The following is a 111338-nucleotide window of genomic DNA, read 5'->3' as shown; positions in this document are numbered from 1 at the left end:
TTCTGAAGAACCCCGACGCGGCCGGATCGTGATGAATCTGGAGAGCATCATTCTGCCAGGAGATTAAGATGGTGAAAGAACAACCGCAGAAAGGTAAGAAGCCTCGCGGCAACCTCCTTGAGCGCATGCGCGCCGCGAATCCCGCCGGGGCGGCGCTGCTTGATCGGCACCGAGCGCAGGCTGATCTCGCCTTGGCTTTGCGCTCCATGCGCAAGGCCAGGGGGATGGGTCAGACTGACCTACGACGCGCATCCGAAAAGCACGGCCGGCCGCTGACGCAGTCGGTCATCTCAGCCTTGGAGAGCCCTACGGCAGCTTTACCCAACGTTGACGGGATCGTGCGCTATGCAGCGGCCTGCGGCGCCAGGGTCGAGCTGTCGTTCATAATGGGTCACGACGACAGCGGCGCATGCCGGGTAGTGTTGGCCTGAAGGACACGTCGCAGCACCAGTGCTGCTCAGCATCTAGATTCCGAAAATGAACTTGGTGCCACGTGCTTCGCACGTCAGCGACTGCCAGGCTTGCCTGTCGGCGCTGCTCCAGCGCATCCGTCCGTTGGCGTAGCCCCACACCCAACTTGCCGGAGCTGTGGCTGGAAGTTCGGAAGCGCCGCCCGCTCCTCGTCGACACGAAGGGCGGAAAGCAGACCGACTGCGGTGCGGCATTGCGACTGCGGCATCAGCGCAAGGCGGACACTTAGTCTAATCAAGAAGAGCTCTGTTCCTTCACTGGCGCGCAGTGCAGGGAGCGATCGAACCTCTAAAATATAAAATTTGGGTTCGTCACCGGAAATGACCGATTGGTTGTCTTACCTGACATCGGTGCGCACTGCGTAAAGTTAGTGCCCCAGAGGCCTTCGCAGACATTCAAGGGCAGAGCTGTTTAGATCTAGCCTCATCGCCTCGGCCGTCTCCTGGTCTTCTCGACCGGAACAAGATGACCTACCTCGGCCGCTAGTAAACGGTCAGTGGTCAACGTCACAACTTCGGATCCTACCTCAAAGAAGTATCGCGAAATGCCCGCTATAGAGTAATCTGCTAGGCCAATGCCTCGGTCAGCGAAATCTGGCCACTCTCGTTGAGCTTGTGTATACCAACTACTCGTCCATAGCCGTTGAGACTCATCAAAACGCTTCCAAGGGTGAGTCCCGTTCATCGATGCAACTACCCGGTCGAATAATTGCTGCGCTTTTGCCCGACGCGACTGGGCCGCTTGAGCAATATGATTCGCCGTCTCTATCGTTACAGAAAGCGGCAAAATCAGGGTTCCAGATCGCCTGATTACTTCGTCTACCGCAGACCTCGCACGATTTGCATCCCAACGATCTGCGCCCGATCCAGCAGTCTCCTTGCCAGGAACCTCAAGCCAACAGCAGAGAACTCCAGTATCTACAACGGCGATGAGTTCAGGCATTTCTCACCTGCGCCTTTATAGACTCCTCGATTTTTCCACGGGCTGCAAGCTGACCAAGCGATCCTTCGGCTATCAATCGAGATAGATGCGGCAGGTCCTCAAGAATAGTGATTTCACTAGCTCCAGAGGAGGAATTTCTTGTAGCGACCGCAACCGACTTTATCATTTTTGGTGGCAGCGCGTCGAGAAGGGCAACATTGTGGGTCGTAACAAGTAAATCGATTTTTCGTTTCGATCCCAGATCTTGTATTGCAGACAGAAGGTCCATTGCCCTCGACGGATGAAGCCCGTTGTCAATCTCCTCAACAACGATCATTGACCGCTCAGGTTGTGTCAAAAGCGCCACCATCACAGATATGAAGCGAAGCGTTCCATCTGATAAACCTCTCGCATCCATCTCAAGAGTTCGCTTCGCGTTCCACCGCTCCGTGCAGTAGAGCATCGCGTCAACTCCGTGACGATCAACAGTTTCTGCCCATACGCGAGTGATATCCTTTTCTGGAATCTTAGCTGCATATCTAGATATCAAATCTTCAACAATTTTTTTTCTCTTATCGGGCAGTGCGGCCAATACGCCGGCCACATTAGAACCGTCCCTGTTAAGATGTTCTGAAGGGCGAGAGTAAGCGCGCATCGAAGAGGGATTAGGGTCGAGAATGAATATAGATCGCATCGTCTGAAGCACATGATCAACCGCCACTTTGATCTCCTCTCTCATCTCATATATCTCTAGTTGAGAGAGGACAGACAGATTGCGGCGCATCGGTTGCTTAGTGCCCGATTTCGTGTTGTAAAGTCTGGCCGTAATACCTGGAGCTCCACCGTCTGGCGCGTCGGTCCAGAAAAGCCTCAAACGTCTTTGCGCATTGCCTTGATATCTAACTCTTACAAGTTCTTCATTTTCGAGCTCTGCAGTATTACCGTCGATAGAAACTGTTATCGAATACTCATAATCTGTCTTCTCGTCCTCACCGCTAACACTTGCAGTAATGGTAAAGTTTTTTGCTCCTTCGTAAGTTATCCACTCAAGTCCACCTCGGAGGTTGACTGTGTTGGAGTCCCCAACAATGGCAGATGTGATGTCCGAAGCAGACGAAATGCGCGAAAGAAACTCAAGCGCATCAAGTGCATTGGACTTTCCACTAGCATTAGTTCCAATAAGAAACGTCAATTGGTCGAAGAGCATTGATGCTTTCTTGTAGCTTTTCCAGTTTTCAAACTGAATCTCTCTGAGCATAGGAACGCTCCCAACATAATTTCTTCCCGACATGTAGAGGCTAACAATTTCGGAACGCAAGGTGCATCGGCTCTTGCCGATGCTCTTCCTTCGCAGTGCGTCGACTCTTTGACCGATAGCGGAGATCTCATAGATGCAGCCGCGGCACCCACGAGAACGGCAGCTATCTTCCGCAGAAGCAGATGCTGCGTGGTCGATCTAGCTGCGCCCTGCACCAACGGCCGGCTTCGGGAAGCCGCACCGCAGCGTCCTTCCCTCCTCGACCGGCCGCTATGGGCCGGTGTGCCACCTAAAGTCGATGCAGTTATCAGCGATGCGCCAGATACTCAGCTGAAACATAGCCCGACACACTGGGCTTGTCAGTCAGGAAGACCCGGCACCAGACCCGGCCGTTGTTCGGGACACATTTCTGACGGGTGAGGCGCGTGCCGTCGGGCAGGCCGATGATGATGGCATGTTCGAGGCCCGGACCCTCGCGGAGCTTCAAAAGGTCGTCAAGCCCGGCACCCTGGACGACTGCACCCGAACCAACCGCGCATCCGGTGGCGACAGTGAGAGCGAGAAGAGCGGCAAAAGGGCGCTGCATGATTGAACCTTCATCTTTTTGACGCTTCTACGACACGATCGAGGGTGATGACAGCCTCTCGCGGCGATCGCATTGCAAAGCCGGTGCCGCTCTCTTACCTTCCTTGTCATCAAGACCGGAGACAGACTCGACATGGACCTGAACCTCGCCGCCACCGCCCTTCCGGTTTCGCTGCGAGAAGTCCTGCACCATGTCGTCATCCGTCACCCTGTCCGGCCTGTCCTGGCTTACGCCTGAAGAATCGCCGCTTTTCACCGACCTCAGCCTGACCTTCGGGCCGGAGCGCACCGGCCTGGTGGGTCGCAACGGCAGCGGCAAGAGCACGCTGCTGCGCCTGATTGCGGGCGAGCTTCGTCCCACAGCCGGCCAGGTGCAGCTCGTGGGCACGCTAGCGGTCATGCGGCAGGATGCGTTGCGAGACCCGGACGACACCATTGCCGACCTCTTCGGGATAGGCGCGGCGCTCGAGATCCTGGCGCGAGCCGAGGCGGGGCTGGCCAGCGCGTCCGAGTTGGCAGAGGTGGATTGGTCACTGCCCGCCCGCGTGGACGCCGCGCTTCTGCAGCTCGGTCTGTGCACAGATCCGCAGGCGCCGCTCGTCAGTCTCTCGGGCGGTCAGCGCAGCCGCGCGGCGCTCGCCGCTCTTGCCTTCCAGCGGCCGGACATCCTGCTGCTGGACGAGCCGACCAACAACCTGGATCGGGACGGGCGCGCCGCCGTGATCGATCTGCTGCGGGGCTGGTCCGGCGCCGCGATCGTCGCCAGCCATGACCGCGAGCTTCTCGAGGAGATGGACGCCGTTGTCGAGCTGACGTCGCTGAAGGCCGTCCGCTACGGGGGCAACTACAGCGCGTATCGCCAGCGTAAGGCAGCTGAACTCGATGCGGCTGCCCATGACCTCGCCCATGCCGAGCGGGCCAGCAGGGAAGCCGCCCGCCGCGCCCAGACTGCCACCGAACGCAAGGCCCGCAAGGACGGCGCCGGGCATCGGGCGCGGGCCAACGGAGGCCAGCCGAAGATCCTGCTGGATGCGGCCAAGGGCCGGGCCGAGGCCTCGGGCGGCGCGGGCGTGCGCCTGCGGGACGCGAGGCGCGAGGCCGCCGAAGCGGCGGTGGCGGCCGCACGCGAGAAGATCGAGATCCTGCAGCCGCTGCGCATGGGGCTGCCGCCGACGAGGCTTGCCCACGGGAAGACCGTGCTGCGGCTCGACGGGCTCACCGGCGGCTACGACCCGGCGCGCCCCGTCATCCAGGGCCTGACGCTGGTCATGGAGGGGCCGGAGCGGCTGCTGATCGGCGGCGCGAACGGCAGCGGCAAGTCCACGCTTCTGAAGATGATCACCGGGCAGATCGTCCCGCAATCGGGCCGGCTGTCGCTTGACGTGTCCTGGGCCCTGCTCGACCAGCATCAGAGCCTCCTGCAGCCGGAGGACAGCCTGCGCGAGAATTTCCTGCGCCTGAACCCCGGCCGCTATCCGCATCTGGCGCATGAGGCTCTGGCGCGGTTCGGCTTCCGGTCTGCCGACGCGCTCAGGCGCGCCGGCGAGCTCAGCGGCGGCGAGCGCCTGCGCGCCGGGCTGGCCTGCGCCCTGGGCGCCACGCCCCCGCCGATGCTGCTGATCCTGGACGAGCCGACGAACCACCTGGACCTCGATGGTATCGCGGCACTGGAGGCTGCCCTGGCCGCCTATGACGGGGCCGTGCTCGCCGTCAGCCACGACGAAGCCTTCGTCGCCGCGCTGAAGCCGGGCCGGAGGCTCGTCCTGGAGGCCGGGGGCTCCGCCGCAATCCTGCCGTTCAGCGCCTGATCACGCCCGGACATCCTTGGGCGAGCCCATGACGATGTAGGAGGTGATCGCATTGACGTGGGAGCGCGTGCCCAGCACCTCGGTGTGGAAACGCTTGTAGTCGGCCAGGCTCGCGCATTCGACGCGGAGAAGATACTCGAAGGCCCCCGCGATATTGTGACATTCGGCCACCTCGGGCGCGATGGCCATGGCGCGCTCGAAACCTTCCTGCGCCGCCTTGGTATGGGAGGAGAGGCCGACCATCACATAGACGGCGAAGCCGCGCCCGGTCAGCTCCGGGTCAGTCCGGACGCCGTAGCCCCGGATGACCCCGCTCCTCTCCAGCTCCGCCACACGGCGCAGGCAGGGCGAGGGCGAGAGGTTCACCCGCTCGGCCGGTTGAACGTTGCTGATCCGGGAATTGTGCGCCAGTTCACGCAATATCTTCTCGTCTACAGCGTCCATTGCCGCCGATCGTTGCGTCCGAGCCTCCACAAGATCAACATTCGACGAAACATTGCACGTGGCAAGCCCTAGAGTGGCAGCCGTCCATCCCGATCAAGGACAGATCATGACCTCCACGATTCTCGCCGCTCTTCTGGGCTTCGCCTTCGTCACCACCGTCACGCCCGGGCCGAACAACCTGATGCTGATGGCGTCCGGGGCAAATTTCGGCTTCCGGCGGACGGTGCCGCACATGCTGGGCATCGCCGGAGGCGTCTCGCTGATGGCCCTGCTGGTCGGGCTCGGGCTGATGGCGCTGTTCGAGGCCGTGCCGGTGCTGGGCAGCATCCTCAAGGTTGTCTCGGTCCTCTACCTTCTGTGGCTGGCCTACAAGATCGCCACGGCGGCTCCCATCGAGGTGCGCGACGCCAGGGCGCGGCCCATACCCGACTTGATGACAGGGCACATGATGCGGTCGATGATTTTGCGAAGTATCAGGACGAAGGTGATCGGCGAAGATCAAGCTTCATCTACTAGTTTTGAGTTGGCGCCCGTTGTTTGCGAGCGTCTTGGCCGCGCTCTTTACCTCGATCTGGGCGGCCGCCACCCGGCAGCGGTGGCTTCAGCAACTGAGCAGAACCAGCGCTCGCCGTGGCTGGTGTTAATCTGCGTTGCCTCGTAGTGACGCGAGCCCGGAACATGATAGATCCTCTCACCGCCGCGCGAGATGTTGCCCTTGATCCGGCACTTCGAGTCAGAGGAGCTTCCCATGAATTGGGCAGCAGGCTGCAGGGCTCGTGATTCCGCCCTGTATCCCCACGCGGGTCGATTGGGAGCAGACCAGATCCCGAGGGCGCGCTGGCGGGCACTGTCCTCAGCAGCGACGTAGTCGTCGGAGTAGAACCGATAGGCCCAGGCAAGACCCTCAGCCACCAGCACCTGGCCAAGATCCATACCCGCGACCTCGCAGACGGCCACAACCCGATCGTAGTGATCCCTGTCGGTCTGCCTGCACTTCACGTCGCGGCCTGCCACCAGTTCAGACATGCGCCGGGTTGCGGCCTGACCGCACGACCACTGGCTCCCGTCAGCCGCCGCGCAACTCTGGCTTTGCTCCGGTGCGTCTATACCGTGGATGCGGATGGTCTGCCCGGCAAGTCGCAGCCCGTCACCGTCAACCACCGTCGCTAGGCCCGCCAGTTGATGGGCATCAGCTGAGGAATTCTCTGCCAGACAGCCCCACAGGATGGTTGTCGCTGCAACAGCCAGAAGAGCCTTGGTGGCTCGATGGGAATGTGAGGTGACGGGAATGTTCTCCATGGCTTTGTGGTAGGAGAGAGGCTTGCATCCGGCCACTTCCGAATGTTGAGAATGCTCACGAACGGCCGCCAGCAGCTCAAGTGAGCGGCGGCGCTGGAAGAGGCAGGAGCACCATCTCCTGCCGTCTAGGCCTCCTACGCCTCCAACTCGATCAGAGCGTCGTCTGCCAGCGGCCGCTGTAGCTGGCTCGCGATCTGCCAGTCGGCGCTCAGCCAGGTCTCGATCTCGTCCTCCTGCGTCAGGATTACCGGCATGGCCTTGGGGTGAAACCTGCCGACCACGTCATTCGGCTCCGTCGTCAGGAATGCATAGAGCCGGTGCTCCCCCGTCCGCGGAGAACGACCTGATCCGCGTGTGCCGGACCAGTCGGTCCAGAGGCCGGCAAAGAAGAACAAGGGCCGCGTTTCGTTCAGCGCGAACCAGTGCAATGACTTGCGCTTCGTCACCGGGTCTGGCTTCGCGCCGTATTCGGAGAAGGCGGTGGCGGGGATCACGCAGCGGCTGGACGGCCCGAGCCAGCGCCGCCAGTGCGGGCTGGCGGTGTTACGGATGTTCGTCACGCCCCGGTCGGGCGCGTCGGGTGCCTTCAGGAACTGCGGCGGGGTGGGCAAGCCCCATGTCATCAGCGACATCTCCCGACCGGCTGGCGTCTGCCGGATCACCGGAGCCGGGCGGTCGGGATAGACATCGAGGCTTGGCTCGAGATTACCGACACGATCATGGGTGATGCGGGCGAAGTCGCGGATCGCCTGCTGGTTTGTGGTCAGATTATAAAGATTACACACCCGTGCCTCTATCGCTGCCAGCTCAGCCGCCCCGATCGCCCGGCGCCGCCGGCAGAGTCCCATGCTGGGCAAGTTGAAACAAGCCCTTTCTAAGAACACAACATGAACGTAGATCTCCTGTCTGATGCACCATCAGCGCCCCGGCCCCCGCATACGCCGAGGCGCGGGCCAGGCGAACTGCGTCAGACAGCGCGCAGCCCCCGCATCCGCGGCGAGCCGCGGGCCAGCCGGACTGCTTCAGGCAGCGCGCCGCCGACGCCCGCCAGCAGGGGCGCGCGGTCGGCGATCTCGGTCACCATCTCGCAAGCCTCGTAAAATATGGCTCAGGAGCCAGTTGACGACGCTTCCTCATGCTTCGATGCCCTTGTTCTTGAAAACCAACAGACGTCAGGGCGTAGCTTCTGCCAATGTTCGACAAGCAAAGGATGCCTCAGGCGCGGACGAGCGCGCTGACAAAACGAACCGAAGCCGATATGATGGCAACATGAGAGATCCAAGCGACCTGTCACGTCAGGAACTTGAGCAGGAGCTGCGCCAACTGCGGGCCGCCCTGAAGCGTGTTGACGAACATTCCAAGATATCGGACGGTTCTTGCGCCGTCCGAACAGGAGTTGCGACGAGTAGTGAGTTGGCCGGGCGTTCAGCTTACGATGAGCCGGTAGCACTCGATAACCTCCAGCACTACCTTTCAGCCTTGGCGCGCATCGGTGCCAGACATGGCATTGAGATCCGCAAAGAGGGCGACGCAGGCTCATTGTGCCTGTTGCCACTATCGCCTGATCACGGTGGATATTTTGCAGAGCGTGTCGGAGACGGCCAGTATGTGTTGTTATCCTACGAGACCGGCGGAGGCTTGGATTACGCGTGTGGACGCATTGTCGGCGACGACATGCATCCTTCAGCTCGGGCAGAACGTGCTCGAAAGTGGCGTGAGGATAACGCAGAGGCGATTGCAGAGGAGAACAAGCGAGTTCTGCTGTGGCGCCCCTTGCAAGGTCAGTAGTTTAGCTGGTTGCGCGGAGATAGTCGGAGTTCTGTAATCCGCAGAGGAAAAACGCCCTGCCGCCGCGAGGCGCCAATGTCGCCGAAGTTGCGCGGCTGCCCATGGCTGTCTTCCGCCGGCTGAACCTAGCGACCGAAGGCACCGGCACCACCAGCATCGCCTTGCGCCGTGGGCGGCGGCAAGCGCATACGGCAGATTTGGGCCAGCCCACTGCGTCCATGACGCGCTGGCGGGTGACGAAACTGCCTTCGGCCCCACTGCCCGTCCCCTGCCTCAGCCGCGCACGCTGGCTGGTCGAGCTGATCCGGGCACCGGCGGGAAGTCTCGATCTGGAACTGGAGGCTTGCGACGAAACGGGTCATCTCGCTCTGCCTGCCGACGCGGCCGAGCGCCTCGGTTCGGCCGACCGGCACAACGGTTTCACGTAATTCCACTTGGCGCCGACGAGCGAGAGGGCAGCCGAAGCGTCCCTCGGCAGCAGCGCATGTTTCCAATTCGTTCCTCCGCCGCTAAGCTCACCGCAGACTCAGAGGGCACGGCATGGCGACGGCATATCTCGACAAGCTGAACGAGCAACAGCGTGCGGCGGTGGTGTTCGGGACGGACGGTCCGGACCTGCCGCCGCCGCTGCTGGTGATTGCCGGCGCCGGATCAGGAAAGACAGCCATGCTCGCGCACCGCGTGGCGCATCTCCTAGTGGGTGGAGCCGATCCCCGCCGCATTTTGCTGATGACCTTCTCACGCCGCGCCGCCTCCGAGCTGACCCGCCGGGTCGAGCGCATCACGGCCGCCGCCACGGGGAGTCCCGTCGCCGCCGAGGCGCTGATCTGGTCCGGCACCTTCCATGCCGTCGGTGCACGGCTGCTGCGCGAGCACGCCTTGGCGATCGGGCTCCATCCCGACTTTTCGATCCACGACCGCGAGGACAGCGCGGACCTGATGAACCTTGCCCGACACGGGCTGGGCTTGTCGAAGACCGAGAGCCGCTTTCCGACCAAGGGCACCTGCCTCGCGATCTACTCCCGCACTGTCAACTCGGGAGCACCCTTGGCAGAGGTGCTGCGCGAGCACTTTCCCTGGTGTGCGGGATCGGAGGCGCAACTGAAGCAGCTCTTCGGCGCTTACGTTGCGGCGAAGCAGGCGCAGAACGTGCTCGACTACGATGACCTGCTGCTGGCCTGGGCGCAGGTCATGACCGCGCCCGACTTCGCCGCGCATATCGGGGCGACCTGGGACCATGTGCTGATCGACGAATATCAGGACACCAACCGCCTGCAGGCCCGCATCCTCACCGCGCTGAAGCCTGACGGCCGAGGCCTGACCGTGGTCGGCGACGACGCGCAGTCGATCTATGCCTTCCGCGCAGCGGATGTGCGCAACATCCTCGACTTCCCCGACAGCTTCACGCACCGTGCCGCGGTGATTGCGCTGGAGCGGAACTACCGCTCCACCCAGCCCATCCTCGCTGCTGCCAACGCGGTAATCGCTGCCGCTTCCGAGCGCCATGCCAAGGAGCTGTGGTCTGATCGCGCCGGTGTCGAGAAGCCGCGCCTCGTGACAGTGGGCACCGAGGCGCTGCAGGCCCGCTACATGGTCGACCGGATCCTCGCCGACCGCGAGGCGGGGATGCGGCTCAAGGACCAGGCGGTGCTCTTCCGCACCTCCAGCCACGCCGCGCAGATCGAGGCCGAGCTGACCCGCCGCAACGTTCCCTACGTCAAGTTCGGCGGGCTGAAGTTTCTCGATAGCGCGCATGTGAAGGACCTGCTCTCGGTTCTGCGGCTCAAGCGCAACCCGCGCGACCGAGTGGCAGGGTTCCGCGTGCTGCAACTGATCCCCGGCGTCGGCCCGACCGCGGCGGGGCGGATTCTTGACGCGCTGGACTTGGCGACGGACCCGCGTGCCGCTTGGGGCGATGTCGCGCCACCGCCGCGAGCGGACGCGTCCTGGACCGACTTTGTGGCTGCGATGACTACCGAGGCGCCTTGGCCCGCCGCTATCGGTCTCGCCCGCGGCTGGTATGACCCGCATCTCGACCGCATTCACGAGGATGCCGAGGCAAGGCGCGCAGACCTTCTGCAGCTGGAGCAGATCGCCGCAGGATACCTTTCCGCAGAAGCCTTCCTGACCGAGCTGACGCTGGATCCGCCGGATGCCACCAGCGATCAGGCTGGCGTGCCGCTCAAGGACGAGGACTACCTCATCCTCTCGACGATCCATTCCGCCAAGGGCCAGGAATGGCGGTCGGTCCACATCCTGAACGCGGTTGATGGCTGCATCCCATCGGACCTGGGCACCGGCAGCACGCACGAGCTGGAGGAGGAGCGCCGCCTTCTCTACGTTGCGATGACACGTGCCAAGGACCAGCTGACGCTTGGCCTGCCACTCCGCTTCTACGTCACGCAGCAGACGCGCAATGGTGACCGGCACGTCTACGCGATGCGGACGCGGTTCATTCCGAGCGCGATCCTCGACCGGTTTGAGGCGGTGAACTGGTCGCCTGCGCCGGTCGCCAGCGAGGCGCGGCCCGCACCTGCACCAATCGACATTGCCGCCAATATGCGAGCAATGTGGGGTTGATCGGAAAGCAGTTGAGCATCCAACCGCGGGAGCATTGACCCGTCTAAGGCTGCATCGGACCGACCGTTGCCGACTCTCTCTTGAGATCCCCCCGGATATCTTCCAGCAACTGCTCGCGGTTAAGGGCCATCGAGAATTCGACGCGGCGGGAGGCCTCCCGGTTCTCGCTTCCATCGTCGCGGGCAACAAGGCGCGCAGACGAATATCCTGTTGAGGAAAGCCGTCCCCGCGCCCAGCTCAACAAATCGCCGTTCTTCAGGCCACCAAGACACACCTGCAGGGCATTTTGGGCGCGTCGCTGCGACAGGCCGAGATTATAGATGTAGGCTTCCTCGGAGGTCTGGTTGGGCTGCCCTTCTGAGGATGCATGGCCTTCGATCTTCAAATCCGAGATATCAAGACCAGATGACTGGAGGGTTTGGACCCAGGGACCGCAGAACTGCCGGAGCAGCTCCGGATCTCGGATCCGATCTTCTCCGGCATTGAACAGAATGTTCTGGGGCAGGATGATCGTGCCGTCGGCCTTGATCTCACCGCCTGCAGCCCGGATCTTGTCGCCGAGTTCGCGCTCGAGCATACCGACAAGGCCTTCCTCTGCAGCTGCCGCCTGCGCCAAGCGGTCACTGGCCTGTGTCACTGCACTGTTTGGGAGAAGAAGATCGTCCAGCGTTGCACGCAGGCGGGTCTCCGGAGTAACCTCAACGACTTCGGACAGCTTCAGCCGGGTTCCGGGCTCCAGCTCCACAGCGCCGCTCATTAGGCGCTTGAGGTCCTCCTCGCGCATAAATCGGCTGTATCGCTCAGTATCCTCAATGGCGGCTTGATCCTGTTCTCCGAGTCCTGCTGCTCGCAGTGCGCGCGCCATCGCAAAGGTTCCGTCGCTCAAGCCCGCGATGATGCTAGCCTTGTCGGAGTCGGAAATCTCCCCAAGGTTGTCGGCCAAAAGCAGGCTCCGCTTTTCGGTATCAACCTGCCACCAAGTGAATAGCAGAAGCAGAATGAAGGATAGGAGGATGAAAGCTTCGGCCACCGTCAGCCCCATGACGGCGCCTCGCTTGTAGTCGCGACTCGATCCAGAACCAGGCCTCAACACCGCTGGAACCTTTCCGCCAGGGCCTGATGATTAACAATCATGGACCTGATGACCTGAGAGTGACGCATCACGGTTTAAGTCCTCCGGCCCCATCTCCAAGTCTTGCTTTCAGGTGCCTCTGCGGGTCCGGCCTGAGTAGCACCATCCTCGTCGCGATCCGCATTTGCTCCAGGACCCGGAACGACAATACCAGGCGTCGACCCTTCTGCATCCAGCCGACCAGCAAGCCGATCGCCGGCTTCCCCAAGTTTCGCTGCACTGCTTTCAAGGTTTTGCTTGATCCGATCGGCGCTCGTCTGGATCGCCTCGCCAGATCGCTCAGTTGCAACCGTGAATATGTGCGCGCCGCCCTCGATGGCCTTGCCCGCAGTTTCCAAGGCTCCGGCCATCGTCTTGCTGCCTGATTCTATCTCTTGCTCGAACCGGGTCGTGAAGTCGCTGACCACCTCTTGCGCCCGCGCCAGGGTTGCGCTGGTGTGGGCGACGTCGGTGGAGAGGCTTTCGGCAGCTGCGACGATCGTGGAAACACTCTTGCGGATGCGTTCGGCCGCTTCGACATTATGTCCGGTTAGCTCCGTCGCCGTTGCAGACATCTCCTCAACCGCCTTCCGGATGCCCTCTGCAGCTACGGCACTGGAGTCCTTAACGGCCTTCGTCACCAGATCAAGAGAGGCTTCGGTCTGTATGCGCACACTTTCCCGCAGCGCCGGTCCAAATTCCTGTGCGGACTTCAGCAGTTCCTGCTGCATGTCTGAAAGCAGCGTATCGAACGCCTCCCGCATGCGCTTCTCCCGCTCGACGTTCTGCTGGAGACTCTCGACCGAGAACGTCTTGACCTGGTCAAGGCTCATGCCGAGCTCGGTCCGGAACCGGCGTGACGCGTCATTCAAGGCCTGACGCTCGTGGCGCTCTCGACTGTCCATGTCGATCTTGAACTGCATCATCAGCACGCGCAGGAACACGCCGAAGATCGTGGAGGAAAGCGCCACACCAAAGCCCGCGATGATTTCGGGGATCATGTCAGCTCGGCGCTCGGAAGGGGCTTCGATGACGAAGTAGAGCGTTACTGCCAAGGATGTCAGAGTGAAGAGGAAGCCGAGGTAGTAGCAATTGTCGCCGATCGTCTCCGAGTCGAGACGAAGGGATGTGGCGTTGTAGGTGTAGAGGGCATAGGCCACGAGAACGAGACCCGCAAAAATCGCGCCAAAGAGGGGGTGAAGCGGCAAAAACTTAAGTGCTATGCATCCGCCTACGCCTACCACGAAGGCGATGCCCAACGGCGCTGCCTCCTGCATGGGATGACCGGTTGTGCCGTAGATTCGCTTGGTGCTTTTCCGGGCCATTAAAGGTCTCCCAGTCGCTTGACGCTGGGCGCCTGCGTCCCCTGCCTTTCAAAATACCGAAGCCAGAAGTCATCGACAGCATCCGAGTTTCTGATGCTTTCGGCCGGACGCGGCACTTGGTAGATCTGCACCACCGCGTTGCTGAGGGTCGCGCCGACGCGCTGGTAGTCGCGGGAGTTGCTGAAACTCTCCCAGTCGCCACCACGATAGAAGCTCAGGACGTCGCTGTGCTGGAGAAGGTCCGAAACCAGAACGATGCGGCGCGGCCCTCCATAGGTCACAAAGCCGGGCGTTGCCGAAACTAAAGCCTGAAGGCTCTCCATGATCGGAGAACTGTTCGCGCCTGATGCGCTCACCATCTGCTCTAGATTTGCCTTGAGTGGCGCCAAGAAGCGCTCGCGGTAACGGTCACCAACCAGACGGACGTTCTGGGTCAGTGCGCTCGCAGAAGCGGCATCCTGAGGCTTGCAGAGCGGCTCCGTAGCGCCCCACTTCTCTGGGTGCTCACTTACGACTCCCAAGGTGAACTGCGTCCCCCTGGTCGCCGCATCGATTTCCTCTTCCAACCATGCCATCAACTGGGAGTGCTGCGCCGGAGACAAAGGATCGGTCAGGTCTAAAAGGATGGAGGTCATAGCGACCGGTCCGCTGGCGAGGGGACAAAGCGTCGTCGAGTCGACGGCCGCCAATGCAGTCTGTCGTCCTGCCCACCAGAACCCGCCTCCAAGTGACACGATGACGGCGATGGCGCCAATGACGAGGACTGGTGTGCTTAGGCCGCCTTTCGTGCCGCCGCGTCCGCGACGAGCGCCACGAGTCGAAGACGCGCGCCCCTTTGCCCGCGACATCAGACTGGCTCTCCGGCGGGCGCACGCACGGAAGGCACTAAGGGTCCTGAGAAGGATACCCCGCGCTGGACTTCCTCAGGCAATTGGAATTCGACAACTGCGGATCTGAAGCTCTCGAATATCTGCCTGATGGCAGACTCTACGGCTTGCGTGATTTTCTGCGCTTCCTCTTCCGCCGTCTTCTTCCTGCCCTCGTCGGCCGTGATGGCTGTCCGGAAGGCTGGGAAACTGTGGCCGGTCGAAAAACTGGGTGGCGCCGGTTCGGTGCGCGCGGCGAGGTTGGCATCTCTGTAGACTGCTAGCAGATATGCAACCTTCGTGTCGCACTGATCTAGAAAACCTTCGAGATGTGCGTTCAGCGTTGAGTGTCCGTAAAGGGCATCAATAGCTTGGGAGATCCCGTCCCGGACTTGTTGGTCAGCATCGCGCAGTTCGTCGATCGCCTGATCACGCTTGTCCGTGAGCTCCGAAATGGCGTCCTCGAAATGTCCGGCGTGATCCGCGCGCGCGTAAGCGAGGTCTGTTTCGACCTTGCTGTATCCAGGAAATGGGTCGAAGGCATACCATCCCTTAATGAAAGCAAAGATGGAGATCAGGGATCCAAGCGCAAACAGGAACCAGCTGTCCATGCTGGTCAAACCGAACAAGTTCGCCCGAAGAGCGGGCACAGCCTCTTGGATTGCGTTGGACCAACTTACCTGCGCGTCGATCAAATCCCGAAAGTGGGCGACCGTAAGGTTCACCGCTAGAGCTAACAGAATCCAGCCCGCCAAGCTGCAGAGCCCAATAAGTTTACGAAATAGCTTGCTGTGGTTGAGATTGCAGGCCCAGACACCGAGCAGCAAGCTCATGATTACGTTCACCAACGAAAAGACAAATGCTGTCATTCCCCCGCCAACGAGGCCCTGCTCGTTCCCGCGCGAGAACATGAAGGCATTCAGCGCCGTTTCGATGCCGATGAAGATGATGACAGTAGCGGCAAACCTTCCCCAGCCCTCGAAATGCTTGGCGGGGCGACGGAGACCATGCCGCTCGCGGAACTCCTTCCGGTGCTGGAAGGTTTCGAATAGCCGCTCCGTCACGGAGGTCATCTGGGCCTTCCAGCCGCGCACCGCCGTCAGGTAGTCGCCGCTCGCATTCTGTGCGACGATCTCGACTTCCTTTCGCATCGTCCCCGCGCGTGACAGGCGCTCGTTATAAACCTGCCGATTGTTCTCGTAGTTCTCGAGGCCCTTGTTGCGGACGTCGTTAATCCGGTTGATGATCCGCGCCTCCACCGCGTCAAAGCTGGTAGTTCCAGAAGCAGGCTGCTGGTTGCTTCCGCGCTGCTGCCCCTCTTCGTCGAGCCTTAGCTCCTTGCGAATCTTCTCCTGGTCAATTTCCGGGAAGACCGTCAGGGTTGGAAGCAGGTCGTCAGACCGCAACATTGACTTCAGCTTGTCGAGCACAGGGGACCACCTCCAGTCATCTCACAGCTTGATCACATACTGTGCAACTACCCGTGATGATATGGGTTTGAAGATGTTTTTAAAGGTTTCGTTAATCAGGATAACTACCATGCTGAACGAAGAGACAGCGACCAGTTCCACGTGAGCGTTCCCAGCCGCCCTAAGCGTTGAACCGTCGATCGAGATCTTCACGGTTCTGATTTGAACGAACGTGCTCAGCCGCATCCTGACGCGCCGCCGCGTTCAGGCCACAGCGTCAACCGAAGGGTAACCGTCCGGCCTGACCGCTACCCGTTCCAGCGCCAAGGCAGCAGTTCGTCGACCTTGGTGATCTTGTAGTCTGGGATACGGGCGAGGGTGTCGGCGAGCCAGCCGTGTGGATCGACGGCATTGAGCTTGGCCGTTTCGATCAGGGTGTAGGCGATTGCGGCGGCCTTGCCGCCTGCCTCGGAGCCGACGAAGAGGTAGTTCTTCCGCCCCAGGGCGACAGCACGCATGCCTCGTTCGGCCGCGTTGTTATCGAGCTCCAGGATGCCGTGGCCGAGGTAGTGACGCAGGCGTTCCGTGCGGGTCAGCGCGTAACGGATGGCGGCCGCGAGCGGGGATTTGCCCGAGATCGTTGTGAGTTGCAGGGCCAACCAGACCTCCAAGTCGTCGAAGACCGGGGCTGCATGCGCCTTGCGAAGCGCGACCCGGACATCCGGCGGCGACCCTCTGGCCTCTTTCTCGACGGCGTAGAGCTGCGCGATCCGGCCGATGGCCTCTTCGGCGATCGGGGAACCCTGCGATCGGTGGATGTCGACGAACTTGCGCCGCACATGGGCCATGCAGGCGACCTCGCGGATGGCGCCAGAGCGGTAGAGGTCCTCGAACCCGGCGTAGCCATCGGCATGCATCCACCCCCGGTAGCGGGCGAGATGGTCCTTGGGGTGCTGGCCTTTGCGGTCGCCGGAGAACCTATACCACGCCGCTGGCGGTGCAGTGCCACCCCAGGGCCGTTCATCGCGGGCGTAGGTCCAGAGCCTTGCGGTCTGGGTCTTGCCGGTGCCGGGGGCGAGCATGCTGATCGGCGTGTCATCGGCAAAGATCGCCTCAGCCGACAGAACATGGCGACCGATGGCGTCAGCAATGGGCTCCAGTAAGGCGGTGGTCTTGCCGACCCAGTCAGCCAGCGTGGAGCGATCCAGATCAAGCCCCTCGCGGTCGAAGATCTGGCTCTGGCGATACAAGGGAAGATGATCGGCGTATTTGCTGACCAGCACATGGGCCAGCAGGCCCGGACCAGGGCGGCCGCGTTCGATGGGGCGCGAGGGTAGCGGGGCCTGGATGAACCGTTCGCAGCAGGCGCATGCGAAGCGCGGGCGGACGATCCGGTTCACAATGAAGCGGCCGGGCACGTATTCCAGTTCTTCGGTCACATCCTCGCCGATCCGGCGCAGACGGCCGCCGCAATCGGCACAGGCATCGGCGCCGGGGGCCAGTTCAACCTCCATCCGGGGGATATGATCGGGGATCGGACGACGCTTCGGTCTGTCCTTCTCCTCGATGTCGGGCAGCTTCATCCGGGCGGTCATCGCTGCGGCGGCGATCTCGCTGGTCTCCAGCGCCAGCTGGAGCTGTTCCGCTGTCTCGGACGAGGCCCCGAACCGGTGCGCACGGTGTCCTGCAAGCTGGTGCCGAAGCTTCTCGATCAGGATTGCCTGCGCCTTGACCTCGGCCAGAAGCCGCGCGGTGAAGCTGCGCAACTCCTCGGGGTCTTCCGGCAAGGTCAGGGTCTGATCCAGCATGTGAGGAGTTTATCTCACTGTATTCCTTGTGGGAATCATAGATTGCAGGATGAGCAGGCTATCCCGCTGCCAAGGGCCGCCACGTCCGCTGCGGCGCCCGCCAGTCGATCCCCTCCAGGAGCATCGACAACTGCGCAGGCGTCAGCGCCACCTTCCCCTCCTTCGCCGAGGGCCAGACGAACCGCCCCTTCTCCAGCCGCTTCAGGAACATGCAGGCGCCCTGGCCATCCCACCAGATGACCTTGACCAGATCACCCCTTCGGCCTCGGAAGACGAACAGATGCCCGGCGAACGGGTCTTGCTTCAGCACCGCCTCGGCCTGCGCTGCCAGCGCCGTGAACCCCTTGCGCATGTCGGTCACCCCGGCCGCCAGCCAGACCCGCGTGTTCGCCGGAACCGGGATCACGCCGTCAGGCCCCGGATCAACCGAGCGAGCGCCTCGGGATCATAGCTGCCGCTGATCCGCATCCGGTGCCCACCGGCCAGCTCGATCTCGATATGCCCATCGACCGCAGGAAGTGCCTTCGGCGCCTTCACCTCCGCAACGATCTCCACCGGCAGAAAGCGCGCGACATCGGCCGCGTCGGCATCTGCAAACCGCGGATCGCGCAGCCAGGCAAAGACCAGATTGGCATTCACGTCATACCGGCGCGCAACCTGGCTCACCGACACACCGGGCACACGCGCCTGCCCGCAGATCATCCGCTTCTCGTCGTCAGACCAGACCCGACGCTTCCGCCGCTTCGTCACCCACAACCCCGATAGTGTCCATTATCCGATAGTGGACACTATCTTCTACGCAGCACTCCCGGCAGAGCGGTCAGGCCGGACGGTTACACCGAAGGCTCGGATGCTGACGAACCGAAGCCGGACGAGCCGTTCTTTGGCAATCTGGCGTTTGGAGGTGCCGATGGGGTTGTCGTGCCGCCGCCTGATGACTTCGAGGCGCTGCACGCTGCCGCTGATTTCTTTGAGGATAACGAGTCGCGCCCGCGGGAACAGATCTCCGGCAGCAGACTGACCTTCAACCCTTTGGGTTTGCGCCACCTACTTTCAAAGGTGAGCGCGCCACCTCCTGAGCGAAGACCAGCGACACCCTAAAGCGCCCTACGTCACTATAGACCTCAGAGGCAAGATGGGCAGCGTGCAGCGCACCCGCCGGCAACGCCCATAGCGGCCGGTCTTCCTCTTTCGCTAAGCGCCATCCAGATCCCACCGGACCTTGGTGCTACGCGTAGAAAACTGTCATGCCAAATTCGCATTGCATGCAATTACCGTAGTCTCGCCTCCCTGCGAAACGGTGGCTGTGACGTATCATTCGTGTTGGAAAACCGTTTCACGCTGAGGAAGGAAAATCTCGGCAACTTTGATCGAAGTCGCCTGACGCATGTTGATTGCTAGAGACGCGCAACGCTAACGTGAAATAATTTTCTTAGTGCCCCTGCTGCGAGGTTGCCAGTGCTCGATCGACTCGTCTTTGCCGCCGCATTCATCTTCGGTGCCATCATCGACCCACAGGGCGGCGAAGCCATGCAGATTTCGAGCAGCTACAGTGAACCCACGCAGTTCATGCCGGCCAGCCTGACGGTTAAGTTGTCTGGCGAGATCGTGCAGGGTGACGCTGCCGCGCTAATGGCAGAGCTGCTGCGCTACGAGGGTCGGCCCATAAACGACATCAGCTTCGAGTTCGACAGCCCCGGCGGCGCACTCGTGGAGGGCATCCGCATTGGCCAGGTCATCGCCGCCCGGCCCGAGAGCACGTCCTCGCGCATTGCAGGCGACAGCTCTCCAATTTGTGCCAGCGCCTGCGTCTACGCCTATCTCGGGGCCGACTTCCGCTTCATCGAAACCGGTGCCGGGCTGGGCGTTCACCAGTTCTACACCCAGAACGAGCTGACCGGTTCGGACGCATTGGCAATGGGTCAGGAGCTGACCTCGATCATCCTCACCTATCTCCAGAGCCGCGGGGTCGACAGCGACTTTCTCGCGGACATCGTCTCGGCGCGCGGCGACAGCATGGTCTGGGTTGATCACCAACGTCTAGCTGACCTCGGCGTCGTTTCTCAGGGCGTGAGAGGACAAGCCGTGGAGTATGTGAACTACGAGGGAGAAATATCGCTGCGCGTCGAGCAAGATGCCTTCGTTGGCCGAAACAAGATCATCATCGGCTGCGGTGACGAAGGGCCTTACGGCATCGCCTTTCTGCAGGAGCCGCCCATGCCGTTCGCAGGGCCCTTCATGGTGCACGCCGGAGGCTACGATCACACGATCCACGAGTTTGGCTATATCCAGCACGGCAACGGCGAGACGATCGCGGGTTTCCAGATCACTCCTCAAGTTGCGGCCGAGATCGCGGGTGCCTCGGCCATTGGCGGTAAGGTCTTTAACATGGACAAGAGCATCTCCTACGGCTTTGCCGGGGAGGTGGTGGACCCCAAGATCCGCGACATGGTTGACGGCTGCATGCGTCGCTTCTTCCGAACTGCTCCGCCTACGCCTACGCCGGCCCCAATGCCGCGCATGACGAGACAAAACGGGCTCGATCTACGTGGCGCGGATCTTCTAGCCAACGGCATCCGTGGCATTTCTCTGGATGAATGCGAACGCCAATGCTTGGCCGCTTCCGACTGCGCGGCGGTCAGCTACGTTGTCGATATGCAGTGGTGCTGGCCGAAGGGCTACGGCGGCAGGCCGATCCAGAGTTCGGGCGTTATCTCCTCAATCAGGTGAGGTGGGACGACGGGGAACCAGACAGTCTGCACAGTGCTAGCATGATGATGTGGCGACGGGATCGGCATGGCTGTGTCTGAGGTCGGTCGCTTCAAGCCTACCGCGCGCCGGCCCCGAGAAGGCTCAGGTCCAGGAACCACGCGTTGTAGCGATCCGCGATGCACTGCTCATCCGCGCCGCAGCGCTCGCGTTGTCCGATCCAGTCGCGCTGCCGCCGCGTAAGGTCCGCGCGTTCCCGATCCGCGCCCTTGCTTCGGATGACGGAATAGAGTGAGCCGAGCGCGCGGTCCTGGAGCCAGAGATCGAAGCTGCCGCAAATCGCGTGCTCGGTCCTGCTCGAGGCCTTGCTGCAGTCGAAGCTGGGACCGCTGATGCCAAGCGGCAGCTTATCAGTATGAAGGTCGCCGGCAGCCGCGGTGCACCAGTCCTTCAGCGCCATCCGCTCCTGCGTCATCTTGATCCGATCTGCCATCTCCGGCAGGCGGTCCATGAAGACCTCGCCGCCAAAGATCTGGTGGCCGAACTTCAGACGCTCTTCTCCCTGCTGCCGGAGGAATGCGTCATCCATGCCGAGGAGCGAAGCACAGTCCCCTTGCAGGAACATGTATGTCGCTGTCTGGCGGGCAATCGTGCCAGGAGTAGGTCGATCCTCAACATTATAGAGAGTGTCGCCATCGATGACCGTCGTGTCGATGTCGAGGAGCTGCGCCACTTCGGGGGTGATGAGATTGAAGTCATCGGGGGCGGCCCAGGTGAAGTAGCGGATCGCCTTCCGGGAAAGGCCGACATCATTGAGGAAGGCGCCGATATCGGCATTCGCCATACCAGACTCGTAGGCCTGAACCGAACCATCCGCCTGGGCGCGCCGGGCGAAAGCCGCATGGGCGCCGATTGTCGAGGTCCTGTCCATGACCCGGTGCTTGGCGGCAGCCCAGATGATCGCGCACATCGAGTAGCACTCACCATCAGGCGGCACAAAGGCCGTAAAGCCCCGCTGGTGCACCTCGGCACCGATCGAGAGCCCCTCCTCCACATCGCCCCCTGGCGACTCCAGCATCACAATGGCCTTGTCGAGATTGCGACTCTGCTTCCAGAAGCGATCGGCATCGCCAGGCACAATCGGCCCGCTGACCTCGATGATGGAGGGCATGCCCGGGCCGCCGTCGATGACGACGAACTCGGCGGCAGCCGCAGGGAGCGCCGGTGCGGCACAGAAGGCGATGGCGAGCAGGTGGCGACGGGCAGCTGGGAACATGGCGGATCCTGGCACTTGATTGGCCGATCAGGCGTTCCGGTGAGCCTTCCGCCCAACGCCTGTCAAATCAAGAAGGACTTGATGACGATTTGCCCGGATCTTGAGAGGCATTGGAGGCCACGAACGGGAGTTCGCTCCGCTTGAGGCTGCCCGAGCCGGAAGTAGCTCCGGTCTGCGGGCGCCTGCTTTCTTGGCATCGCCAGTTCACGCTAAGTCCGACACTGCCCGCGCAACATCGCGCCCGCGTGTCTTAGATGGGCTCTTCACGCCGCTCTGCCGCTACTGGCGACGGGATGGGTGCGGGGCAGCCTCCGACCGGCGCACTGGGCTCAAATCGGACGTAGTCGCCTTGGGCGAAGTCGATTTTTTGAAGTCACGATATGTCCATCGCGGCCGGCTTATGTTGAGTGGCTGGTCATTCGCCGACCAGGGGCTGTAAGAACAGCACAGAAGCGGGTGACAGTGTGAGACCGGCCATGACCATGATCAGGATGCGTGACCTCCGGACAGGCTTCACCTACCGGTCTGCTTGGATCGGATACGCAAAGGGCAGAGGGCTTGCTATCGCGAACGCGCCGATACTGCATAGCGCGCGGATCGGCAAGGATCAGGTCTATAAGGATCCGTTTAAGGGACCCCGCCACGGCTTCTCGGCTAAATACGAGCAGTTTCTAGAGGCCCTGCGCTTGAGCGAGCATGTCTTAATTCGCCAAGGCGGACGGGATGAGGCTGGCGAACTGTCCGGAACCGGCGAGCTGATTGCGATCTACGAGATCCTGTCGCACGAGATCGAGACGGAGGGCGGCGTAACGATCTGCCTCGGTCGGCGCATCTCCGGTTGAGATGGAGGAGGGTGTGCATCTTTCTTGATTCACACAATCGGCCCGTGGACTAAGCCGCTCCGCGGCACTGGCGCCTTTGGCGGGCGTTCGGCACCGCTGTCGCAGCAGCTCTATGTGTGGCATGGGCGAGAAAGCCCAGCAGGCCCATATCCGTGCCGTCAAGGATTTCGCAGCCTTTCTGAAGCGCTCGCCCGACACGGCCACGCCGGAAGAGTTGCGGGCTTATCAATTGCACATGACCGATGCCGGGGTCACCCTTCGACCTTCAACACCCGTATCGTCCCCCTGCGGTTCTTCTTCGGCATGACCTGCGGGCGCGAGGAGATGAAGCGGTTCATGCAGTTCCGGACCGAGCCGCGCCGGTTGCCCGTGGTTTTCTGCGTGGAGGAGGTGTCCGACATCCTGATGGCAGCACCCGGACCGGGTCTGAAGTATCGGGCGGCCCTCAGCATCTCCTACGGTGCCGGGCTGCGTTCGGCCGAGGTGTGCAATCTCAGGATCGGCGACATCGACAGCGACCGGATGCTGATCCATGTCGAACAAGGCAAGGGCAAGAAAGACCGCAAGGTGATGCTGTCGCCCAGTCTGCTGGAGCTGTTGCGGAGCTACTGGCGCGAGGCGCGTCCTGACGGCTGGCTCTTCCCGGGCCTGCCACGGGTCAGCCCGATCTCTCCGCGACAACTGCACCGGGCATTCACCTCGGCCAAGAACATGGCGGGGATCAAGAAGACCGCCACGCTGCACACCCTGCGCCACAGCTTTGCGACGCATCTGCTGGAAGCGAACACCGACGTGCGGGTGATCCAGGTGTTGCTGGGACATGCCAAACTCAGCACCACCGCCCAATACGCCCATGTCGCCACGAAGACGATCCGGGACACTGACAGCCCCTTCGAGATGCTCTCGAAGCTGCAGGACCGCACCATCGAGCGAAGTCTGGAGTGACCCGCGCCGGGCGTGCCCCGGCCCAAGCTGGAGATCGCTGACATCTTCCGCGTCCATGGGTCTGCGTGGCGGCAGGCCAATGCGGGTCATGGCAGCCTGAGCCAGCTCATGGTGATGTCGGCGATCGATGCCTGCCGGACCGAGGCGCTCGGCGGGCACGTGGCGGCATGTGACAAGTGCAGCCACCAGCACATCGCCTACAACTCCTGCAAGAACCGGCACTGCCCCAAGTGCCAGGGTCCGGCGGCGCGTGACTGGATGGCAGCGCGCGCTCAGGATTTGCTACCCGTCGAGTATTTCCACGTGGTCTTCACCCTGCCGGCCCAGATCGCGCAGATCGCGTTCTGGAACAAGAAGACGGTTTATGACCTGCTGTTCCGCGCCTCGGCCGAGACGGTGATGACCATCGCCGCCGATCCCAAGCGTCTTGGCGCAAAGGTCGGCATCACGGCCGTGCTGCATACCTGGGGCTCGGCGCTGACCCATCATCCCCATATCCACATGATCGTCCCGGGCGGCGGCCTGTCGCCGGACGGCACCAGGTGGGTCGTCTGCAAGCCCGGCTTCTTTGTCCACGTGCAAGTGCTGTCGCGGTTGTTCCGGTGCCTGTTCATCGAGGGGCTTCATGCGTTGCACCGCAGCGAAGAGCTTGCCTTCTTCGGCGATCTGGCGGAGCTTGCAGACATCACCGCCCTCAGCGCCTGGCTTGCTCCGTTCCGCAAAACCGAATGGGTGGTCTACGCCAAACCACCTTTTGGTGGACCCGAAGCAGTGCTGGCTTATCTGAGCCGCTATAACCACCGTGTGGCCATCTCGAACAGCCGACTGGTCAGCGCCGATGCGAGGACCATTGCCTTCCGCTGGAAGGATTACCGCACCCGAAAGGGCGACCGCCAGAAGATCATGCGGCTGGCTACCGACGAGTTCATCCGCCGTTTCCTGATCCACGTCCTACCTGACGGATTCCACCGCATCCGGCATTACGGCCTGCTCGCCAGCGCCACCCGAAAGGCCAGCATCGCAAAGATCCGAAGCCTGCTTGGGGAGGCGCAAGCCGAGCCAGCACCTCAAGTTGCCGCTGAGGTCATCCCCCATACCCTGCGTGAACCATGCCCCTGCTGCGGTGGCCCGATGCGGATCATCGAGATCTTCCGGCGCGGGCACAAACCGCAATCACGGGCACCGCCACGCGAGCAGGCAGCATGATGAAACGCCCGTCCCTCAGCCTGATCAGCCGCCGGTCCCCGCTCGGGCACCAGGTCGGCGGCGACTATCCAAAGCGCCAGAAACCGCCGGAAGTCAGATCACTCCGCACTCACCCGAAGCCGAGCGCACAACCATTCTGCAGCAAAACCCGCCTGCGCGAGACAAATCCACAACTGCGGCGTATGCAGGACTTCAAGGCGGTCACGATGGGTGGCGCTCTTTCCACATAGGTAGCGCCAAGCTCCCCGCGGCTTCGTCCTTGGGAGGTTTTCCAACGCGGGCCAACCGCGCACCAGGCTCCAACCTTACGCCACGGCCCGCATAAGAAAACCCTCACCATAGCAGACGGTCATCTCGCCCGCCGCCGCACCGCAGCGCGCCCGCAAGCGGACATTCAACTTCCGTTGCAGCCAGATCCCGATCATGATGGTGCCATCCAAGAGGAGATGCCCGGATTGACGCTTTTCACCACCACCAATTACCCAATCTCCTCGCTGATCGAGGATATCGACCTAGGCAAGATCGGGCTGCCGGAACTGCAGCGACCATTTGTCTGGCCCAACGTCAATGTCCGCAACTTGTTCGACTCGCTATATCGGGGTTATCCCGCCGGCTTCTTGCTGTTCTGGGACACGGGTGCAGATGGCGTGCTCAAAGCAATTGGCACAAAGAAAGACCGGCTGCCTCCGAAGATGGCGATCGTGGACGGCCAACAGCGGCTTACCTCGCTCTACGCAGTAATCAAAGGCTCCGAGGTCATCCGTGCTGACTTCTCGAAGAGTCCGATCCGGATCGCCTTCAATCCGCTGACGGAACGTTTTGACGTCCCCGACGCGACCACCGCCAAGGACAAGGCCTATATCCCGGACATCTCGGTGTTGTGGCACAAGGAGACAAAGCTTCTTGCCTTTACCAGGGTCTTCCTGAAGGAACTCGCGGCAACGCGTGAGTTGAGCCAAGAGGAAGCGGAGCGCATCGAGGAAGCCATCGGTCGGCTGTTCAATCTGCCGCACTATCAATTCACTGCGCTCACATTATCGCCCACCGTTGGCGCCGAAACGATTGCCGAGGTCTTCGTGCGCATCAACGGTTCGGGCAAGAAGCTCAACCAGTCCGATTTCATCATGACGCTGATGTCGGTGTTCTGGGACGAGGGGCGCGCCGATCTGGAGAGCTTCGCGTTGAACGCCACGAAGCCTGCCGACGGTCGGGCCTCGCCCTATAATCATTTCATCAAGCCCTCGCCCGATCAGATGCTTCGCGTCACGGTGGGCCTGTCATTAAAACGAGCACGGCTGGAGGCGGTCTACAATGCGCTGCGCGGCCGCGACCCGAAAACAGGCTTGGACAGCCCGGAAAAGCGCGAGGATCAGTTCTCCAGGATGCAGGTGGGGCAGAAGACGGCGCTCAATCTTGCGAACTGGCATCATTTCTTGTCCGCCCTGACACTGGCCGGCTATCGTGGCGAGAAGATGGTCAGTTCGCAGACCGCCATCATGTATTCCTACGTGCTCTATCTGATTGGCATCGATGATTTCGCCGTCCCGCGCGACGTGATGCGGCAGGTAATCGGTGAATTTTTCTTCATGGCAGCGCTTACAGGACGATATTCCTACGGGCCGGAAGGCCGGTTTGACTCCGACCTGGCCATGGTGCGCGATCTGGAGACGGCCGGCGATTATGTCGCGAAGCTGCGCGAGATGATGGGACTCGCGCTGACTGACGACTACTGGACGATCAACCTGCCCAGCCAACTGGCAACGTCCGCCTCACAAAGCCCCTCTCTATTCGCCTACAATGCCGCGTTGATCCGACTGGATGCGGTGGCTCTGTATAGCCCGTTCAAGATCGCGGCACTAGTCGATCCGGCAATCCGCGGGTCGAAGGCTGTCTTGGAGCGGCACCACCTTTTCCCGAGGGCATACCTTGAGGAAATCGGTCAGAAGGATATTAAGCAGATCAATCAGATCGCAAACTTTGCTGCGGTGGAGTGGCCGCAGAACATCAAGATCGGCAAGCAGCCGCCGCGTGATTATGTTCCGGTCTTGGACGCGGCGCTATCAGCCGAACGGCGCGAGCAGATGTATTTCTGGCACGCCTTGCCGCCCTTGTGGTGGGAAATGGACTATCAGACCTTCCTGGTAGAACGCCGATTGCGGATGGCAAGGGTCATTCGAAGCGCCTGGAACGATCTGACAGGCAAGCTCCAAGCGGTTGCCCCCTCACCGATCGACGTGACAGAACTGATCGCCGCCGGTGAAGGGGACGCAATCGAGTTCAAGTCGACCCTGCGCACTAATCTTCACACCGGGCAGCATGATGACAAGATGCAGCTCGCGGTTCTGAAGACTATTGTGGGCTTCCTAAACGCTAAGGGTGGCACCCTGCTGATCGGGGTGTCAGACAGCGGCGAAGTTTTGGGATTGGAAGCCGATGGCTTTCCGAATGAGGACAAGATGGGCCTGCATCTCGTCAACTTGATGAAGGATCGCGTGGGAGAGGTGTTCATGCCGTATGTGCATTACCACTTCGAAGATGAGGAAGGGGGCCGCGTTTTGGCCGTCCGTTGCGACAAGGGGCCGAAGGCCGCCTTCGTCAAGGACGGAAGCATGCAGCGGTTCTACGTCCGTGGAGGAGCCTCGACGCAGGAGCTTCAAGGAGGTTCGGTTCCGGAATACTGCAAACAGCGTTTTGGCTGAAGAGGTGGCGAAAGTCGACTGTTGAGGAGGACAAGGAAGTCCCAGCGGCGACATAATGCTAGGGCGCATCGAGTCAAAGCCTAGGAGCAGTCGCACGACTCAAGTTACATTCTGCGAGGTTGCCGCCATTGCTGGTTGGTTCAGAATGGGCTTCCGGCCCTTTGCGGTCGGTCGGCCCTGTCGGGCGCTGCCTTGCAGCATCCCCAGACCGGACATTCGTGCTTGGCGCAGCGAAATTGACCGAGCAGAGTCTGCTTTGCGGGACCAAACAGCCGTTCGCTGCACGTGCATCATGAAGGAGCCGAGGGTCTACTGGGTGCAAAAACTTCATAAGATCGTTGCGTCGCTATTGCAGCATGAACTGGAAAAGCGGCCGTTCGGTTTGTCAGCAGCATCCTGAAATTTGCGATGTTTCTGGCTCATGCAGACGCCGCCTGCACTTGCTCTTGCGCCGCAAGGAGCTTCGCTGCGATCGGTGACGTGATCATCTGGATCACGGCGAAGAACGCGGCCGGCACGGCGATCTCGGAAGGCAGGCCGGAGGCTGCAACGAAGGCCGCGGCGATGCTGAATTCCTTCTTGCTGCAGGTGAACAGGTAGGCGATCAGCTCTCCCCGGTCCTTCGTGAAGATCCTGGCTGTCATGCCGACGGCGTAGCCGATCAGGTTCAGGGCAAGGGCCGCCAGTGCGATCACGAGCGAATACCAGCCGTAGCCGAGAATGGTTTCGGCGTTCGGCCCGACGACCGCCAGCAGAAGCAGAAGATAAAGGACCGAGCCGAGTGCAGGCCAAGCAAAGTCCAAGTGCGATGCGCCTTCCGGAAAGCGTGTCCGCAACCAGACACCGATCACGGTCGGCACCACCACGATCAGAACCAGCTCGCTCACCACGGCGAGAACCGGCACCATCAACTCGATCCCGGTCATCCAAAGGAAGAGGAACGGGATGATGAAGGGCGAAAGCGCGGTATTCACCACGTTCAGCACGGCAGCGAGAGCCACATTGCCACGGGCAAGCAGAACCAGCAGCGGCGCGGAGACATCGGCCGGAAGCATCCCCACCAGCGTCTGGCCCGCGGCCAACGGTCCGCTGCCGAAGAAGGCGCGGCCGGTCAGCCAGCCTGCCAGCGACATCGGGCCGTAGACGAGGCCGATCGCCCAGAGCTGCCGGCCCGGCTTGCGGAACACGATCTGCACGGCCTTGGCGTCGAAGGTCAGACTGATGACCAGCATCAGAAGGGCGAGAAGTGGGCCGATGCCGGTCTCCAGCGCGATGCCGACGGACGGCACCAGCAAGCCGAGAGCGGCCGTGAGAACAGCCAGAAGCAACAGGTTGTTCTCAATGAAGCCAAGGATTTTCCGCATGTCAGCCGTCGTGCCCCGGATGCATGGAGTGGCAGCCTTCGCCATGATCTGCATGGATGCAGTTCTCGTGGTTGCTCAGGACCTCTATGACCTTGCAGTCCGAGATCGTGCCGTGAGCACAGCGTGCCAGCATGCGCTCCAGTTCCTGCTGCAAGGCCTGGAGCCGCGCAATGCGGTCCTTGACGGCTGCGAGCTGACGGCTGGCGATGACATCGGCTGCCGCACAGGACATGTCGGGTCGGTCCGACAGGCTGAGCAGCTCCCGGATGTCATCGAGCGGAAAGCCCAGCTCGCGGCTATGGCGGACGAAGGCCAGCCTTTCCTGGTGTTCCTTCCTGTAGAGCCGCTGGTTGCCCGCACTGCGTTCCGCCTCCGGCAGCAGGCCGATCTCTTCGTAGTAACGGATGGTCGGCACCTTCACGCCGGTGGCCGCGCTCAGTTTTCCAATGCTCAGCATGAGAAACCTCTTGAACCTCTAGTTGCTAGAGATCCTATCTTCCGGGCTCAATGAAGGAAAGAGCTTGGGCGGGATGCAAAATGGCAGCGGAAACAGCAGAGCGGCGTGAATGGACGGTGACCGGCATGGACTGCGCGGCCTGCACGACGAAGGTGGTGCGGGCGGTCGAGCGGCTGCCGGGGGTCAGCGACGTCAAGGTGGCGCTGATGACGGAACGGCTGTCGCTGAATTTGGTGCCGGGCAGCAGCGAACCCAAGGCCATTGAAGGCACGGTCCGCAAGCTGGGCTTCGGGATAGCACCAAAGGGGCAGCAGGCGCCGCGCAAGAAGGCTTTTGTGCTGCCGGATGAAGGTCCGGTCCCTCGGGCAGAGGATGGCGCGGCCGATGATCCCGACTTGCGTGCTCCAGCCCGCGATGCGACACCAGCTCTGCAGGACAAGGCCTGGCACCAGACGGCGAAGGGGCGGCTTGTTATCCTGACGGGTGCGTTGCTCGCGATCGCTTGGCTGATCGAATTGCTTACTTCTGTCGAGGTCGGATACTGGGCCTTCGTCGCGGCGTGCCTGATCGGCGTAGCGCCGGTGGCGAAACGCGCCAACGAAGCATTGCGTATGGGTCAGCCCTTCACGATTGAGGGTCTGATGACCATCGCTGCCGGGGGCGCGCTGCTGATCGGTGCGGCCGAGGAAGCGGCCTTGGTCGTCTTCCTCTTCGCCGTGGGAGAGGTGCTTGAGGGTGTCGCGGCGGGGAAGGCCCGGCAGGGCATCCGGGCTTTGGCTAATCTGGTGCCGAAGACTGCGCTCTTGGAGGTGGCCGGTCGCACACGGGCCATTCCCGCCGACAGCCTGCAGATCGGGCAGACCGTGCTTGTCCGCCCCGGCGACCGTATTCCTGCGGATGGCAAAATCATCGACGGCACCAGCGGCGTCGATGAAAGCCCGGTGACCGGTGAAAGCGTGCCGGCGACCCGAACCGTTTGCGATCCAGTCTTCGCCGGCTCAATCAATACCGAGGCCGCCTTGCGTGTCCGCGTCACCCGCGAACCGAGCGACAACACCATCGCCCGCATCATCCGCCTGGTCGAAGAGGCCGAGGAGGCTCGTGCGCCCACCGAGCGCTTCATCGACCGCTTCTCGCGCATCTACATGCCGGCCATCGTCGCGCTGTCGGCCTTGGTGATCGTGGTGCCGCCGCTCGCTTTCGGACAGGACTGGACCACTTGGATCTATCGCGGCCTGGCGCTGCTGCTGATCGGCTGCCCCTGTGCGCTGGTGATCTCGGTTCCGGCCTCCATCGCCTCGGCACTGTCGGCAGGCTCGAAGCGGGGGCTGCTGATGAAGGGCGGTTCCGTCATCGAGGCGGCAGCGAAGGTTACGCATGTGGCTTTCGACAAGACCGGCACCCTGACGCTTGGCGTTCCGGTGGTCACCGACCTGCTTCCCGCCCCGGGCGTGAACGAGGCTCAGTTGCTGGCAGTCGCCGCCGGCGTGGAAGCCGGCTCAAGCCACCCTCTGGCGCTGGCGATCCTGCGACGCGCAGAAGCTGCCGCCGTGCCGGTGCCGGAGGCGCGCAATGCCCGGGCGCTGCCCGGACGTGGTGTTGAAGCCACCGTGGACGGGGCGCTGGCCTGGGTTGCCTCACCCTCTCATGCCGCCGATGTCGGTGGGATGGATGACGCGGCCCTGCCTCGGGCAGTCACGCTGGAGGACGAGGGCAAGACGGTTGTCGCCGTCTATCGTGAGGGCCGGCCCCTGGGGCTGATCGCCCTGCGGGACGAGCCGCGGGGTGATGCGGCCGAGGCCATCCGGCAACTGGACGCCATGAGTGTGGGCGCGACCATGCTGACCGGCGACAACGCCCGCACCGCGGCCGCCATCGCGGGAGGGCTTGGGATCGGCTTCCGGGCCGGGATGATGCCCGAGGACAAGCTGGCCGCGATCGGTGAGCTGAACGGCAAGGGCAGCGTGATGATGATCGGTGACGGCATCAATGACGCCCCTGCCTTGAAAGAGGCCCAAGTTGGCATCGCAATGGGATCAGGCACGGATGTCGCGCTGGAGACTGCCGACGGGGCGATCCTGCGCAACCGCGTAACCGACGTCCCCGCGCTGATCCGGCTGGCCCGGGCGACAATGGGCAACATCACGCAGAACGTGGCGCTGGCGCTCGGACTGAAGGCGGTGTTCCTCGTGACGACGATCCTTGGCATCACCGGCCTCTGGATCGCCATTCTGGCCGATACCGGCGCGACCGTCCTGGTCACGCTGAACGCCCTGCGGCTGCTGGCCTTCAACCCTGCCCGGGAGGCTTGAGATGCTCGGACAGGGTGGATGGATCGGCCTTGGTGTCGTGGCGATGTATCTGACGGCCTTTGCCTGGGGAACGGCCGAGGCCGCACGTGCCGCCGGGCGGCCAGTCTGGCTGTTTGGACGAGCGCGGGGGCTCGAGCGCCTTGCCGCATTCGGTTTTCGCCTTGCGTTTGCGCTGGCGCTTCTTGGGCCGCTGCTATGGCTGGCCTTTCCGGCGCTGCACAAGCTGGACCCGCTTTGGACTGAAGGCCGGTATCAGCTGGTGGGGGCCGCAGGTGCTGTTCTTGCAGCAGCCGGCGCAATGCTTGCTTTTGCCGCACAGATGTCCATGGGCTCATCGTGGCGTGTCGGTGTGGCCGAGGGTGCAACAGGGGCTCTGGTTTCGGGCGGGCTTTACCGCTTCAGCCGCAATCCGACCTTTCTGGGACAGTTCATTCTGTTGACGGGAGTTACTCCTGCGATCCCGGCTGTTCCGACACTTCTTGCGCCGCTGCTTTTCCTCTGGTCTGCGGCCACGCAGATCCGCTCAGAGGAACGTGAGTTGAAGCAGGCGCTTGGCGCAGACTACAGCCGTTATCTGGCGACCGTGCCGCGCTGGATCGGCTTTCACAGGAGAACCTCAAGTTGAAGGCTGCTCTGACCATTTTCGGAATCGCAGCCACGGCGCTGGTAGATCAGGCCACGAAGGCCGTGGTGCTGTCACTAATCTCTCCAGGTCAGGTCCTGCCGGTTCTACCGGGCCTCGATCTTGCGCTCAGCTTTAACGAAGGCGCCAGCTTCGGCATGATGTCGAACCTCATGGAGGGCAGGCCCTTGCTCATGGCGGCGCTGACGAGCGCACTTGCCCTGATCTTTGCCGTTATGGCGTTTCGCAGCGACAATCGCTTTGAGCGCACCGGCCTTGCCCTGATCGTGGGCGGCGCCCTTGGCAACATCATCGACCGGTTGCGGCAGGGTGCCGTGACTGACTTCCTGAGCCTCTACTGGCGTGACTGGCATTGGCCCACCTTCAATGGGGCCGATATCGCGATCACGCTCGGCGCGCTGATCATTCTCATCGCCATGTTTACCACAGGCCGCAAGGAGCCGCTTCTTGACCGCAACTAAGACAAGCCGTGTGACCCGGGACGAGCTTACCCTGCTGGCGGCTTTCCTGATCGCCCTGACCGCGACCCTTGGCGCCTTGTTTATCGGCGAAGTCCTAGGCCAGATGCCCTGCGTCCTGTGCTGGTATCAGCGCATCGCCATGTTCCCGCTGACAGTCATTTTGGCTGTGGCCCTGTGGCGGAGCGATGTCGCGGCGCGTGCCTACGCCCTGCCGCTTGTCATTGTCGGGCTTGCTCTCGCGGTCTGGCACTCCGGCCTCTACATGGGCCTGATCCCCGAGACTATTACCCCCTGCACTCAGACTGGCCCGTCCTGTTCCGACAAGGCGCAGATGACGATCCTCGGTCTGCCAATCCCCTACCTCTCGGTTGCGGCTTTTTCTCTGATCGGCCTCTGCCTTCTGAACGTGAAAGGATCTCGCCCATGAACCGCCGTGCTGTGTTGCTGGGAACGTCTGCCGCCGCTCTTGCCGTGTTTGGTGGTGGTGCTTGGTATCTGCGTCAGCAGGAAGAAGCAGCCGCCGCGGCTGCCGTGACGCAGAACCCGGAGGCGCTGGTCCGCCCAAATTCGCCCATTCTGGGGCCTGCGGAGGCGCCGGTGACGCTGGTGGAGTTCTTCGACCCTTCCTGCGAGGCCTGCCGTGCTTTCCACCCGGTGATCGAGGATCTGCGCCAGCAGTATCCGACGCAGTTGCGGATCGTGCTGCGCTACACGCCCTTCCACGAAGGCTCGGACGAGGCAGTGCGTATTCTTGAGGCCGCTCGTCGGCAGGACAAGTTCGAGCCGGTCCTGGATGCCTTGTTCGAGAAGCAGCCGGAGTGGGCCAATCATGGCGCGCCCGATCTCGGCCTTGCCTGGCGCGTCGCGGGCGCAGTGGGCTTGGATCTGGAGAGGGCACGGTCGGACCGGCTTCATCCAGATACGACCGCCATACTGAATCAGGATGTGGCTGATCTTCAGGAGCTCGGCGTGCGCGCCACGCCAACCTTCTTCCTGGATGGCCGACCGCTCACCAACCTCAATTTTGACACTTTGAGCGCGGCCGTCAGAAACGCTGTGGCCGAGATCAGATGAACTAACAAAGCTGTGAGGACACCTGAAGCCGCTTGAACCTCATGTGGCTAGAGGTGCTAGGGCCCCCACAAGGATGGGATATCGGAATGCTGAAGAACATCAGGATTGCGTTGTGGGTCGCCGTGGCGGTGTCACTCGTTGGTGTGAGCGTGCTGCTCTGGCGGGCGGATCGGCAGGAGCGAGCCGCTGCGTTCAAGCCGGAGTTTTCCTTGCCGGATGAGGCGGGGACGCTTCACACGGCGGAGGACTTCCGGGGCAAGCATGTTCTGGTTTTCTTTGGCTTCACCAACTGTCCGGACATCTGTCCGACCACCATGGCCGAAGTCGCGCAGGTCATGGATGACCTCGGGCCGGAGGCGGCGGAGGTGCAGCCAGTCTTTATCTCGGTCGATCCGGCGCGAGACCGGGAAAGCGGCCTTGGTAAGTATCTTTCAGCATTTCATCCCAGCATTCTGGGGCTGGCCGGAGACGAGGCGGCCACGCAGGCTGCCGTCGGCAGCTTCAAGGTTTTCAGCGAGAGACATGAGGATGCCTCGGCGCCGGGGGGCTACACCATGTCGCACAGCTCCAGCCTTTACCTGCTTGGTCCGCGCGGGGATTGGTTGCGCCAGTTCGAGTATGGCACGCCGGCCGACGACATCACCGCTGATCTGAAGGAACGCCTCTGACATGATGAACTCCACTGCCGCAGCATTCGTGCTCGCCGCCATCCTGCCTGCTACCGCCTTCGCCGAGTGTGTCGAGGTTACTCAGGGCAACGTTACAGTCAGCGCCGCCTGGTCGCGCGCCACCATCGGGACGGAACGGCCCGCCGTGTTCTACGTCACCGTCCGCAACGACGGCTCCGAGGAGCGTCTCATGGGCATCGAAACTCCTGTTGCGGACGTGCCCATGCTCCACGAAACGGTGGTGGAGAACGGCGCGGCCCGCATGTCGTATGTCGAACAGATCGTGATTGCCCCTATCGACGCGGTAAGCCTTGAGCCCGGCGGCTATCACGGGATGCTCATGGATCTGCAAACCGAGCTCGTGGAGGGAACGACCTTTCCTGTCACGCTACTTTTCGAGAAGTCTGGTCCGGTCACGATTGACACTGCGGTTCTGCCTCTGCGCGCGCGGGAGGCTGCATGCGAAGAGGCGCTCTGATCCTTGGCGGCGCCGGAATGGTTGCGGCGGTCGGCTTCATGCTGGCTGTCGGCGCTTGGCGCAGTGGGGATCTGCCTTGGCAACAGCAGGTCACTGAGACTGTTGGCACCCGAGGGGCCAATCTAGGAACGATGTCCTGGCAACTCACCAGCCACAAAGGTGAGCCGGTCAGCCCTCAAAGCTGGATCGGCCAGACCAGCCTTGTCTTCTTCGGCTTCACCTGGTGTCCCGATGTCTGCCCGATGACCTTGCTGAACATCAGCGATTGGCTGGAGGAACTTGGCCCAGATGCGGACGGGCTGGCCGTTCACCTTGTCTCCGTCGATCCCGAACGCGACACGCCCGAGGTGCTGGCCGACTACCTGTCGAACTTCGATCCTCGCATCAGCGGCTTGACCGGAGCTCCTGACGAAGTTGCCAAAGCAGCCGATGACTTCAACGCCACCTATCGCCGCGTTCCTCGGGACGATGGCGATTACACGGTGGATCACACCGCCGGTGTCATGGTGTTCGGGCCGGACGGGCGCTTGTCGAGTATCATAGACCTGCACGACGACCCGAAATTCGCGGTGCCGAAAATTCGACGCGCGATGGAACGAGAGGTATAGGCCGTGTCCCTGTTGACCCGACGAACCCTTCTATGTGCCGCCGCCGCCGCCAGTGCTTTGCCGCATCTGGCCGTCTCGAGTAGCCCCGCCCTGATCCACGTGGTCGAGGGCACGGGCTGCGAGTGCTGCAAGCAATGGACCCGCTACCTGCAGGAGAACGGTTTCGAGGTCACGCACGAAGAGCGTTTTGGCGTCCTTCTCATGCAGCATAAGCTGGACCTTGGGGTGCCCGTCGAGGTCTCCTCGTGTCATACCGGCTCCATCGACGGCTATTTCCTTGAGGGCCATGTTCCTGCTGCCGACATCCGCAAGCTGATGCGTGAGCGGCCTGACGCACGGGGCCTTGCCGTGCCAGGCATGCCCTATGGCAGCCCCGGAATGGGGCCTGAAAGCAATCGCGAGGCTTATGACGTCCTGCTGATCCGCAAGGATGGCAGTGGCGAAGTCTTCACCCATTACTCTGCGGCCTGAATCCTTCAACCTCTTTTTGGAAGCCTGCCTTATGACCAGCCTGAACCGACGCGCCGCCTCTTTAGGGTTGATAGCCGCTCTTGCGGCGTGTGGGAGATCGGGCTCGAATAACCGATCCGGGGATGTTCCTCAGTTCAAGCGTTACGCCGGCCCTCCAGTCACACAGGTCGTGGTCCAGAAGGCACAGCGCCGGATGCACCTGCTCAACGGACAAACGGTGATGAGGTCCTATGACTTCGGGTTGGGCAACCAGCCGATAGGCCACAAGCAGTTCGAGGGTGACGGTAAGACTCCCGAAGGCCTCTATTACGTCGACAGGTTCAATCCACGCAGCCGCTACCACCTGTCGGTCGGCATCTCCTACCCGAACGAGCGGGACAAGGCCTATGCCGCGCAGTTTGGCCTCGATGCCGGCGGCGACATCATGTTTCATGGCCGAGGCCCCGAGGGGCGTGTCCTGGCTCCTAGAAACAGAGATTGGACGGCTGGCTGCATCGCGATCACCGACGATGAGATCGAAGACGTCTACGCTATGCTGCAACCTCGCACGCCGGTGATGATCTACGCGTGAAACCGGGCGTCAGGCACTGCCGCGTGATCGAGCTTGTCATCATGCGGGCTGTCTGCAGGTTGTTCGAGATAATGGTGGCGGCAGGCCTACAGGTTCGGCGCGCCGATTGGTCGCACCAGCTGTTGCAGATTATCCCAACCCACACAGCCATGGTCCTGCCCTTGCTTGGACAGGATCTTTGGCGCCGGTATCCTTTTCTCAACAAAAGACGAGCATGAGACAGCAGCATGTCCACCCATCGTTTCGGTGACCGGAGAAGTTTTTTGCGCGGCTTGGCCGCAACAGGGGCGCTGCTGCCAGCAGCCGCCTATGGCCAGGCCGCCACTTCCACGGCGCCCGAGCGTAACCAGTCCTCGTTCCGGATTAGACATTGGCGTGATTTCTACCCGACACTTGGCAAGGGCGTCCTGCTTGCCGATGTCACCTCGCGCGCGGTCCACTACTGGTCGGGTGATGGGAGCGTTCACTTCGTCTTCCCTTGCGCCATTCCGATGACCGACGAGCTGACCCGCCGCGGGCAAACCGAGATCGTCCGCAAGATGCCGAACCCGCCCTGGACGCCGACGCCCAGCATGCGTGAAAAAGATCCCACTCTCCCTCAGAGGGTCGAAGGCGGAGCACCGGAGAACCCGCTCGGAAAGTTCGGCCTTTATCTGGCTTGGCCTGCCTATCTGGTCCATGGCACCCATGACACACGCAAGATCGGACGGCGCTCCTCGTCAGGGTGCTACGGGCTTTATAATGAACATGTCGAACAGCTTTATGCGGTCGCCGAGATCGGAACGCAGGTGACCGTCTTCTGATTTCCTTACTTAGCAGGCCGCTGAATTAGTCGCTGAACCGGGAGGGTTTCCCGATCTTGGGGGTCGGTGTGGACCGCGGTCTGGGCCGCGGGCGTAGTGATCCCGCTTCCCGCTTTCGGTCATGCGCCCAGCAAGCGGGGCAGCCGGGCGAGGTTGCTGGCGGCCATCGTCAGGACGAAGCGGGCCCTGACCCGTTCGACGCCGCGGTAGACGGTCTGGGCAAGACCGCCGACGGTCTTGCCCCAGCCAAAGGGCTCCTCGATCCTTTTGCGATGCTTCTGGGACAGGGCGTAGCCTTTGTGGTGGGTCGTTCGTCCATCGATCGCGGAATGCCGGAACTTCCGCGCCACATGCGGCGTAACGCAGGCCTGCCGTAGGTCGCGAACGAAGTCCGCGCTGTCGTAGCCCCGATCCGCGCCGAGCGTCAGTTGACGGGCCGATCCGGGAGAATGGGCGTGGATCATGGACAGCGCCGCCCGGCGTTCTGCATGACCGTCGGCCCGGGTGAGATCGGCCTGCACGATCAGGCTGCTCCGGTTCTCCATCAGAGCGTGGCCGATGAAGCACAGCATCGCGCCGGTGCCAGACGAATTCTTGTAGAGCCGCGCGTCGGGATCTGTGGTCGAGGCATGCGTTGCGTTCGACCGCTTCTCACCCCGGAAGTCGATCTCGGCATTGCGGGATTGGCGGTCGGGGCGGGGCATCGGTGTGGTCTCGGCAGGGGGCTGTTCGGGGTGGTCTTCGGCGGGGCTGTCCGGTCCGGGCAGGCCCCCCGGATCGTCGTCGGGCGGCGTTTCGGCGGCCTTCGGCTGGAAGCTCTTCATCGAGGCCCAGGCCTTGACCAGCGTGCCGTCCACCGAGAAGTGCTCGTCCGACAAAAGCGGCGCGACCTCGCGATGCGCCAGGATCGCCGCCATCACCTTGCGCAACATCTCGGTCGTCAAAAGGCGGTCCCGGTTCTTGGTGAAGACCGTGGGGACCCACACCGGGTCGTCGATCCCAAGGCCGACAAACCACCGGAACAGCAGATTGTATTGCATCTGTTCCATCAGCTGCCGCTCGGACCGAACCGAAAACAGGATCTGGATCAGGCTTGCCCGGATCAGCCGTTCCGTCGGGATCGAGGGGCGACCGAAGTCGGTGTAAAGAGCCTCGAACTCCCCGTCGAGGCTCGCGAGCGCGTCGTTCACCACCTGCCGGATCTTCCGCAGCGGATGACGCGCCGGAATGCGCGCCTCCAGATCGACATAGCTGAACAGCGATCCGCTCGTCTTGTCCGCCCCGCGCATCACCGCCCCCGCCAAAGCCTGCGGAGGGTGAATCATGTTCCTCACATGGAGCCAAGGGCCGACTTCTTCAGCACCCTGTTAGGGCACCGGCCCTGCCAGCCGCCCTGCGGCAGGACTGGTGCCAGTCAGCCAAAAGTAGCTCAGCGGAAGGTAAAAAGCTCGAACTTCACATACATGCTGCACACCGGCTGAGCGGCCGCTTTTGGGCACACGCAACTCACAAGCGACCGCAGATTGAAGGGCAGAGGCAGGTCGACTCGCTTCGCTGCGCCTGCATCGCTGCGGCATCGGCGACCGACGGCTATGGGCTCTTCACGTCAATCTGCCCATCTTCGTATCGGGAACGCCGCGGGGCAGCCCCCGAGCCTGCGCACTCGGCCCAAAGCGGACAGTCACGCTCGACCGATTGCTGCGGTGCAGCTTCCTTAAACCAGCCGTTGCGGCTCGTCTCAGCAAGATCGACCGCCGTGAGGGAGTTCCAAGATTTTGGGCGTTCTCAGGCACTGTCCAAGAATGGGAGGCGGAGGTTGTTGCGTAAACCGCTTGCATGGGGGCCCCCGGCACGCCTGCGGAAAATTACCGGCGCGTGCCTTCTTTAGTCTGCTACTTTACTGCTGGTGGATCCACGGTCGGACCGCTTCAAGAGGCCGTAGATCAGCAGCGCCAGCGTCGCGACCAGGAACCCGCAGGCGATGGGGCGCTCCAGAAAGATCATCGGATCGCCGCGCGAGACCAAGAGGGCGCGGCGCAGATTCGTCTCGATCAGCGGGCCCAAGACGAAGCCCAGGAGCAGGAGCGCCGGGCTGAAGGCCGCCTGCGTCAGCGCATAGCCGATGGCCCCGATGGCCGCGACCATGACGATGTCGAAGGTCGAGCCGCGCACGGAATAGACGCCCAGGCAGACGAAGATGATGATCGCCGGATAGAGCCAGTGGAACGGGATGCGCAGCATCGACACCCAGATCCCGATCAGCGGCAGGTTCAGGACCAGCAGGAACAGATTGCCGATCCCGAAGCTGACGACCAGACCCCAGAACATGTCCGGATGCGCCTGAAGCATCATCGGGCCGGGCTGGATGCCGTGGATGACCAGCGCGCCCAGCATCAGCGCCATGATCGGATCGCCCGGGATGCCCAGGGTCAGCGTGGGCACGAAGGCGGTGATCGAGGCCGCGTTGTTGGCGGCCTCGGGGCCGGCGACCCCCTCGATGGCGCCCTTGCCGAAACGTTCGGGCCGGCGGGCGACGCGCCGCTCCAGCGCATAGCTGAGAAAGGACGAGATGGTCGATCCTGTGCCCGGCAGCGCGCCGAAGAAGCCGCCAAGCGCGGTGCCGCGGGTGATCGGCGCCACGATCCGGCGCAGGTCGTCCCGCGTGGGAACAAGCTGGCGCAGGGTGACGCGGGCCGGCGGGCCGTCACGCTCGGCCTTGCGGATGTTGCCGATGATCTCGGCCAGGCCGAACAGGCCCATCGCCAGCGCGACCAGGTTGATGCCGTCCAGCAGCTGGACCTGCCCGAAGGTGAAGCGCTGCGCGCCGGAATTCACGTCCGTGCCGACGCAGCCCAGGATCACGCCCAGAACCACCATCGCCAGGCTCTTGGCCATCCGCCCTTCGCCGATGGTCGAGGCCGCGACCAGCCCCATCACCATCATCGCGGCATAATCCGCCGCCCCGAAGCTGGTCGCCAGCCGGCTCAGCCAGCCGGCCAGCAGCACCAGGATCACGATCCCCAGCATCGAGCCCGCGAAGGACGAGATCATTGCCGTGAACAGCGCGACCCCCGCACGCCCCTGCTGGGCCATCGGATAGCCGTCGAGCGTCGTCACCGCCGATTGCGGCGTGCCTGGCAGGCGCAGAAGGATCGAGGCGACCGCCCCGCCATATTGCGCGCCGTAATAGACCGCCGCCAGCATGACCAGCGCCGCCTCGGACGAGATGTAATAGGTGATCGGCAGCAGCAGCGTGATTGCCGCCATCGCGCCGATGCCGGGCAGAACGCCGACCAGCGTGCCGAGGACCGCGCCCAGAAGGCTGTAGATCAGGATCGACGGCTGCAGCGCGACCGCCAGCCCGTGGGCCAAACCCTCCAGCGTGGTCATCGCAGCGCCCCCGGCCAGACCGGCAGCGACATGTTCAACCCGCGCACGAAGACCAGCCAGACCAGCGCCGTCACCGCGACCGTCAGCACCAGCCGCCAGCCAAGGCCCCGGCGCGGCGCGACCGCGCTGGCGATCAGCACCGTCAGCGCCGTGGTCAGAAGGACGCCCAGCCTGTCCAGCGCCAGACCGAAGACCAGCAGCGCCGCGACGACGGCGATGGTCTCGGGCCAGGCGAAGGGGCGCGGCCGGCCGGGGCGGCCCATCGCGGGAACGGCGATCAGCGCCCCCAGCCCCGCCAGCAGCAGCCCAAGCGTCACCGGAAAGAAGCCCGGCCCCATCCGCCGCAGGCTGCCCATGTCGTAGCTGGCGAAGGCATAGCCCGCCACGGCCAGCCCGGTCAGCGCGAGGGCCGCGCCCCAGCCAAGGTCATGCAGGTCGCGGCGCATCGGCGATCCGGCCTACTCGGCCGCCTGAACCGTGTCGATCACCCCGCCCCAAAGCGCGGTGTCATCCGCGATCCGCTGCGCCAGATCCTCGGGCGTGCCCGGCTGCGCCTGCCAGCCCATCGCCAGCAGCCGCTCGCGCACGCCGTCATCGGCAAGGATGGTGTTCAGTTCGTCATTCAGACGCGCGATCACGGCCGGATCGGTCCCGGCCGGCGCGATGAAGGCGTTCCACAGCTCGGCCCGGAAATCGTCCGGCAAGCCGGCCGTGCCCGCGATCACCGGCACGTCCGGCACCTGCGCGAATGGCTCGGCCGAGGTGACGCCCAGCATCTTCATCGTGCCCGCCTCGACCTGCGGCAGCGCGGCCGAAGGGGCCATGAAGCCGCTGTCGATCTCGCCACCCAGGATCGAGGTGGTGACCTCGGCATAGCTCTGGAAGGGGATGTGGAACAGCTGGACGCCGGCGGCATCGGCGAACAGCTCGGCCGTCAGATGCGCGCCCGAGCCCTCGCCGACCGAGCCGTAGCTGATCGCCTCGGGCTCGGCGGCGGCCTCGATGAAGCCGGCTAGGTCGTCGGCCGGGAAGTCCGCGCCGACGGCCAGCACCAGCGGGCTGGTCGCGATCAGGCCGACTGGCGCGATATCGGTCGCCGGATCATAGCCCAGATCCGGGATCAGCCGCTGCGCGGTGGTGAGCGGTCCGTTGATGTTGATCCCAAAGCTGTCGCCGCCGCGCGCCAGCATCTGCTGGACCGCGATCACCCCGCCGGCGCCGGGTCGGTTCTCGACCACGACGGGCTGGCCAAGCGCCTCGGCCAGCGGCTCGGCGACAAGTCGCGCGATGGTGTCAGGGGAAGAGCCTGCGGGAAAGCCGACGAAGATATGCACCGGACCGGTGGGCCAATCCTGCGCCATCGCAGCCGAGGACAGGGTGCATCCGGCAAGGAAAGCGGCGACGGCCGCCCCGCGGCGGGTCTGGCGATGGATCATGATAGGCTCCCCCTTAAATGATGCACCGTTTGTTGCCCCTGCCGGCAAGGGCGTCAATGGGCAGGGGGCAACAAGGTGCGGTCCTTCGGGAAGCGGCGCGGCAGATCACGGGTCCTGCGGTGACATCGGAGACCGCCGCTTGAACAGAAGGATGCGGTCAAGTCGGTGGACGACTTTCTGAGAGGCTTTCCTTCAAGACATCATGGATGTCGGTCATTGTCAGTCCATGCGTGGCGGACGCGTTCTGGATGATGGCGAAGCTTTCCCAGGTCTCGGGCGTGAACACCCGCATCTGCAAGTTCAGCCCGCCTGCGTAATCGGCCGCCATCAGGCGGTTCACGACGGCCAGTCCCTCACCCTCGGAGACAAGGCGGCAGATCGGACCGACTCCTTCCACCGAGATGCGGGAAAAGGGCGCCCTGGCGGACTGCCGGAACGCCGCAGTGACCGCCTGCCATGAGGGGGCGTTCTCGCTGGTGCGGATCAGGTGGCGGCCGCCGATGTTCTCGGGCCCAACACGATCCAAAGCCGTCAGCGGATCGTCCGCCCGCATCACGACCACCAGCGGCACGTCGATGACGGGCAGGATACGGAGCCGCCAGTCGTTCACCGGCAGCTTGACGATAGCCTGGTCCATCCGCCCTTCGGCCACGGCCTCGACCAACTCGGGATAGCGGCCGAACTTGAGCGCGATGGAAAGGTTCGGGAACTGCCGTCGCAGGTCGCGCGCCAGCCGCGGCAAAAGCGTCATCGACAGCGACCGCGGCGCGCCAAAAGTGAGCACCTGGTCGTCCCCCCGCCCGAGGCCGAGCCGCGCGAGGTTCTGATGCGCTTCGAACACCTGGGCTGCACGCGTGAAGACCTGCTCGGCGGCCTGCGTCGGTGCAAGGCGACCGCTCTCGCGCCGGAACAAAGGACGGCCCAGCTGTGCCTCGATGGCGCGTAGGTCGGCGGACACCTGGCTCTGGGATCGTCCCGTCACCTCTGCGGCACGAACAGTGGTGCCGTGGGTGAACACTGCCTGGAAGGATTGCAGCTGGATCAGGCTGAACATGGGGCTACCGGTAAATCGCTAGGAGAAGATAAATCCTAGTAACGTGGACGCTGCCTGTCCATGGCGCCATGTTAGTCCAACAGGAGGATTCGCATGGCGGCATATCTCGTGAGGCGGTTGGCGCAGGCAGTGTTCGTGCTGCTGCTTGTTTCGTTCCTCGTGTTCATGGGCGTCTATGCCATCGGTGATCCGGTGCAGATGCTGGTGCCGCCTGACGCCACCGCAGCCGAGGTCGAGCGCGCGCGCGTCGCCCTGGGTCTCGATCAGCCGATCCTAGTGCAATACTGGCTGTATCTCACGGGGCTGTTTCAGGGCGACCTGGGGACCTCCTTCGTCTACAACCAGCCAACCATCGACCTTGTGCTGCAGCGCCTGCCTGCCACGGTCGAGCTGGGCCTTGCCGCCTTTGTCATGTCCCTGGTCATCGGCCTGCCGCTTGGCCTGATCGCGGGCTACCGGGCGGGCAGCATGACCGATGACGGGATCATGAACGGCTCGATCTTCGCCTATTCGCTGCCGAATTTTTGGCAGGGGCTGCTGCTGATCCTGCTGTTCGCCGTGCAGCTGCGCTGGTTCCCCTCGGGCGGGCGCGGCGATACCGGCACGTTTCTGGGCATCGAGACAAGCCTCGTCACCGCCAGCGGCTGGTCGCACATCTTCCTGCCCGCCTTCAACCTGGCGCTGTTCAACGCGGCGATGGTGATCCGGCTGACGCGGGCGCAGGTGCAGGGGGCGATGAACAGCGAATATGTCCGCTATGCCCGCGCCAAGGGCGTCCCGGAAGGACGCATCCTGATGCGCCACGCTTTTCGCAACGTTTTGATCCCGCTGGTCACCGTGCTGGGGCTGGAGTTGGGGAACCTCTTGGCCTACGGCATCATCACCGAGACCGTCTTCAACTGGCCCGGCATGGGGCAGTTGCTGATCAACTCCATCAACGTCGTCGATCGGCCCGTGATCGTGGGCTACCTGCTGATCGTGGTCGCGATGTTCGTCGTGATCAACCTGCTGGTCGACATCACCTACACGCTTCTTGACCCACGCATCCGGCTTGGGGGGAAACCGGCATGAGAAACGGTTTTCTCTCGTTGCGCCGGGCACCGTTCGCGCTGTTCTGTCTGGCGCTCTTCCTGCTGATCGTGGCTGCCGCGGCCCTGGCCCCGTGGATCTCGCCGCAAGACCCTTACAACAACGCGGTCGTCGACTTCTTCGACAGCAACCTGCCGCCCGGATCGCCTGCAGGCATGGGCGGACTGACCTACTGGCTGGGCACCGATGCACTTGGGCGCGACCTGTTATCCGCGATCCTCTACGGGCTGCGGATCACGCTGACGGTGGCAGCGACGGCCTCGGTGCTGGCGCTGGTGATCGGGGTGACGGCAGGGCTGGTCTCCGCCTATGCCGGGGGCTGGGTCGACACCATCATCATGCGTTTGGTCGACATCCTGCTGGGCTTTCCGACGATTCTCGTTGCGCTGACGATCATGGCACTGGCAGGCGCGGGCACCGGCAACTTGATCCTGGCACTGGCACTGGTCGTGGCGCAGTGGCCTTATTATGCCCGCACCGCACGCTCAGCGGCGCTCGTCGAGATCGGCCAGGACTATATCGAGGCTGCCCGCTGCCTTGAGCTGCCGCACTGGCGCATCATCCTGAAGCACCTGCTGCCGAACTCAATCTCGCCCATCCTCGTCGTGCTGACGCTGCAACTGGCTCATGCGGTCGCCATCGAGGCATCGCTCTCGTTCCTCGGCCTCGGCACCTCGATCGAGCGGCCCTCGCTTGGCCTGCTGATCGCCAATGGCTCGCGCGAGATCCTGTCCGGCCACACCTGGGCACTGGTCTATCCCGGCCTCGCGCTGGCGCTGCTGATCTTCACCGTGAACGTGTTCGGCGACCGCATCCGCCGCGCCATGAACCCGCAGGAGGCGTGACATGCTGGATGTCGAAAACCTCGTGACGGCCATTACGGCCACAGGCACGCCGATCGTGCGTGGGGTCAGCTTCCAAGTTCAACCCGGGCAGATCCTTGGGGTTGTCGGCGAGTCCGGCTCGGGCAAGTCGATGATGGCCTATTCGCTCATCGACCTGCTGCCGCGCGGCATCGCCATCAGCGGAGGGCGCGTCAGCTTCGACGGCCAGGATCTGACGGCGCTTCCGCAAGCGCGGCTGCGCCACCTGCGCGGGGACCGGATCGCGATGATCTTCCAGGACCCGATGGTCGCCCTGAACCCTGTCCTAACCATCGGCGAGCAGATGGTCGAGGCGGTCCTGGCCCATCGCCCCGTCAGCCGAAAGGCCGCCCATGCCCGCTGCATCGAGGTTCTGGGCCGCGTCGGCATCCCCTCGCCCGAAGAACGGATGCGTGCCTATCCGCACGAGTTCTCAGGGGGGATGCGGCAACGCGTGGTGATCGCGATCGCCTTCCTGAACGATCCGGCCCTGATCATCGCCGATGAGGCGACGACCGCCCTGGACGTCACGATCCAGAGCCAGATCATCGCCGAGATCCAGTCGCTGGCCGCCGAGACAGGCACCGCGATCCTCTGGATCACGCACGACCTGTCGCTGCTGTCGGGCTTCGCCGACCATGTGATGGTCATGTATGCTGGGCAGGTCATCGAGACTGCATCGGCCGACCAGATCTTCGCTGCCCCGCGCCACCCCTACACGGCCGCTCTGATGGAGGCCGTGCCGGTCCCGGGCCGCACGCGGCTGGTGAACCTGCCGGGCGTGCCGCCGGCGTTGGACGCGCTGCCAAAGGGCTGCGCCTTCGCGCCACGTTGTCCGCGCGTCCAGCCGCTGTGCCGGGAACAGACGCTGCCGGTGATCGATGGCTCGCGTTGTCACTTTCCGCTGGAGGCAAGCCGATGAGCGTTCTTGAGCTTTCCGACATTCGCCGGGTCTTCTCGCGCAACGACGGCGCACTGGACCGCGCCATGAGCCGCGTCAGAATTGGGCACAAAGCCCAGCATCTGGTGGCGGTGGATGACGTCTCGCTGCGCCTTGAGCCGGGCGAGATGCTGGGCATCGTCGGCGAATCCGGCTGCGGGAAATCCACGCTCGGCCGGATCGCGGCGCAGCTTCTGCCCGCCTCCGGCGGCACTGTCAGCTGGCAGGGCCGCCCCATTGCACAGATGCCGGCGTCCGAAGCCCGCGCAGCGCGGCGGAAGATCCAGATGGTCTTTCAGAACCCCTATGCCAGCCTCAACCCCGCCATGAGCGTGGCCGAGACGATCCTCGAAGCGCCGCTGGCCCATGGCCTGATCCGCCGCAAGGACAGCGCCGCGTTCCTGGCGCAGATGCTGGAGAAGGTCGGCATGGCACCGGACCTGGCGGACCGCCGCCCCCATGCCCTGTCGGGCGGGCAGCGCCAGCGTGTCGGCATCGCCCGTGCCCTCGCCGTCAGTCCCGAGGTGGTGATTTTCGACGAAGCGGTGGCCGCGCTGGATGTCTCGGTGCAGGCGCAGATCCTGAACCTGCTGGTCGATCTGAAGGCCGAAGGCGGCTTTGCGTCCATGTTCATCAGCCACGACCTGAACGTGGTGCGATTCATCTCGGACCGGATCGCGATCCTCTATCTGGGCCGCTTGGTCGAGATCGCGGACCGCGACACGATCTTTGCGCGCGCGCATCATCCCTACACCCGCGCGCTGCTGGCCGAGGCGCCGCAGCTGGGCGGCGCCAAACGCCGCTTTACCCCCCTGAAAGGCGAGTTGCCCTCGCCGCTGAAACCGCCCTCGGGCTGCCATTTCCACCCGCGCTGCCCGCACGCCACCGACCTCTGCCGCAGCACCCGCCCGGCGCTGCGCGCCATCGGGCCAAGCCAACGCTCGGCCTGCCACTACGACCTGCCACAGCTCACTCCCCAGACCCAAGGAGCATGACATGACCCCCGCACGTCTTCTGCTGTCCACTGCCATTCTTGCCGCCGCCACCGGCGCCGCCTCGGCCGAGACGCTCCGCATGGCGCTCAAGGCCGAGCACCCGTCCGTCGATCCCCATTTCTCGCGCACTTCGCCAGGACAGAACACCGCGTCCCACATCTTCGAGGGGCTGGCGGGCATCGACGAGACGCTGCAACCCGTGCCCCTGCTCGCCGAAAGCTGGGAGAATGTCGACCCGACCACATGGCGCATCCGTCTACGGGACGGCGTGACCTTCCACGACGGCAGCACGCTGGACGCGCAGGACGTCATCACGACGTTCGAACGCATTCCCAACGTGGCGAACTCCCCTGCACGTTCGAAAGCAACGTCGCTGCCATCGCCTCCATTGAGGCCGAGAACGATCTGACCCTGCTGATCACCACGGACGAGCCGACGCCGGATCTGATCGAGCAGCTTGGCTCGGTCTATATCCTGCCTTCCGAACTGGGGACTGAGATCTCCAGCCGCGATTTCGACAATGGCACCGCCGCGATCGGCACGGGCCCCTGGCGCTATGGCGGCTGGACTCCGAACGAGCGGCTGACCCTGACCGCCCATGAGGACTATTGGGGCGACGCCCCGGCCTATTCCGACGTGGTGATCCGCTACATCCCCAATGACGCGGGCCGGGTCGCGGCGCTGATCGCGGGCGATGTGGACGTGATCGATGCGGTGCCCGCAGGCGATGTGCCCGCCATCGAAAGCCGCAGCGCCGTGCAGATCGTCGCCGAGACGACCGGGCGGCTGATCTATCTGGCGCTGGACAGCGACCGCGAGGACAGCCCCTTCGTCAGCGCCCCCGAGGGCGGCAACCCGCTGCAGGACGTGCGCGTCCGTCAGGCGCTGTCGCTGATGCTGGACCGGCAGATGATCTCGGACCGGATCATGAACGGCACCGCGACCCCCACCGGCCAGCTGGTCCCCGAGGGATTCGTCGGCTGGACTGATCAGGTCCCCGTGCCGCAGGCGGATCCGGAGGCGGCCCGCGCCCTCCTGGCCGAGGCAGGCTATCCCGACGGCTTCACGATCACGCTGCATGGGCCGAACAACCGCTACCAGAACGACGCGCAGATCCTGCAGGCCGTCAGCCAGCTCTTCGCGCGCGCCGGCCTGACCTCGACCGTCGAGGCAATGCCGTCGAACATCTTCTTCGACCGCGCCAGCCAGCAGGACTTCTCGGCCTTCCTCGGCGGCTTCGGGACCACCACGGGCAGCGCGATCCGCGGCCTCCAGCAGGTCATCGCCACGAACGACCCCGAGGCGGGAACGGGCGGGTTCAACCGCACGCGGTTCTCCGATCCCGAGTTCGACGCGCTGGTGGCCCGCGCGGCGCAAAGCTTCGATGAGGCCGAGCGCGACGATCTGCTGGCGCAGGCCACGGTCCGCGCCTTCACCGAGCAGCAGGCGATCATCCCGCTTCATTTTGAGCAGCAGATCTGGGCGCTACGCGAGGGGCTGACCTATGACGCCCGCCCGATCGAGCGGACGCTGGCGCAGGACATCCGCCCCGCCGAGTAAGGCGCGACAAAGGACGCAAACCATGCAGACGCAGATGGTGATGATGCGGGACGGGGTCCGTCTCGCAACCGATATCCACATGCCTGACGGCGCCGGTCCCTGGCCGGTGATTCTCGAGCGCACACCCTATGACCGGCAGGGGATCTCGGGCTCCGAGGTCGCGCTGGACCGCCCGGAGGCGCTGACCCGCGTGGAACTGGGACGCATCATGGCACGGCGCGGCTATGTGGTCGTGATGCAGGACGTGCGCGGTCGGTATGGGTCGGAAGGCGTCTTCGAGAAATACGTGAACGAGGCCGAGGATGGCGTTGACACCCATCACTGGCTGCTGAAACAGCCCTGGTGCGACGGCCGCATCTGCACGATGGGCCTGTCCTATGGGGCTCACACACAGCTAGCTTCCGCTGTGGCGGGGGCCCCGGGCATTGCGGCCATGGCGATCGACACGGGTGGCCTGATGGACGCCTGGCGCCACTCGGTCCGCTATGGTGGCGCGTTCGAGCAGAAGCAGGTGACCTGGGCCTTCCGCCATGCCGCCAAAGCCCTGCGGGAGCAGGGGCGAGCCGAGGATGCGGCGGCGCTCGAAGCCACCGACATCCGCGAAGCCTTGCTGCGCGGCGACTGGCGGGCCGGTCACTCGCCCTTGGCCCTGGCACCGGCTTACGAGGCAGCATTGCTGCGGCTTTGGGCCATGGGACCGGATGACCCGGCGCTGAACCTACCGGCGACCAGGGCGGCAGCGCATCTCGGCCGCTTTCCGGACGTCCCCGTCCTCCTGCTGGGCAGCTGGAACGACCCTTACGCACGCAACATGCTGGACCTGTCCCAGGCGATCCGCGAGCTCAACACCGCGCCGCTCCGTCAGATCTTCGGGCCGTGGCTGCACGGTCGCCGCAGCTCCGGTCAGGCGGGCGAAGCAGACTTCGGTCACGACTCGACGATTGACCGGGCGACGGGCCGCGACTGGGTGACGTTGAGGCTCGACTGGTTCGACTGCGCCATGGGACGCGCCGAAGCGCCACTTGAACATGACCTCTTCTTCGAGATGTCGGCAGGGAGATGGCCGGCAATGGGCGGCGCGTGGAGGCCGCGGCGCCATCGCGCGAGCGCGGGTCCTGTCCCCGCGCTGCAGGTGAGCGGCGTCACACTGACCTTCGATCCCTCGAACCCGCACCCCACTCCTGGCGGTGCAGTCACGTCGGGTGGCGCGCTTATGGCGGGGGGGATGTTTGACCAGCGGCGGATGGGCACGTTGGATCATCCGGGTTCCGCCATTGTTATCGGCGAACCGCTAGCGACAGAATTGGTGCTTACGGATGTCACGGTCTCGGCCACTTGCGAGGCGCAAGAGGCCTTCGATCTCCACGCTGTCCTCGTTGAGGAGCTGCCCTGCGGCGCATTCATCAACATCACCGACGGTATCATGCGCGCATTCAGTTCCGGAAAGGTGACGGTGGACCTAGCGCCTACCTATTATAAAGCAGGCCATGGACACCGGTTGTGTCTGATCCTCGCAGCATCGAGCTTCCCTCGCTTTGACTTCGCAACCGGGCGGCAGCACGACATACAGCTGCGCGACGCTGCGGTCAGTTTCAGCATCATCAGGTGAATGGAAGCGGGCGTGATAGCCGCACATCGCACAAACCCGTCGAGATCTACAAGGCCGGCCCATTGCGGTCATTCGTCAGGCTGGCCATTGCTGCGGCGCAGGTTCGCCAGACCGGCCATTCGTCCATCGCGCAGCAATATCGGAGGATAAAGCTCGGCTGTGCGGACGACGCTGCCGTTTGCGTATGCAGCATCTACGTTGGTTTCTACTGCAGTTGTTCCAGTTCACCATCCCCGGCATGACCTGCGGCGGCTGCGCCCGTCGGGTCACCAATGCAATCCTGAGCGTCGATCCGACGGCGCACGTCGTTACCGATCCGCCGTCGCGCAGCGCGAAGGTCACCTCAACCGCGGAGGAGGAGACGCTTCTCGCCGCGCTCGGCGAAGCCGGCTATCCGGCCGAGCAAAAGGATCAGCCGGCGGCCGCATGAACATGCCATCGGGCGCGGCGATAGACTGGGCGCGCCCTTGGTCTGTCGTTGATCCGGTTTGGGTTCAGGAAGCGTGGCCGAAGCGCTGGCGGTATTCGCCGGGCGTCAGCCCGATGAACCGGGCGAAGATCTTGCGGAAGGCTCCCGGATCGCCATAGCCCGTCTCCCATGCGATCTGCTCGACCGTGAGCGCGCTGAACTGGAGCAACTCGCAGGCCTTGCTGACGCGTAGCCGCTGACCATATTCCGAGGTCGTCATACCGGTCGCCTTGCGGAAGCGGCGCAGGAAGGTGCGCCGTTCAAGACCAGCCCTCGTCGCCAGCGTTTCCAGCGAGATGTCCTTCGCCTCGGTGTCCTGCAACCAGCGCTGGACCTCCAGGACGGCGGCGTCGCCGTGGCCCGTCCGCGGCGAGAAGATGCTGTAATAACGTTGCTCGCGCCCCGGCGGGTCGACCAGCAGGAACTTCGCTGTCTGGGTCATCACCTCCGCACCACGCAGGCGTTCCACCAGCCGCAGACACAGATCGGTCCAGGACATGACACCTCCGGCCGTCAGGATCTGGCCGCCATCGATCAGCAGTCGATCGACGTCAACCGGCACGCGCGGGAAGCGATCGCGGAACTGGTCTTCGAGAATCCAGTGCGTCGTTGATGGCCGTCCGTCCAGAAGGCCGGTTTCTCCCAGGAGGAACGCTCCGGCGCATACGGACGCGAGAATGGTGCCGGCCGTATGACGATCCCGCAACCAATCCAGATAGGGCGTTGCAATCTCGGCCGTCGCCGGAGAATCCAGACTGGGCGGCAGGATCAGGACGTCCGGCCCGATGCCTTGGGATGAGCCGGTGCCATGGACACGTTGCGGCGGGCCGCCTTCCGTCTCGATGCACCAGTGACTGACAGCGATCCGGTTCAGCTTGGACGTGCCATGCGGAGCCGAGAACCGGTTGGAGACGATGAAGAGATCGGTCATCGCAAGGATCGCCGACATCTGCGCGCCCGGGTAGATCAGCAGCCCGACCTCTGTTTCTTGCCTGGTAGCCATTTGTCACTATTGACCCTGATTATGTCGATATCACCAATGGGCATAGGCCGGGGCGACCCCTATTGTCCAGTAAACGCAATCTGAACAGCAAAGAGAAAGGGCAAATCATGAGCAAACGCGCTATTGTCGTCGTCGATCTCCAGAACGACTATTTCCCCGGCGGGAAGTATGAACTTGTCGGCATCGACAAGGCCGCCGAAAACGCAGCCCGTGTAATCGAGGCGGCCCGCCAGAAGGGCGACCGCGTTATCCACGTCCAGCACATCTTCCCCAGCCAGGACGCGCCGTTCTTCACGCCCGATTCAGAAGGCATCGAGATCAATCCGGTCGTGACGCCGATCGAAGGCGAGACGGTCGTGGTCAAGAACTATCCGAATTCCTTCCTCAAGACCGAACTGAAGGAGATTCTTGATGCCGACGGGATCGAGGATGTCGTGGTCGTCGGCGCCATGAGCCACATGTGCATCGACGCGACCACCCGAGCCGCCAGTGATTTCGGCTACAAGACGACTGTCGTCCAGGACGCCTGCGCGACGCGCGATCTGGAACATGAGGGCGTCACCGTGCCGGCGGCCTCCGTCCATGCCGCCATGATGTCGGCGCTCGGCTTCGCCTATGCAACGATCACGGATACCGAGGCTTACGTCGCGCAGTAACTGTACGCCAAGGACTGATGACGGCCACAGCCGTCATCAGATCCTCTGGTCCGGTGATTTCCGTATTCACCGGACCCAGAGCGAAATCCATCTGCCGGGGCACGAATACTGCTCCTACACCCGCCCGAGAAGAACGCCGCCGTCGTAGATGTCGTCGATCGCGTCGGGGATCTGGTTGATGCAGGTGACCAGCGTGCGCCCGGCACCCAGATCCACCACATCATGCAACTCCTGCTCACCACTGCGGCGGTCTGAGTTGACCATCACAGTCTGTCCGATGGCGCGTCCCGCCCCGTCCAGCATGCGCAGGTAGACATCCGTCTCAGGCTCATAGGGGACCTCGTCCCGTTCCCAGGCCAGGGCGTAGCCGCCGACGGAGCGACCGGCAATCTGGCTGTCGCTCTGATCCAGGGTGTTTCGCCCGCCGAGATTGGGTGCAATCAGTTGGGCGGGTGCCACGGCCGTGCCATCTGGGCGGAAGACCTGCGTCCAGACCCCGTAACCCTCGCCTCCACCAAAGGACGTGCGCTCGTGCCAGCTCACCGCGTAGTTGCCGCCTGCCGAGGCGGCAATCGAGGGATTAATGTAGTCCGCCCCAGAGAGGGGACTGACAAAGGCGTCTGCATCATCGACGAGGCGACGAGGACCGCCGATCTGGCGGCCACTGGCATCGTGCCGGAAGGCCAAAAGATCGTAATCCCCACCGCTCTCATACCTGGCGACCAGGGTGATCGTCTGGCCATTGGCAAGCGCGACGATGCCCGCGGCCAGATGATCATCGGACGTATTGGGCGTTATCTGACGTGCGGGACCGCGTTCCGTGCCGTCGGCCGCGTAGAACTTGATGTAGGTGTCGTAATAGGGATCATCCTGTCCGTTGACTGCAGACGGGCCCTTGCTCTGGAAGACCACCGAGAAGCCGCCGTAGTTCAACGCCGTTCCAAAAGGGCTTCCCTGGACATCGTCGGTCAGATTGTTGACGCGGCTATCCGCAACACCCGCAGCGCCCAGGTCTCCACGCCACGGACGCGCATAGACCCCGAAGGTTCCGCCAACGCCGGGATCAGGGTGCAGGTCGCTCCAAAATCCGAGGATGTTGCCGTTGCGCATTTGGAAGATGTAGGGGTCTTCCTGGACGCTCTGCCGGTTGGCCGATAGGAAAAACGAGGGCATCTGGTCACCTTTGTGCATGCCTTCGTCAGGAAGGCTGGCCTGCAGTCGATGTCATTACGCGATACGTTCAAGCCAGCTTAGGCAGCAGCAGCGGCTGCTGTAAATAGTTGCATCCGTCAATCAGGGCGGCTCAGAAGCTACGGCAAAACCCCGCCAACTTGTGCCGACGTTTCAGTTTCTTTGAGCGATGGCGACCTGGCCAGGCCGCACAGGTCAACGAGATCCTTCTCACCGGGAAATACAGTGTCAAAGAAATCCGGCCTGATCTCCTGTGGAATTGCGATGGACATTGCACGCATGCATTCACCGCGTTGGGCTTTTGATGATTAGTTGTAGCGTAACGAGTGTTCGAGAGCCTCGGGGCGCGGCGCACCAGTGGACCCGCACGGCGGACTATGGTCCTGACAGGACCAAGGGTGCATGCCCGTCGTAGTCTGACGGCGCATGCTGGAACCGGGGCGGCGGCGGCATCAGCGCCGTTGTAATCGTCTCAATCTTATACCTGCCGGAACAGACTGTAACCAGACATTCATGCATTGTGCAGCATCCCACGCCTTGGGCTCGAACCGGTCATGCGGCGATGCAGAACAAGGCTCGACCTTGGTCCGCTCCGAATGTCGGCTTCCACCTTTTGTGGGTGATCGGATCGTCGCCGCAGCGAATGTCGGTTTTCCGCCCTTTCTGCCGGCAGGGGCACTCAAGCGACTTTCAACGGCCTGAGCGTCCGCTTTCGGCAAATGCTGCGGTCGCCATGCCGCACCACCGAAAGGCCGCTCTCCGCCCTTCGCGTCACTCTACGATCGTCGGCACTGAGACGGATGAGCGCTTTCGCGTCGCAAGTTCAGAGTCAAATGTGCATGTCGCTCCCTTCGCTTTAAGCGGGCCAATGGCTGCGTATCAATCCCGGAGCCGCCACTTGATATTCCAATGTGGCTGCAGGCATAGGTCTCCTGCTATCGAAGGGAGTAATCACAACTTGACCTTGCTGCACGGAATTCCCCCGGTGGCCCGCGAAACGGTGCCATCGCTCGTGGCGAGGTTGGCCGCCTCGAAGGGCGTGACGCTGAGCCAGCTGGTGCTCGATCTCGGCGGCTCAGCCAAGCGCTTGATCAATCAGGACCGCGTGTTGCTCGAGAACCTCAGGATCTGGGGCGGACTGGAGGATGCGCAACTGGAAGAACTGTTGTCCTGGACCGGCGAGCCGATCGGCGATGTGCGGATGCGCTTTCGGCGCGAGATATTCGTCTCCCGAGCGCTGCGGAACCCAATCGTGCGAGGATGCCCCCGGTGCTTGGAAGAAGATGCTCTGTCAGCACCAGAAGATCCGCTGACCGCGATGGCTATGCGCGGGGATTGGCAAATGCGGGATATGGTGATCTGCGCCAAGCACCACACGCTGCTGGTGCCTCTCTGGACGGTGCAGCATCCCGTCGCTCGAAACGATCTGACGGCCCGGCTCACCGAGATCCTGCCGAAGATCCTCTCGCGGGACCTCCACGGACCGGCGGCCTCTCCGACGCCATACGACCTGTGGCTGCAGCAGCGGCTGGACAGGGGCGAGGATACAACCTGGCTCTCCGGCCAAAGCCTCTACGCCGCGACGACCTTCTGTCGGTTGCTGGGCAGCGAATTGCTGCGCATCAACGGGTATGACGCCGCTGATCCGCAGGACTTTCAGCATGCCGCGCAAGCTGCGGGGTTCGATGTCGTGCGTCGTGGTGTTGATGCTATTCGGGATGCCCTGCACGATCTGGCCGCCGAGGCGGACGGCTTTCTGGACGAACCGCAGAAGGCGTTCGGATCGGTCTGGAAGGACATGCGGGACTTCCACCAGGACAACGAGGCCTTCAAGCCGTTTGCGGACGTGGTCCGATCCGTGGTCCTCGAGATCTGGCCCGTGGCGGAAGGCGCCGTCTTGCTGGGACAGGAAGTGTCGCAGCGGAGACTTCATTCTGTCAGCACCGCTGCGAAAGCGCTGCGCGTCACGGAGCGGCGACTGCGCCCGTTGCTGGTCGAGGCGGGTATCATCGCGCCAGAGGATCCGCGGCCGGACAGTCGCGCGGTCTTCGATGCAGAGGTGCATGACAAGACGCTTCGCGCGATCGCATCGCTGGTGACGGACCCGCAGATGCGGCGCACCGTCGGCATGACCGAGGCGGAACTGCGCGCGCTGGAACAGGACGGCGTCCTACAGCCCCGGACACGCCTGCCGGGCGCGCGGCTTCGTTGGCTGGAGGCGGATGGGCAGGCGCTGGTCGACGAGCTGAACGCGCTGGCGGAAGCGGATCCCGGAACCGCCAAATGGGAAACCATCCAGACCGCCCAGGCCAACAGCAAGATCTCGGTGGGGCGGATCATCGCGGCCATCCGGGTGCGGCAGATCCGTGTTCATGCCCCGGCAGGCAACAGGTCCTACCATGGGTTCAAGGTCTGCCGGAGCGAGTTTGGGGCAATCGGATAGAGAGCGCAGCAGGTCCTGCCACTTAGACTGCGCGGAGAGGCGGTGGAAAAAGGTTCGTTCGGCTGAGCACATGCGCGTCACCCGATTTCTCCACAAGAAAAACCTGATGCGCGTCAACCGCTTGAGCCGACATCGCCGTAGCGCTGCAGAAACTTCTTGACGCATGGTGTGCACAGGAACCGCAAAACGTGCACTCTTATGCTTCATCGTCACCTTTGAGATTTTTGGTGACCCCGGCAGGATTCGAACCTGCAACCTGCCCCTTAGGAGGGGGCTGCTCTATCCAGTTGAGCCACGGGGCCTTGGGTCTCTGAATAACGGCGGGGGGGCGCGCTTGGCAAGCGCCGGTTGTCGGCGGGGATGACCTTCGCTAACATCGCCTGCACATAAGCCGGAACAGCCTCCATGATCCCCACCAGACCCCGCCGCCCGCTGACCCTTCGCGATGTCTCCGAGGCGTCGGGCGTCTCGGAGATGACCGTCAGCCGGGTGCTGCGCAACCGGGGCGACGTGTCCGCCGCCACGCGCGAGAAGGTGCTGACCGCCGCCAAGACCTTGGGCTATGTCCCCAACAAGATCGCGGGCGGGCTGGCCAGCCAGCGCGTCAACTTGGTCGCGGTGGTCATCCCGTCCCTGTCGAACCTGGTCTTTCCCGACGTGCTGGGCGGGATCTCGGCGGAACTAGACGATACCGGGCTGCAGCCGGTGATCGGGGTCACCAACTATTCCCCCGCACGCGAGGAGATGGTGCTCTATGACATGCTGTCCTGGCGGCCCTCGGGGGTGATCCTGGCGGGGCTGGAGCACAGCCGCGCGGCGCGGGCCATGCTGCAAAATTCCGGCATTCCGGTGGTCGAGATCATGGATGTCGACGGCGAGGGGATCGACACGCTGGTGGGGATATCCCACATCCGCGCGGGACGCGAGATGGCCGACCGCATCCTGGCCGCGGGCTATCGCCGCATCGGCTTCGTGGGCACCCACATGCCCGAGGATCACCGCGCCCGCAAACGCCTGTCGGGCTTCGAGGAGGGGCTGGCCCAGGCCGGCATCACGCTGGAGGCGCGGGAATATTACCAAGGCGGCTCCAGCCTGCTGAAGGGGCGCGAACTGACCGAGCGCATCCTGTCGCGCGCGCCGGACCTGGATTTCCTCTATTTCTCGAACGACATGATCGGGGCGGGGGGGCTGCTGCACTGCATCGACCGGGGCTATGACATTCCGGGCCGGATCGGGCTGGCGGGGTTCAACGGGGTGGACCTTCTGGACGGGCTGCCGATGCGGCTGGCCACCACCGATGCGCGCCGGGTCGATGTCGGGCGGCGGGCGGCGCGGCTGGTCTCGGGCAAGGACCAGCGGCCCGAGAACCGGATCATCGCGCTGACCCCGACTTTCCTGCCGGGCGACACGATCAGGGCCTGATCGGCCGCTTGTGGCCCGGCACGGCGCGGCCTATCTATGCGCCATGCGTATTCCCCTGATCGGCCGAGCCCTGTCCCGAAAACCCCGCGTCGCGGTGATCCGCCTGGCGGGCGCCATCGGCGGCGGCGGGCGCGGCGGGGGGCTGAACGACGCGGCCTTGGCGCCGGTCATCGAACGCGCCTTTGCCCGCAGGCCCGTGGCCGTGGCGCTGGCGGTCAATTCGCCCGGCGGATCGCCGGTGCAATCCTCGCTGATCGCGGCGCGCATCCGGCGGCTGGCCGATCAGCGCGACATCCCCGTCCATGCCTTCGTCGAAGACGTGGCCGCGTCGGGCGGCTATTGGCTGGCCTGCGCGGCGGACCGGATCTGGGCGGATGACAGCTCGATCCTGGGGTCGATCGGGGTGATCTCGGCCGGTTTCGGGTTCCACGGCCTGATCGAGAGATGGGGCATCGAGCGGCGCGTCCACACGGCGGGCCTGTCGAAATCCACGCTGGACCCGTTCCGCCCCGAACGCCCCGAGGACGTGGCCCGTCTGCATGCCATCCTGGAGCCCATCCACGAGGCCTTCAAGGACCATGTCCGCGCCCGCCGCGGCACCCGCCTGTCGACCGAACGCGACCTCTTCACGGGCGAGTTCTGGGCCGGGCGCGAGGCCGTGCACCTGGGGTTGGCCGACGGGATCGGCCATCTGGTCCCGCGCATGCGGGCGCTGTGCGGCGACGACATCCGCTTTGAGGTGCATGGCATGCGCCGCCCCCTTCTGCGCAGGCTGGGCCTGTCGGCCGACGCGCTGCTGGATGCGGCCGAGGATCGCGCCGCCTTTCAGCGCTTCGGAACCCGGGGATGAGCCTGCGCGTCGTCGTCCTGTTCCTGCTGGTCATGATCGTCATCGCCCTGATGGGCGGTCCCGGTGTCCGGCGCGCCATTCGGACCATTCTGGGGATCAACCGACGTGATCGTTGACATGATGCTGGTGCTGGGTGGGCTTGCCCTGCTGGTTTTCGGGGGCGACCTGCTGGTCAAGGGTGCCGTGAACCTGGCGCTGAAGCTGGGCATGACCCCCTTGGTCGTGGGCCTGACCGTGGTGGCCTTCGGCACCTCGGCGCCCGAGCTGCTGGTGTCGATCTCGGCGGCGCTGCAGGGCTCGTCGGGGATCGCGATGGGCAATGTCGTGGGTTCGAACATCGCCAATGTGGTGCTGATCCTGGGGGTGACGGCGGTCATATCGACCATCGTGACGCGCGGCCACGACCTGCGCGAAAGCTGGGCGATGATGATCGGCGCCTCGGTCCTGGTCATCGCCTTGGCCTTCACCGGCGAGATCGGCCGCATCGAGGGCGCGATCCTGCTGGCCGCCCTGGCCTTGGTCCTGTGGCGCCAGCTGAGCACCGGCAAGGCCGATGCCGAGGAGCTGGAGGGCGCCGAGCTGGGCGCCAACTGGACCCGCATCGCGATCTGGCTGGGGCTGGGGCTGGTCCTGCTGCCCTTGGGCGCGAACCTGCTGGTCACCGGGGCGTCGGACATCGCGCGCACATTCGGCATCAGCGACGCGGTCATCGGCCTGACGCTGGTCGCCGTGGGCACGTCCCTTCCCGAACTGGCGGCATCGGTCGCCTCGGCCATGCGGGGGCGGGCGGACATGGCGCTGGGCAATGTCGTGGGGTCCAACATCTTCAACCTGCTGGCCATCCTGGGGATCACCGCCGTGGTCGCCCCCCTGCCGGTCCCGCCCGAGATGCTGCGCCTGGACCTGTGGGTGATGCTGGGCACCTCGCTGCTGCTGGCGCCGTTCCTGCTGCGCGCGGTCAGCCTGACGCGGGCCGTGGGCGCGGGCTTCGTGCTGTTCTATGCGGGCTATGTCTGGGTGCTGCTGTGAGCGGCGTGACGCTGGTCACCGGGGGCGCGCGCCGCCTGGGCCGGGCGATGGTGCTGGAGCTGGCGCGGCGCGGCCATGACGTGGCGATCCATTACGACCGATCCGCCGAGGATGCCGAGGCCACCGCCGCCGAGGCCCGCGCCTTGGGCGTCGCGGCGGCGACCTTTCAGGCCGACCTGCTGGATGCGGATGCGACGGCCGCGCTGGTCGGCCGGGTGGCCGACCGGATGGGCCGGCTGGAGGTGCTGGTGAACAACGCCTCGATCTTCGATCACGACACGATCCACAGCGCGACGATGGACGGCTGGGACCGCCATCTGGGATCGAACCTGCGCGCGCCCTTCCAGCTGATCCAGGCCTTCGCGGCCCAGGCCCCCAAGGCCTGCCCGGACGAGAACGGCGAGCCGCAGGCCCGCGCCCTGGTCATCAACATGGTCGATCAGCGGGTGCTGAAGCCGACCCCGGCCTTCATGACCTATTCCATCGCCAAGGCGGCGCTGTGGTCGCTGACCCGCACCGCCGCCCAGGCTCTGGCCCCCGACATCCGCGTGAACGCCATCGGCCCCGGCCCCACCATGCAGGGCAGCCGCCAGAGCGCCGCGCATTTCGCCGCCCAACGTGCCGGCACCATCCTGGAACGCGGCGCCGATCCACAGGGGATCACCCAGGCCCTGGGCTATTTCCTGGAGGCCCGCGCCGTCACCGGACAGCTGATCTGCGTCGATGGCGGCCAGCATCTGGGATGGCGCACGCCCGACATCATCGGTCACGACTGAGGGTTGTTCCCGGCCTGTTCCCATGCTTTGTCCACCATCGATTCCCGCGTCGCGCCAAGCTGCGGATTCAACAGGTTTTTTCCATCCACAGGAAGATATCCAGAAATTTATCCATGAAAAACAATGGCCTTGGATCCTGCCTAAAAACCGGGCAACATCACCGGAATGTAACGATTGCTGGCCCGGGGGGGTCATCCTCACAGGCCGCCCACAGATTTATCCACAGATTCCGTGGAAAGCTTAACGGTTGCACTCGGGCGCTGGAACTTGCAGCGCCGGGCAGAATCACCACCTTGACCCCATGACCCAGAAAACCGGCCACGCCCTGATCCAGGACTATCTTCGCACGCTGGACGGCAGTCCCGGCGTCTATCGCATGCTGGATGCCGCCCAAGCGGTGCTCTATGTCGGCAAGGCGCGCGACCTGCGGGCGCGGGTGTCGAACTATGCCCGGCCCTCGGGCCATTCGGCGCGCATCGCGCGGATGATCCGCGAAACCGCCTCGATGATGTTCCTGACCACGAACACGGAAACCGAGGCGCTGCTCTTGGAGCAGAACCTGATCAAGCAGCTGAAGCCGCGCTACAACGTGCTGCTGCGCGACGACAAGTCATTCCCGAACATCCTGGTGGCCAAGTCCCACGATTATCCCCAGATCAAGAAGCATCGCGGCGCCAAGACCGAAAAAGGCGATTACTACGGCCCCTTCGCCAGCGCGGGGGCGGTGAACCGCACCCTGACCCAACTGCAGCGGGTGTTCCTGCTGCGGAACTGCACCGACAGCGTGTTCGAGTCCCGCACCCGCCCCTGCCTGCTGTTCCAGATCAAGCGCTGCAGCGCGCCCTGCGTGGGCCGGATCAGCGCGCCGGATTACCGCGCGCTGGTCAATGATGCGGAACGCTTCCTGCAGGGCAAGACCACGACCATCCAGTCCGACCTGGCCACCGAGATGGCGCAGGCGGCCGAGAACATGGAATATGAACGCGCCGCGGCGCTCCGCGACCGCATCAAGGCGCTGACCGCGGTGCAGTCGGTGCAGGCCATCAACCCCAAGGGCGTGGCCGAGGCCGATATCGTCGCCCTGCATATGGAAAGCGGCCAGGCCTGCGTGCAGGTCTTCTTCATCCGCGGCAATCAGAGCTGGGGGAACCGTGATTTCTATCCGCGCCTTGGCGGGGCCGAGAGCCCGGAGGAGGTGATGCAGGCCTTCCTGCTGCAATTCTACGACGACAAGCCGCCGCCGCGCCAGATCCTGCTGTCCCACCCGCCCGAGGACCCGGACCTGACCGCCGAGGTCCTGTCCGAACGCGCGCGCCGCAAGGTCGAGGTGGCCGTCCCCCTGCGCGGCGAGAAATCCGATCTGGTCACCAACGCCCTGCGCAATGCGCGCGAGAGCCTGGCGCGCCGCATGTCCGAAAGCGCGACCCAGCTGCGCCTGCTGGAGGGCCTGGCCGAGGCCTTCGATCTGCCCGCCCCCCCGCGCCGGATCGAGGTCTATGACAACAGCCACATCATGGGCACCAACGCGGTGGGCGGCATGATCGTGGCGGGGGCCGAGGGCTGGATCAAGAACCAGTATCGCAAGTTCAACATCAAGGGGACCGAGATCACGCCGGGCGACGATTTCGGCATGATGAAGGAGGTGCTGACGCGCCGCTTCACCCGCCTGCTGAAGGACGATCCCGACCGCCAGACCGAGGCCTGGCCGGACCTTCTGCTGATCGACGGCGGCGCGGGGCAGGTCTCGGCGGTGCATGAGATCATGGCCGAGCTGGGCGTCGAGGACATCCCCATGATCGGCGTCGCCAAGGGCCAGGACCGCGACCACGGCAAGGAGGAGTTCCACCGCCCCGGCGCGCGCCCCTTCGCGCTGCGGATGAACGACCCGGTTCTCTATTTCGTGCAGCGCCTGCGGGACGAGGCGCATCGCTGGGCCATCGGCACCCACCGGGCGCGCCGCGCCAAATCGCAGATGGCCAACCCCCTGGACGAGATCGCGGGCATCGGCGCCGCCCGCAAGCGCGCCCTGCTGGCCCATTTCGGCAGCGCCAAGGCGGTCGCCCGCGCGGGCCTGCCCGACCTGCAGGCGGTCGAGGGGATATCCGCCGCCATGGCCCAGAAGGTCCATGACCACTTCCACCCCCGCGACTGAAGGCGGGGCCGCTCAGCGCGCGCGGCCCGAAAACCCGGGCGGGCGCTTGGCCACCCAGTCCCAGAACCGGACCAGGTCGGGATGGGCGCGCAGCGCCTCGACGGTGTTGACGTTGCGCGCCAGCTCCGTCTCGCGCAGGGTCTTGTGGATCGTCTTGTGGCAGATATGGTGCAGCAGCACCGTCGGACCGCCCTTGCCGCCGCGCAGCTTGGGGATCAGGTGATGGCGGCTCTGGGGCACGTCGGGCGGGATCGGCCGCAGGCAGAGCGGGCAGATCGGGTCGGTCTCTGACGGCATCGTGACCCGGTCGGGGTCAGGTCTCGGTTTACGCATGGGACAGCCTCGCCTAGGCCCCGATCAGACCAAAGCCCACCCGAAAGGACAAGCCATGCCGACCCGCCGCGCCCTTTTGTCCCTTGCCGGGGCCGCCGCTGTGCTGCCGCTGGCGGGGCTGGCCCAGGACCGCCCCAACCCCATGCCCGAGGATCTGCGCCGCGCCTTGGAACGCGACCGCACCGCGCCCGTGCTGGGCAACCCCCAGGGCAATGTCACCCTGACGGAATTCTTCGACTATAATTGCGGGCATTGCCGCACGATGCTGCCCCGCATCTCGGAGCTGGTGCGATCGGACCCGCAGCTGCGCGTCGTCTATCGCGAATGGCCGGTCTTCGGTCCCGGATCGGATTTCGCGGCCCGCGCCTCGCTGGCGGCGCTGCCAACCGGAAAATACTGGCAGTTCCATGCCGGGCTTCTGGGCCTCAGGGGCCGGGTCGAACAGGCCAGCGTCATGCGCGTCGCCCGCGAGGTCGGCCTGGACGAGGAGGCGCTGCGCACCGGGATGGAGGGCGCGGATATCGAACGCCACATCACCATGAGCCACATGCTGGCCGAACATATGGGCCTGGCGGGCACGCCCACCTTCATCTGCGGGGACGAGGCCGTCTTCGGCGCCATGACCATTGCCGAGCTGCGCGCCCTGGTCGCGCGGGGCCGCGCCACGATGGGCACCGCCTCCTAGGCTCCAGACTCATTAAGTTTCACAGCCAGAACAAGACGGTTGCGGCGAGCATGATCGCTGAGAAGAACGTTTCCGGGCAGCGGTCATAACGGGTTGCGACGCGCCTCCAGTCCTTCAGACGTCCGAACATGATTTCGATGCGGTTACGCCTTTTGTAACGCCGCTTGTCGTATTTGACGGCCTTCTTGCGGGACCTCCGTCCGGGGATGCAAACCTTTATCCCCTTGTCTTTCAAAGCGTCTCTGAACCAGTCAGCGTCGTAGCCCCTGTCGGCCAGAAGCCACTCAGCCTTCGGCAGGCTGCCCAGCAGCGCCGCCGCGCCGGTGTAATCGCTAACCTGGCCGGCCGACATGAAGAACCCGATCGGCCGCCCCTTCGCATCGGCGACAGCGTGCAACTTGGTGTTCATACCGCCTTTGGTGCGCCCGATCTGGCGCCCGCGCCCCCCTTTTTCACCCCAAGGCTCGAGGCCGTGCGGTGTGCCTTGAGATAGGTCGCGTCATTCATGATCGTCTTGTGCTCGGCGCTCTCGGCGGCAAGGCCGACCATGATCCGGGCAAAAACCCCGTTATCGCTCCAGCGCTTCCAGCGGTTGTAGAGGGTTTTGGCCGGGCCGTATTCCTTCGGCGCGTCACACCACCGCAACCCATTACGATTGATGAAAATTATGCCGCTGAGGACGCGACGATCATCGACCCGGGGCTTGCCATGGCTCTTGGGAAAGAACGGTTTCAGACGCTCCATTTGGGCGTCGCTCAGCCAGTAAAGATTACTCATCGATCAGGTCTCCTTGCGGAGCCTGAATCATGCAAAGACCGTAAGATCAATGGGTCTGGAGCCTAGGGGCGGCGGCCCCAATCGGCGTCCTGCATCTCGCGCAGGCGGGATGCGGTGCGTTCGAATTCGAAGCTGCCCTCGCCCTCGTTATAGAGCTGTTCGGGTTCGTCCGCGGCGCTGGCGATCAGCCGCACCCGCGCCTCGTAAAGCGCGTCGATCAGCGTCACGAAGCGCCGCGCCTCGTTGTAGTTCGAGGCCGAGAGCCGCGGCACCCCGTCGATCAGCAGGACATCCACCGCCCGCGCCACGGCCAGGTAATCCGCCGCGCCGAGCGGCCGGCCGCAGAGATCCCAGAAGCCTGACCGCGCGACCCTGCCCGCATGGGCGGGCAGGGTGACCTGCCGCCCCTGCACCGTCAGGACCAGCGGCTGCGCCTCGGCATCGCCGGTCAGCGCCTGCCATTCCGCGTCCAGCGCCGATTTCGCGCGGGCATCGGCGGGGGTGAACCAGACCTGGCCGCCATCGCGGTTCTGGCGGTAATCGGTCTCGCTGTCCAGGCAGACGACCTGCATCCGCGCCCGGATCAGGTCGATGAAGGGCAGGAACAGCTGCCGGTTCAGCCCGTGCTTGTAGAGATCCTCGGGCACCCGGTTCGAGGTCGTGACCACCGTCACGCCGCGTTCGAACAGCACCTGGAACAGCCGGCCCACGATCATCGCATCGGCGATGTCGGTGATCTGCATCTCGTCAAAGCACAGCAGGCGGACGGAGGCGGCCACGGCCTCGGCCACGGGGCGCACGGTGTCCTGTTCGCCGCGCTGGCGGGCGGCGTTCAGCCCGGCCTGGATCTCCTGCATGAATTCGTGGAAATGTACGCGGCGGCAGGGAATGTCGTCCGCGGCCTCGGCCATCAGCTCCATCAGCATGGATTTGCCGCGCCCGACGCCGCCCCACAGATAGAGGCCCTGCACCCCCGGCGCGGGCTCGGGATTGCCCACCCCCAGCAGCGCGCGCCAGGCCGAACGGCGCGGCGCGGGCGCCTGGCCCAGCTGGTCCAGCACCCGGTCCAGATGCGGCAGCACCGCCGTCTGGGCCGGATCGGCGCGCAGCTGCCCCGCCTGAACCCGCCGGTTGTAGAGATCGGTGACCTTGCCCATGGCTGCCCCTTCCGCTGACCGCCCGACCCCTGCCACAGCGCGCGCCCGGCCCGCAAGGGGCGGCGGTGCTTGACCGGGGCGGGGGCGGCATGCCATCGGATGGGACATGACACCTGCCATCCCCGTCCCCGACCTGATCGCCGGCATCCCGGTCCTGTTCGTCATGGCCGCCGACCCCGAATACGGACCGGTGCTGCGGTCGCGCATCCGCCCCCTGATGACCGGCATCGGCCCGATCGAGGCCGCCGTCCAGCTGACCGCCGCGCTGGCGCGGATGGACCCGCTGCCCCGGCTGGTCGTGTCGCTGGGATCGGCGGGATCGGCGCGGCTGACGCAGACGCGGGTCTATCAGGCATCGGGCGTGGCGTGGCGCGACATGGACGCCTCGGCCCTGGGCTTCGAACGCGGGCGCACGCCGCTTCTGGACCTGCCGCGGCTGGTGCCGCTGCCCCATCGCATCCCCGGCCTGCCCCAGGCCAGCCTGTCCACCGGCGCGACCATCGTCAGCGGCCCCGCCTATGACGCCATCCCCGAGGACATGGTCGACATGGAGACCTTCGCCCATCTGCGCGCGACCACAGCCTTCGGCCTGCCGCTGATCGCGCTGCGCGGCATATCGGACGGGGCCGAGGCGCTGACCGGCATGGCCGACTGGACCCGCCATCTGGACCTGATCGACGGGCGGCTGGCCGATGCGCTGGACCTGCTGGAACAGGCGCTGGCGCGGCGCGACCCGGCCTTGGGGCTGGACCTGTGACAGGGCGTGCGCTTGTCCTTGCGGCCCGCGCGGCCTAAACCGGACGGCGCAACCAGTCGAGACACAGGCACCCATGGCACGCGGCACCACCCCCCGACCCGACCGTCCCACCTCGCGTAGGGTAGGGGCGCTGGGGGCGCTCTGGCCCTTCGTGCGGCCCTATCGCGGGCAGGTGGCGCTGGCGATCGTGGCATTGGTGGCGACATCGGCCATCAGCCTGATCCTGCCTTTGGCCGCGCGCCGGGTGGTGGACAATTTCGACGACGGGGCGGGGCTGCTGGACCGCTATTTCGGGGCGGCGCTGCTGATCGTGGCGGCGCTGGCCCTGGGCACGGCGGCGCGGTATTTCTTCGTCACCCGGCTGGGCGAACGGGTCGTGGCCGATATCCGCAAGGCGGTCTATGCCCGCGTCATCACCCTGTCGCCCGCCTTCTTCGAACGCGTGATGACGGGCGAGATCCTGTCGCGCATCACCACCGACACCACGCTGATCCAGTCGGTCGTGGGGTCGTCGCTGTCCATCGCACTGCGCAACCTGCTGATCCTGACGGGGGGGCTGGCGATGCTGGCCTGGACCTCGATCAAGCTGATGGGGCTGGTCCTGCTGATCGTCCCCGCCATCCTGATCCCGATCATCGTGCTGGGCCGCCGCCTGCGGGGCCTGTCGCGCCAGAACCAGGACTGGATCGCCGCATCCTCGGGCACCGCCTCCGAGACGCTGCTGGCCGCCCAGACCGTGCAGGCCTATACCGCCGAATCCCGCAGCATCGCGCGGTTCGACGATGTGACCGAGCAATCCTATATCGTCGCGCGCACCCGCATCGTCACGCGGGCGGTGATGACGGCGATTGTGATCTTCCTGATCTTCGCGGGCGTGATCGGGGTGCTGTGGATCGGCGCGCGCGACGTGCAGGCCGGGGTCATGACGGCGGGTCAGCTGGTCCAGTTCGTGATCTATGCCATCCTTGTGGCCAGCGCCGCCGGTGCCCTGTCCGAGATCTGGGGCGAATTGCAGCGCGCCGCGGGCGCCACCGAACGCCTGGCCGAGCTGCTTTCGGCAGAGGATACGCTGACCGATCCGGCGACCCCGCTGCCGCTGCCCGTGCCGCTGCGCGGGCGGCTGGCGCTGGAGGGGGTGGGTTTCCGCTTTCCCACGCGCCCGGACCTGCCGGCGCTGGACGGGATCGACCTGACCATCCAGCCGGGCGAGACGGTGGCCTTGGTCGGGCCGTCGGGCGCGGGCAAGACCACGGTGATCCAGCTGGTCCAGCGCTTCTGGGACCCCCAGCAGGGGCGCGTGACGCTGGATGGGATCGACCTGCGCGACCTGGCGCGGACGGACCTGCGCGGCCGGATCGCGCTGGTGCCGCAGGACCCGGTGATCTTCGCCGCCTCGGCGGCCGAGAACATCCGCATCGGCCGGCCCGAGGCCTCGGATGCCGAGATAGCCCAAGCCGCGCGCGACGCCCATGCGCATGACTTCATCGCCGCCCTGCCGCAGGGCTATGACACGCCCCTGGGGGAACGCGGGGTGATGCTGTCGGGCGGTCAGCGCCAGCGCATCGCCATCGCCCGCGCCATGCTGCGCGACGCGCCGATCCTGCTGCTGGACGAGGCGACCAGCGCGCTGGACGCGGAATCCGAGGCGCTGGTCCAGGCCGCCGTGGGCCGCTTGGCCGAGGGCCGCACGACCATCGTCGTGGCCCATCGCCTGGCCACGGTGAAGCAGGCCGACCGGATCGTGGTGCTGGATCAGGGCCGCATTGTCGCTCAGGGCAGTCATGACCAGCTGGTCGCGCAGGGGGGCCTTTATGCCCGGCTGGCGCGGATGCAGTTCACCGACGGCCCGCAGGCGGCCGCGCCGCTGGCCCGCGCGCTCTAGCGTTCAGCGCGGGGCGGCCATCACCAGCGACCAGAACCGGGTCCGCCCGTCGGCGGCGATGGCCTGCGCCACGCCCACATGGCGGATGCGCCCGTTCAGCAGGTTCGCGCGATGGGGCGCCGATGCGACCCAGCTGTCCATTGCAGCGCCCAGATCGCGCTGGCCCGCGCCGATATTCTCGGCCGCCAGCGATGCCGGATAGCCCGCCTGCCGCGCCCGCGCGCCGACGCCGCCCCCGCCCGCATGGGTCAGCTGGCCGCGCCGGGCCATCGCGCAGGCCTGACGGGCCGCGGCGGCGGTCAGCGCCGGATCGGCCCCGACCGGGCCCAGCCCGGCCTGGGCGCGCAGCCGGCTGATCCGGTCGGCGGCGGCCTGGCTGTCCAGGGCCGAGGGGGCGGGGCAATCCGCCGCCGCGGCGGGGCCGGCGGCGGCAAGGGAAAGGATCAGGGCGGCGATGCGCAGCGTCATGGCTGGGTCCTCCGGGGCATCAACTGAGCCTAGCGCGATCCGGCCCGTCGCTCAACCCTGGGGCGAGTGGCGCCCTGGGTGCTGGGCGCGGCATAGACGGCGGCCCAATAGACCGTGCGCCCATCCTCGGCCAGGGCCTGGCCCAGGCCGAAATCGCTGATCTGCGGCAGCAGGATATTGGCCTTGTGCCCGGCCGAGCGGTCCCATTCGTCCAGCACCCGGCCAAGCGAGAATGGCCCCGCGGCGATGTTCTCGGCCGAGATGGCGGGGCGATAGCCCGCCTCGCGCAGGCGCATGCCCGGCCCGGTCGTTTTGCTGCCCAGATGCGTCATCCGGCCCCGGCGGGCCATGTCGCAGGCATGTTCGGCGGCCACGCGCGCTAGATCCGGGCTGGGCCGCACCGGCGGCAGGCCCGCCCGCGCCCGCGCGCGGTTGGTGGCGGCGGCGCCTGCGGCGTTCTGCGCCTCGGCCGTGGCGATGCAGGCGGCGCGTCCCGGCGCGCCCACCTGGACGGCATGGGGGTCGGTGGCGGTGGGGGCGGCATCGGGGCGCGCGCCGCATCCGGCCAGCAGGGCCAGCCCCAGCATGGCGCCGCATCGCAGCGCCCGGTCGCGGTGGTGTCGGGTCATGTCCTTCCCTCGGTCCATACGGGGTCGTGGAACTGGCCTAACAGCCAAAGCTTAACAAGCCGTGAGCGGCGCCGGGCGCGAAACACCGCCGATCCCCGCGCGCCTGACGCCGCGTCCCGCCCGGGTGACGCGGCGTTTTTACGCATGGCGCGGGGCGCGGGACTTGCGCCGCCGATCCCTCATGGCCCATCCTCGCCCCGGGAGAGGCCGCGCGACGGCCCGGACAGCAGGGGAGGAAAGATGGGCAAGTTCAGCACCTACGAGGATCGCGACCGGGTCGAACAGGAATGCGATTACGCCGCGCGCGACCTGCCGGTGACGATCTACGATTTCCTGGCGCGCACGGCCGAGCGGTTCCCGCAGCGGCCCGCCATCTCGTTCCAGCTGCTGTCGGGGCCGACCGATCCCGCGACCACCCTGACCTGGAAGGACCTGCTGGAACGCGTGACCGAGACTGCGAACTTGTTCCGCAGCCTGGGCGTGGGGCCGAACGACACCGTGGCCTATCTGCTGCCCAACAGCATCGAGACGCCGGTCGTCCTGCTGGCGGGCGCCACGGCGGGCATCGTGAACCCGATCAACCCGCTGCTGGACGCGACCCAGATCGCCGGCATCCTGCGCGAGACGAAGGCCAAGGTGCTGGTGACGCTGAAGGCCTTCCCCAAGACCGACGTGGCCCAGAAGGCCGCCGAGGCCGTGGCCCAGGCCCCCGGCGTCACCCATGTGGTGGAAATCGACCTGAACCGCCACCTGCGCGGCGTCAAGCGCTTCATCGTGCCGCTGATCCGGCCCAAGGTGAAGGTCACCCACAAGGCCAAGGTCCTGGATTTCGAGGCCGCGACCAGCGGGCGCACCCATACCCGCCTGGAATTCGACGACCCCAAGCAGGACCGCGTCGCCGCCTATTTCCACACCGGAGGCACCACCGGCACGCCCAAGGTCGCGCAGCACAAGTACAGCGGCATGATCTATAACGGCTGGCTGGGGGGCACGCTGCTGTTCGACGAGACCGACGTGCTGATGTGCCCGCTGCCGATGTTCCACGTCTTTGCGGCCTATCCGGTGCTGATGTCCTGCATCGCGTCTGGCGCGCATGTGGTCATGCCCACCCCCGCGGGATACCGGGGCGACGGGGTCTTCGACAATTTCTGGAAGCTGATCGAACGGTGGAACGCCACCTTCCTGATCACCGTGCCCACCGCCATCGCCGCCCTGATGCAGCGCCCGGTCAATGCCGATGTCAGCAGCCTGAAGACCGCGATCTCGGGATCCGCGCCCCTGCCGATCGAGCTCTACAACCGCTTCAAGGCCGCCACCGGGGTCGAGATCGCCGAGGGCTATGGCCTGACCGAGGCGACCTGCCTGGTCAGCTGCAACCCGGTGGACGGGCTGAAGAAGGTCGGATCGGTCGGCATCCCGCTGCCGCATTGCCATGTCCGCATCCTGCATCACGACGCCTCGGGGCAGGTCCAGGAATGCCCGGTCGATGTGGTGGGCGAGATCTGCGTCGCCAATCCCGGCGTCTTTCCCGGCTCGACCTATACCGAGGCCGACAAGAACCAGAAGCTGTTCGCCGAGGAGATCTATCTGCGCACCGGCGATCTGGGCCGGATCGACGCCGACGGCTATCTGTGGATCACCGGCCGCGCCAAGGACCTGATCATCCGAGGCGGCCACAATATCGACCCGGCCGAGATCGAGGAGGGCCTGCTGTCCCACCCCGCCGTGGCCTTTGCCGGCGCGATCGGCCAGCCCGACGCCTTTGCGGGCGAACTGCCCTGCGTCTATGTCGAGCTGGTCGGCGGCGCCTCGGTCACGGTCGAGGAGCTGGCGGCGCATGCAAAGACGCATATCCACGAACGCGCGGCAATCCCCAAGCATATCGAGATCATGCCCGAGCTGCCCAAGACCGCGGTCGGCAAGATCTTCAAGCCGGATCTGCGCAAGATGGCCATCACCCGCGTCTATGACGCGGTGCTGAAGGGCACCGGCGCCCGCGTGGCCGAGGTGCGCGAGGACAAGAAGCGCGGGTTGGTCGCCCATCTGACCCATGAGGGCAAGGTGGACGAGGCCGAGGTGAGATCGCGCCTCGGCCAGTTCACCACGCCCTGGGACCTGAACTGAGGTTCGGTCCGGGGCGTCAGGCGCCCCGGTCCTGTTCGTCCTTGGCCCAGAGATAGCCGATGAAGGCGCCCTTGATCAGGCGCAGCATCACCAGCGTGGCCACCGTCATGATGACGCTGGTCACGATCAGCAGGGTCACCGGCTCCGGCCGCCAGATCGCCCAGATGAAGCCGATCACCGGGATCAGCAGCAAAAGCGCCGCCGTCATCGCGAAGAAGGCCGGCCCGTCCGCCGCCGGATAGCGGCCGAGCGGCGCGCCGCAATGGGCGCATTCCGCGTTCAGCCCCAGAAAGCCCTGCATCAGCTGGCCCTCGCCGCAGGCGGGGCAGCGGTTGCGCAGGCCCCGGGCGATGGCTTGGCGGCTGTCTCGGATCTCGGTCATGGGCGGTCCTTTCGGCAGGGCGCGCGGGCGCGCCGGTCGGATGGGCGCGGGCCTCAGCCGTTCTCGCGCAGGATGCGGCCCGCCAGATAGAGCGAGCCGCAGATCAGGATGCGCGCATGGGGCGCGCGGGTCAGGATATCGGCGATGGCCGCGGCCGCGTCGGGGGCGGTGCGGGCCTCCATCCCGCAGGCGCGGGCGGCATCGGCGGTGTCGCGGGCGGGCAGGGTGTTCGGCTCGCCCGGGATGTCGACGGCGGTCAGGCTGGCCGCATGGGCGGCCAAGGGGCGCAGATAGCCCGCGACATCCTTGGTGTTCAGCATTCCGCAGACCAGATGTGTGGGCCGGTCGGGCAGGCCCTGCAGCGTGGCGGCGATGGCCTGGCCACCCGCGGGGTTGTGGCCGCCATCGAGCCACAATTCGGCGCCTTGGGCCAGATCGACCAGCGGACCGCGCGTCAGGCGCTGCATCCGGGCGGGCCAATGGGTGTCGGTCATCGCGGCGCGGGCCTGCGCTTCGGCCGCGCCGAGCGCACGCAGCGCGGCCAGCGCGGTGCCCGCGTTCTGGATCTGATGCGGGCCGATCAGCGCGGGGCGCGGCAGGTCCCACAGCCCGTGATCGTCCTGGAACACGATGCCGTCGCGTTCGGGCTGGACCGTCCAATGCTGGCCATGCGCCAGGATCGGGGCCGAGAGACCCATGGCGCGGGCCTCGATCACCCGCAGGGCGTCGTCCTGCTGGGGGCCGATGATGACGGGGACGCGCGGCTTGATGATCCCGGCCTTTTCGGCGGCGATCAGGGGCAGGGTCTCGCCCAGATACTGGGTGTGGTCGATGCTGACCGGGGTGATGACCGTCAGATGCGGGGCATCGATGACATTGGTGGCGTCCAGACGGCCGCCCAGGCCCACCTCCAGCAGGGTGTAGTCGGCGGCGCTGCGGGAAAAGGCCAGGAAGGCGGCTGCGGTCGTGATCTCGAAGAAGGTGATGGGCTGGCCGTCATTGGCGTCCTCGCAATCGCGCAGGGTGGCGGCCAGATCCGCCTCGGGGATCAGGTCGCCCGCCAGGCGGATGCGTTCGTGGAACCAGGCCAGATGCGGCGAGGTATAGGCATGGACGCGCGCGCCCCCGGCCTGAAGCCCCGCGCGGATCATGGCCTGGGTGCTGCCCTTGCCATTGGTGCCCGCGATGTGGATGACCGGGGGGATGCGCCGTTCGGGGTGGCCGAGCGCGGCCAGCAGGCGGTGCATCCGGTCCAGCGACAGGTCGATCACCTTGGGATGCAGCGCCATCAGGCGTGACAGGATCGCGTCGGAAGTCGTCATGTCATGCACCGGGGGCCAGCCCCCGGACCCCCGGGGTATTTCGACAACGGAGAAAGCCTATTCGGCGGGGGCCGGTTCGGCCGCGGGTTCGGGTGCGGGCAGGTCGGCGCGGGTGGGGGCGGTCATGCCGCCCAGCATCCGCAGGATCGAGATCAGCTCGTCCCGGAGGCGGCCGCGATGGGTCACCCGGTCCAGCATGCCGTGTTCCAGCAGGTATTCGGCGCGCTGGAAGCCCTCGGGCAGCTTTTCGCGGATGGTCTGTTCGATGACGCGGGGGCCCGCGAAGCAGATCAGGGCATTGGGTTCGGCGATCTGGATGTCGCCCAGCATCGCATAGCTGGCCGTGACGCCGCCCGTGGTCGGGTGGGTGAGCACGACGATATAGGGGATGCCCGCATCCTTGAGCATCTGGACCGCGACCGTGGTGCGCGGCATCTGCATCAGGGACAGGATCCCCTCCTGCATCCGGGCGCCGCCGGCGGCGGAGAAGAGGACCAGGGGCTTGCCCGTCTGGACCGCGCGTTCGGCGGCGGCGACGATGGCATTGCCCACATACATGCCCATCGAGCCGCCCATGAAGCTGAAATCCTGGGCGACGGCGATCAGGGGGGTGCGGCCCATCTCGCCCTCGGCGACCAGCATCGCCTCCTTTTCGCCGGTGGATTTCTGCGCGGCCTTCATCCGGTCGGGATATTTCTTCTGGTCGCGGAAATGCAGCGGGTCGGCGATGGGTTCGGGGACCTTCACCTCGACGAAGGCGCCGCCGTCGAACAGCGCAGCGAAGCGGTCGCGCGGCGTGATCGCCATGTGGTGGTCGCAATTCGTGCAGACGTTCAGGTTGTCCGACAATTCGCGGTGAAACAGCATCGTCCCGCATTCGGGGCATTTGGTCCACAGGTTCTCGGGGACCTCGCGCCGGGAGAAGAGCGAATTGATGCGCGGGCGGACGTAGTTCGTGATCCAGTTCATCGCGAAGGGCCTTGGCTGTTTCAGGCCCCCAGATAGGCCCCCAAGCGGGGAATTGCAATTGCCGGGGGGGCGGCGGATAGTGCGGCCCATGTGGGCCAGCCTGTTCTTCCTGATGCATACGACGGTGTCGCTGGTGATCGTCGCCCGCGTGCTGCTGCGTCCGCGGGTCGAACCCTCGGTCCGGCTGGCCTGGATCATGATCATCGAGGCCGTGCCCCTGGTCGGCATCCTGGCCTATCTGCTGTTCGGCGAGGTCCGGATGAACCAGGCCGAGGTGCAGCGCATGGCCGATGTGCGCGACCGGCTGACGGGCCTGCGCATGGCCACGCCCGCGGTGCGCGCGCTGCCCGCCGATCCCGCGGGCCCCGTCATCGCCGCGAACGAGGCGGTGGGCGGCATGCAGGCCCTGTCTGGCAACCGCCTGGCCCTGCTGGAGGAGGGTGACTGTGCCATCGACCGGCTGGTCGAGGCGATCGACGCGGCCCGCGATCATGTCCATGTGCTGTTCTATATCTGGCTGCCCGATGCCAGCGGCACCAAGATCGCCGAGGCGATCATCCGCGCCGAGGCGCGCGGCGTGCAGTGCCGGGTGATCGTCGATGCCTTGGGCTCGCGCGCGCTGGTGCGGTCCGAGCTGTGGGACCGGATGTCCCAGGCCGGGGCGGAATGCGTCACCGCCTTTCCCTGGGGCCTGCCCTTCATCAGCGTGCTGTTCCAGCGGCTGGACCTGCGCAACCACCGCAAGATCCTGGTGATCGACAACCGCCTGGCCTTCACCGGCAGCCGCAACTGCGCGGACATGGCCTTCGCGGTCAAGGCGCGCTTCGGCCCATGGGTCGATATCCTGGTATCGGTCGAGGGGCCGGCGGTGCGCCAGCTGCAGGCGGTCTTTCTGGGCGACTGGATGAGCTATACCGGCCGCGACCTGGGCGACATGCTGCAGCCCGTTGCGCCGGTCGCCGATCCGGGCCTGGCGGCGCAGGTCGTGGCCACGGGGCCGGATCTGCGCGCGGGCAGCGTGTCGGATTGCCTTGCGGGGATGCTGCATGCGGCGCGCGACCGGGTGGTGATCACCACGCCCTATTACGTGCCCGATGCCGCGCTGGATGCGGCGATCCGCGCCGCCGCGCGCCGGGGCGTGCAGGTCACCATGATCCTGCCCGCCCGCAATGACAGCCTGATCGTGGGTGCCACCAGCCAAGGCTTCTATTACGGCCTGCTGGCGGCGGGGGTGCGGGTCATGCTGTTCGAACATGGGCTGCTGCATTCCAAGATCATGACCGTGGACGGGCGCATGGCCATGATCGGCAGCGCCAACCTGGACCGCCGCAGCTTCGAGCTGAATTACGAGGTCAACATGGCGGTCTTCGACGACGAATTCGTGGGCATGCTGGACCGCCGCCAAGCCAGCTATCTGTCCCGCGCCCGCCAGATCACCCTGGACGAGGTCCGCGGCTGGAGCGCGTGGCGGCGGCTGCGCAACAACCTGCTGGCGCTGGCATCGCCGCTGCTGTGAAAGGACCGCCATGACCGACCTGTCCCGCCAAAGCTGCCGCCCCTGCGGCAAGGACACGCCCCTTCTGACCGAGGCCGAGATCGGCGCGCTGCTGGCCGATCTGCCCGCATGGCGGCTGAGCGGGGATGGGCGCGCGCTGGTCCGGCGCTTCGATCTGCGCGGCTTCGCCCCTGCGGTCGAGATGGCGAACCTGGCCGCCTGGCTGGGCAACCGGCAGGGGCATCACCCCGATGTGGCCTTCGGGTGGGGATATTGCACGGTCAGCTTCACCACCCACGCGGCGGGCGGCCTGACGCGCAACGACGCCGTCTGCGCGGCGCGGCTGGACGCGCTGCTGGCCTGAGGGGCGGCTGCGGGCTTGTTCCGCGCGCCGTCCCGGTCTATCCCGGCAAGGGATCGGAAGGCATCCCGCGCGAGGGCGGGCGAAGGGTTCGGGGGGCTTGGCATGGCGCGGCAGGATCACAGCTGGCTGTCCCGGCGCATCCGCGCCCGTGCGGCGCGCCATTGGCACCGCATCCTGGACCGCGCCCTGCGCCGCCCCGCCCCCGTCGACGAGGATATCCGCGACGAGGCCCGCGACCTGCACCAGGTCCTGTCGCGCCTGCTGCAGGTGGCCGATGCGCGCGTGACCAGCGCCCGCGATTCGCTGCGCCGCATGGTGCTGCCCGCGGGCACGGATTGGCGCTGGCGGCCGCATGTGCTGCAGGGGCGGATCTCGCCCGCGGCGCTGATCGCGCCCCCCGACGGCCGCTGGCTGTCCGAGGAGGTGGCGCTGTTTCACGACTGCCCGCAGCGCGCCGTCATCCTGCGCCAGGTCCGCAACCGCGGCGCCACGGACCTGGCCGATTACGGCCTGGCGCTGGAGGTGATGGGCTTCGGCGGCAGCTTCCTGTCCTTTTCCCTGTCCCTGCCGGCCGAGGCGCTGCAGGATCTGGGCGGCCATCACATCATCCGGCTGGAGACCACACTGCAGGCGGAACGGCCCATCGCCGTCTATGCCCGCCTGAACGTCCAGCAGGGGCCCAATACCGAAACCATCCTGCGCAAGCTGGGCGACGACATCGCCGGGCGCCACTGCCACCGACTGGTGGAATTCGACCTGGGCTATGCCGACCTGTCGGCGCGGTCCGTCGACAAGGCCTGGCTGGACCTGATCTTCGAGGCGCCGTTCATGAACGCGGTCGCTGCGCGCGACGTGATCCTGTCCCGCCATCCCCGCGCCCAGATGTGAAGGAGACCGCCATGCCGCAATTCGACAATCACGGGCTGCGCGGCGGCATCTGGCGCGGCCGCATCACCGGGCTGGCCGCGGCCCCCGGCCGGGTCGTGCTGATCCATCACGGCGAGGTCCTGTCCCAGGCCCGGCTGGCCGCCGATGGCGACGATGCCTGGCTGGTCGAGGTGGACCTGCCGGGCCAGGTCCTGACCGAGGGGCTGCAGACCCTGCTGCTGAAGGCCGACGATGCCGAGGGCGAGGAGGGCTCGCGCCCCGAAGGCGTGCTGCTGGCGCGGATCTCGGTCATGGCGGGGCGGGTCCTGGACGACGACCTGGCATCCGAGATCGCCGCCCTGCGCGCGGAACTGGAGCTGGTGAAGCGCGAACTGCGCCGTTTCGCCGCCGAACAGACGGGCCGCTGACCGTCACCCTGCCGTCATGATTCCTTGCGAAAATCGGGGCGGACAGCTATATCGCCGGTTTCCCGCATCCCCGCCCCGCACGGGATGGCCGCATCCGCACCGCATCGCAAGAAGGCTTGCCCATGACCCTGCCGCAGACGCCCCATTACCTGATCGACATGGCCCGCCTGCGCGCGAACATGGAAAAGGTGGCCCGGCTGCGCGAGGCGTCGGGGGCCAAGGCGCTGCTGGCGCTGAAATGCTTTGCCACCTGGTCGGTCTTCGATCTGATGCGCGACTACATGGACGGGACCACGTCCTCATCGCTCTATGAGCTGCGCCTGGGGCACGAGACCTTCGGCAAGGAAACGCACGCCTATTCCGTGGCCTGGGCCGATCACGAGATCGACGAGGCGGTGGGCTATGCCGACAAGATCATCTTCAACAGCCTGTCCCAGCTGGACCGCTTCGGCGCCAAGGCGCAGGGCATCGCGACCGGGCTGCGGCTGAACCCGCGCTTTTCGACCAGCGGCTTCGATCTGGCCGATCCGGCGCGGCCCTTCTCGCGCCTTGGCGAGGGCGACGTGGAGCGTCTGGAATCCGCGCTGGACCGGATCAGTGGCGTGATGATCCACTACAATTGCGAGAACGGCGATTTCGACCTCTTCGACCGCCAGCTGACCCGGATCGAGGATGAATTCGGCGCCATCCTGAAGCGCTTGGACTGGGTGTCCTTGGGTGGCGGCATCCATTTCACCGGCGAGGGCTATCCGCTGGACCGGCTGGCCGACCGTCTGAAGGCGTTCCAGGACCGCTTCGGTGTGCAGGCCTATCTGGAACCGGGCGAGGCCAGCATCACCAACACCACCACGCTGGAGGTCAGCGTCCTCGACATCATCGACACCGGCCGCCCGGTCGCGATCGTGGACAGCAGCACCGAGGCGCATATGCTGGACCTGCTGATCTATCGCCAGGATGCCAAGCTGCCCGATACGGGGCCGCATGAATACCAGATCGCCGGCAAGACCTGCCTTGCGGGCGACATCTTCGGCACCGCGCGGCTGGATGCGCCCCTGTCCATCGGCGACCGCATCAGCATCCAGGATGCGGCGGGCTATACGATGGTCAAGAAGAACTGGTTCAACGGCGTGGCCATGCCCGCCATCGCGCGCCGCGAGGAGGACGGAACGATCCGCACCGTCCGCAGCTTCGGTTACGACGACTACAAGGCCAGCCTTTCCTGAAGGCGACCCATCCTCTGCCACCTGAAGGAGACAGAATTGGCGAAGAAGAACGTGCTCATCATCGGTGCGGGCGGCGTGGCGCAGGTCACGGCCCACAAGGTCGCGCAATGGGCGGCGGAATTCGGCGATCTGCATATCGCCAACCGCACCCAGTCCAAGGCGGATGACATCATCCGGACGCTGCGCGACAAGGGCCACGACATGCCCTTCACCAGCCATGCACTGGACGCGATGGACGCGGACGCGGTCGAGGCGCTGATCCGGCAGGTGGATGCGGGCATCGTCATCAATGTGGGCACGGCCTTCATCAACATGACCGTGCTGGAGGGCTGCATCCGCGCGGGCGCCGCCTATATCGACACGGCGATCCACGAGGACCCGTCCAAGGTCTGCGAGACGCCCCCCTGGTACGGCAATTACGAATGGAAGCGCCGCGAGGATGTGGCCAAGGCGGGCATCACCGCCGTGCTGGGCGCGGGCTTCGATCCGGGCGTCGTGAACGCCTATGCGCGCCTGGCCGAGGACGAGTATTTCGACCAGATCACCAGCATCGACATCGTGGACATCAATGCCGGGTCCCATGGCCGCTGGTTCGCCACGAATTTCGACCCCGAGATCAACTTTCGCGAATTCACCGGCACGGTCTATTCCTGGCAGAAGGGCGCCTGGCAGGAAAACCGCATGTTCGAGGTGGGCCGCGAATGGGACCTGCCCGTGGTCGGCAAGCGCACCGCCTATCTGTCGGGCCATGACGAGGTCCACAGCCTGTCGGCCCGCTACCCGCAGGCTGACGTGCGGTTCTGGATGGGCTTTGGCGAGCATTACATCAACGTCTTCACCGTCCTGCAGAAGCTGGGCCTGCTGTCCGAACAGCCGGTGACGCTGGCCGATGGCACCGATGTCGTGCCGCTGAAGGTGGTCAAGGCGGTGCTGCCCGACCCGGCCAGCCTGGCGCCCGATTACGAGGGCAAGACCTGCATCGGCGATCTGGTCCGCGGCACCCGCGACGGCAAGGAGGGCGAGGTCTTCATCTACAACGTCGCCGATCACAAGGAGGCCTTCGAGGAGGTCGGCAGCCAAGGCATCAGCTATACCGCGGGCGTGCCCCCGGTCGCCGCCGCCATCCTGATCGCCCGCGGGCCTTGGGACGTGAAGGCCATGGCCAATGTCGAGGACCTGCCCGCGCGCCCCTTCCTGGAGCTGCTGGGCCAGATGGGCCTGCCCACCCGCGTCATCGACGCCGAGGGCGATCGCGCCATCTGAACGCCCCTGTGCGAATTCCGACGTGACCTGCGCGGCGGCCCGGAACAACCGGGCCGCCGCCTGCGTTCGGCAGCGTTCAATTCATGCGCCGGATGCGTTGGGGAACGCGGCGCAGCCAATCGGGGGACAACCAGACATGCCGGGTCCGGAGGGACATCTTTTTCCGAAGGCCGCGTCGCGGCCGGACAGCTCGGTGCCGCGCTTGGCGAATTGGGCAGTCATCGGCATCTTCCTGATCATGGGCTTTGCGGCGGTCGCGGCGGGGCGCGATTTCCTGATGCCGGTCACCATGGCGATCCTGCTGTTCTTCGTCTTCACGCCGCTGCGCCGTTTTGCCGAAAGGCGGGGCGTGCCCGATGCGCTGACGGCGGCGGGGATCACCCTGTCGATCCTGTTCGCGGTGGCGGTCCTGGCCTATGCGGCCAGCGGGCCGATCAGCCGCACCATGACCAACATGCCGCTGATCAGCACTCAGCTGGAACAGAAATTCGAGAATGTGCGCGACAGCGTGGCCGACCTGCGCGACGCCGCCCGCCGCATCGACGAGGTGCAGTCCGGCGACAGGGGCGAGGACGCTGCCCTGCCCGCCATTCGCGTGGAGACCGAGGGCGAGACCACCCTGGCCAGCGTCGCGCGCTATGCGCCGCTGCTGCTGGGTCAGGTCGTCTTCACGCTGATCCTGCTGTTCTTCATGATCGCCTCGGGGGATCTGCTCTATCTGAAGATCGTGCAGAGCTTCGACCGGATGCGCGACAAGCGCGCCGCCTATCTGGCCCTGCGCGAGATCGAGGATTCGCTCGGCAATTATCTGGGCGCGATCACCATCATCAATGCCGGGCTGGGGCTGGCCGTGGGTCTGGCGATGTGGGCTTGGGGGATGCCGGCGCCGCTGCTCTTCGGGCTGGGGGCATTCGTTCTGAACTTCATCCCCTATCTGGGGGCGATCACCGGGGTGATCATCGCGGGGCTGGTCGCGCTGGTGGTGATGCCGGGGCTGTTCTGGCCGGCCATGGTCATGCTGACCTATCTGGGCCTGACCTCGCTGGAGGGGCAGCTCATCACCCCCTATTTCGTGTCCCGGCGGTTGCAGATGAACACGGTCGTCGTGTTTCTGGCCGTGGCGCTCTGGGCTTGGCTGTGGTCGGTCCTGGGCATGGTGATCGCCGTGCCGGTCCTGGTGGTGATGCGCGTTCTGGCCGAACATGTCCCGGGATGGGAGAAGTTCGGCAATTTCCTGGCCGGCGACACGCCCCCCGCCCTGACCGACGAGGACGAGGACGAGGCCCGCGACCTGGTCGAGGCGGGGGCCGAGGCCGAGGATGGCGAGACCGCCCGCGCCGCGACGGCGGGCCTTGTGGACCCGCCGTCACCGGCCTGAGCGGTCACAGCCCGGATCAGCCAGCGGGCGGCAGGCTGTCGGCGATCTGGTTCACCGCGGCCTCGATCTGCTGGCAGGTGCTTTCCACCGTGCTGCCCTGATTTTCGGCGGCCTCGGACAGGGCGATCTCGGTCCCCGAGATGGCCACGGTGCCCTCGGCCCCCTTGCTTTCGGCGGCGTCGCCCGCGGCGGCATCGCCGCCGGGCAGCAGGGCGATCAGCTGGGCCTGGGTCTCGACGGCCTCGGTGCCGCTGAACCCTTGGTCGTTGCAGTATTGCAGGATGCCCAGCTGGTTGCGGGCGGCCTCGTAGGTGGCTTCGGCATCGGCGGGCTGCGCCGCGTCCTGCGCCAAGGCGGCGGCGGGAACAAGGCCGAGGCCCAGGGCGAATGCGATCTTGCGGATCATGTCGTCTCCTTTGCGTCATGGCGCGGCACCGGCTCTGCGGGCCCGCGTCGACCCCGATCTAGGGGCTGGGCGCCCGAATGGCCCGACCCTGTCGACCCCGGGGCCTGCGACCGGCATATCCCTGCCGGAATCGCGCCGGGGCGGGGGGCGGGTCGGCATGTTCCAGCCCATCGGCCGGGAGCGCGGACACGATCGGTGACGGCTCTGTGATTGAACCCCTGCCGGGGGCGGTCGTTGATCCGGCAAGCGCGGCAGAGGCCGCAGCGAGCATCTGAAAGGAAAGACGTCATGACGACCAATCCGATCGAACGCCTGAAACTGGGTGGCAAGGCCGCCGTCATCGCCACGCTGATGGCGACCGCATCCTTTGCCCAGACCGCCCCGGCCGACGCCCCCGCCGAGGCCGTGACCACCATGGACGAGGTCCAATTCCCGGCCTTGGAGGCATGGGAGACCGATCAGCAGGTCATCGACAGCCTGTCGGCCCAAGGCTACGAGAACGTGGTCGTGCTGCGCGGCGACGATGCGCTGACCGTGACCGGCGAACGCGGCGGCCTGCCGACCGAGCTGGTCTTTGACAGCGAGACGGGCGTGCTGCTGCTGGCCGATGGCGTGGCTCCGGCCGATGCTGATGCCGCCCCGGTCGAGGATACGGTCTTGGATGGCACCGCCCCCGCCGCCGCATCGACCAGCGCGCGCGACACGCCGCCCGAGCCGGGTCAGGGCACGAATTTCAGCGGCCAGGATCAGGTTCCTCTGGATACGCCCACCGCATCCATCGAAGGCGACGAGACCGACCCCGTCGCCGAGACGATCCCCGCCGATGCGACGGCCCCCGTGGCCGATCCCGATCAAGGGGTCGAAGGCGCGGCGGAAACCGACTAATCGGTTCCCCATCAAGGTAAAAGGCCGGGCCGGGTGCCCGGCCTTTTTCATGGCCGGGTCAGCCGGTCCAGCGCCGCAATCAGGCCGGGGCCGTCGGGGCCCAGCTCGGCCATCAGGGCGGCGTTGAAATCCCGCGCCATGGGGCGCAGCCGGCCCATCAGCGAACGGCCCTTGGGGGTCAGGCGCAGCTCGATCAGGCGGCGGTCGGCGCTGCTGCCGGTCTTGTGCAGATGGCCCTCGGCCTCCAGCCGCGTGGCGGCGCGGCTGACCACGGATTTGTCCAGGTTCACGCGGGCATGGATGTCGCGGATGCTGACCGTGCCGGAATGGTCCAGATGCGCCAGCACCCGCCATTCCGCGACCGACAGCCCGGCCTCGGCCGCATAGAGCGCAGCGAAGCGGCGGCTGACCTGCTGGGCCGCCACCGACAGGCGGTAGGGCAGGAATTCGTCCAGATGAAACGCCATGGCCCCCCTCGCGTCCTTCAGCCGCGGGATCTGCACAAAAAGCACGGGCTTGGCAAGCGTCAGACCCAGCCCAGCAGCAGCGGCACCGCGATTAGCAGCGCCAGCATGATCGTCTGGCCCAGCAGCAGCACGACCGAGCCCGGCCCCACCTGCGCCATGCGCGCCAAGGATGTCTTCATGCCGACCGCCGCCACCGCCGCCACCAGCAGGGCGCGCGACAGCGTGTCGGCCAAGGACAGGACCGGGCCGGGGACCAGATGCGCGGAATTGGCCGCGGCCAGGATCAGGAAGACCACCACGAAGCCCGGCAGCAGCGGCGGACGCGCGCCCCCGCCCCGGCCCGCCTGGCGCAGCACCACCGCCGCGATCAGCACGACCGGCGCCAGCAGGGTCACGCGGATCAGCTTGACGACGGTGGCGATGTCGCCCGTCTCCTCGGACACGGAATAGCCGGCGCCGACGACCTGGGCCACGTCATGGATGGTGGCGCCCAAAAACAGGCCGGTGCGGTGCCCGTCCAGCCCCAGCCCCGAGGCCAGCATCGGATAGAGGATCATCGCCACCGTCGACAGGGCGGTGACGGTGATGACGGTGAAGGACAGGTCGCGTTCCGCCGCATCCCGGTCCGCGCCGCGCGGCAGGATCGACGACAGCGCCATGGCCGCCGAGGCGCCGCAGATCGCCACCGAGCCCCCGGTCAGCAGCCCGAAGGCCCGGTCCCGCCCCAGCCTGCGCGCCAAGGCGACCGACCCCAGGATCAGCGCCGCCACCGATCCCGCCACCAGCGCCACGAAGGGCCAGCCGATGGCCGAGACCATGTCCAGCGACACCCGCAGCCCCAGCAGGGCCACACCCGCCCTGAGAAGGCCCCGCGCGGCCAGGTCGATGCCCGGGCCCGCGCGGTCGTCCTCGGCCATGAAATGCAGCGGCATGCCCAGAAGGATCGCCATCAGCATGACCGGCGCGCCGTAATGGCCCGACAGGAACTGGGCGGCCATGGCGACGGTGACGGCCAGCATCAGGCCGGGGGCCAGCGCACGCAGGCGGGCCGGATCGGGAAGGGCAAGGGACATGGGGGAAACCGTGATGAATGGGGGGCGGGGCCGCAGCCCCGCGCGCCCCCGGGCGGTGTTACTGGATGTCGCGGTCGCGTTCCGCGGCCAATCCTTCCTCGGCCTCGGCCACCGCCTCGCGGAAGGCGGCCAGGATCTCGTCCCCGCCATCGACGGTGCCGGTGAACCAGTCATAGACCGGGGCCGCGGCCTCGGTGAAGGCGGCCTTTTCCTCGGGCGTGGGGACATAGACCTCGCCCCCTGCGGCGGCGAAGGCCTCGTAGGCGGCGATCGACTTGCGCTTGGGCGAGGCGAAGGTCGCCTGCTGCAGCTGATAGAAGCCGTCCACGACGATGCGGCGCATGTCTTCGGGCATGTCCATGAAGCGTTCGTTCGACATCCACCAATAGGCGCCCATATAGGCATGGCCGTCCAGCGTCAGATGGCGCAGCCCGGCATCGGGAAAGCGCATCGACATGATGTCGGTGATGCCGTTCGCGGTGCCCTCGACCACATTGGTCTGCAGCGAGGTGAAGAGTTCCGGCCAGGGGATCGGGGTGGGGGATGCGCCCATGGCGCGGGCCAGCTCCTGCGGCAGGTCGGCCACCACGGTGCGCAGCTTCAGCCCCTGCAGGTCGGCGGGGGTCTGCACGCGGCGCTGCGTGTTGGCGAAGTTGCGCCAGCCGCCGGTATTGCCGATGGTCATCAGGCGCAGCGTGTCGCCGCTGTCGGCCAGGGCGCGGTCGCGCAGATCGCGCATGAAATCGCCCGACAGCACGCGCTCCGCCACCCGGTCATCGGCCATGATATAGGGCAGGTCCAGCACCTGGAAATAGGGGAACAGCCCCGCCGCCCCGTCCAGCGTCGAGATATAGACGTCGATCGAGCCGTCGGCCACGCCCTGCAGGCATTCCGCCCCGTTCGAACACAGCTGGGTGCCCATGTAGATGTCCACCGCGATGGCGCCGTTCGAGGCGGCCTCGACATGGGACTTGAAGACCTGCAGGCCGTCGTAATCCTCGTCATCCTCGTTGGAATTGGCGACGGCGCGCAGGGTCCAGTCCTGCGCGGCGGCGGGCAGGGCGATGGCCATGGCCAGCGCGGCGCCAAGCGCCAGGGTCGTCTGTTTCAGCATTCTGTCCTCCCTCAAGGTCAGGTTCAGTCCGCAAAGCCGGTCAGGCGCGGAACGGTCATCGAGATGGCCGGGACGAAGGTGATCAGCAGGATCACCGCGATCTCGACCAGCAGGAACGGGACGATGGCACGGGCGATGGTCATGACCCGTTCCCTCGATACGGCGGCGGCGACGAACAGGACCAGCCCCATGGGCGGCGTGGCCAGGCCCACCGTCAGGTTGACGCACATGATGATGGCGAAATGCAGGCTGTCCACCCCCATGCCGGTGAAGACCGGGCCCAGGATCGGCGCCAGGATGATGATCGCGGGCCCCGCATCCAGGAACATCCCCACCACGAACAGCAGCAGGTTGATCAGCAGCAGCAGGATCAGCGGGTTGGCCGTCAGCGTCAGCACCCAATCCGCCATCAGCTGCGGGGTCTGGGACAGCGACACCACCGTCTTGAAGGACATGGCCGCCCCCACCAGCAGCAGCACCACCGCCGAGGTCAGCGCCGCCCGGCCCAGCACGTCGGGCAGTTCCGACACCCGCATCGTGCGCAGCACGAACAGGCTGATGACCAGCGCATAGAGGACGGCGACGGCGGCGGCCTCGGTCGGCGTGAAGACGCCCGCCAGGATGCCGCCCAGGATGATGACCGGGGTCATCAGCGGAAAGAAGGCCTTCAGGCTGGCCTGGCCGCGCTGGCCCCAGCTCTGGCGCGGCGCGGCGATGGGAAAGTCGTATTTGTCGGCCATGACCTTGACCGCGATCATCAGGCCCACGCCCACCAGGATGCCCGGCACGATGCCCGCCAGAAACAGCGCGGCGACGCTTTCACCCATGACATAGGCATAGATGATCATGATCCCCGATGGCGGGATGATCGGCCCGATGACCGAGCTGGCCGCGGTGATGGCGGCGGCGAACTTGCGGGTATAGCCCTGCTTTTCCATCGCCGGGATCAGCATCGATCCCAGGGCGCTGGTATCGGCCACAGCCGATCCCGACAGGCCCGCGAACAGCATCGAGGACAGCACGTTCACATGGGCCAGCCCGCCCCGGAAATGGCCCATCAGGGCCTGGGCGAACTCCACCAGCCGCAGCGTGATGCCGCCGCGGTTCATCAATTCGCCCGCCAGCATGAAGAACGGGATTGCCATCAGCGGAAAGCTGTCGATGCCGTTATAGAGGTTGCGATAGAGCAGCGTCAGGTCGCGTTCCTGGCCATTGAGCCACAGCAGGATGCCGGGGGCCGCCAGCATGCCAAAGAAGACCGGCAGGCTGGCCATCAGGAACAGCAGGAACAGCGGCAGGAACCAGATCAGGGCCATCAGTCGACTCCTCTCGCGCCGGTATCCATGCCGTCGCCGCCGGGTATGGGGGGCAGGTCGCGCGTGCCCAGCATCTCGGCCAGGTTGCGCAGCCACAATTCGATATTGACCGCGATCAGCATGCCCAGGCCGACGGGCAGGGATGCCATCATCCAGGACCGCGGCACCCGGTACCAGCTGGACAGGTCCCACGAGGTCGGGATGAACAGCGACGCGCTGGCGAAGCGGCCGCCAAGGCCGGTGACCTCGCGCCAGCCGATCTGGACGGCCACGACCAGGACCAGCATGGACAGCGACAGCAGGATCAGGTTCAGGATGCGGACCCCGGTCGCGGGCAGGATGCCGGGCAGGAAATCGATGGCCACGAAGCCGCCGCGCCGGAACGCGGTCGGCGCCATCAGCGCGGTCATCCACAACATGCAGAACCGCGCGGCCTCGTCGGGCCAGGCCAGCGCGCTGTTCATCACATAGCGCTGAAAGACCTGCACGATCGTCACCGCGACCATGATGGCGATGGCGGCGATGCCGATGGCGCGGCCGGCGGTCAGCACGGCCTCGTTGACCCGCGACAGGGGCCGGATCACGGCGGCGATCAGGCGCATTTCAGATTCTCCCCCCAACAGCGGTGCCGTGCCGTCCTCCCGACGCGGGCCGCGTTTCGTCCGGTCCTGCCGGTATCAGTTGATTTTCACCTGGGCGATCTGGCCGCCGAAGAAGGCCAGCGGCTGGCCCTCGGCCAAGGTGGCGCGCAGGACGCGGCCCACGACGATGGCATGGTCGCCCGCCTCGTGCAGGGCAAAGCGCGCGCAGTCGAACCGCGCCAGGCAATGGTCCAGCACCGGCACGCCCTCGGCGTTGCGCCCCGTCAGATCGCCGAGCGCGTCGCGGTTGCGCGCCACGGACCATGCCAGGTTCGCCTGATCCTCGGCCAGGACATGGATGGCGAAATGGCGTGCCTCGGCAAAGGCCGGATAGCGGGCGCTGGCGCGGGCCGGCGACCACAGGACCAGCGGCGGCTCCATCGAGACCGAGGAGAAGCTGTTGGCGGTGATCGCCACGCAGCCCTCGGGGGCCATGGCGGTGACGACGGTCACCCCGGTGGCGAAACGCCCGAAGGCGTCGCGCAGCAGCCGCCCGTTCCCGGGATCGGGCACGAAGCTGGAGGACCCCGACATCTGCATCATGCAACCTCCCGCCCGAGGGCGGCCTCATAAAGCCGGAACCAGTCGGTCCTGGACAGATCGACCCGGCCAGCTTCGGCGATGCGCGCGATGCGTTCAAGCGAATTGGTGCCCAGGACCGGCATGATGACGGCCGGATGACGCAGAAGAAACGCCACCGCGACAGCCGACCGGTCGGTGCCCTGTTCGCGGGCAATCGCGTCCAGGATGTCGGCCACCGGGCCGGTCCCGGTCATCAGGCTGCCGCCGCCCAGGGGCGACCAGGCCATGACCGGGTCGCGGCGGCGCTGATGAAAGGCCAGATCGCCGTCGGTGAACGGATCGACCCGCGCCAGCGAGATCTCGATCTGGTTCGTCGCCAGGGGATTCGTCATCGCCGATTCCAGCAGCTCCACGTCCCAGGGGCGGAAATTCGACACGCCGACCGCGCGCACCTTGCCCTCGGCGACCAGCGCGTCCAGCGTGCGGCCGGTCTCGTCATGGTCCATCATCGGATCGGGGCGGTGGATCAGCAGCAGATCGACGTGATCGGTGCCCATGTCGCGCAAGCTGGCCTCGACCGAGGCGCGGATATGTGCATCCGAGGTGTCGTAATGCTTGCAGGGCGCGGATGCGTGGCGACCCATGGGGGCCACGATGCCGCATTTCGTCACGATCTCGATCCGGTCGCGCAGGCCGGGGCTGGCGCGCAGGGCCTCGCCCAGGATCGCCTCGGCGGTATAGCCGCCATAGATGTCGGCCTGGTCCATCGTGGTGATGCCTTGGGCCAGGCAGGCCTCGATCTTGGCCTGCACATGGGCGGGCGAGGTGTCGGCATCGTCGCCGATCCGCCACATGCCATAGACCAGCCGCGACAGGCTGACGCCGCCCTTCAGTTCAACACGATCCATCATCAGCGCCTTTCGCCTGCGGCCAGCGGGGTCGCCGGGGCCCGGTCGGGCACGCGGCCCCAGACCCGGTTCAGCTGGCAGGTGTTCATCTGCGGCAGGACGCGGCTGCCGAAATGGCAGGCCTCCTCCTTGTGGGGATAGCCTGACAAGATGAAGGCGCGGATGCCCATATTCCGCAACTCCTCCAGCTTGGTCAGGACCTGGTCGGTCGATCCGACGATGGCCGCGCCGCAGCCCGACCGCGCCCGGCCCACGCCGGTCCACAGGTTCGGTTCGATATAGCCCTCCAGATCCGCCATTTCCCGGTTGCGGGCCTGGCGGCTGACGCCGAGCGATCCCGCATCCAGCGCCCGTTCGCGGATCGCGCGGCCCTGTTCGTCATCCAGCTGGCTGACCAGCTCGCGGGCATATTCGCGGGCCTCGGCCTCGGTGTCGCGGACGATGACATGGGCGCGGAAGCCGTAATCCAGCGTGCGGCCGTATTTCTCGGCCGCCGCATGGGCGGCGCGCATCCGGTCGGCGATATCCTCGGTCTTTTCGGGCCACATCAGATAGACGTCGCAATGCTGACCGCAGAGATCCAGCGCATCGGGGGAATAGCCGCCGAAATAGAGCATCGGCCCGCCCTGCTGATAGGGGCGCGCGGGGTCCGTCGTCAGGCCGGTGAAATTATAGACCTCGCCCTGATAGTCGATCTGGTCGCGGGTCCAGGCCTGCTTCAGGATCTCGACCACCTCGCGACTGCGTTGATAGCGGAAGGGGCTGGGCTCCTGCTGGCCGGGGAAGTCGCTCGAGATGATGTTGACCGTCAGCCGGCCCTCCAGCATGTGGTCCAGCGTGGCGATGGTGCGGGCCAGCATGATCGGCTGCATCTCGCCGCAGCGGACGGCGGCCAGCAGGTTGATGCGGTCGGTGATGGGCGCGCAGCCCGCCACGAAGGACAGCGTGTCCTGACCCACCTGATAGCTGGACGGGCAGAGGATGTTGCCGAAGCCCTGCGCCTCGGCAGTCTTCACGATGTCGCTGCAATGGGACCAGGACGATCGCAGATCGCCCTCGGGCACGCCCAGATGGCGGTAATCGTCCGAACAGAGCGCCGAGAACCAGGCGACCTCGACCGCCTTCAGATCGGCGGATGTGACGGGAACGACGGACATGCTCTCCTCCGTGAGTCGCCTTCGATTCACTCTTGCATAGCGGCGTCCTTGATGTAGATCAATGGGGCATCAATTTTCCGCGGGAGGGGGGCGGATGACCGACAGCACGCGCGCCGACGCCCTGCCGCTGCATATGCAGATCAGCGAGTTGATGATCCGCGACATCGCCGCGGGCCGGCTGGTCGACGGCCAGCGCCTGCCCCCCGAACGCCAGCTGGCCGAGGCGCATGGCACCACCGTGCGCACGCTGCGCAAGGCGCTGGCGGTGCTGGAACTGCAGGGCCTGCTGGAACGGCGGCAGGGGTCGGGGAACTATGTCCGCGCGGGCGGGCAGCCGGTCTCGGTCTATTCGATGTTCCGGCTGGAACATGCCCAAGGCGGCGGCGGTCTGCCCAATGCGCGCATCCTGTCGGTGGACCTGACCGACAAGGATGCGGGCCAGCCCGATTACGGCACCAGCGCGCAGGGCACCCGGTTCCGCCGCCTGCGATTCCTGGACCGCACCCCGATCGCGGTCGAGGAAATCTGGCTGGATGCCGGCGCGGGCGCCATCCCGCGCGATCAGGTGCAGGATTCGCTCTATCTGACCTACAAGCGGTCGCTGAAGCTGTGGATCACCCGGGCCGAGGACCGCGTGGGCCTGGGCGTGGTCCCCGATTGGGCGCCCGAGGCCTTCGCCCCCCGCCCCGGCGCGACCTGCGCCTATATCGAGCGGCTGTCCTGGGCCCAAGGCCCCCGCGCGGTCGAGTTTTCACGCACCTGGTATGACCATGAACGGGCGCTCTATGTGCAGCGCCTCATCTGAGGAGACCCCGATGACGATCCAGACCCCGCTGTCCACCCGGACCCGGACGATCACCTATGGCGTGATCGGCTGCGGCATGATGGGCCAGGAACACCTGCGCAACATCGCGCTGCTGCCCGGCACGGCGATCGGTGCGATCTTCGAACCGGATGCGGGGATGCGCGCCGCGGCCCAGGCCTTGGCGCCGGGCGCCGCGATGGTGGACAGCGTCGAGGCGCTGCTGGCCCATCCGGACCTCGACTGCCTGCTGATAGCCAGCCCGAATCACCGCCATGTCGCCCAATTGCAGGCCGCCCTGCGCCGCCCGCTGCCGGTGCTGGTGGAAAAGCCTCTGTTCACCGATGCGGCGGACCTGGCGGCAGTGGATGCCTTCGCGCGCGACTATCCCGCGCCGGTCTGGGTGGCGATGGAATACCGCTACATGCCCCCCGTCGCGCGGCTGCTGGAGATGGCGCCCGAGGCCACCGGCGGCATCCGCATGCTGACCATCCGCGAACACCGCTTTCCGTTCCTGGACAAGGTCGGTGCCTGGAACCGCTTCAACAGCCAGACCGGCGGCACCTTCGTCGAGAAATGCTGCCATTTCTTTGACCTGATGCGGCTGGCCGTGGGCGCCGATCCGGTCAGGATCATGGCCATGGGCGGGCAGGCGGTGAACCATCTGGGCGAACGCTATCAGGACCGCACGCCCGACATCTTCGATCACGGCTATGTCGCGGTCGAATTCGAGGGCGGCATCCGCGCCATGCTGGAGCTGTGCATGTTCGCCGAGGGCGCCCGCTGGCAGGAGGAGATCAGCGCCGTCGGACCCAAGGGCAAGATCGAGGCCTTCGTCCCCGGCCCGACCCGGTTCTGGCCCGACCATCTGGGCACCCCGCCCATCGCGCAGGTCGTCGTCTCGCCCCGCGATCCCAAGGGTCCGCAGGTCCACGAGATCCCGGTCGATCCGACCCTGCTGGAGGCGGGCGACCATAACGGGTCGACCTTCTATCAGCATCAGCGCTTCCTGGACCTGGTCCGCAGCGGTCAGGGCCGCCCCGAGGTGGGGATCACGGACGGGCGTTGGGCCGTGCTGATGGGGCTGGCCGCCCAGCAATCCATGACCGAGGGGCGCGCGGTCACGCTCTGATCGCCGCACAGGGGCTGTGCGCGGGCGGCCCTGCCCAGAGCCGCGCGATCGCGCTAGGGTGGTGGCGCAAAAGCCCGAGGTTCCCATGCGCCACAACACCGCCACCTGCTATGGCAGCGTCGCCCGCACGCTGCACTGGCTGACCGCCCTGCTGATCATCGCCAATATCGGGCTGGGTCTGTGGGCCGTCTATCTGCCGCTGGATGCGATGGCGCTGAAGGTGCAGGTCTTTTCCCTGCACAAGACCTTGGGGATCACCGCGCTGGCCGTGGCGCTGGTTCGGATCCTCTGGGCCTTCGGCCAGACGCGCCCCGCGCCGGTCCATCCCGACCGCCGGGCCGAGACCTTGGCCGCCGAGGCGGTGCATTGGACGCTCTATGCCGCGATGGTGCTGGTGCCGGTGACGGGCTGGGTCGAACATGCCGCGACCGAGGGCTATGCGCCGATCCTCTGGCCCTTGGGGCAGGGCCTGCCCTTGGTGCCGAAATCGCCGGCGCTGGCGATGACCATGGCCTCGGTCCATACGGCGCTGGCCTTCCTGCTGATCGGGTCGATCCTGCTGCATGTGGCGGGGGCGCTGAAACATGCGCTGATCGACCGCGACGGGGTGCTGGCGCGGATGACGCGGGGCCGGCCCGCGGGGCCGGGCGTGGCTGCGGGCCATGCGGGGCCGGCCTTGGTCGCGGTTCTGGTGATCGCCGCGGCGGGAGGGTTAGGTTGGGCGACGCGGCCGGGCGACGCGGCGCCCTCGGACCGGCTGGCCCAGGCCGTGTCGGACTGGCAGGTGATCGACGGGCGGCTGGCCTTTTCCGTGCGCCAGATGGGGTCCGAGGTCCAAGGCGGGTTCGAGGACTGGACCGCCGCCATCACCTTCGATCCCGACAGCGGCACGGGCCGGGTGGATGTGGCGATCAACATGGACAGCGTGACCATCGGCACCGTCACCCAGCAGGCCAAGGGCGCCGATTTCTTCGACGTGGACGCCCATCCGGTTGCCCGTTTCCAAGGCGAGATCCGCCCCGATGGCGCGGCTCATCTGGCCGAGGGTGTGTTGGAACTGCGCGGCGCCTCGATGCCGGTTTCGCTGCCTTTCGATCTGCAGATCGACCCGGACGGGGTGGCGCGGATGCAGGGCGCCACGGTTCTGGACCGGCGCGACTGGCAGATCGGGCAGGGCTATGGCGATGAATCCACGGTCGGATTCGCGGTCGACCTGGTGGTGGAGCTGCGCGCGCAACGGTGATGTGCGCAGGATGACAGGCCCTGTTCGGTCATCGCCAGTTGCCCCCGGGCCCCGGACGCGCGACCTTGGTGCCACAACAAACGGAGATTCCGATGCTGAAGACCACCGCACTGACCGCCGCCCTCGCCCTGACCGCCGGGGCCGCGATGGCCGCCCCCGAGACCTATCAGCTGGACACCTCGCACAGCCAGATCGTCTTCACCTATGATCACCTGGGCTTTTCCACCACGACCGGCATGTTCGGCGACATCACCGGCACGATCACCTTCGACGCCGAGGACCCGGCCGCATCCTCGGTCGAGGCGACCTTTCCCGTCGCCTCGCTGATGACCGGCTTTGCCGGCCGCGACCAGCATTTCCTGTCGGACGACTTCTTCGGCGGCGAAGGTGCCGCCCCGGAGGTGACCTTCACCTCGACCTCGATCGAGGTGACGGGCGACGACACCGCGCTGATCACCGGCGATCTGACGCTGAACGGCGTCACGCGCGAGGTCGTGCTGGACACCACGCTGAACCAGCAGGGCACCCATCCGATGGAGAACAAGCCCTGGCTGGGCTTTGACGCGACCACCACCTTGGTGCGCAGCGAATTCAACCTGGGCATGTTCGCCCCCGCCGTGTCGGACGAGGTCGAAGTGATGATCTCGGTCGAGGCAATGCCGCAGGAATGACGCCTGCGCCCCCGGGCCCGTCGGGTCCGGGGGTATTCCCGTCAGCCCAGGCCGTAGCTGCGCACCAGCGCACCGGCGATCATCCCCCACCCGTCGACCACCACGAAGAATGCCAGCTTGAAGGGCAGCGAGACCACCACCGGTGGCAGCATCATCATGCCCATCGACATCAGCACCGCCGCCACAACCAGGTCGATGATCAGGAAGGGCAGGGCGATCAGGAAGCCGATCTCGAAGGCGCGCTGGATCTCGGACAGCATGAAGGACGGGATCAGGACCGACAGCCGGTTCTCGGGGCCGGTGCCGGGGGCGATCTCGGCCAGGTTGGCCAGCGTGTCGGGGTCGGTGCGGGCCTCCATGAAGCCCTGAAAGGGCACGATGCCGCGCTGGAACGCCTCGGCGATGCCGATCTGGCCCTGTTGCAGGGGCAGCCCCGCGACCTGCCAGGCCTCGCGCAGGACAGGGTCCATGATGAACCAGGCTAGAAAGATCGACAGGCTGACGATCAGCATGTTCGGCGGCGCCTGTTGCAGGCCGATCGACTGGCGCAGGATCGACAGCACCGTCACGATGAACGGAAAGGCCGTCACCATGATGGCGATGCCCGGCGCCAAAGACAGCGCCGTCAGCAGCAGGACCAGCAGCACCGCGTTTTCGCCCAGGCCCGCGCCCAAGGCGTCGCCCAGGCCCTGGGCCATGACGGAGGTCGGCAGCAGGATCAGCCCCGCCGCCCAGATCGCGCTTCGGTTCACGGCGTCCCCACGGCCCCCAGGACCCGGACGCAGAGGCGGTCCTCGGTCGTGCCGTCGCCGGTCAGCTCGCCGCGGGCGATGACCTTGTCGCCCACGCAGATCTCGACCCCGTCCTCGATCGCCTGGTCCAGGACCAGGACGTCATCGGCCCGCAGCGCAGCCAGCTGCGACACCGTCTGGCGGGTGCGGCCGAGGCGGATCGTGACCTCGACCTGGATCGTGTCGGTGTCGATCAGATGCTTCAATGCGTCCATGGGTTCGTGTCCTCGGTGATTTCCAGGATGAGCGCGCGGATCTCCGCGACGGTGCGGGCGGGGTCGAATTCGATCCGGCCGCCCTGCAGGGTGATGGTGATGCGGTCGTCGGCGGCGGGGATCAGCTCGATCCCCTCCAGCCCGGCATCGGCGATGCAGGATGCGACCAGCGGGTGCAGCGGTTCGGGGCAGGCGATGCGCGCGGTGGGTGCGGCAGCCCGGCGGGCGAGGTCTGACAGCTCGTCGCGCAGCGCCTCCTCCAGCCGGCGGGAGGCGAAGGCGGGGGCGGTCAGGTCCAGGATCTGGTGCAGGACCGGGGTCAGCGCCTCGACCGCCTCCTGCCGCAGGGCGCGGCGGCGGTCGGCATCATCCGACAGGCTGGCGGCCAGCCGGGCCAGCTCGTCGCGCAGGGCGGCGGCCTGGGCATCGGCGGCCTCCGCCCGGGCCTGGGCCATGCCGTCGGCGAAGGCCTGGTCCAGGTCGTCGCGGCTGAAGGTCGGCTCGGGCGGCCGGATCGCCGTGGGGCTGGAGAAGGATTCGAGTTTGAACAGGGCCAGGCTCAATTCACTTTCTCCTTGTTGTCGATCCAGCCCGACAGGATCTTGACGCTTTCGTCATGGCGTTCCTTCATCAGGGCCTTCAGGCGGGCGACGGGATCGGCGGGGGGCAGGGACAGCGTCTCGACGCCCGGGAACTCGATCGGGACCACCCGCGGATTGTCGGGCGAGGGTTCGAAATCGTCCTGGATCGAGCCGTTCAGCCCGCCCATCATCGGGGGCATCGGCGGCAGGCTGTTATCCAGCTGGGGCGGCTGTTGGGCTGCGGCGCGGTTGCGTAGCACGGGCCGCAGGACCATCAGCGCGATGGCCAGTGCAAAGGCCCCGATCAGCGCGATCCGCGCCAGGTCGTTCAGTGCCAGCCGGTCCAGGAAGCCCGGCGCGGCCAGGGTGCCGCTTTCGCCCAAGGTGGCGAAGGGCAGGGACTTTACCGTGATCTGGTCGCCCCGCGCCTCGTCATAGCCGACCGCCGAGGCCACCAGCTCGCGCAGGGTCTGCAGTTCGGCCTCCGGGCGGGGGACCAGGCTGGTCTGGCCTTGGGCATCGGCCTGGACGGTGCCGTTGACCAGCACGGCCACGGTCATGCGGCGGGTCGATCCGGGCTGGCGCTGGACCTCGCGGGTGACGCGGCTGACCTCGAAATTCGACTGGCTGCGGTTCTCGGCGCGGTTGCTCTGGCTGCTGTCGCCGGGCTGCTGCTGGGCGTCGGGCAGGTTCGATGCGGCGGTCACCGCGCCCGACCCGGTGGTGTTCGACTGATCCGTCGTCTCCTCGACCACGGTCGAGATCAGCGCCCGCTGATCGGGGTCGAAGCGCTGTTCGGTCAGCAGCTCGGTCTCGGTCATCAGGTCCAGATTCAGCTCGACGATGGCGTTGCCGATGCCGACATGCGGCTCGAGGATGCGCTCGACGTTGCGCTTCATCTCGGCCGCGCGGTCGGCGCCGGTCTGATCCTCGGACGCGGCGATGATGCCGCGCTGCGAATCGATCACCGTCACCCGGTCGGGATGCATCCCCGGCACCCCGGACGAGACCAGGTATTTCAGCGCCGCCGCCTGGTCGCGGTTGATCGCCTGGCCGTTCGTCGTCAGCGTCACCGAGGCGCTGCCGTTCTGGTCGCGGCGATAGCCGCGCCCGGTCTCGATCGCCAAGTGGACGCGGGCGGTCTGAACATTGGGCAGGGCCAGGATGGTGCGCGCCAGCTCGCCCTCCTTGGCGCGCCAATAGGCGGCGTCGAACATCTGCGAGGTGGTGCCGAAGCCCGACATCCCGTCCAGCAGCTCGTAGCCGGTCGAGGATGCCGCGGGCAGGCCCTGCGCGGCCAGTTCCATGCGCAGCCGGTCGCGCTGGTCGGCGGCGACCCAGATCGAATCGCCGCGCACCTCGTAGGGGACGCCGGCGCGTTCGATGCCGCCGATCACCTCGCCGGCCTGGGCGCTGTCTAGCCCGCCATAGATCAGTGCCATGCTGGGGCGGCTGGCCAGCCAGCCGAACCCCGCGATCACCAGGAAGGTCCCCAGGAAGGCAGCCCCCAGGATCATCCGCTGCTGCGAGCTTCGCTCGTTCCAGTAGTCCTGCAGTTTTTGCAAAACCGTTCCTTTCGAATCATCGCCTATCGGTCGTCTGACCCTGAAATGACATGGCCCGAATTAAGAATTGGTTAGTCGCGACCTGTTATTTCCGGATCGTCAGGACGGAGAATCACGATGACCGAACTTGTTGCCGCCCCCGAGGATCAGGCCCCCGCGAAGAAGCGCAGACTGATCCCGCTGATCGTCGTCCTGGGGCTGGCCGGGGCGGGATTCGCCTCGACCTATCTGGGGCTGTGGTCGCCCTCGGCGCTGCTGTCCTCGCCCGCTGCACCGCAGGCGGCGTCGGGCGAACAGATGGCGGTGGAATTCATCGACGTCCCCACGATCGAGGTCGCCCTGCCCGGCGGGCGGGCGCGCACCCTGGTCCTGACCGCCACGATCGAGACGGATGCCGCGCACAAGGCCACCGTCACCCATCTGATGCCGCGCGTCCTGGACGCCTTCACGACGTTTCTGTCGAATGTCGACCCCGCCGCCTATGACAAGCGCGGCGTGCTGGAGGTGATCCGCGCCGAACTGGTCACCCGCACCCGCTTCGTCCTGGGCGAGGAGCCGGTCAAGGACCTTCTGATCACGGAGTTTCGTTTCAAATGACCCTCGAACATCTGATGCAGGGCCTGCTGCTGGCCGCCTGTCTGGGCCTCGGGGTGTTCTGCCTGACCCTGACGCGCCGCCTGCGCAAGCTGAACGACCTGGAAAGCGGGCTGGGCGGCGCCATCGCCGTCATGGCGGCCGAGGTGGACCGACTGGAACGCGCCATCCGCCAGGCCCGCGACGAGGCGATGACCGCCAGCGAGCGTCTGGCCGAGGAGATCGAGACCGCGCGCCGCGAACGCGCGATCTGGGACCTGCGCCAGCGCATCGGCGCCGCCGCATCCGAGGCCCCGGCCGCCGCCACCGGCCGCCGCCTGCGCAAGCGCGAGGTGCATCATGGCTAGGCTCATGCTGCCCGCCCTGACGGTGATGTTCGCGCTGCCCGCCGCCGCGATGCTGTGGCAGGGCAAGGATTTCACCCGCATCTTCGCGGCGGTGGCGGCGCCCTCGGACCTGCTGCAGGGCTGCGGCGACGTCCCCGAGGCCGTCGCCCTGGCCGAGGAGCTGCGCGACCGCGCGCTGCGCATCGAGCGCTACATGGAGGCGCTGGACCTGCGCAAGGCCGACCTGGTCCAGGCCGACAGCACCCTGCGCGAGCGCCTGACCGAGCTGCGCGCCCAGAAGGGCAGCGTCACCGCCCGCCGCGACGGCGCGACCGAGGCGGTGCGCAACGACATCGACCGCCTGATCGCCGTCTATGACCAGATGAAGCCTGCCGAGGCGGCCGCGATCCTGACGAACCTTCCCGCCGATTTCGCGGCCGAGATCCTGATGCGCGTCCAGCCCGAGACCGGCGCCCGCATCATCGCCGCCGTCGAGCCCCGCCAAGCCGCGCTGCTGACCGCCCAGATGGGCGCGCGCAGCGTCCGCAACCCGTAAAGGACCTCTCCCAATGTTCGGATTCGTCGGCATTTTCGTGACCTTGGCCATGGTCTTCGGCGGCTATCTTCTGGCCGGTGGCAAGATGGGGGTGATCCTGCACGCCTTGCCATTCGAGATGATGATGATCATGGGCGCCGCCATCGGCGCCTATCTGCTGGGCAACGACACCCATGTCGTCAAGCACACGGTCAGCGGCCTGGTGCGCGCCTTCAAGGGTCCAAAATGGACCGCCCAGGACCATCAGGACGTGCTGTGCCTGATGTTCCAGCTGCTGCGCATCGCCAAGGAGAACCCGGTCGCGCTGGAACAGCATATCGAGAATCCCGGCGAATCGCCGATCTTCACCGCCTATCCGCGCCTTGCGGCCGATCACAACGTCGTCTCGCTGATCGCGGACACGCTGCGTTCCGCCAGCCTGAACTACGACGATCCCTACCAGGTCGAGGACATGCTGTCCAAACGCATCGCCGTCCTGCGCGAGGAGGAGATGCACGTCCCCCACGCGCTGCAGAACATGGCCGACGCGCTGCCCGCCCTGGGCATCGTCGCGGCGGTGCTGGGCATCATCAAGACCATGAGCTCGATCGACCAGCCGCCCTCGGTGCTGGGCAAGATGATCGGCGGCGCGCTGGTGGGCACCTTCCTGGGGGTGTTTCTGTCCTACGGCTTCGTGGCGCCCCTGGCCAACAGGCTGGGCGCGGTGGTCAAGCAGGACCTGGGCTTCTACGATGTCGTCAAGTCGGTCCTGGTCGCGGGCCTGCACCAGCACGCCACGACGCTCTGCGTGGAGGTCGGGCGGCAGACGGTCCCCGAACATGTCCGGCCCAGCTTCGACACGCTGGAAGGCGCGCTGCGCGAGCTGAAGAAGGCCGCCTGATGCCCCTGCGCCCCCGGTCCCGCCTGACGCTGATCCTGGCCCTTGCCCTGGCCGCGGCCCCGGCCGGCGCCGAACGGATCGAGGAGTTCCGGCAGGTCGCGAATGACTGGCTGCTGTCGGGGCGGGGGCTGCCGCGCGACTACCGGGTCGAGCTGATGCGCATGGACAGCGCCGACCGCCTGCAGGCCATCGCCTATCTGCGCCGGATCGGCCTGCTGACCGACCGGCCCTGGACGCTGGACGACCTTCTCAGACCCGCGGTGACCAGAACGGAGCCCGAAGAATGACCCCCATCGCCGCCCTGTCGGGAAAATCCCACAAGCTGCTGGACGCCCCCCTGCTGGTCACCGGGGGGCTGGTCCTCGTGGTGATCTCGCTGGTGATCCCCCTGCCGGCGGGGGTTCTGGATTTCGGCATCGCCATCTCGATCGCGATGGCGACGCTGGTGCTGGTCATGGCGTCGCTGGTGGATAAGCCCACGGATTTCCAGGCCTTTCCGGTGATGCTGCTGATCAGCCTGGTGATCCGGCTGTCGCTGAACGTGTCCTCGACCCGGCTGATCCTGACCGAGGGCCAGACCGGCAAGCAGGCGGCGGGCCAGGTCATCAACGGTTTCGCCGATTTCGTGGCGGGCGGCTCGATCCTGGTAGGGATCACGGTCTTCGCGGTGATCTCGGTCGTCAATTTCATGGTCATCACCAAGGGCTCGGGCCGCATGGCCGAGGTCGCGGCCCGCTTCGCGCTGGATTCGCTGCCCGGCAAGCAGCTTGCCATCGACGGCGACCTGAATGCCGGCGCCATCGACCATCAGGAGGCCAAGCGCCGCCGCATCCAGGAACAGCGCGAGATCAGCTTCTTCGGATCGCTGGACGGCGCGTCGAAATTCGTCAAGGGCGACGCGATCGCGGGGATCGTGATCACGCTGATCAACCTGTGCATCGGCCTGGCGGTGGGCATCACCGTCCACGGCATGCCGATGGGCGAGGCCGTGTCGACCTATTCCCACCTGACGATCGGCGACGGGCTGGTCAGCCAGATCCCGGCGCTGATCACCTCGATGGCGGCGGCGCTGCTGCTGTCGCGCGGCGGCGCGACCGAGACCACGGCCAGCCTGATGTCGTCGGAATTCGCCCGCAGCTGGCAGCCCGCGGCCATGGTGGCGGCGGCGATGGCGGTGATCTCGCTGGTGCCGGGCATGCCCAAGCCGCTGTTTCTGGCCATCGCGGCTGCGATGGCGCTGATCGCTTGGCGCATCCATGCCCGGAACCGAAGGGCTGAGGCGGAACTGCCCGACCTGCCGGCCGAGACCGGTGCCAAGCCCGCCGCGCGCATGGGCGATGTGCTGGACACCGACGATATCGCGGTCGAGATCGGGTCGGACCTGATCGTCACCGCGCTGGATCAGGCGCGCGGACTGGGCAGCCGGATCAGCAACCTGCGCATCCATATCGCGCGAAGCTTCGGCCTGATCCTGCCCGATGTGCGCATCACCGATACCGATGACCTGCCGCCCGGCGACTACCAGATCCGCATCCAGGGCGTCATCCGTGGCCGCGGCACGCTGCGCCCGACCGAGATCCTGGCCCTGGGCCCCGACACGCTGCTGGCCCAGCTGGGTGGGATCGCCGTGCGCGAGCCGGTCTATAACAGCCCCGCCCGCTGGATCCATCCCTCGGGGCAGGAGGACGCGGCCGTCCTGGGTGCCACCATCGTCACCCCGATGGAGGTCCTGTCGACCCATCTGATGGAGGTGGTCAAGGGCAACCTGCCGGCGCTGCTGACCCTGGGCGCGATGCAGCGCCAGATCGAGGAGCTGCGCACCCTGTCCGATACCGGCCGCGCCGAACGCAACCGCAAGTATTTCGACAGCATGATGCCCGACAAGGTCAGCCCCGAGACGCTGCTGGCGATCCTGCGGGCGCTGCTGGAGGAACGCATCTCGATCCGCAACCTGCCGCTGATCGTGGACGCGATCTGCGAATTCCGCGGCGTCGAGCAGCCCGAGATGATCTATGAACTGGTGCGCAAGCGCCTGCGCGGCCAGATCACCCAGCAATATACCGACGAGGCCGGCCGCATCGCCGCCCTGCAGCTGCACCCCTCGTGGGAGGCGGAATTCGTGCGCTCGGACGCCGAGACCGGCCGGCCCGGCGGGGGGGCGATGACCCCGGCCCTGTCGCGCAAGCTGACCGATGCGGTGCGCAAGGCCCTGGCCCAGGCCGAGCCGGTGGCCCGCACCGTCGTGGTGGCCCCCGACCACCGCCGCCGGATGATCCGCGCGGTCCTGGGCGCGAACGGCATGTCGATCCCCGTCCTGGGCCTGGAGGAGGTCGACCCCTTGGCCGAGCTGCGCCTGCTGGGCACGGTCGAGGCCGCGTGATGTGGGACCAGCTTCAGGCCCTGTTTCCCGGCCTGGACTGGTCGCTGGTGCTGGTCTATGCGCGGGTCCAGGCCTGCATCCTGATGCTGCCCGCCTTGGGCGAGCGGGTGATCGGCGCCCGCGTCAAGGTCGCGCTGGCCATGGCGATGACCCCCCTGCTGTCGGGCATCGCGCCCGGCACCGCCATGCCCGCCGATCCCTTGGGCATGGGCGCCCAGATCGGGGCCGAGATGCTCTTGGGCTTTGCCACCGGCACGATGCTGCGCCTGCTGGCCCTGTCGATCAACCTGGCCACGACGGCCATCGCCGCCACCGCATCGCTGTCCCAGATCATGGGCGTCCAGAACGAGATGTCGCCCCATCCGATCGGCAACATGCTGCATCTGGGGGGGCTGGCGATCCTGATGGCACTGGGCCTGCCGGTGATGCTGGTCGAGCTGATCGCCGACAGCCTGACGCTCTGGCCGCCCGCATCGCTGCCCCGGGCCGAGGGGTTGGCCATGGCGGTCGTGGGCATCGTCTCGGACAGCTTCTGGCTGGCGCTGATGCTGGCGGCGCCCTTCACCTTGGGCGGGTTCCTCTATCAGGCGCTGTCTGGGGTGATCAACCGGGTGATGCCGAACCTGCCCGTGGTCTTCATTGGGGCCCCGGCCTCGATCATGCTGGCGCTGCTGGGGCTGGCGGTGATGGCGCCCTTGCTGGTCGGCATCTGGGCCGATGCCGTGCTGGGCTTCATGCTGCCCCCGATCCCCTGAGGACCCCCCGATGAGCGAGCAGGACGACGACAAGCAGTTCGAGGCGACCGAGCAGAAGCTGCAACGGGCACGCGAGAAGGGCGACATCCCCCGATCGACCGAGCTGAACGTGACGATGATGTATCTGGGCGCCTTCCTGGCCTTCGGCCTGGGGGCGGCGGTGGCGGTGCGGCACTGGCTGGGCATGGCCAGCCGCGCGATGGGATCCGAGGGCTGGGCCCCCGGCGCGCCCGCGGCCATCGCGCGCGATCTGGGGATCTTTGCGGGGGCGGCGACGGTGGGGCTGGCGGCGGTGCTGATCGTGACCATCCTGCTGGGCCTGATCGCCACGCGCAGCCTGATCTTTTCCCCCGAGAAGCTGGCCCCCGACTTCAAGCGCGTGAACCCGATGAAGAACGCCAAGCAGAAATTCGGCGGCGACGGGCTGATGACCTTCGCCATGTCGGTGGGCAAGGCGTCGCTGGTCTGCCTGGGGGGCTGGTTCATGTTCGCCTCGCTGCTGGACCGGATCGCCGCGCTGTCTTTGGCGGGGGGTCAGTGGATCCCCGCGATCGGCACGATCCTGATGCAGGTGCTGATCCTGGGGCTGCTGGTCTCGGTCGCGTTCACGGTGCCGGACATGCTGTGGAAATGGTTCAGCCACCGCCGCAAGAACCGCATGAGCCGCAAGGAGATGCAGGACGAATTCAAGCAGTCCGAGGGCGATCCCCATCTGAAGGCCGCCCGCCGCCAGCGCGCCGTGGACATCGCCATGCAGAGCATGCTGGCCGACGTGCCGGGCGCCGACGTGATCATCGTGAACCCGACCCATTACGCGGTGGCGCTGAAATGGACCCGCGGATCGGGCCGCGCCCCGGTCTGCGTGGCCAAGGGCACGGACGAGATCGCCGCCCGCATCCGCGCCAAGGCGACCGAGGCCGGGGTGCCGATCTGGTCCGACCCGCCCTGCGCCCGCGCGATCCATGCCCAGGTCCGCATCGGGGACGAGATCCACCGCGACCATTTCGCCGCCGTCGCCGCCGCCATCCGCTTTGCCGAGAAGATGCGCCAGAAGGCCCGCGCCGGATGGTAGACAAGATCGCCCAGCTGAAGCAGCTCGAACGCATCGCCCGGCTGAAGGCCGAGCGCCAGCTGAAGAGCTTTGCCGCCTTCAACGCGCATATGACCGCCGCGCGCAACCGCGTCGGCGCCCTGCACACCAGCCTGGAGCAGAGCTATGACAGCGCCGCCCCCCTGACCCTGCCCGAGGCACGGGTCGCCAATGCCCAGGCCGGCCGCGCCGCGCGCGAGCTGCGCCAGGCCGATCAGGACCTGCAGCGCATGACCCCGCGATTCGAGGTCGCCCGCCAGCAGGCCGCCCGCGAATTCGGCCGGGCCGAGGTGCTGCTGAGCCTGGGGCGTGACGCGGAACGGGCCGCGCGCAAGGAACGGCTCTGATCGGCGCTGCGAATTGGACAGGCAGGCGGAGGGATGCTAGGCACGGGGCGCGCGCGGGCGCGCGAGCCACGGGGGAAGCCATGCTGCACAGCGATCCGAATACCGACGACCACCGCACGATCTGGACCTCCGATGCCGCGAGGGCCGTGTTCGACCAGCCGCTGATGGACCTGCTGTTCCGGGCCCAGACCGTGCATCGCCGGCATTTCGACCCCAACCGCGTGCAGCTGAGCCGCCTTCTGTCCATCAAGACCGGCGGCTGCCCCGAGGATTGCAGCTATTGCAGCCAGTCGTCGCGCCACAATTCGGGCCTGTCGGCATCCAAGCTGATGGAGGTCCAGCGCGTCATCGCCGAGGCCCGCCGCGCCCGCGACGCGGGCGCCACGCGATACTGCATGGGGGCCGCATGGCGCAGCCCCAAGGCCCGCGACATGCCCCAGATCGTCGCCATGATCGAGGGCGTGAAGGCCTTGGGCATGGAGACCTGCATGACCTTGGGGATGCTGGATGCCGATCAGTCCGCGCAGCTGGCCGAGGCGGGGCTGGATTACTACAACCACAATATCGACACCTCGGAGGCGCATTACGCCAATGTCATCACCACCCGCACCTTTGCCGAGCGCTTGGATACGCTGGAGGCGGTGCGCCAAGCGGGCATCAAGGTCTGTTCGGGCGGCATCCTGGGCCTGGGCGAGGGGTCGCAGGACCGGGTCGACATGCTGGTGACCCTGGCGAACCTGCCCTCGCCCCCTGACAGCGTGCCGATCAACATGCTGATCCCCGTCGCGGGCACGCCGCTGGAGGATGCGGCCCCGGTCGATCCGATCGATTTCGTGCGCATGATCGCCACGGCGCGTATCATGATGCCGCGGGCCCATGTGCGCCTGTCGGCCGGCCGCACCGCGATGACCGACGAGCTGCAGGCCATGTGCTTCTTTGCCGGGGCCAATTCGATCTTTGTGGGCGACACGCTGCTGACCAAGGACAATCCCGAGGAGGAGGCCGACATGCGCCTGTTCGCCAAGCTGGGCCTGACGCCGATGGTCGCGCATGAGCATGCCCCCGACGAGGCGCGGCGGGCCGAGTTGCTGGCCGCGGATCCGGCGATCCCGATCCTGCGCTGAGGACCGGGGGTTTCACCCCCGGACCCCCAGGGTATTTCGACAACGGAGAGGCTGGCGTGGATCGGTTGGCGTTCTATCGGCGGGATCTGGAGGCGCTGGAGGCAGGGTCGCGTCTGCGGTCCCTGACGGGGCGGCGCGGGGTCGACTTCTCGTCCAACGATTATATCGGGCTGGCCACGGCGCCGCGGATGGTGGCGGCGGTGCGGCGGGCCTTGGGGGATGTGCCGATCGGGGCGGCGGGGTCGCGCCTGCTGCGGGGCGAGACCGAGGCGCAGGCGCGGTTCGAGGCGGAGGCCGCGCGGTTCTTCGGGGCCGAGGCGGGTTTGGGTTTCGGCGGCGGCTATGTCGCGAATTTCGCCGTTCTGACGACCCTGCCGCAGCGGGGGGACCTGTTGCTGATGGATGCGCTGTCCCATGCCAGCACACATGAGGGCGCCCGGGCCGGGCGGGCCGAGGTGGCGCGTTTTCGCCATGGCGATGTGGATCATGCGCGGGACGTGATCGCGGCCTGGCGCGCGCAAGGGGGGCGCGGGGCCGTCTGGATCGCGGTCGAGAGCCTCTACAGCATGGACGGGGACCGCGCGCCCTTGGACGACCTGATGGTGCTGGCGGATGAGCATGGCTTTCTGATGGTGGACGAGGCGCATGCGACGGGCGTCTTCGGGCCGCAGGGGCGGGGCTTGGCGCATCATCTGGAGGGGCGGCACAATGTCGTGACCCTGCACACCCTGGGCAAGGCCTTGGGCGGGTCGGGGGCGCTGATCTGCGGGGCGCGGGTTCTGGTGAATTTCCTGGTGAACCGCTGTCGGCCCTTCATCTTTGCCACCGCGCCATCGCCCCTGATGGCGGTGGCGGGGCTGGAATCGCTGGCGATCCTGCGCGACGAGCCATGGCGGCAGGCCAGCCTTGCCGGGCATGTCGCGGCCTTCGGGGCCGAGATGGCGCGGCGCCTGCCGCAGGTCCCGGTCAGCGGCAGCCAGATCGTGCCGCTGATCGTCGGGCCCGATGCCGGGGCGATGGCGTTGGCCTCAGCCGTGCAGGCGCGCGGTTTCGACGTGCGGGGCATCCGCCCCCCGACCGTGCCCGAGGGGACCGCGCGGTTGCGCGTGTCGCTGACGCTGAATGCCACGCGCGGGGATGTCATCCGACTTGCCGAGACGCTGGAGGAGCTATGGCCCGATACGTGATCACCAGCACCGGGACGGATGTCGGCAAGACGGTCTTTGCGGCTGGTCTGTGCGGGCTGATCGGTGCGGAATACTGGAAGCCGGTGCAGTCCGGGCTGGCCGGCAACGTGCCCATGCCGGGGGATGCCGCGCCTGCGCCCGAACCTCTGGCCGGCACCGACCGGGCCGAGGTCGCGCGCCTGTCGGGCGTCCCCACCCATCCGGAGGCCGCGCTGCTGCGCGAGCCCTTGTCCCCCCATCGCGCGGCGGAGCTGCAGGGCGTCGCGCTGGATCCCGGGTCCTGGGCGCCGCCGCCAGCGGATCGGCTGGTCATCGAGGGGGCGGGCGGGGCGCTGGTGCCGGTGACGCGGGATCTGCTCTTCGCGGATCTGTTCGCGCGCTGGCAGCTGCCGGTGATCGTGGTCTGCGCCACCGGGCTGGGCACGATCAGCCACAGCCTGACCGCGCTGGAGAGCCTGCGCGCGCGGGGCGTGCGGCTGCATGGGGTGGCCTTTGTCGGCCCTGCGAATGACGACAACATGGCGACGATCGGGCAGATCGGAGGGGTCAGGGTGCTGGGGCGGCTGCCTTTGCTGGATCGGCTGGACCGGGACAGCCTGACTGCGGCGATGCGCGCGGCCTTCCGGGCGGAGGATTTCGCATGAGCGCCGTCTGGCATCCCTTCTTTCAGCACGGGACCGAGCCTGCGCCGCCGCGTGCGATCTCCAGCGCGGGGGCCTTCATCCAGACGGATCGCGGGCCGCTGCTGGACGGGATCAGCAGCTGGTGGGTGGTCACGCATGGCCACAACCAGCCCGAGATCGTCGAGGCGATCCGCGAGACCGCCGGGCGGCTGGACCAGGTGATCTTTGCGGGCCTGACGCACGCCCCCGCGGAGGAGCTGGCCGAGGCGCTGGTGGCGATGACGCCCGCGGGGCTGGACCACGTCTTCTACAGCGACAGCGGGTCCACCGCGGTCGAGGTCGCGCTGAAGATGGCCTTGGGATATTGGCGCCACGAGGGCGACGGGCGCCACCGGATCGCGGTGATCGAGGACAGCTATCACGGCGACACGATCGGCACGATGAGCGTGGGCGAGCGCGGCGTGTTCAACGCCGCCTATGACCCGCTGATGTTCGGCGTGGACCGGCTGCCCTTTCCCGAAGGCGACGGGGGGGCGACGCTGGCGGCCCTCGAGGCGCTGGCGGCCAGCGGGCGGATGGCGGCGATCATTCTGGAGCCGCTGGTGCTGGGCGCGGGGGGAATGCGGATGTATTCCGCCGACGTGCTGGCCGGGCTGCGGGCGATCTGCGACCGGCATGACGTGCTGATGATCGCGGATGAGGTGATGACGGGTTGGGGCCGCACGGGGCGGCTCTGGGCCTGTGATCATGCGGGGGTGGCGCCGGATATCCTTTGCACCTCCAAGGGGTTGACGGGGGGCGTGGTGCCGCTGGCGGCGACGCTGGCCAGCGGGCGGATCTTCGACGCGCATCGGTCCACGGATCGGCGGCGGACATTCTATCACTCCAGCAGCTACACCGCGAACCCGATCGCCTGCGCGGCGGCGCTGGCGCAGGTGCGGTTGTGGCAGGCCAGGCCCATGCAGGCGCGGCTGGATGCGCTGGCCGCGATGCAGGCGGACCGGCTGGCGCGGCTGGACGGGCGGTTCACCAATATCCGCCAATGCGGGACCATCGCGGCGGCGGATCTGGTCGTCCCCGAGGGAGGATACCTGTCCGAGGTCGGGCCGCGGATGCGGGCGCATTGCATGGCGCGCGGCGTGCTGCTGCGGCCCTTGGGGAACACGGTCTATGTCCTGCCGCCCTATTGCGTGACGGGCGCCGATCTGGACGCGGCCTGGGGGGCGGTCACCTCATTTCAGGTCTAGATCGACCCAGACCAGCCTGCGATGCGAGGCCAGCGCCACGGATTCCGCCAAGGGATCACCGGGCGCGGGCCAGATCACGCCCGCATCCAGCACCCGCAGCCCCTGCGCGGGCAGCACGTAATCCAGCCGCAGGTTCCCCGGCGCGCGCGCATATTCCGCCGTGTCCAGCGCCGGATCGCCGCGGTGATCGGCATTCGGCCCGGTCTGGGGCGGCTGCCATGCGCCGCGGGGCCGGGGGTCCTGCGTGACGGCCAGCAGCGCGGTCAGCGCCGCCGGATCGCCGTCGCCATCGGCGGGGTCCAGGTTCAGGTTCCCGATGATCGCAAAGGGCGCGTCGGGCAGGTGGTCCAGCCAGAAGGCGGCCTCGTCATGGTTGCGGGGGATGTTTCGCGGCTCGAAGGCCGGGGGGGTGGCGGAAAAGGCCAGCAGATGCAGCGGCCCCGCAGGCGTGGTCAGCGCCACGTCCCAATGCGCGGTGGTGGACAGGCGCGCGATATCGGCATGGGGGCTGTCGGGCATGCGGTGCCCCGGCATGTCGCGCCAGAGCGTCTCGGTATGGTCGGTGACCCCGGCGATGGGCAGGCGCGACAGGACCGCCATGCCGCCTTGGCCCCGAAAGGCGCCATAGCCCTGCGCGTCGCGCGCCCGGCCCAAGCGCCCGTCGCCATCCATGTCGCGCCCGGTGGGCAGGCCGGTATTGGGCGGGCCGGCATGGCGGTGGGGCATCGGGTGGCCCGCAGCCTCCAGCAGGTCTGCGAAGGCCGTCAGCGCGCGCCCCTCCAGGTCCCAGTCCAGCCCGGTCAGCAGGATCGCGTCGGGGGCCGCATGGGCGATGACCTGCGCGGCGGCCAGCACCTGCGGATCGTCGCGCCCGATATCGCGCAGCAAGAGACCCGGCCCGTCGCGCGTCAGGCCGGGGTTCCAGGTGGCGATGCGCAGGGTCTCGGCCCCCGCCGGCGTGGCGAGGACCAGAAGGGCCAGCGCCCTTAGATCCACGAACGTCAGATCCAGGGGCGGGCCTGCGCCATGGCGCTTTCGAAGCTGTCGATGGCGGGGGCCTTCTCCATGGTCAGGCCGATATCGTCCAACCCGTTCATCAGGCAGTGCTTGCGGAAGGGGTCGATCTCGAAGCCATAGGCCGTGCCATCCGCACCGGTGACGGTCTGGCTGTCCAGATCGACGGTCAGGCGGGCATTCGCGCCGTTGCGGGCATCGTCCATCAGCGCGTCCACGGCCTCCTGCGGCAGGACCACGGGCAGGATGCCGTTCTTGAAGCAGTTGTTGAAGAAGATGTCGGCGAAGCTGGTCGAGATCACGCAGCGGATGCCAAAATCCAAAAGCGCCCAGGGCGCGTGCTCGCGTGACGATCCGCAGCCGAAATTATCCCCCGCCACCAGGATCTGCGCGTCGCGCCAGGCGGGCTGGTTCAGGACGAAATCGGGGATTTCGCGTCCCTCGCGGTCATAGCGCAGCTCGTCGAAGAGGTTCACGCCCAGGCCGGACCGCTTGATGGTCTTCAGGAACTGCTTGGGGATGATCATGTCGGTGTCGATATTGACCAAGGGCATGGGGGCCGCGATGCCGGTCAGAGTTGTGAACTTGTCCATAGGTGTCGATGCCTTCAGGTCTGGCGCCGGGCGGTCTAGGATGCGACCTGACCTTTGCGCGGAGTGATGTTTTGAGGCTGATGGAACTGCAAGGATGCGTGGCCGGCCGCTGGTCGCCGCAGATCGGTGATCCGGATGTGACGGGCTGGTTGACTGTAATGGCCTATGTGCTGACCGCCATCCTGTCGATTGCGGTGTGGCGCAGGCTGGCGGGGCGCGCCGGTCGGGTCTTCTGGGCCGTTCTGGTCGTCCTGCTGGCCTTTCTGGCCGTCAACAAGCAGTTGGATCTGCAAAGCGCGCTGACCGCTGCAGGAAAATGCCTGGCCACCGCGCAAGGCTGGTATGCCGAGCGCAGATCCGTCCAGGCGGGTTTCATCGCGACGCTTCTGGCCATCGTGGTGCTGGGTCTGGTCGCCGCGATGCTGATGCTGCGGAACAGCCTGGGCCGCGATTTTCTGGCGCTGCTGGGACTGGCCATTGTGCTGGCCTTTGTCATGGGCCGGGCGGTCAGCATCCATCGTTTCGACAACCTGATCGGGGCGCAGAGCCTTGGCGTGTCGAATAATTTCCTGTTCGAAAATGCCGGTCTGCTGCTCATTGCCCTGAACGCGGTCCTGCTGCTGCGCCGTTACCGCGGGCCGGGCCCGGGCGCCAACAGGCCCTGAGCCCCCGCCGGCATGGACCATCTTGCTCATGCCGGCTGGGCTGCGAATTCGCGGATGTCGGTCAGGCGTCCGGTGACCCCCGCCGCCGCCGCCATGGCAGGCGACATCAGATGGGTGCGGCCCTTGTAGCCCTGACGCCCCTCGAAGTTGCGGTTCGAGGTCGCGGCGCAACGCTCGCCCGGCTTCAGCTGGTCGGGATTCATGCCCAGGCACATCGAACACCCCGCCAGACGCCATTCGAACCCGGCATTGGTGAAGATGACGTCCAGCCCCTCCTCCTCGGCCTGGGCGCGCACCAAGCCCGATCCGGGAACGACCATGCCGCGCACGCCGGGCGCCAGAGTGCGGCCGCGCAGCACCTCGGCGGCGGCGCGCAGATCCTCGATCCGGCCATTGGTGCAGGATCCGATGAAGACCGCGTCGATGGCGATCTCGGTCAGCGGCGTCCCGGCGGTCAGGCCCATATAGTCCAGCGACCGGCGCGCGGCATCGACCTTGCCGCCGGTAAAGCTTTCGGGGGCGGGGACCGATGCGGTGATGGGCAGCGCGTCCTCGGGGGATGTGCCCCAGGTGACGGTGGGCGCGATGTCCTCGGCGCGGATGGTCAGGACCTTGTCGAAATGCGCGCCCTCGTCGGAGAACAGCGTCTTCCACCAGGCGACGGCGGCCTCCCATTGCGCGCCCTTGGGCGCATGGGGGCGGCCCTTGACGTAGTTGAACGTGACCTCGTCCGGCGCGATCAGGCCGGCGCGGGCCCCGCCCTCGATCGCCATGTTGCAGATGGTCATGCGGCCTTCCATCGACAGGTTGCGGATCGCCTCGCCGCAATATTCGATGACATGGCCGGTGCCGCCCGCCGTGCCGGTCTCGGCGATGATGCGCAGCACGATGTCCTTGGCGGTCACGCCCGGGGCCAGGCGGCCGGTGATTTCCACCTTCATGTTCCTGGACTTGCCCTGGATCAGGGTCTGGGTGGCCAGGACATGCTCGACCTCCGACGTGCCGATGCCGTGGGCCAGCGCCCCGAAGGCGCCATGCGTCGCGGTATGGCTGTCGCCGCAGACGACCGTCATGCCGGGCAGGGTCCAGCCCTGTTCGGGGCCGACGATATGCACGATGCCCTGGCGGATGTCGGTCACCGGATAGTAATGCACCCCGAATTCGCGGGCATTGCGGTCCAGCGCATCGACCTGGATGCGGCTTTCCTCGTTGTCGATGCCCTGCTGGCGGTCCAGCGTGGTGGGCACGTTGTGATCGGGCACGGCGATGGTGCGTTCGGGGGCGCGGACCGTGCGGCCGGTCATGCGCAGCCCCTCGAAGGCCTGCGGGCTGGTCACCTCATGGACCAGGTGGCGGTCGATATAGAGAAGGCAGGTGCCGTCCTCCAGGCGATCCACCACATGGGCGTCCCAGATCTTGTCGTAAAGCGTGCGTGCGGTCATGGCTGATGTCTTTCGGCTGTGATGCGGATGGGGCGATGGGCGGACAGCCCTCAGCCCTGCGCGGTCACGCCCAGCATCTCGCCGTAGAAGCGGCCCGGCAGGCGGGCGCGGTCATGGATGTCGAAGTAACGCATCATGGCCCCGACATTAGGACCTCGCGCGCGTCATGGCAAGAAACGGCGATAGGGAAATGATGTGCCGCCGGGCAATTGAGATGGGGCGAAAAGATGCTATGTTGGGGGAACCCCTGCGCCGGGGGTGATCGGCGCGAGGACCGGAGGATATAACCCTGTCACAAGACGCCCCGTCGGCCGGTCGGCCGACTTCGACCGCACC

The 111338-nt window shown here is 66.0% G+C and carries 113 protein-coding genes, 1 tRNA gene and 1 pseudogene (1 of these 115 running past the window's edge); 68 read left to right on the top strand and 47 right to left on the bottom strand.

The features are described from left to right. A protein-coding gene (locus JHW48_RS14990; RefSeq protein ID WP_147388061.1) for a DUF6634 family protein crosses the window boundary here: on the top strand, window positions 1-32 show its final stretch. It extends 415 nt beyond the left edge of the window; the window shows 32 of its 447 coding nt (coding positions 416-447); the start codon falls outside the window, past its left edge; it ends in the stop codon at window positions 30-32. A gap of 36 nt (window positions 33-68) precedes the next feature. Further along, window positions 69-431 carry a hypothetical protein gene (locus JHW48_RS14985; protein WP_119885511.1) on the top strand — a complete coding sequence of 121 codons (363 nt, stop codon included), beginning with the start codon at window positions 69-71 and terminating at the stop codon, window positions 429-431. A gap of 974 nt (window positions 432-1405) precedes the next feature. Here the strand turns inward: JHW48_RS14985 and JHW48_RS14980 are convergent. Both JHW48_RS14980 and JHW48_RS14975 read right to left on the bottom strand, forming a co-directional pair. After that, window positions 1406-2683: an AAA family ATPase gene (locus JHW48_RS14980; RefSeq protein ID WP_147388060.1), complete on the bottom strand. Its 1278-nt coding sequence runs from the start codon at window positions 2681-2683 to the stop codon at window positions 1406-1408. Window positions 2684-2957: 274 nt separating this feature from the next. Beyond that, the gene (locus tag JHW48_RS14975; RefSeq protein ID WP_119885509.1) at window positions 2958-3236 is read right to left on the bottom strand and encodes an SH3 domain-containing protein; all 279 of its coding nucleotides are present in this window, start codon (window positions 3234-3236) and stop codon (window positions 2958-2960) included. A gap of 190 nt (window positions 3237-3426) precedes the next feature. Here JHW48_RS14975 and JHW48_RS14970 point away from each other — a divergent pair, with 190 nt between their 5' ends. Next, a complete protein-coding gene (locus JHW48_RS14970) occupies window positions 3427-5043 on the top strand; it encodes an ABC-F family ATP-binding cassette domain-containing protein (protein WP_119885508.1) in 1617 nt (538 codons plus the stop codon). On the opposite strand, the gene JHW48_RS14965 is transcribed toward JHW48_RS14970, so the two are convergent. Beyond that, window positions 5044-5487 (bottom strand): Lrp/AsnC family transcriptional regulator, encoded by a 444-nt coding sequence (locus tag JHW48_RS14965; RefSeq protein ID WP_119885507.1) that lies wholly within the window; start codon window positions 5485-5487, stop codon window positions 5044-5046. A 106-nt stretch (window positions 5488-5593) separates the two neighbouring features. On the opposite strand from JHW48_RS14965, the gene JHW48_RS14960 reads away from it, so the two are divergent. Then, complete coding sequence (locus JHW48_RS14960) at window positions 5594-6148, top strand: LysE family translocator (RefSeq protein ID WP_119885506.1); 555 nt, start codon at window positions 5594-5596, stop codon at window positions 6146-6148. On the opposite strand, the gene JHW48_RS14955 is transcribed toward JHW48_RS14960, so the two are convergent. Beyond that, window positions 6049-6786: a thermonuclease family protein gene (locus tag JHW48_RS14955; RefSeq protein ID WP_119885505.1), complete on the bottom strand. Its 738-nt coding sequence runs from the start codon at window positions 6784-6786 to the stop codon at window positions 6049-6051. The two genes, JHW48_RS14960 and JHW48_RS14955, sit on opposite strands and share 100 nt — an antisense overlap. A 134-nt stretch (window positions 6787-6920) precedes the next feature. Continuing rightward, on the bottom strand, window positions 6921-7571 hold the full coding sequence (locus JHW48_RS14950) for an SOS response-associated peptidase (RefSeq protein ID WP_119885529.1): 651 nt from the start codon (window positions 7569-7571) through the stop codon (window positions 6921-6923). A gap of 334 nt (window positions 7572-7905) precedes the next feature. On the opposite strand from JHW48_RS14950, the gene JHW48_RS14945 reads away from it, so the two are divergent. The 3 genes from JHW48_RS14945 to JHW48_RS14935 all read left to right on the top strand — a co-directional run bounded on the left by JHW48_RS14945 (window position 7906) and on the right by JHW48_RS14935 (window position 11154). Continuing rightward, window positions 7906-8574 (top strand): hypothetical protein, encoded by a 669-nt coding sequence (locus JHW48_RS14945; RefSeq protein ID WP_147388059.1) that lies wholly within the window; start codon window positions 7906-7908, stop codon window positions 8572-8574. A 101-nt stretch (window positions 8575-8675) separates the two neighbouring features. After that, on the top strand, window positions 8676-9002 hold the full coding sequence (locus tag JHW48_RS14940; protein WP_119885504.1) for a hypothetical protein: 327 nt from the start codon (window positions 8676-8678) through the stop codon (window positions 9000-9002). Between the two features lie 112 nt (window positions 9003-9114). Beyond that, a complete protein-coding gene (locus JHW48_RS14935) occupies window positions 9115-11154 on the top strand; it encodes an ATP-dependent helicase (RefSeq protein ID WP_119885503.1) in 2040 nt (679 codons plus the stop codon). A gap of 43 nt (window positions 11155-11197) precedes the next feature. Here JHW48_RS14935 and JHW48_RS14930 read toward each other — a convergent pair whose 3' ends face one another. The 7 genes from JHW48_RS14930 to tnpA form a co-directional block, all read right to left on the bottom strand. Further along, entirely contained in the window at window positions 11198-12196 is a 999-nt protein-coding gene (locus JHW48_RS14930; protein ID WP_119885502.1) for an OmpA family protein, read from the bottom strand. Between the two features lie 125 nt (window positions 12197-12321). Further along, window positions 12322-13542, bottom strand: coding sequence for a YggN family protein (locus JHW48_RS14925; protein WP_119885501.1), 1221 nt, complete (start codon window positions 13540-13542; stop codon window positions 12322-12324). Window positions 13543-13589: 47 nt separating this feature from the next. Continuing rightward, window positions 13590-14225 carry a hypothetical protein gene (locus JHW48_RS14920; RefSeq protein ID WP_119885500.1) on the bottom strand — a complete coding sequence of 212 codons (636 nt, stop codon included), beginning with the start codon at window positions 14223-14225 and terminating at the stop codon, window positions 13590-13592. A gap of 212 nt (window positions 14226-14437) precedes the next feature. Continuing rightward, window positions 14438-15886 (bottom strand): hypothetical protein, encoded by a 1449-nt coding sequence (locus tag JHW48_RS14915; protein ID WP_119885499.1) that lies wholly within the window; start codon window positions 15884-15886, stop codon window positions 14438-14440. Window positions 15887-16173: 287 nt separating this feature from the next. Beyond that, window positions 16174-17673, bottom strand: coding sequence for an IS66 family transposase (gene tnpC, locus JHW48_RS14910; protein WP_119885498.1), 1500 nt, complete (start codon window positions 17671-17673; stop codon window positions 16174-16176). Between the two features lie 58 nt (window positions 17674-17731). Further along, on the bottom strand, window positions 17732-18079 hold the full coding sequence (tnpB, locus tag JHW48_RS14905; protein ID WP_119885497.1) for an IS66 family insertion sequence element accessory protein TnpB: 348 nt from the start codon (window positions 18077-18079) through the stop codon (window positions 17732-17734). Further along, window positions 18076-18423, bottom strand: coding sequence for an IS66-like element accessory protein TnpA (tnpA, locus tag JHW48_RS14900; protein WP_240637762.1), 348 nt, complete (start codon window positions 18421-18423; stop codon window positions 18076-18078). The genes tnpB and tnpA overlap by 4 nt, the downstream gene beginning before the upstream one ends. 708 nt (window positions 18424-19131) lie before the next feature. Between tnpA and JHW48_RS14895 the strand changes: the two genes are divergently transcribed. Further along, on the top strand, window positions 19132-20403 hold the full coding sequence (locus JHW48_RS14895; protein ID WP_119885495.1) for a hypothetical protein: 1272 nt from the start codon (window positions 19132-19134) through the stop codon (window positions 20401-20403). Between the two features lie 97 nt (window positions 20404-20500). Here JHW48_RS14895 and JHW48_RS14890 read toward each other — a convergent pair whose 3' ends face one another. Then, window positions 20501-21658 carry a hypothetical protein gene (locus tag JHW48_RS14890; protein ID WP_119885494.1) on the bottom strand — a complete coding sequence of 386 codons (1158 nt, stop codon included), beginning with the start codon at window positions 21656-21658 and terminating at the stop codon, window positions 20501-20503. A gap of 476 nt (window positions 21659-22134) precedes the next feature. On the opposite strand from JHW48_RS14890, the gene JHW48_RS14885 reads away from it, so the two are divergent. The 4 genes and pseudogenes from JHW48_RS14885 (at window position 22135) to JHW48_RS14870 (ending at window position 27350) form a co-directional block, all read left to right on the top strand. Continuing rightward, window positions 22135-22500, top strand: coding sequence for a hypothetical protein (locus JHW48_RS14885; RefSeq protein WP_240637755.1), 366 nt, complete (start codon window positions 22135-22137; stop codon window positions 22498-22500). 112 nt (window positions 22501-22612) lie between these two features. Next, window positions 22613-23445, top strand: a pseudogene (locus JHW48_RS14880) (tyrosine-type recombinase/integrase). A gap of 12 nt (window positions 23446-23457) precedes the next feature. Continuing rightward, window positions 23458-24651 (top strand): IS91 family transposase, encoded by a 1194-nt coding sequence (locus tag JHW48_RS14875; RefSeq protein WP_119885493.1) that lies wholly within the window; start codon window positions 23458-23460, stop codon window positions 24649-24651. 455 nt (window positions 24652-25106) lie between these two features. Further along, the gene (locus tag JHW48_RS14870; RefSeq protein ID WP_119885527.1) at window positions 25107-27350 is read left to right on the top strand and encodes a GmrSD restriction endonuclease domain-containing protein; all 2244 of its coding nucleotides are present in this window, start codon (window positions 25107-25109) and stop codon (window positions 27348-27350) included. A gap of 419 nt (window positions 27351-27769) precedes the next feature. Here the strand turns inward: JHW48_RS14870 and JHW48_RS14865 are convergent, their stop codons facing one another. Beyond that, on the bottom strand, window positions 27770-28768 hold the full coding sequence (locus JHW48_RS14865; RefSeq protein WP_240637754.1) for a bile acid:sodium symporter family protein: 999 nt from the start codon (window positions 28766-28768) through the stop codon (window positions 27770-27772). Beyond that, window positions 28716-29171 (bottom strand): MerR family transcriptional regulator, encoded by a 456-nt coding sequence (locus JHW48_RS14860; RefSeq protein ID WP_119885491.1) that lies wholly within the window; start codon window positions 29169-29171, stop codon window positions 28716-28718. Before JHW48_RS14860 ends, JHW48_RS14865 begins: the two co-directional genes overlap by 53 nt. 80 nt (window positions 29172-29251) lie before the next feature. On the opposite strand from JHW48_RS14860, the gene JHW48_RS14855 reads away from it, so the two are divergent. The 11 genes from JHW48_RS14855 to JHW48_RS14805 all read left to right on the top strand — a co-directional run bounded on the left by JHW48_RS14855 (window position 29252) and on the right by JHW48_RS14805 (window position 37260). Next, window positions 29252-31483, top strand: coding sequence for a heavy metal translocating P-type ATPase (locus JHW48_RS14855; protein WP_272835644.1), 2232 nt, complete (start codon window positions 29252-29254; stop codon window positions 31481-31483). Window positions 31484-31526: 43 nt separating this feature from the next. Continuing rightward, on the top strand, window positions 31527-32108 hold the full coding sequence (locus JHW48_RS14850; protein ID WP_272835858.1) for a methyltransferase family protein: 582 nt from the start codon (window positions 31527-31529) through the stop codon (window positions 32106-32108). Beyond that, window positions 32105-32587 carry a signal peptidase II gene (gene lspA, locus JHW48_RS14845; RefSeq protein ID WP_090747263.1) on the top strand — a complete coding sequence of 161 codons (483 nt, stop codon included), beginning with the start codon at window positions 32105-32107 and terminating at the stop codon, window positions 32585-32587. The genes JHW48_RS14850 and lspA overlap by 4 nt, the downstream gene beginning before the upstream one ends. Then, window positions 32574-33014, top strand: a complete 441-nt coding sequence (locus JHW48_RS14840; protein WP_090747259.1) for a disulfide bond formation protein B — start codon at window positions 32574-32576, stop codon at window positions 33012-33014. Before lspA ends, JHW48_RS14840 begins: the two co-directional genes overlap by 14 nt. After that, on the top strand, window positions 33011-33661 hold the full coding sequence (locus JHW48_RS14835; protein ID WP_272835643.1) for a DsbA family protein: 651 nt from the start codon (window positions 33011-33013) through the stop codon (window positions 33659-33661). Before JHW48_RS14840 ends, JHW48_RS14835 begins: the two co-directional genes overlap by 4 nt. An 86-nt stretch (window positions 33662-33747) precedes the next feature. Next, window positions 33748-34329, top strand: coding sequence for an SCO family protein (locus JHW48_RS14830; protein ID WP_119884568.1), 582 nt, complete (start codon window positions 33748-33750; stop codon window positions 34327-34329). Between the two features lies 1 nt (window position 34330). Next, window positions 34331-34807: a copper chaperone PCu(A)C gene (locus JHW48_RS14825; protein ID WP_119884569.1), complete on the top strand. Its 477-nt coding sequence runs from the start codon at window positions 34331-34333 to the stop codon at window positions 34805-34807. 17 nt (window positions 34808-34824) lie between these two features. Next, window positions 34825-35415, top strand: a complete 591-nt coding sequence (locus tag JHW48_RS14820; protein WP_240637644.1) for an SCO family protein — start codon at window positions 34825-34827, stop codon at window positions 35413-35415. Between the two features lie 3 nt (window positions 35416-35418). Continuing rightward, complete coding sequence (locus JHW48_RS14815) at window positions 35419-35886, top strand: DUF411 domain-containing protein (protein WP_119884571.1); 468 nt, start codon at window positions 35419-35421, stop codon at window positions 35884-35886. A 31-nt stretch (window positions 35887-35917) separates the two neighbouring features. After that, complete coding sequence (locus tag JHW48_RS14810; protein WP_119884572.1) at window positions 35918-36457, top strand: L,D-transpeptidase family protein; 540 nt, start codon at window positions 35918-35920, stop codon at window positions 36455-36457. Window positions 36458-36684: 227 nt separating this feature from the next. Continuing rightward, complete coding sequence (locus JHW48_RS14805; protein WP_119884573.1) at window positions 36685-37260, top strand: L,D-transpeptidase; 576 nt, start codon at window positions 36685-36687, stop codon at window positions 37258-37260. 119 nt (window positions 37261-37379) lie between these two features. On the opposite strand, the gene JHW48_RS14800 is transcribed toward JHW48_RS14805, so the two are convergent. The 5 genes from JHW48_RS14800 to JHW48_RS14780 all read right to left on the bottom strand — a co-directional run bounded on the left by JHW48_RS14800 (window position 37380) and on the right by JHW48_RS14780 (window position 43140). Next, a complete protein-coding gene (locus JHW48_RS14800; RefSeq protein ID WP_119884574.1) occupies window positions 37380-38549 on the bottom strand; it encodes an IS5 family transposase in 1170 nt (389 codons plus the stop codon). A 595-nt stretch (window positions 38550-39144) separates the two neighbouring features. After that, entirely contained in the window at window positions 39145-40650 is a 1506-nt protein-coding gene (locus tag JHW48_RS14795) for a tripartite tricarboxylate transporter permease (RefSeq protein WP_119884575.1), read from the bottom strand. After that, window positions 40647-41096, bottom strand: coding sequence for a tripartite tricarboxylate transporter TctB family protein (locus tag JHW48_RS14790; RefSeq protein ID WP_119884576.1), 450 nt, complete (start codon window positions 41094-41096; stop codon window positions 40647-40649). The genes JHW48_RS14795 and JHW48_RS14790 overlap by 4 nt, the downstream gene beginning before the upstream one ends. Before the next feature lie 12 nt (window positions 41097-41108). Further along, window positions 41109-42086, bottom strand: coding sequence for a Bug family tripartite tricarboxylate transporter substrate binding protein (locus JHW48_RS14785; RefSeq protein ID WP_119884577.1), 978 nt, complete (start codon window positions 42084-42086; stop codon window positions 41109-41111). A 157-nt stretch (window positions 42087-42243) separates the two neighbouring features. Continuing rightward, the gene (locus JHW48_RS14780; protein ID WP_119884578.1) at window positions 42244-43140 is read right to left on the bottom strand and encodes a LysR family transcriptional regulator; all 897 of its coding nucleotides are present in this window, start codon (window positions 43138-43140) and stop codon (window positions 42244-42246) included. Between the two features lie 93 nt (window positions 43141-43233). Here JHW48_RS14780 and JHW48_RS14775 point away from each other — a divergent pair, with 93 nt between their 5' ends. The 8 genes from JHW48_RS14775 (at window position 43234) to JHW48_RS14740 (ending at window position 50626) form a co-directional block, all read left to right on the top strand. Beyond that, the gene (locus JHW48_RS14775; RefSeq protein WP_119884579.1) at window positions 43234-44211 is read left to right on the top strand and encodes an ABC transporter permease; all 978 of its coding nucleotides are present in this window, start codon (window positions 43234-43236) and stop codon (window positions 44209-44211) included. Continuing rightward, window positions 44208-45074, top strand: a complete 867-nt coding sequence (locus JHW48_RS14770; protein WP_119884580.1) for an ABC transporter permease — start codon at window positions 44208-44210, stop codon at window positions 45072-45074. Before JHW48_RS14775 ends, JHW48_RS14770 begins: the two co-directional genes overlap by 4 nt. Window position 45075: 1 nt before the next feature. After that, window positions 45076-46014, top strand: a complete 939-nt coding sequence (locus tag JHW48_RS14765) for an ABC transporter ATP-binding protein (protein WP_119884581.1) — start codon at window positions 45076-45078, stop codon at window positions 46012-46014. Then, window positions 46011-47027 (top strand): ABC transporter ATP-binding protein, encoded by a 1017-nt coding sequence (locus JHW48_RS14760; protein WP_119884582.1) that lies wholly within the window; start codon window positions 46011-46013, stop codon window positions 47025-47027. The genes JHW48_RS14765 and JHW48_RS14760 overlap by 4 nt, the downstream gene beginning before the upstream one ends. Before the next feature lies 1 nt (window position 47028). After that, a complete protein-coding gene (locus JHW48_RS14755) occupies window positions 47029-47436 on the top strand; it encodes an ABC transporter substrate-binding protein (protein ID WP_119884677.1) in 408 nt (135 codons plus the stop codon). Next, the gene (locus JHW48_RS14750; protein WP_272835857.1) at window positions 47406-48587 is read left to right on the top strand and encodes an ABC transporter substrate-binding protein; all 1182 of its coding nucleotides are present in this window, start codon (window positions 47406-47408) and stop codon (window positions 48585-48587) included. The genes JHW48_RS14755 and JHW48_RS14750 overlap by 31 nt, the downstream gene beginning before the upstream one ends. Window positions 48588-48609: 22 nt before the next feature. Next, a complete protein-coding gene (locus JHW48_RS14745) occupies window positions 48610-50196 on the top strand; it encodes a CocE/NonD family hydrolase (protein WP_170152189.1) in 1587 nt (528 codons plus the stop codon). Between the two features lie 214 nt (window positions 50197-50410). Further along, the gene (locus JHW48_RS14740; RefSeq protein ID WP_119884678.1) at window positions 50411-50626 is read left to right on the top strand and encodes a heavy-metal-associated domain-containing protein; all 216 of its coding nucleotides are present in this window, start codon (window positions 50411-50413) and stop codon (window positions 50624-50626) included. 64 nt (window positions 50627-50690) lie between these two features. Here JHW48_RS14740 and JHW48_RS14735 read toward each other — a convergent pair whose 3' ends face one another. Beyond that, complete coding sequence (locus tag JHW48_RS14735; protein WP_119884585.1) at window positions 50691-51668, bottom strand: GlxA family transcriptional regulator; 978 nt, start codon at window positions 51666-51668, stop codon at window positions 50691-50693. A gap of 107 nt (window positions 51669-51775) precedes the next feature. Here JHW48_RS14735 and JHW48_RS14730 point away from each other — a divergent pair, with 107 nt between their 5' ends. Beyond that, window positions 51776-52324 carry a cysteine hydrolase family protein gene (locus JHW48_RS14730; RefSeq protein WP_119884586.1) on the top strand — a complete coding sequence of 183 codons (549 nt, stop codon included), beginning with the start codon at window positions 51776-51778 and terminating at the stop codon, window positions 52322-52324. Between the two features lie 114 nt (window positions 52325-52438). Here the strand turns inward: JHW48_RS14730 and JHW48_RS14725 are convergent, their stop codons facing one another. Further along, window positions 52439-53515: a hypothetical protein gene (locus JHW48_RS14725; RefSeq protein ID WP_119884587.1), complete on the bottom strand. Its 1077-nt coding sequence runs from the start codon at window positions 53513-53515 to the stop codon at window positions 52439-52441. A gap of 958 nt (window positions 53516-54473) precedes the next feature. On the opposite strand from JHW48_RS14725, the gene JHW48_RS14720 reads away from it, so the two are divergent. Further along, the gene (locus JHW48_RS14720) at window positions 54474-55958 is read left to right on the top strand and encodes a TniQ family protein (RefSeq protein WP_170152190.1); all 1485 of its coding nucleotides are present in this window, start codon (window positions 54474-54476) and stop codon (window positions 55956-55958) included. Window positions 55959-56183: 225 nt separating this feature from the next. Here the strand turns inward: JHW48_RS14720 and JHW48_RS14715 are convergent. After that, window positions 56184-56260: transfer RNA gene (locus tag JHW48_RS14715), tRNA-Arg, on the bottom strand. A gap of 103 nt (window positions 56261-56363) precedes the next feature. Here JHW48_RS14715 and JHW48_RS14710 point away from each other — a divergent pair. The 5 genes from JHW48_RS14710 (at window position 56364) to uvrC (ending at window position 62187) form a co-directional block, all read left to right on the top strand. Then, window positions 56364-57380, top strand: coding sequence for a LacI family DNA-binding transcriptional regulator (locus tag JHW48_RS14710; RefSeq protein WP_119884589.1), 1017 nt, complete (start codon window positions 56364-56366; stop codon window positions 57378-57380). Between the two features lie 43 nt (window positions 57381-57423). After that, window positions 57424-58230, top strand: coding sequence for a S49 family peptidase (locus JHW48_RS14705; RefSeq protein WP_119884679.1), 807 nt, complete (start codon window positions 57424-57426; stop codon window positions 58228-58230). Window positions 58231-58335: 105 nt separating this feature from the next. Further along, the gene (locus tag JHW48_RS14700; protein ID WP_240637646.1) at window positions 58336-59259 is read left to right on the top strand and encodes a calcium/sodium antiporter; all 924 of its coding nucleotides are present in this window, start codon (window positions 58336-58338) and stop codon (window positions 59257-59259) included. Between the two features lie 5 nt (window positions 59260-59264). Next, window positions 59265-60035: an SDR family oxidoreductase gene (locus tag JHW48_RS14695; RefSeq protein WP_419182420.1), complete on the top strand. Its 771-nt coding sequence runs from the start codon at window positions 59265-59267 to the stop codon at window positions 60033-60035. Between the two features lie 301 nt (window positions 60036-60336). Continuing rightward, the gene (gene uvrC / locus JHW48_RS14690; RefSeq protein WP_119884591.1) at window positions 60337-62187 is read left to right on the top strand and encodes an excinuclease ABC subunit UvrC; all 1851 of its coding nucleotides are present in this window, start codon (window positions 60337-60339) and stop codon (window positions 62185-62187) included. Between the two features lie 12 nt (window positions 62188-62199). Here uvrC and JHW48_RS14685 read toward each other — a convergent pair whose 3' ends face one another. Next, window positions 62200-62520 carry an HNH endonuclease gene (locus JHW48_RS14685; RefSeq protein ID WP_240637647.1) on the bottom strand — a complete coding sequence of 107 codons (321 nt, stop codon included), beginning with the start codon at window positions 62518-62520 and terminating at the stop codon, window positions 62200-62202. Window positions 62521-62575: 55 nt separating this feature from the next. Between JHW48_RS14685 and JHW48_RS14680 the strand changes: the two genes are divergently transcribed. Further along, window positions 62576-63205, top strand: coding sequence for a DsbA family protein (locus JHW48_RS14680; RefSeq protein ID WP_119884593.1), 630 nt, complete (start codon window positions 62576-62578; stop codon window positions 63203-63205). A gap of 19 nt (window positions 63206-63224) precedes the next feature. On the opposite strand, the gene JHW48_RS14675 is transcribed toward JHW48_RS14680, so the two are convergent. Both JHW48_RS14675 and zapE read right to left on the bottom strand, forming a co-directional pair. Further along, a protein-coding gene (locus JHW48_RS14675; protein ID WP_119884594.1) for an IS5-like element ISPaes2 family transposase occupies window positions 63225-63982 on the bottom strand; the annotation gives its coding sequence in 2 pieces (ribosomal slippage) (window positions 63225-63658 and window positions 63658-63982; 759 coding nt in all). Window positions 63983-64044: 62 nt separating this feature from the next. Next, window positions 64045-65139, bottom strand: a complete 1095-nt coding sequence (zapE, locus tag JHW48_RS14670) for a cell division protein ZapE (RefSeq protein WP_119884595.1) — start codon at window positions 65137-65139, stop codon at window positions 64045-64047. A gap of 106 nt (window positions 65140-65245) precedes the next feature. Here zapE and JHW48_RS14665 point away from each other — a divergent pair, with 106 nt between their 5' ends. Both JHW48_RS14665 and JHW48_RS14660 read left to right on the top strand, forming a co-directional pair. Further along, window positions 65246-65896, top strand: a complete 651-nt coding sequence (locus JHW48_RS14665) for a 5'-methylthioadenosine/S-adenosylhomocysteine nucleosidase (RefSeq protein ID WP_119884596.1) — start codon at window positions 65246-65248, stop codon at window positions 65894-65896. Between the two features lie 73 nt (window positions 65897-65969). Beyond that, window positions 65970-67778 carry an ABC transporter transmembrane domain-containing protein gene (locus JHW48_RS14660; RefSeq protein WP_119884597.1) on the top strand — a complete coding sequence of 603 codons (1809 nt, stop codon included), beginning with the start codon at window positions 65970-65972 and terminating at the stop codon, window positions 67776-67778. Between the two features lie 3 nt (window positions 67779-67781). Here the strand turns inward: JHW48_RS14660 and JHW48_RS14655 are convergent, their stop codons facing one another. After that, window positions 67782-68246, bottom strand: a complete 465-nt coding sequence (locus JHW48_RS14655; RefSeq protein WP_119884598.1) for a CAP domain-containing protein — start codon at window positions 68244-68246, stop codon at window positions 67782-67784. Between the two features lie 29 nt (window positions 68247-68275). Next, window positions 68276-68875 (bottom strand): CAP domain-containing protein, encoded by a 600-nt coding sequence (locus JHW48_RS14650; RefSeq protein WP_240637648.1) that lies wholly within the window; start codon window positions 68873-68875, stop codon window positions 68276-68278. 240 nt (window positions 68876-69115) lie between these two features. Between JHW48_RS14650 and JHW48_RS14645 the strand changes: the two genes are divergently transcribed. After that, a complete protein-coding gene (locus tag JHW48_RS14645; RefSeq protein WP_119884599.1) occupies window positions 69116-70999 on the top strand; it encodes an acyl-CoA synthetase in 1884 nt (627 codons plus the stop codon). A gap of 16 nt (window positions 71000-71015) precedes the next feature. On the opposite strand, the gene JHW48_RS14640 is transcribed toward JHW48_RS14645, so the two are convergent. The 3 genes from JHW48_RS14640 to accD are packed head-to-tail and all read right to left on the bottom strand — an operon-like array spanning window position 71016 to window position 73672. Next, complete coding sequence (locus JHW48_RS14640; RefSeq protein ID WP_119884600.1) at window positions 71016-71381, bottom strand: DUF983 domain-containing protein; 366 nt, start codon at window positions 71379-71381, stop codon at window positions 71016-71018. Between the two features lie 53 nt (window positions 71382-71434). Continuing rightward, a complete protein-coding gene (locus JHW48_RS14635; protein ID WP_119884601.1) occupies window positions 71435-72703 on the bottom strand; it encodes a bifunctional folylpolyglutamate synthase/dihydrofolate synthase in 1269 nt (422 codons plus the stop codon). A gap of 57 nt (window positions 72704-72760) precedes the next feature. Beyond that, window positions 72761-73672, bottom strand: a complete 912-nt coding sequence (gene accD, locus JHW48_RS14630) for an acetyl-CoA carboxylase, carboxyltransferase subunit beta (protein WP_119884602.1) — start codon at window positions 73670-73672, stop codon at window positions 72761-72763. Between the two features lie 88 nt (window positions 73673-73760). On the opposite strand from accD, the gene cls reads away from it, so the two are divergent. The 7 genes from cls to JHW48_RS14595 all read left to right on the top strand — a co-directional run bounded on the left by cls (window position 73761) and on the right by JHW48_RS14595 (window position 80690). Continuing rightward, entirely contained in the window at window positions 73761-75188 is a 1428-nt protein-coding gene (gene cls / locus JHW48_RS14625) for a cardiolipin synthase (RefSeq protein ID WP_119884603.1), read from the top strand. Window positions 75189-75198: 10 nt separating this feature from the next. Beyond that, on the top strand, window positions 75199-75531 hold the full coding sequence (locus JHW48_RS14620) for a 4a-hydroxytetrahydrobiopterin dehydratase (RefSeq protein WP_119884604.1): 333 nt from the start codon (window positions 75199-75201) through the stop codon (window positions 75529-75531). Between the two features lie 102 nt (window positions 75532-75633). Then, entirely contained in the window at window positions 75634-76419 is a 786-nt protein-coding gene (locus tag JHW48_RS14615; RefSeq protein ID WP_119884605.1) for a DUF6478 family protein, read from the top strand. A gap of 11 nt (window positions 76420-76430) precedes the next feature. Then, a complete protein-coding gene (locus tag JHW48_RS14610) occupies window positions 76431-76826 on the top strand; it encodes a hypothetical protein (protein WP_119884606.1) in 396 nt (131 codons plus the stop codon). A 128-nt stretch (window positions 76827-76954) separates the two neighbouring features. Beyond that, window positions 76955-78049: a carboxynorspermidine decarboxylase gene (locus tag JHW48_RS14605; RefSeq protein ID WP_205961838.1), complete on the top strand. Its 1095-nt coding sequence runs from the start codon at window positions 76955-76957 to the stop codon at window positions 78047-78049. Between the two features lie 36 nt (window positions 78050-78085). After that, window positions 78086-79312 (top strand): saccharopine dehydrogenase family protein, encoded by a 1227-nt coding sequence (locus tag JHW48_RS14600; RefSeq protein ID WP_119884608.1) that lies wholly within the window; start codon window positions 78086-78088, stop codon window positions 79310-79312. 193 nt (window positions 79313-79505) lie between these two features. Further along, on the top strand, window positions 79506-80690 hold the full coding sequence (locus JHW48_RS14595; RefSeq protein ID WP_240637649.1) for an AI-2E family transporter: 1185 nt from the start codon (window positions 79506-79508) through the stop codon (window positions 80688-80690). Window positions 80691-80706: 16 nt separating this feature from the next. Here JHW48_RS14595 and JHW48_RS14590 read toward each other — a convergent pair whose 3' ends face one another. Then, window positions 80707-81096 (bottom strand): pore-forming ESAT-6 family protein, encoded by a 390-nt coding sequence (locus JHW48_RS14590; protein ID WP_119884610.1) that lies wholly within the window; start codon window positions 81094-81096, stop codon window positions 80707-80709. Between the two features lie 288 nt (window positions 81097-81384). Between JHW48_RS14590 and JHW48_RS14585 the strand changes: the two genes are divergently transcribed. Beyond that, window positions 81385-81981: a hypothetical protein gene (locus JHW48_RS14585; RefSeq protein ID WP_119884611.1), complete on the top strand. Its 597-nt coding sequence runs from the start codon at window positions 81385-81387 to the stop codon at window positions 81979-81981. A gap of 47 nt (window positions 81982-82028) precedes the next feature. Here JHW48_RS14585 and JHW48_RS14580 read toward each other — a convergent pair whose 3' ends face one another. From JHW48_RS14580 to JHW48_RS14545, 8 genes are all read right to left on the bottom strand, one after another. Then, the gene (locus JHW48_RS14580) at window positions 82029-82448 is read right to left on the bottom strand and encodes a MarR family winged helix-turn-helix transcriptional regulator (protein ID WP_119884612.1); all 420 of its coding nucleotides are present in this window, start codon (window positions 82446-82448) and stop codon (window positions 82029-82031) included. A 59-nt stretch (window positions 82449-82507) separates the two neighbouring features. Then, window positions 82508-83521 (bottom strand): YeiH family protein, encoded by a 1014-nt coding sequence (locus JHW48_RS14575; protein ID WP_119884613.1) that lies wholly within the window; start codon window positions 83519-83521, stop codon window positions 82508-82510. Between the two features lie 58 nt (window positions 83522-83579). After that, on the bottom strand, window positions 83580-84635 hold the full coding sequence (dctP, locus tag JHW48_RS14570; protein ID WP_119884614.1) for a TRAP transporter substrate-binding protein DctP: 1056 nt from the start codon (window positions 84633-84635) through the stop codon (window positions 83580-83582). Between the two features lie 23 nt (window positions 84636-84658). Further along, window positions 84659-85951 carry a TRAP transporter large permease gene (locus tag JHW48_RS14565; RefSeq protein ID WP_119884615.1) on the bottom strand — a complete coding sequence of 431 codons (1293 nt, stop codon included), beginning with the start codon at window positions 85949-85951 and terminating at the stop codon, window positions 84659-84661. Beyond that, window positions 85951-86553 (bottom strand): TRAP transporter small permease, encoded by a 603-nt coding sequence (locus JHW48_RS14560; protein WP_119884616.1) that lies wholly within the window; start codon window positions 86551-86553, stop codon window positions 85951-85953. The genes JHW48_RS14565 and JHW48_RS14560 overlap by 1 nt, the downstream gene beginning before the upstream one ends. 75 nt (window positions 86554-86628) lie before the next feature. Next, window positions 86629-87135, bottom strand: a complete 507-nt coding sequence (locus JHW48_RS14555; RefSeq protein WP_419182395.1) for a flavin reductase family protein — start codon at window positions 87133-87135, stop codon at window positions 86629-86631. Further along, a complete protein-coding gene (locus tag JHW48_RS14550) occupies window positions 87132-88022 on the bottom strand; it encodes an aldo/keto reductase (protein ID WP_119884618.1) in 891 nt (296 codons plus the stop codon). The genes JHW48_RS14555 and JHW48_RS14550 overlap by 4 nt, the downstream gene beginning before the upstream one ends. A gap of 2 nt (window positions 88023-88024) precedes the next feature. Further along, a complete protein-coding gene (locus JHW48_RS14545; RefSeq protein ID WP_119884619.1) occupies window positions 88025-89179 on the bottom strand; it encodes an LLM class flavin-dependent oxidoreductase in 1155 nt (384 codons plus the stop codon). A 94-nt stretch (window positions 89180-89273) separates the two neighbouring features. Here JHW48_RS14545 and JHW48_RS14540 point away from each other — a divergent pair, with 94 nt between their 5' ends. From JHW48_RS14540 to JHW48_RS14525, 4 genes are all read left to right on the top strand, one after another. Further along, on the top strand, window positions 89274-89984 hold the full coding sequence (locus tag JHW48_RS14540) for a GntR family transcriptional regulator (protein WP_119884620.1): 711 nt from the start codon (window positions 89274-89276) through the stop codon (window positions 89982-89984). Between the two features lie 10 nt (window positions 89985-89994). After that, a complete protein-coding gene (locus JHW48_RS14535) occupies window positions 89995-91113 on the top strand; it encodes a Gfo/Idh/MocA family protein (protein WP_119884621.1) in 1119 nt (372 codons plus the stop codon). Between the two features lie 85 nt (window positions 91114-91198). Next, on the top strand, window positions 91199-92356 hold the full coding sequence (locus JHW48_RS14530) for a cytochrome b/b6 domain-containing protein (protein WP_119884622.1): 1158 nt from the start codon (window positions 91199-91201) through the stop codon (window positions 92354-92356). Between the two features lie 92 nt (window positions 92357-92448). Next, entirely contained in the window at window positions 92449-93027 is a 579-nt protein-coding gene (locus JHW48_RS14525) for a YceI family protein (protein WP_419182394.1), read from the top strand. 41 nt (window positions 93028-93068) lie between these two features. On the opposite strand, the gene fliP is transcribed toward JHW48_RS14525, so the two are convergent. The 4 genes from fliP to fliF are packed head-to-tail and all read right to left on the bottom strand — an operon-like array spanning window position 93069 to window position 96179. Then, window positions 93069-93779, bottom strand: coding sequence for a flagellar type III secretion system pore protein FliP (fliP, locus tag JHW48_RS14520; RefSeq protein ID WP_419182393.1), 711 nt, complete (start codon window positions 93777-93779; stop codon window positions 93069-93071). Continuing rightward, window positions 93776-94033 (bottom strand): FliM/FliN family flagellar motor switch protein, encoded by a 258-nt coding sequence (locus JHW48_RS14515; RefSeq protein WP_119884623.1) that lies wholly within the window; start codon window positions 94031-94033, stop codon window positions 93776-93778. Before JHW48_RS14515 ends, fliP begins: the two co-directional genes overlap by 4 nt. Continuing rightward, window positions 94021-94596, bottom strand: a complete 576-nt coding sequence (locus tag JHW48_RS14510; protein ID WP_119884624.1) for a hypothetical protein — start codon at window positions 94594-94596, stop codon at window positions 94021-94023. The genes JHW48_RS14515 and JHW48_RS14510 overlap by 13 nt, the downstream gene beginning before the upstream one ends. Then, window positions 94593-96179 carry a flagellar basal-body MS-ring/collar protein FliF gene (gene fliF / locus JHW48_RS14505; protein ID WP_119884625.1) on the bottom strand — a complete coding sequence of 529 codons (1587 nt, stop codon included), beginning with the start codon at window positions 96177-96179 and terminating at the stop codon, window positions 94593-94595. Before fliF ends, JHW48_RS14510 begins: the two co-directional genes overlap by 4 nt. A 117-nt stretch (window positions 96180-96296) precedes the next feature. Between fliF and JHW48_RS14500 the strand changes: the two genes are divergently transcribed. The 13 genes from JHW48_RS14500 (at window position 96297) to JHW48_RS14440 (ending at window position 107288) form a co-directional block, all read left to right on the top strand. Then, window positions 96297-96776 (top strand): flagellar basal body-associated FliL family protein, encoded by a 480-nt coding sequence (locus JHW48_RS14500; protein ID WP_119884626.1) that lies wholly within the window; start codon window positions 96297-96299, stop codon window positions 96774-96776. After that, window positions 96773-97120, top strand: coding sequence for a hypothetical protein (locus JHW48_RS14495; RefSeq protein ID WP_119884627.1), 348 nt, complete (start codon window positions 96773-96775; stop codon window positions 97118-97120). Before JHW48_RS14500 ends, JHW48_RS14495 begins: the two co-directional genes overlap by 4 nt. Continuing rightward, window positions 97113-97655: a MotE family protein gene (locus JHW48_RS14490; RefSeq protein WP_119884628.1), complete on the top strand. Its 543-nt coding sequence runs from the start codon at window positions 97113-97115 to the stop codon at window positions 97653-97655. The genes JHW48_RS14495 and JHW48_RS14490 overlap by 8 nt, the downstream gene beginning before the upstream one ends. 13 nt (window positions 97656-97668) lie before the next feature. Continuing rightward, window positions 97669-98535: a flagellar motor stator protein MotA gene (gene motA / locus JHW48_RS14485; protein ID WP_119884629.1), complete on the top strand. Its 867-nt coding sequence runs from the start codon at window positions 97669-97671 to the stop codon at window positions 98533-98535. After that, window positions 98535-98822: a hypothetical protein gene (locus JHW48_RS14480; RefSeq protein ID WP_119884630.1), complete on the top strand. Its 288-nt coding sequence runs from the start codon at window positions 98535-98537 to the stop codon at window positions 98820-98822. Before motA ends, JHW48_RS14480 begins: the two co-directional genes overlap by 1 nt. Further along, window positions 98819-100915 carry a flagellar biosynthesis protein FlhA gene (locus JHW48_RS14475; protein WP_119884631.1) on the top strand — a complete coding sequence of 699 codons (2097 nt, stop codon included), beginning with the start codon at window positions 98819-98821 and terminating at the stop codon, window positions 100913-100915. Before JHW48_RS14480 ends, JHW48_RS14475 begins: the two co-directional genes overlap by 4 nt. Beyond that, complete coding sequence (locus JHW48_RS14470; protein ID WP_119884632.1) at window positions 100915-101670, top strand: flagellar biosynthetic protein FliR; 756 nt, start codon at window positions 100915-100917, stop codon at window positions 101668-101670. The genes JHW48_RS14475 and JHW48_RS14470 overlap by 1 nt, the downstream gene beginning before the upstream one ends. 10 nt (window positions 101671-101680) lie before the next feature. After that, window positions 101681-102742 (top strand): flagellar type III secretion system protein FlhB, encoded by a 1062-nt coding sequence (flhB, locus tag JHW48_RS14465; protein ID WP_119884633.1) that lies wholly within the window; start codon window positions 101681-101683, stop codon window positions 102740-102742. Beyond that, window positions 102736-103107: a hypothetical protein gene (locus tag JHW48_RS14460; protein WP_119884634.1), complete on the top strand. Its 372-nt coding sequence runs from the start codon at window positions 102736-102738 to the stop codon at window positions 103105-103107. Before flhB ends, JHW48_RS14460 begins: the two co-directional genes overlap by 7 nt. Window positions 103108-103187: 80 nt before the next feature. Beyond that, window positions 103188-104231, top strand: a complete 1044-nt coding sequence (gene bioB, locus JHW48_RS14455; RefSeq protein WP_119884635.1) for a biotin synthase BioB — start codon at window positions 103188-103190, stop codon at window positions 104229-104231. Between the two features lie 56 nt (window positions 104232-104287). Further along, window positions 104288-105418: an 8-amino-7-oxononanoate synthase gene (locus JHW48_RS14450; protein WP_240637650.1), complete on the top strand. Its 1131-nt coding sequence runs from the start codon at window positions 104288-104290 to the stop codon at window positions 105416-105418. Beyond that, complete coding sequence (gene bioD / locus JHW48_RS14445; RefSeq protein ID WP_336390893.1) at window positions 105415-106062, top strand: ATP-dependent dethiobiotin synthetase BioD; 648 nt, start codon at window positions 105415-105417, stop codon at window positions 106060-106062. Before JHW48_RS14450 ends, bioD begins: the two co-directional genes overlap by 4 nt. Then, window positions 106059-107288, top strand: a complete 1230-nt coding sequence (locus tag JHW48_RS14440) for an adenosylmethionine--8-amino-7-oxononanoate transaminase (protein WP_119884637.1) — start codon at window positions 106059-106061, stop codon at window positions 107286-107288. Before bioD ends, JHW48_RS14440 begins: the two co-directional genes overlap by 4 nt. Here the strand turns inward: JHW48_RS14440 and JHW48_RS14435 are convergent. Both JHW48_RS14435 and leuD read right to left on the bottom strand, forming a co-directional pair. Next, on the bottom strand, window positions 107274-108284 hold the full coding sequence (locus JHW48_RS14435; protein ID WP_240637651.1) for an endonuclease/exonuclease/phosphatase family protein: 1011 nt from the start codon (window positions 108282-108284) through the stop codon (window positions 107274-107276). The genes JHW48_RS14440 and JHW48_RS14435 overlap by 15 nt on opposite strands. Before the next feature lie 5 nt (window positions 108285-108289). Then, complete coding sequence (gene leuD / locus JHW48_RS14430; RefSeq protein ID WP_119884638.1) at window positions 108290-108895, bottom strand: 3-isopropylmalate dehydratase small subunit; 606 nt, start codon at window positions 108893-108895, stop codon at window positions 108290-108292. An 80-nt stretch (window positions 108896-108975) separates the two neighbouring features. On the opposite strand from leuD, the gene JHW48_RS14425 reads away from it, so the two are divergent. Continuing rightward, window positions 108976-109560: a hypothetical protein gene (locus tag JHW48_RS14425; protein WP_119884639.1), complete on the top strand. Its 585-nt coding sequence runs from the start codon at window positions 108976-108978 to the stop codon at window positions 109558-109560. A gap of 26 nt (window positions 109561-109586) precedes the next feature. Here JHW48_RS14425 and leuC read toward each other — a convergent pair whose 3' ends face one another. After that, window positions 109587-111002: a 3-isopropylmalate dehydratase large subunit gene (gene leuC / locus JHW48_RS14420; protein ID WP_119884640.1), complete on the bottom strand. Its 1416-nt coding sequence runs from the start codon at window positions 111000-111002 to the stop codon at window positions 109587-109589. Window positions 111003-111338 lie beyond the last annotated feature (336 nt).

It is taken from the genome of Paracoccus aestuarii (genome assembly GCF_028553885.1).
GTDB classification, from domain to species: Bacteria; Pseudomonadota; Alphaproteobacteria; order Rhodobacterales; family Rhodobacteraceae; genus Paracoccus; species Paracoccus aestuarii.
This window is presented reverse-complemented; position numbering and strand designations above follow the sequence as displayed.

Excerpts from the sequence above, each read along its gene's own strand:
- JHW48_RS14985 (WP_119885511.1), top strand. The coding sequence starts at position 69 with ATGGTGAAAGAACAACCGCAGAAAGGTAAGAAGCCTCGCGGCAACCTC.
- JHW48_RS14980 (WP_147388060.1), bottom strand. The coding sequence starts at position 2,683 with ATGTCGGGAAGAAATTATGTTGGGAGCGTTCCTATGCTCAGAGAGATT.
- JHW48_RS14975 (WP_119885509.1), bottom strand. The coding sequence starts at position 3,236 with ATGCAGCGCCCTTTTGCCGCTCTTCTCGCTCTCACTGTCGCCACCGGA.
- JHW48_RS14970 (WP_119885508.1), top strand. The coding sequence starts at position 3,427 with ATGTCGTCATCCGTCACCCTGTCCGGCCTGTCCTGGCTTACGCCTGAA.
- JHW48_RS14965 (WP_119885507.1), bottom strand. The coding sequence starts at position 5,487 with ATGGACGCTGTAGACGAGAAGATATTGCGTGAACTGGCGCACAATTCC.
- JHW48_RS14960 (WP_119885506.1), top strand. The coding sequence starts at position 5,594 with ATGACCTCCACGATTCTCGCCGCTCTTCTGGGCTTCGCCTTCGTCACC.
- JHW48_RS14955 (WP_119885505.1), bottom strand. The coding sequence starts at position 6,786 with ATGGAGAACATTCCCGTCACCTCACATTCCCATCGAGCCACCAAGGCT.
- JHW48_RS14940 (WP_119885504.1), top strand. The coding sequence starts at position 8,676 with ATGGCTGTCTTCCGCCGGCTGAACCTAGCGACCGAAGGCACCGGCACC.
- JHW48_RS14935 (WP_119885503.1), top strand. The coding sequence starts at position 9,115 with ATGGCGACGGCATATCTCGACAAGCTGAACGAGCAACAGCGTGCGGCG.
- JHW48_RS14930 (WP_119885502.1), bottom strand. The coding sequence starts at position 12,196 with ATGGGGCTGACGGTGGCCGAAGCTTTCATCCTCCTATCCTTCATTCTG.
- JHW48_RS14925 (WP_119885501.1), bottom strand. The coding sequence starts at position 13,542 with ATGCAGGAGGCAGCGCCGTTGGGCATCGCCTTCGTGGTAGGCGTAGGC.
- JHW48_RS14920 (WP_119885500.1), bottom strand. The coding sequence starts at position 14,225 with ATGACCTCCATCCTTTTAGACCTGACCGATCCTTTGTCTCCGGCGCAG.
- tnpC (WP_119885498.1), bottom strand. The coding sequence starts at position 17,673 with ATGCTGGATCAGACCCTGACCTTGCCGGAAGACCCCGAGGAGTTGCGC.
- JHW48_RS14890 (WP_119885494.1), bottom strand. The coding sequence starts at position 21,658 with ATGTTCCCAGCTGCCCGTCGCCACCTGCTCGCCATCGCCTTCTGTGCC.
- JHW48_RS14885 (WP_240637755.1), top strand. The coding sequence starts at position 22,135 with ATGACCATGATCAGGATGCGTGACCTCCGGACAGGCTTCACCTACCGG.
- JHW48_RS14865 (WP_240637754.1), bottom strand. The coding sequence starts at position 28,768 with ATGCAGATCATGGCGAAGGCTGCCACTCCATGCATCCGGGGCACGACG.
- JHW48_RS14860 (WP_119885491.1), bottom strand. The coding sequence starts at position 29,171 with ATGCTGAGCATTGGAAAACTGAGCGCGGCCACCGGCGTGAAGGTGCCG.
- JHW48_RS14855 (WP_272835644.1), top strand. The coding sequence starts at position 29,252 with ATGGCAGCGGAAACAGCAGAGCGGCGTGAATGGACGGTGACCGGCATG.
- JHW48_RS14850 (WP_272835858.1), top strand. The coding sequence starts at position 31,527 with ATGTATCTGACGGCCTTTGCCTGGGGAACGGCCGAGGCCGCACGTGCC.
- JHW48_RS14835 (WP_272835643.1), top strand. The coding sequence starts at position 33,011 with ATGAACCGCCGTGCTGTGTTGCTGGGAACGTCTGCCGCCGCTCTTGCC.
- JHW48_RS14830 (WP_119884568.1), top strand. The coding sequence starts at position 33,748 with ATGCTGAAGAACATCAGGATTGCGTTGTGGGTCGCCGTGGCGGTGTCA.
- JHW48_RS14825 (WP_119884569.1), top strand. The coding sequence starts at position 34,331 with ATGATGAACTCCACTGCCGCAGCATTCGTGCTCGCCGCCATCCTGCCT.
- JHW48_RS14820 (WP_240637644.1), top strand. The coding sequence starts at position 34,825 with ATGGTTGCGGCGGTCGGCTTCATGCTGGCTGTCGGCGCTTGGCGCAGT.
- JHW48_RS14810 (WP_119884572.1), top strand. The coding sequence starts at position 35,918 with ATGACCAGCCTGAACCGACGCGCCGCCTCTTTAGGGTTGATAGCCGCT.
- JHW48_RS14805 (WP_119884573.1), top strand. The coding sequence starts at position 36,685 with ATGTCCACCCATCGTTTCGGTGACCGGAGAAGTTTTTTGCGCGGCTTG.
- JHW48_RS14800 (WP_119884574.1), bottom strand. The coding sequence starts at position 38,549 with ATGCGCGGGGCGGACAAGACGAGCGGATCGCTGTTCAGCTATGTCGAT.
- JHW48_RS14795 (WP_119884575.1), bottom strand. The coding sequence starts at position 40,650 with ATGACCACGCTGGAGGGTTTGGCCCACGGGCTGGCGGTCGCGCTGCAG.
- JHW48_RS14790 (WP_119884576.1), bottom strand. The coding sequence starts at position 41,096 with ATGCGCCGCGACCTGCATGACCTTGGCTGGGGCGCGGCCCTCGCGCTG.
- JHW48_RS14785 (WP_119884577.1), bottom strand. The coding sequence starts at position 42,086 with ATGATCCATCGCCAGACCCGCCGCGGGGCGGCCGTCGCCGCTTTCCTT.
- JHW48_RS14780 (WP_119884578.1), bottom strand. The coding sequence starts at position 43,140 with ATGTTCAGCCTGATCCAGCTGCAATCCTTCCAGGCAGTGTTCACCCAC.
- JHW48_RS14775 (WP_119884579.1), top strand. The coding sequence starts at position 43,234 with ATGGCGGCATATCTCGTGAGGCGGTTGGCGCAGGCAGTGTTCGTGCTG.
- JHW48_RS14770 (WP_119884580.1), top strand. The coding sequence starts at position 44,208 with ATGAGAAACGGTTTTCTCTCGTTGCGCCGGGCACCGTTCGCGCTGTTC.
- JHW48_RS14765 (WP_119884581.1), top strand. The coding sequence starts at position 45,076 with ATGCTGGATGTCGAAAACCTCGTGACGGCCATTACGGCCACAGGCACG.
- JHW48_RS14760 (WP_119884582.1), top strand. The coding sequence starts at position 46,011 with ATGAGCGTTCTTGAGCTTTCCGACATTCGCCGGGTCTTCTCGCGCAAC.
- JHW48_RS14755 (WP_119884677.1), top strand. The coding sequence starts at position 47,029 with ATGACCCCCGCACGTCTTCTGCTGTCCACTGCCATTCTTGCCGCCGCC.
- JHW48_RS14745 (WP_170152189.1), top strand. The coding sequence starts at position 48,610 with ATGCAGACGCAGATGGTGATGATGCGGGACGGGGTCCGTCTCGCAACC.
- JHW48_RS14735 (WP_119884585.1), bottom strand. The coding sequence starts at position 51,668 with ATGGCTACCAGGCAAGAAACAGAGGTCGGGCTGCTGATCTACCCGGGC.
- JHW48_RS14730 (WP_119884586.1), top strand. The coding sequence starts at position 51,776 with ATGAGCAAACGCGCTATTGTCGTCGTCGATCTCCAGAACGACTATTTC.
- JHW48_RS14725 (WP_119884587.1), bottom strand. The coding sequence starts at position 53,515 with ATGCACAAAGGTGACCAGATGCCCTCGTTTTTCCTATCGGCCAACCGG.
- JHW48_RS14710 (WP_119884589.1), top strand. The coding sequence starts at position 56,364 with ATGATCCCCACCAGACCCCGCCGCCCGCTGACCCTTCGCGATGTCTCC.
- JHW48_RS14705 (WP_119884679.1), top strand. The coding sequence starts at position 57,424 with ATGCGTATTCCCCTGATCGGCCGAGCCCTGTCCCGAAAACCCCGCGTC.
- uvrC (WP_119884591.1), top strand. The coding sequence starts at position 60,337 with ATGACCCAGAAAACCGGCCACGCCCTGATCCAGGACTATCTTCGCACG.
- JHW48_RS14685 (WP_240637647.1), bottom strand. The coding sequence starts at position 62,520 with ATGCGTAAACCGAGACCTGACCCCGACCGGGTCACGATGCCGTCAGAG.
- JHW48_RS14680 (WP_119884593.1), top strand. The coding sequence starts at position 62,576 with ATGCCGACCCGCCGCGCCCTTTTGTCCCTTGCCGGGGCCGCCGCTGTG.
- zapE (WP_119884595.1), bottom strand. The coding sequence starts at position 65,139 with ATGGGCAAGGTCACCGATCTCTACAACCGGCGGGTTCAGGCGGGGCAG.
- JHW48_RS14665 (WP_119884596.1), top strand. The coding sequence starts at position 65,246 with ATGACACCTGCCATCCCCGTCCCCGACCTGATCGCCGGCATCCCGGTC.
- JHW48_RS14660 (WP_119884597.1), top strand. The coding sequence starts at position 65,970 with ATGGCACGCGGCACCACCCCCCGACCCGACCGTCCCACCTCGCGTAGG.
- JHW48_RS14655 (WP_119884598.1), bottom strand. The coding sequence starts at position 68,246 with ATGACGCTGCGCATCGCCGCCCTGATCCTTTCCCTTGCCGCCGCCGGC.
- JHW48_RS14650 (WP_240637648.1), bottom strand. The coding sequence starts at position 68,875 with ATGACCCGACACCACCGCGACCGGGCGCTGCGATGCGGCGCCATGCTG.
- JHW48_RS14645 (WP_119884599.1), top strand. The coding sequence starts at position 69,116 with ATGGGCAAGTTCAGCACCTACGAGGATCGCGACCGGGTCGAACAGGAA.
- JHW48_RS14640 (WP_119884600.1), bottom strand. The coding sequence starts at position 71,381 with ATGACCGAGATCCGAGACAGCCGCCAAGCCATCGCCCGGGGCCTGCGC.
- JHW48_RS14635 (WP_119884601.1), bottom strand. The coding sequence starts at position 72,703 with ATGACGACTTCCGACGCGATCCTGTCACGCCTGATGGCGCTGCATCCC.
- accD (WP_119884602.1), bottom strand. The coding sequence starts at position 73,672 with ATGAACTGGATCACGAACTACGTCCGCCCGCGCATCAATTCGCTCTTC.
- cls (WP_119884603.1), top strand. The coding sequence starts at position 73,761 with ATGTGGGCCAGCCTGTTCTTCCTGATGCATACGACGGTGTCGCTGGTG.
- JHW48_RS14620 (WP_119884604.1), top strand. The coding sequence starts at position 75,199 with ATGACCGACCTGTCCCGCCAAAGCTGCCGCCCCTGCGGCAAGGACACG.
- JHW48_RS14615 (WP_119884605.1), top strand. The coding sequence starts at position 75,634 with ATGGCGCGGCAGGATCACAGCTGGCTGTCCCGGCGCATCCGCGCCCGT.
- JHW48_RS14610 (WP_119884606.1), top strand. The coding sequence starts at position 76,431 with ATGCCGCAATTCGACAATCACGGGCTGCGCGGCGGCATCTGGCGCGGC.
- JHW48_RS14590 (WP_119884610.1), bottom strand. The coding sequence starts at position 81,096 with ATGATCCGCAAGATCGCATTCGCCCTGGGCCTCGGCCTTGTTCCCGCC.
- JHW48_RS14585 (WP_119884611.1), top strand. The coding sequence starts at position 81,385 with ATGACGACCAATCCGATCGAACGCCTGAAACTGGGTGGCAAGGCCGCC.
- JHW48_RS14580 (WP_119884612.1), bottom strand. The coding sequence starts at position 82,448 with ATGGCGTTTCATCTGGACGAATTCCTGCCCTACCGCCTGTCGGTGGCG.
- JHW48_RS14575 (WP_119884613.1), bottom strand. The coding sequence starts at position 83,521 with ATGTCCCTTGCCCTTCCCGATCCGGCCCGCCTGCGTGCGCTGGCCCCC.
- dctP (WP_119884614.1), bottom strand. The coding sequence starts at position 84,635 with ATGCTGAAACAGACGACCCTGGCGCTTGGCGCCGCGCTGGCCATGGCC.
- JHW48_RS14565 (WP_119884615.1), bottom strand. The coding sequence starts at position 85,951 with ATGGCCCTGATCTGGTTCCTGCCGCTGTTCCTGCTGTTCCTGATGGCC.
- JHW48_RS14560 (WP_119884616.1), bottom strand. The coding sequence starts at position 86,553 with ATGCGCCTGATCGCCGCCGTGATCCGGCCCCTGTCGCGGGTCAACGAG.
- JHW48_RS14555 (WP_419182395.1), bottom strand. The coding sequence starts at position 87,135 with ATGATGCAGATGTCGGGGTCCTCCAGCTTCGTGCCCGATCCCGGGAAC.
- JHW48_RS14550 (WP_119884618.1), bottom strand. The coding sequence starts at position 88,022 with ATGGATCGTGTTGAACTGAAGGGCGGCGTCAGCCTGTCGCGGCTGGTC.
- JHW48_RS14545 (WP_119884619.1), bottom strand. The coding sequence starts at position 89,179 with ATGTCCGTCGTTCCCGTCACATCCGCCGATCTGAAGGCGGTCGAGGTC.
- JHW48_RS14540 (WP_119884620.1), top strand. The coding sequence starts at position 89,274 with ATGACCGACAGCACGCGCGCCGACGCCCTGCCGCTGCATATGCAGATC.
- JHW48_RS14535 (WP_119884621.1), top strand. The coding sequence starts at position 89,995 with ATGACGATCCAGACCCCGCTGTCCACCCGGACCCGGACGATCACCTAT.
- JHW48_RS14530 (WP_119884622.1), top strand. The coding sequence starts at position 91,199 with ATGCGCCACAACACCGCCACCTGCTATGGCAGCGTCGCCCGCACGCTG.
- JHW48_RS14525 (WP_419182394.1), top strand. The coding sequence starts at position 92,449 with ATGCTGAAGACCACCGCACTGACCGCCGCCCTCGCCCTGACCGCCGGG.
- JHW48_RS14515 (WP_119884623.1), bottom strand. The coding sequence starts at position 94,033 with ATGGACGCATTGAAGCATCTGATCGACACCGACACGATCCAGGTCGAG.
- JHW48_RS14500 (WP_119884626.1), top strand. The coding sequence starts at position 96,297 with ATGACCGAACTTGTTGCCGCCCCCGAGGATCAGGCCCCCGCGAAGAAG.
- JHW48_RS14495 (WP_119884627.1), top strand. The coding sequence starts at position 96,773 with ATGACCCTCGAACATCTGATGCAGGGCCTGCTGCTGGCCGCCTGTCTG.
- JHW48_RS14490 (WP_119884628.1), top strand. The coding sequence starts at position 97,113 with ATGGCTAGGCTCATGCTGCCCGCCCTGACGGTGATGTTCGCGCTGCCC.
- motA (WP_119884629.1), top strand. The coding sequence starts at position 97,669 with ATGTTCGGATTCGTCGGCATTTTCGTGACCTTGGCCATGGTCTTCGGC.
- JHW48_RS14480 (WP_119884630.1), top strand. The coding sequence starts at position 98,535 with ATGCCCCTGCGCCCCCGGTCCCGCCTGACGCTGATCCTGGCCCTTGCC.
- JHW48_RS14475 (WP_119884631.1), top strand. The coding sequence starts at position 98,819 with ATGACCCCCATCGCCGCCCTGTCGGGAAAATCCCACAAGCTGCTGGAC.
- JHW48_RS14470 (WP_119884632.1), top strand. The coding sequence starts at position 100,915 with ATGTGGGACCAGCTTCAGGCCCTGTTTCCCGGCCTGGACTGGTCGCTG.
- flhB (WP_119884633.1), top strand. The coding sequence starts at position 101,681 with ATGAGCGAGCAGGACGACGACAAGCAGTTCGAGGCGACCGAGCAGAAG.
- JHW48_RS14460 (WP_119884634.1), top strand. The coding sequence starts at position 102,736 with ATGGTAGACAAGATCGCCCAGCTGAAGCAGCTCGAACGCATCGCCCGG.
- bioB (WP_119884635.1), top strand. The coding sequence starts at position 103,188 with ATGCTGCACAGCGATCCGAATACCGACGACCACCGCACGATCTGGACC.
- JHW48_RS14440 (WP_119884637.1), top strand. The coding sequence starts at position 106,059 with ATGAGCGCCGTCTGGCATCCCTTCTTTCAGCACGGGACCGAGCCTGCG.
- leuD (WP_119884638.1), bottom strand. The coding sequence starts at position 108,895 with ATGGACAAGTTCACAACTCTGACCGGCATCGCGGCCCCCATGCCCTTG.
- JHW48_RS14425 (WP_119884639.1), top strand. The coding sequence starts at position 108,976 with ATGGAACTGCAAGGATGCGTGGCCGGCCGCTGGTCGCCGCAGATCGGT.
- leuC (WP_119884640.1), bottom strand. The coding sequence starts at position 111,002 with ATGACCGCACGCACGCTTTACGACAAGATCTGGGACGCCCATGTGGTG.